The 114,031-nt window shown below is 66.1% G+C and carries 108 protein-coding genes and 2 pseudogenes (2 of these 110 cut by a window edge); 58 read left to right on the top strand and 52 right to left on the bottom strand.

Annotation, left to right across the window (positions count from 1 at the left end; translation table 11 throughout):
- Nucleotides 1-133 carry the 5' portion of a hypothetical protein gene (locus tag A7G45_RS19290; RefSeq protein WP_260939468.1) on the bottom strand. The gene continues 689 nt to the left of window position 1, outside the view, so 133 of the gene's 822 nt are visible here — the first part of the coding sequence; its start codon is at nt 131-133; its stop codon lies beyond the left edge, outside the window.
- Nucleotides 134-353: 220 nt separating this feature from the next.
- Here A7G45_RS19290 and A7G45_RS19285 point away from each other — a divergent pair, with 220 nt between their 5' ends.
- Entirely contained in the window at nt 354-833 is a 480-nt protein-coding gene (locus tag A7G45_RS19285) for a hypothetical protein (RefSeq protein WP_260939465.1), read from the top strand.
- Here A7G45_RS19285 and A7G45_RS19280 read toward each other — a convergent pair.
- Nucleotides 827-1,744 carry an HpcH/HpaI aldolase/citrate lyase family protein gene (locus A7G45_RS19280; RefSeq protein ID WP_260939463.1) on the bottom strand — a complete coding sequence of 306 codons (918 nt, stop codon included), beginning with the start codon at nt 1,742-1,744 and terminating at the stop codon, nt 827-829. The genes A7G45_RS19285 and A7G45_RS19280 overlap by 7 nt on opposite strands.
- A 44-nt stretch (nt 1,745-1,788) precedes the next feature.
- Nucleotides 1,789-2,529 (bottom strand): dienelactone hydrolase family protein, encoded by a 741-nt coding sequence (locus A7G45_RS19275; RefSeq protein WP_260939461.1) that lies wholly within the window; start codon nt 2,527-2,529, stop codon nt 1,789-1,791.
- Nucleotides 2,530-2,572: 43 nt separating this feature from the next.
- Between A7G45_RS19275 and A7G45_RS19270 the strand changes: the two genes are divergently transcribed.
- From A7G45_RS19270 to A7G45_RS19260, 3 genes are all read left to right on the top strand, one after another.
- Complete coding sequence (locus A7G45_RS19270) at nt 2,573-3,373, top strand: thymidylate synthase (RefSeq protein WP_071285237.1); 801 nt, start codon at nt 2,573-2,575, stop codon at nt 3,371-3,373.
- A 69-nt stretch (nt 3,374-3,442) separates the two neighbouring features.
- Complete coding sequence (locus A7G45_RS19265; RefSeq protein ID WP_260939459.1) at nt 3,443-3,907, top strand: dihydrofolate reductase; 465 nt, start codon at nt 3,443-3,445, stop codon at nt 3,905-3,907.
- 37 nt (nt 3,908-3,944) lie between these two features.
- The gene (locus A7G45_RS19260; RefSeq protein ID WP_071285241.1) at nt 3,945-4,748 is read left to right on the top strand and encodes a transglutaminase-like domain-containing protein; all 804 of its coding nucleotides are present in this window, start codon (nt 3,945-3,947) and stop codon (nt 4,746-4,748) included.
- Nucleotides 4,749-4,769: 21 nt separating this feature from the next.
- On the opposite strand, the gene A7G45_RS19255 is transcribed toward A7G45_RS19260, so the two are convergent.
- Both A7G45_RS19255 and A7G45_RS19250 read right to left on the bottom strand, forming a co-directional pair.
- Nucleotides 4,770-6,911, bottom strand: coding sequence for a DNA gyrase subunit A (locus A7G45_RS19255; RefSeq protein ID WP_260939454.1), 2,142 nt, complete (start codon nt 6,909-6,911; stop codon nt 4,770-4,772).
- Between the two features lie 12 nt (nt 6,912-6,923).
- Entirely contained in the window at nt 6,924-8,957 is a 2,034-nt protein-coding gene (locus A7G45_RS19250; RefSeq protein WP_260939451.1) for a toprim domain-containing protein, read from the bottom strand.
- Nucleotides 8,958-9,097: 140 nt separating this feature from the next.
- Between A7G45_RS19250 and A7G45_RS19245 the strand changes: the two genes are divergently transcribed.
- The gene (locus A7G45_RS19245) at nt 9,098-10,294 is read left to right on the top strand and encodes a winged helix-turn-helix domain-containing protein (RefSeq protein WP_260939440.1); all 1,197 of its coding nucleotides are present in this window, start codon (nt 9,098-9,100) and stop codon (nt 10,292-10,294) included.
- 6 nt (nt 10,295-10,300) lie between these two features.
- Here the strand turns inward: A7G45_RS19245 and A7G45_RS19240 are convergent, their stop codons facing one another.
- The 4 genes from A7G45_RS19240 to A7G45_RS19225 form a co-directional block, all read right to left on the bottom strand.
- On the bottom strand, nt 10,301-10,705 hold the full coding sequence (locus A7G45_RS19240; protein WP_260939438.1) for a histone-like nucleoid-structuring protein Lsr2: 405 nt from the start codon (nt 10,703-10,705) through the stop codon (nt 10,301-10,303).
- A gap of 153 nt (nt 10,706-10,858) precedes the next feature.
- Nucleotides 10,859-11,305 carry a VOC family protein gene (locus tag A7G45_RS19235; RefSeq protein ID WP_260939435.1) on the bottom strand — a complete coding sequence of 149 codons (447 nt, stop codon included), beginning with the start codon at nt 11,303-11,305 and terminating at the stop codon, nt 10,859-10,861.
- Between the two features lie 22 nt (nt 11,306-11,327).
- On the bottom strand, nt 11,328-12,737 hold the full coding sequence (locus A7G45_RS19230) for an APC family permease (RefSeq protein WP_260939434.1): 1,410 nt from the start codon (nt 12,735-12,737) through the stop codon (nt 11,328-11,330).
- A gap of 28 nt (nt 12,738-12,765) precedes the next feature.
- The gene (locus A7G45_RS19225) at nt 12,766-13,683 is read right to left on the bottom strand and encodes a proline iminopeptidase-family hydrolase (protein ID WP_260939432.1); all 918 of its coding nucleotides are present in this window, start codon (nt 13,681-13,683) and stop codon (nt 12,766-12,768) included.
- Between the two features lie 105 nt (nt 13,684-13,788).
- Here A7G45_RS19225 and A7G45_RS19220 point away from each other — a divergent pair, with 105 nt between their 5' ends.
- The 3 genes from A7G45_RS19220 to A7G45_RS19210 all read left to right on the top strand — a co-directional run bounded on the left by A7G45_RS19220 (nt 13,789) and on the right by A7G45_RS19210 (nt 17,207).
- Nucleotides 13,789-14,556 (top strand): FadR/GntR family transcriptional regulator, encoded by a 768-nt coding sequence (locus A7G45_RS19220; RefSeq protein ID WP_260939431.1) that lies wholly within the window; start codon nt 13,789-13,791, stop codon nt 14,554-14,556.
- Between the two features lie 126 nt (nt 14,557-14,682).
- Complete coding sequence (gene dapA / locus A7G45_RS19215; protein ID WP_260939805.1) at nt 14,683-15,531, top strand: 4-hydroxy-tetrahydrodipicolinate synthase; 849 nt, start codon at nt 14,683-14,685, stop codon at nt 15,529-15,531.
- Nucleotides 15,528-17,207: a ribonuclease J gene (locus A7G45_RS19210; protein WP_260939429.1), complete on the top strand. Its 1,680-nt coding sequence runs from the start codon at nt 15,528-15,530 to the stop codon at nt 17,205-17,207. The genes dapA and A7G45_RS19210 overlap by 4 nt, the downstream gene beginning before the upstream one ends.
- A 1-nt stretch (nt 17,208) precedes the next feature.
- Here the strand turns inward: A7G45_RS19210 and A7G45_RS19205 are convergent, their stop codons facing one another.
- Entirely contained in the window at nt 17,209-18,027 is an 819-nt protein-coding gene (locus A7G45_RS19205) for a mycofactocin-coupled SDR family oxidoreductase (protein WP_043394020.1), read from the bottom strand.
- Between the two features lie 2 nt (nt 18,028-18,029).
- Nucleotides 18,030-18,350 carry a putative quinol monooxygenase gene (locus A7G45_RS19200; protein ID WP_071285265.1) on the bottom strand — a complete coding sequence of 107 codons (321 nt, stop codon included), beginning with the start codon at nt 18,348-18,350 and terminating at the stop codon, nt 18,030-18,032.
- Nucleotides 18,351-18,531: 181 nt separating this feature from the next.
- On the opposite strand from A7G45_RS19200, the gene A7G45_RS19195 reads away from it, so the two are divergent.
- The gene (locus A7G45_RS19195; RefSeq protein ID WP_260939428.1) at nt 18,532-21,177 is read left to right on the top strand and encodes a DNA translocase FtsK; all 2,646 of its coding nucleotides are present in this window, start codon (nt 18,532-18,534) and stop codon (nt 21,175-21,177) included.
- Nucleotides 21,178-21,288: 111 nt separating this feature from the next.
- Nucleotides 21,289-21,777, top strand: coding sequence for a DUF4282 domain-containing protein (locus tag A7G45_RS19190; RefSeq protein WP_043393799.1), 489 nt, complete (start codon nt 21,289-21,291; stop codon nt 21,775-21,777).
- Nucleotides 21,778-21,780: 3 nt separating this feature from the next.
- On the opposite strand, the gene A7G45_RS19185 is transcribed toward A7G45_RS19190, so the two are convergent.
- The gene (locus tag A7G45_RS19185) at nt 21,781-22,302 is read right to left on the bottom strand and encodes an amino-acid N-acetyltransferase (RefSeq protein ID WP_043988194.1); all 522 of its coding nucleotides are present in this window, start codon (nt 22,300-22,302) and stop codon (nt 21,781-21,783) included.
- A 55-nt stretch (nt 22,303-22,357) separates the two neighbouring features.
- Between A7G45_RS19185 and pgsA the strand changes: the two genes are divergently transcribed.
- The 4 genes from pgsA (at nt 22,358) to pspM (ending at nt 25,208) form a co-directional block, all read left to right on the top strand.
- Nucleotides 22,358-22,942, top strand: coding sequence for a CDP-diacylglycerol--glycerol-3-phosphate 3-phosphatidyltransferase (pgsA, locus tag A7G45_RS19180; protein WP_043394027.1), 585 nt, complete (start codon nt 22,358-22,360; stop codon nt 22,940-22,942).
- A gap of 115 nt (nt 22,943-23,057) precedes the next feature.
- Nucleotides 23,058-23,381 (top strand): transcriptional regulator ClgR, encoded by a 324-nt coding sequence (clgR, locus tag A7G45_RS19175; protein WP_043393801.1) that lies wholly within the window; start codon nt 23,058-23,060, stop codon nt 23,379-23,381.
- 168 nt (nt 23,382-23,549) lie between these two features.
- Nucleotides 23,550-24,359, top strand: coding sequence for a phage shock protein PspA (pspA, locus tag A7G45_RS19170; RefSeq protein ID WP_020101883.1), 810 nt, complete (start codon nt 23,550-23,552; stop codon nt 24,357-24,359).
- Nucleotides 24,360-24,383: 24 nt separating this feature from the next.
- The gene (gene pspM, locus A7G45_RS19165) at nt 24,384-25,208 is read left to right on the top strand and encodes a phage shock envelope stress response protein PspM (RefSeq protein ID WP_071285269.1); all 825 of its coding nucleotides are present in this window, start codon (nt 24,384-24,386) and stop codon (nt 25,206-25,208) included.
- Between the two features lie 3 nt (nt 25,209-25,211).
- Here the strand turns inward: pspM and A7G45_RS19160 are convergent, their stop codons facing one another.
- The gene (locus A7G45_RS19160; RefSeq protein ID WP_260939424.1) at nt 25,212-25,655 is read right to left on the bottom strand and encodes a DUF5313 domain-containing protein; all 444 of its coding nucleotides are present in this window, start codon (nt 25,653-25,655) and stop codon (nt 25,212-25,214) included.
- A gap of 21 nt (nt 25,656-25,676) precedes the next feature.
- Complete coding sequence (locus tag A7G45_RS19155; RefSeq protein WP_260939423.1) at nt 25,677-26,114, bottom strand: limonene-1,2-epoxide hydrolase family protein; 438 nt, start codon at nt 26,112-26,114, stop codon at nt 25,677-25,679.
- Nucleotides 26,115-26,235: 121 nt separating this feature from the next.
- On the opposite strand from A7G45_RS19155, the gene A7G45_RS19150 reads away from it, so the two are divergent.
- The 5 genes from A7G45_RS19150 (at nt 26,236) to recX (ending at nt 30,296) form a co-directional block, all read left to right on the top strand.
- Nucleotides 26,236-27,411, top strand: a complete 1,176-nt coding sequence (locus A7G45_RS19150) for a glycosyltransferase (RefSeq protein ID WP_260939422.1) — start codon at nt 26,236-26,238, stop codon at nt 27,409-27,411.
- 9 nt (nt 27,412-27,420) lie between these two features.
- Complete coding sequence (locus A7G45_RS19145) at nt 27,421-27,615, top strand: DUF3046 domain-containing protein (RefSeq protein WP_043393813.1); 195 nt, start codon at nt 27,421-27,423, stop codon at nt 27,613-27,615.
- Between the two features lie 127 nt (nt 27,616-27,742).
- A complete protein-coding gene (locus A7G45_RS19140) occupies nt 27,743-28,537 on the top strand; it encodes an SDR family NAD(P)-dependent oxidoreductase (protein ID WP_260939421.1) in 795 nt (264 codons plus the stop codon).
- Between the two features lie 204 nt (nt 28,538-28,741).
- Nucleotides 28,742-29,794, top strand: a complete 1,053-nt coding sequence (recA, locus tag A7G45_RS19135; RefSeq protein ID WP_043393818.1) for a recombinase RecA — start codon at nt 28,742-28,744, stop codon at nt 29,792-29,794.
- Nucleotides 29,763-30,296 (top strand): recombination regulator RecX, encoded by a 534-nt coding sequence (recX, locus tag A7G45_RS19130; RefSeq protein WP_260939419.1) that lies wholly within the window; start codon nt 29,763-29,765, stop codon nt 30,294-30,296. Before recA ends, recX begins: the two co-directional genes overlap by 32 nt.
- Here recX and A7G45_RS19125 read toward each other — a convergent pair.
- Both A7G45_RS19125 and A7G45_RS19120 read right to left on the bottom strand, forming a co-directional pair.
- On the bottom strand, nt 30,293-31,153 hold the full coding sequence (locus A7G45_RS19125; protein ID WP_260939417.1) for a hypothetical protein: 861 nt from the start codon (nt 31,151-31,153) through the stop codon (nt 30,293-30,295). The two genes, recX and A7G45_RS19125, sit on opposite strands and share 4 nt — an antisense overlap.
- Nucleotides 31,154-31,339: 186 nt before the next feature.
- A complete protein-coding gene (locus tag A7G45_RS19120; protein ID WP_260939415.1) occupies nt 31,340-32,095 on the bottom strand; it encodes a 3-oxoacyl-ACP reductase family protein in 756 nt (251 codons plus the stop codon).
- 119 nt (nt 32,096-32,214) lie between these two features.
- On the opposite strand from A7G45_RS19120, the gene A7G45_RS19115 reads away from it, so the two are divergent.
- Complete coding sequence (locus A7G45_RS19115) at nt 32,215-32,835, top strand: TetR/AcrR family transcriptional regulator (RefSeq protein ID WP_260939414.1); 621 nt, start codon at nt 32,215-32,217, stop codon at nt 32,833-32,835.
- Here the strand turns inward: A7G45_RS19115 and A7G45_RS19110 are convergent.
- From A7G45_RS19110 to A7G45_RS19095, 4 genes and pseudogenes are all read right to left on the bottom strand, one after another.
- Nucleotides 32,802-33,683: an amino acid ABC transporter permease gene (locus tag A7G45_RS19110; RefSeq protein WP_260939412.1), complete on the bottom strand. Its 882-nt coding sequence runs from the start codon at nt 33,681-33,683 to the stop codon at nt 32,802-32,804. The two genes, A7G45_RS19115 and A7G45_RS19110, sit on opposite strands and share 34 nt — an antisense overlap.
- Nucleotides 33,683-34,357 carry an amino acid ABC transporter permease gene (locus tag A7G45_RS19105; RefSeq protein WP_260939803.1) on the bottom strand — a complete coding sequence of 225 codons (675 nt, stop codon included), beginning with the start codon at nt 34,355-34,357 and terminating at the stop codon, nt 33,683-33,685. Before A7G45_RS19105 ends, A7G45_RS19110 begins: the two co-directional genes overlap by 1 nt.
- A 39-nt stretch (nt 34,358-34,396) precedes the next feature.
- Nucleotides 34,397-35,191 (bottom strand): annotated as a pseudogene (locus A7G45_RS19100) (transporter substrate-binding domain-containing protein); the annotation flags it as partial.
- 29 nt (nt 35,192-35,220) lie between these two features.
- Nucleotides 35,221-35,949: an amino acid ABC transporter ATP-binding protein gene (locus tag A7G45_RS19095; protein ID WP_260939801.1), complete on the bottom strand. Its 729-nt coding sequence runs from the start codon at nt 35,947-35,949 to the stop codon at nt 35,221-35,223.
- Between the two features lie 162 nt (nt 35,950-36,111).
- On the opposite strand from A7G45_RS19095, the gene miaB reads away from it, so the two are divergent.
- Together miaB and A7G45_RS19085 are read left to right on the top strand one after the other, a co-directional pair.
- Nucleotides 36,112-37,662 carry a tRNA (N6-isopentenyl adenosine(37)-C2)-methylthiotransferase MiaB gene (gene miaB / locus A7G45_RS19090; RefSeq protein ID WP_071285281.1) on the top strand — a complete coding sequence of 517 codons (1,551 nt, stop codon included), beginning with the start codon at nt 36,112-36,114 and terminating at the stop codon, nt 37,660-37,662.
- Nucleotides 37,650-38,246 carry an Rv2732c family membrane protein gene (locus A7G45_RS19085; protein WP_083420208.1) on the top strand — a complete coding sequence of 199 codons (597 nt, stop codon included), beginning with the start codon at nt 37,650-37,652 and terminating at the stop codon, nt 38,244-38,246. Before miaB ends, A7G45_RS19085 begins: the two co-directional genes overlap by 13 nt.
- On the opposite strand, the gene A7G45_RS19080 is transcribed toward A7G45_RS19085, so the two are convergent.
- Nucleotides 38,236-39,564, bottom strand: a complete 1,329-nt coding sequence (locus tag A7G45_RS19080) for a DUF349 domain-containing protein (protein ID WP_043394036.1) — start codon at nt 39,562-39,564, stop codon at nt 38,236-38,238. The two genes, A7G45_RS19085 and A7G45_RS19080, sit on opposite strands and share 11 nt — an antisense overlap.
- Nucleotides 39,565-39,706: 142 nt before the next feature.
- On the opposite strand from A7G45_RS19080, the gene A7G45_RS19075 reads away from it, so the two are divergent.
- From A7G45_RS19075 to hflX, 4 genes are read left to right on the top strand one after another with little or no spacing between them, the layout of a single operon-like run.
- On the top strand, nt 39,707-40,402 hold the full coding sequence (locus A7G45_RS19075; protein WP_083420209.1) for a class III extradiol ring-cleavage dioxygenase family protein: 696 nt from the start codon (nt 39,707-39,709) through the stop codon (nt 40,400-40,402).
- Nucleotides 40,399-41,313: a tRNA (adenosine(37)-N6)-dimethylallyltransferase MiaA gene (gene miaA / locus A7G45_RS19070; RefSeq protein ID WP_043393826.1), complete on the top strand. Its 915-nt coding sequence runs from the start codon at nt 40,399-40,401 to the stop codon at nt 41,311-41,313. The genes A7G45_RS19075 and miaA overlap by 4 nt, the downstream gene beginning before the upstream one ends.
- Before the next feature lie 4 nt (nt 41,314-41,317).
- Nucleotides 41,318-42,208 carry a diaminopimelate epimerase gene (gene dapF, locus A7G45_RS19065; protein WP_071285283.1) on the top strand — a complete coding sequence of 297 codons (891 nt, stop codon included), beginning with the start codon at nt 41,318-41,320 and terminating at the stop codon, nt 42,206-42,208.
- Between the two features lie 27 nt (nt 42,209-42,235).
- Nucleotides 42,236-43,648, top strand: coding sequence for a GTPase HflX (gene hflX / locus A7G45_RS19060; RefSeq protein WP_043393829.1), 1,413 nt, complete (start codon nt 42,236-42,238; stop codon nt 43,646-43,648).
- Between the two features lies 1 nt (nt 43,649).
- Here hflX and A7G45_RS19055 read toward each other — a convergent pair whose 3' ends face one another.
- Nucleotides 43,650-45,269: a PE-PPE domain-containing protein gene (locus A7G45_RS19055; RefSeq protein ID WP_260939407.1), complete on the bottom strand. Its 1,620-nt coding sequence runs from the start codon at nt 45,267-45,269 to the stop codon at nt 43,650-43,652.
- Nucleotides 45,270-45,679: 410 nt separating this feature from the next.
- Here A7G45_RS19055 and A7G45_RS19050 point away from each other — a divergent pair, with 410 nt between their 5' ends.
- The 3 genes from A7G45_RS19050 to A7G45_RS19040 all read left to right on the top strand — a co-directional run bounded on the left by A7G45_RS19050 (nt 45,680) and on the right by A7G45_RS19040 (nt 50,818).
- On the top strand, nt 45,680-47,059 hold the full coding sequence (locus A7G45_RS19050) for a DEAD/DEAH box helicase (RefSeq protein ID WP_043393830.1): 1,380 nt from the start codon (nt 45,680-45,682) through the stop codon (nt 47,057-47,059).
- A gap of 171 nt (nt 47,060-47,230) precedes the next feature.
- Nucleotides 47,231-48,388, top strand: a complete 1,158-nt coding sequence (locus tag A7G45_RS19045; RefSeq protein ID WP_043393831.1) for an acyl-CoA dehydrogenase family protein — start codon at nt 47,231-47,233, stop codon at nt 48,386-48,388.
- A 174-nt stretch (nt 48,389-48,562) separates the two neighbouring features.
- Nucleotides 48,563-50,818 (top strand): LGFP repeat-containing protein, encoded by a 2,256-nt coding sequence (locus A7G45_RS19040; RefSeq protein ID WP_260939406.1) that lies wholly within the window; start codon nt 48,563-48,565, stop codon nt 50,816-50,818.
- A gap of 66 nt (nt 50,819-50,884) precedes the next feature.
- Here A7G45_RS19040 and lexA read toward each other — a convergent pair whose 3' ends face one another.
- Entirely contained in the window at nt 50,885-51,574 is a 690-nt protein-coding gene (gene lexA, locus A7G45_RS19035; RefSeq protein ID WP_260939405.1) for a transcriptional repressor LexA, read from the bottom strand.
- 251 nt (nt 51,575-51,825) lie between these two features.
- On the opposite strand from lexA, the gene A7G45_RS19030 reads away from it, so the two are divergent.
- Together A7G45_RS19030 and nrdR are read left to right on the top strand one after the other, a co-directional pair.
- Nucleotides 51,826-52,299: a LysM peptidoglycan-binding domain-containing protein gene (locus tag A7G45_RS19030; protein ID WP_260939404.1), complete on the top strand. Its 474-nt coding sequence runs from the start codon at nt 51,826-51,828 to the stop codon at nt 52,297-52,299.
- Between the two features lie 111 nt (nt 52,300-52,410).
- Nucleotides 52,411-52,875, top strand: coding sequence for a transcriptional regulator NrdR (gene nrdR, locus A7G45_RS19025; protein ID WP_043393836.1), 465 nt, complete (start codon nt 52,411-52,413; stop codon nt 52,873-52,875).
- Between the two features lie 6 nt (nt 52,876-52,881).
- On the opposite strand, the gene A7G45_RS19020 is transcribed toward nrdR, so the two are convergent.
- Both A7G45_RS19020 and A7G45_RS19015 read right to left on the bottom strand, forming a co-directional pair.
- Nucleotides 52,882-53,904 carry an alpha/beta fold hydrolase gene (locus tag A7G45_RS19020; protein ID WP_260939401.1) on the bottom strand — a complete coding sequence of 341 codons (1,023 nt, stop codon included), beginning with the start codon at nt 53,902-53,904 and terminating at the stop codon, nt 52,882-52,884.
- A 41-nt stretch (nt 53,905-53,945) separates the two neighbouring features.
- Nucleotides 53,946-54,887, bottom strand: coding sequence for a proteasome assembly chaperone family protein (locus tag A7G45_RS19015; protein WP_260939795.1), 942 nt, complete (start codon nt 54,885-54,887; stop codon nt 53,946-53,948).
- A 244-nt stretch (nt 54,888-55,131) separates the two neighbouring features.
- Here A7G45_RS19015 and A7G45_RS19010 point away from each other — a divergent pair, with 244 nt between their 5' ends.
- A complete protein-coding gene (locus A7G45_RS19010) occupies nt 55,132-55,932 on the top strand; it encodes a trypsin-like serine peptidase (protein ID WP_260939399.1) in 801 nt (266 codons plus the stop codon).
- Here the strand turns inward: A7G45_RS19010 and sthA are convergent.
- A complete protein-coding gene (gene sthA / locus A7G45_RS19005) occupies nt 55,929-57,344 on the bottom strand; it encodes a Si-specific NAD(P)(+) transhydrogenase (protein ID WP_260939398.1) in 1,416 nt (471 codons plus the stop codon). The genes A7G45_RS19010 and sthA overlap by 4 nt on opposite strands.
- A 171-nt stretch (nt 57,345-57,515) precedes the next feature.
- On the opposite strand from sthA, the gene A7G45_RS19000 reads away from it, so the two are divergent.
- A complete protein-coding gene (locus A7G45_RS19000) occupies nt 57,516-58,580 on the top strand; it encodes a DUF4192 domain-containing protein (RefSeq protein ID WP_260939395.1) in 1,065 nt (354 codons plus the stop codon).
- Between the two features lie 38 nt (nt 58,581-58,618).
- Here the strand turns inward: A7G45_RS19000 and A7G45_RS18995 are convergent, their stop codons facing one another.
- The 3 genes from A7G45_RS18995 to A7G45_RS18985 all read right to left on the bottom strand — a co-directional run bounded on the left by A7G45_RS18995 (nt 58,619) and on the right by A7G45_RS18985 (nt 61,002).
- Nucleotides 58,619-59,308 carry an iron-dependent transcriptional repressor DtxR gene (locus tag A7G45_RS18995; protein ID WP_260939393.1) on the bottom strand — a complete coding sequence of 230 codons (690 nt, stop codon included), beginning with the start codon at nt 59,306-59,308 and terminating at the stop codon, nt 58,619-58,621.
- Nucleotides 59,309-59,496: 188 nt separating this feature from the next.
- Nucleotides 59,497-60,456, bottom strand: a complete 960-nt coding sequence (locus tag A7G45_RS18990; protein WP_043393846.1) for a sigma-70 family RNA polymerase sigma factor — start codon at nt 60,454-60,456, stop codon at nt 59,497-59,499.
- Nucleotides 60,457-60,624: 168 nt separating this feature from the next.
- A complete protein-coding gene (locus A7G45_RS18985) occupies nt 60,625-61,002 on the bottom strand; it encodes a DUF3099 domain-containing protein (RefSeq protein WP_236737188.1) in 378 nt (125 codons plus the stop codon).
- A gap of 89 nt (nt 61,003-61,091) precedes the next feature.
- Here A7G45_RS18985 and A7G45_RS18980 point away from each other — a divergent pair, with 89 nt between their 5' ends.
- Nucleotides 61,092-61,328, top strand: coding sequence for a DUF3039 domain-containing protein (locus A7G45_RS18980; protein ID WP_029105322.1), 237 nt, complete (start codon nt 61,092-61,094; stop codon nt 61,326-61,328).
- Between the two features lie 10 nt (nt 61,329-61,338).
- Here the strand turns inward: A7G45_RS18980 and A7G45_RS18975 are convergent, their stop codons facing one another.
- Together A7G45_RS18975 and A7G45_RS18970 are read right to left on the bottom strand one after the other, a co-directional pair.
- Nucleotides 61,339-62,301 carry a YihY/virulence factor BrkB family protein gene (locus tag A7G45_RS18975; protein ID WP_071285293.1) on the bottom strand — a complete coding sequence of 321 codons (963 nt, stop codon included), beginning with the start codon at nt 62,299-62,301 and terminating at the stop codon, nt 61,339-61,341.
- A 65-nt stretch (nt 62,302-62,366) separates the two neighbouring features.
- Nucleotides 62,367-62,555: a DUF7455 domain-containing protein gene (locus A7G45_RS18970; RefSeq protein WP_043393852.1), complete on the bottom strand. Its 189-nt coding sequence runs from the start codon at nt 62,553-62,555 to the stop codon at nt 62,367-62,369.
- 154 nt (nt 62,556-62,709) lie between these two features.
- Here A7G45_RS18970 and A7G45_RS18965 point away from each other — a divergent pair, with 154 nt between their 5' ends.
- Together A7G45_RS18965 and A7G45_RS18960 are read left to right on the top strand one after the other, a co-directional pair.
- Nucleotides 62,710-63,093, top strand: a complete 384-nt coding sequence (locus A7G45_RS18965; RefSeq protein WP_260939388.1) for a DUF952 domain-containing protein — start codon at nt 62,710-62,712, stop codon at nt 63,091-63,093.
- A 113-nt stretch (nt 63,094-63,206) separates the two neighbouring features.
- Complete coding sequence (locus A7G45_RS18960) at nt 63,207-64,757, top strand: histidine phosphatase family protein (protein WP_260939387.1); 1,551 nt, start codon at nt 63,207-63,209, stop codon at nt 64,755-64,757.
- Nucleotides 64,758-64,813: 56 nt separating this feature from the next.
- On the opposite strand, the gene A7G45_RS18955 is transcribed toward A7G45_RS18960, so the two are convergent.
- The 3 genes from A7G45_RS18955 to ppgK form a co-directional block, all read right to left on the bottom strand.
- Nucleotides 64,814-65,317 carry a mycothiol transferase gene (locus tag A7G45_RS18955; protein ID WP_234711455.1) on the bottom strand — a complete coding sequence of 168 codons (504 nt, stop codon included), beginning with the start codon at nt 65,315-65,317 and terminating at the stop codon, nt 64,814-64,816.
- A gap of 431 nt (nt 65,318-65,748) precedes the next feature.
- Complete coding sequence (locus A7G45_RS18950) at nt 65,749-67,161, bottom strand: RNA polymerase sigma factor (RefSeq protein WP_260939794.1); 1,413 nt, start codon at nt 67,159-67,161, stop codon at nt 65,749-65,751.
- A gap of 191 nt (nt 67,162-67,352) precedes the next feature.
- Nucleotides 67,353-68,141 carry a polyphosphate--glucose phosphotransferase gene (gene ppgK, locus A7G45_RS18945; RefSeq protein ID WP_043394057.1) on the bottom strand — a complete coding sequence of 263 codons (789 nt, stop codon included), beginning with the start codon at nt 68,139-68,141 and terminating at the stop codon, nt 67,353-67,355.
- Between the two features lie 71 nt (nt 68,142-68,212).
- Here ppgK and A7G45_RS18940 point away from each other — a divergent pair, with 71 nt between their 5' ends.
- Entirely contained in the window at nt 68,213-69,064 is an 852-nt protein-coding gene (locus tag A7G45_RS18940) for an inositol monophosphatase family protein (protein WP_260939386.1), read from the top strand.
- Nucleotides 69,065-69,074: 10 nt separating this feature from the next.
- On the opposite strand, the gene cei is transcribed toward A7G45_RS18940, so the two are convergent.
- On the bottom strand, nt 69,075-69,725 hold the full coding sequence (gene cei, locus A7G45_RS18935) for an envelope integrity protein Cei (protein WP_260939385.1): 651 nt from the start codon (nt 69,723-69,725) through the stop codon (nt 69,075-69,077).
- Between the two features lie 162 nt (nt 69,726-69,887).
- Here cei and A7G45_RS18930 point away from each other — a divergent pair, with 162 nt between their 5' ends.
- Entirely contained in the window at nt 69,888-70,190 is a 303-nt protein-coding gene (locus tag A7G45_RS18930; protein ID WP_029105318.1) for a DUF4193 domain-containing protein, read from the top strand.
- 92 nt (nt 70,191-70,282) lie between these two features.
- Here the strand turns inward: A7G45_RS18930 and A7G45_RS18925 are convergent, their stop codons facing one another.
- Nucleotides 70,283-70,774: a DUF3093 domain-containing protein gene (locus tag A7G45_RS18925; RefSeq protein WP_043394059.1), complete on the bottom strand. Its 492-nt coding sequence runs from the start codon at nt 70,772-70,774 to the stop codon at nt 70,283-70,285.
- 25 nt (nt 70,775-70,799) lie between these two features.
- Between A7G45_RS18925 and dut the strand changes: the two genes are divergently transcribed.
- Complete coding sequence (gene dut, locus A7G45_RS18920; RefSeq protein ID WP_043393860.1) at nt 70,800-71,264, top strand: dUTP diphosphatase; 465 nt, start codon at nt 70,800-70,802, stop codon at nt 71,262-71,264.
- Nucleotides 71,264-72,007: a DUF3710 domain-containing protein gene (locus A7G45_RS18915; RefSeq protein ID WP_260939380.1), complete on the top strand. Its 744-nt coding sequence runs from the start codon at nt 71,264-71,266 to the stop codon at nt 72,005-72,007. Before dut ends, A7G45_RS18915 begins: the two co-directional genes overlap by 1 nt.
- On the opposite strand, the gene A7G45_RS18910 is transcribed toward A7G45_RS18915, so the two are convergent.
- A complete protein-coding gene (locus tag A7G45_RS18910; RefSeq protein WP_260939378.1) occupies nt 71,994-72,704 on the bottom strand; it encodes an alpha/beta fold hydrolase in 711 nt (236 codons plus the stop codon). The genes A7G45_RS18915 and A7G45_RS18910 overlap by 14 nt on opposite strands.
- A gap of 185 nt (nt 72,705-72,889) precedes the next feature.
- Between A7G45_RS18910 and A7G45_RS18905 the strand changes: the two genes are divergently transcribed.
- Both A7G45_RS18905 and A7G45_RS18900 read left to right on the top strand, forming a co-directional pair.
- Nucleotides 72,890-73,261 (top strand): OB-fold nucleic acid binding domain-containing protein, encoded by a 372-nt coding sequence (locus tag A7G45_RS18905; RefSeq protein WP_043393862.1) that lies wholly within the window; start codon nt 72,890-72,892, stop codon nt 73,259-73,261.
- A 53-nt stretch (nt 73,262-73,314) separates the two neighbouring features.
- Nucleotides 73,315-73,974: a DUF3159 domain-containing protein gene (locus A7G45_RS18900; protein ID WP_043986295.1), complete on the top strand. Its 660-nt coding sequence runs from the start codon at nt 73,315-73,317 to the stop codon at nt 73,972-73,974.
- Here A7G45_RS18900 and A7G45_RS18895 read toward each other — a convergent pair.
- Nucleotides 73,971-74,630, bottom strand: a complete 660-nt coding sequence (locus tag A7G45_RS18895; protein WP_043393866.1) for a potassium channel family protein — start codon at nt 74,628-74,630, stop codon at nt 73,971-73,973. The two genes, A7G45_RS18900 and A7G45_RS18895, sit on opposite strands and share 4 nt — an antisense overlap.
- A gap of 9 nt (nt 74,631-74,639) precedes the next feature.
- The gene (locus A7G45_RS18890; RefSeq protein WP_081936621.1) at nt 74,640-75,314 is read right to left on the bottom strand and encodes a potassium channel family protein; all 675 of its coding nucleotides are present in this window, start codon (nt 75,312-75,314) and stop codon (nt 74,640-74,642) included.
- A 105-nt stretch (nt 75,315-75,419) separates the two neighbouring features.
- Here A7G45_RS18890 and A7G45_RS18885 point away from each other — a divergent pair, with 105 nt between their 5' ends.
- The 4 genes from A7G45_RS18885 (at nt 75,420) to dxs (ending at nt 81,898) form a co-directional block, all read left to right on the top strand.
- Nucleotides 75,420-77,414: an APC family permease gene (locus A7G45_RS18885; protein WP_043393871.1), complete on the top strand. Its 1,995-nt coding sequence runs from the start codon at nt 75,420-75,422 to the stop codon at nt 77,412-77,414.
- Nucleotides 77,415-77,427: 13 nt separating this feature from the next.
- Nucleotides 77,428-78,615: a class I SAM-dependent RNA methyltransferase gene (locus A7G45_RS18880; protein WP_260939375.1), complete on the top strand. Its 1,188-nt coding sequence runs from the start codon at nt 77,428-77,430 to the stop codon at nt 78,613-78,615.
- Nucleotides 78,616-78,679: 64 nt separating this feature from the next.
- A complete protein-coding gene (gene nhaA / locus A7G45_RS18875) occupies nt 78,680-79,963 on the top strand; it encodes a Na+/H+ antiporter NhaA (RefSeq protein WP_260939373.1) in 1,284 nt (427 codons plus the stop codon).
- A 36-nt stretch (nt 79,964-79,999) separates the two neighbouring features.
- A complete protein-coding gene (gene dxs, locus A7G45_RS18870) occupies nt 80,000-81,898 on the top strand; it encodes a 1-deoxy-D-xylulose-5-phosphate synthase (RefSeq protein ID WP_260939372.1) in 1,899 nt (632 codons plus the stop codon).
- Nucleotides 81,899-82,066: 168 nt separating this feature from the next.
- Here the strand turns inward: dxs and A7G45_RS18865 are convergent, their stop codons facing one another.
- From A7G45_RS18865 to A7G45_RS18855, 3 genes are all read right to left on the bottom strand, one after another.
- On the bottom strand, nt 82,067-85,453 hold the full coding sequence (locus A7G45_RS18865) for a DEAD/DEAH box helicase family protein (RefSeq protein ID WP_260939370.1): 3,387 nt from the start codon (nt 85,451-85,453) through the stop codon (nt 82,067-82,069).
- Between the two features lie 811 nt (nt 85,454-86,264).
- Nucleotides 86,265-87,119 (bottom strand): hypothetical protein, encoded by an 855-nt coding sequence (locus tag A7G45_RS18860; protein ID WP_260939369.1) that lies wholly within the window; start codon nt 87,117-87,119, stop codon nt 86,265-86,267.
- Complete coding sequence (locus A7G45_RS18855) at nt 87,116-88,897, bottom strand: ATP-binding protein (RefSeq protein ID WP_260939366.1); 1,782 nt, start codon at nt 88,895-88,897, stop codon at nt 87,116-87,118. The genes A7G45_RS18860 and A7G45_RS18855 overlap by 4 nt, the downstream gene beginning before the upstream one ends.
- A 144-nt stretch (nt 88,898-89,041) precedes the next feature.
- On the opposite strand from A7G45_RS18855, the gene A7G45_RS18850 reads away from it, so the two are divergent.
- Complete coding sequence (locus A7G45_RS18850; protein WP_260939363.1) at nt 89,042-89,668, top strand: hypothetical protein; 627 nt, start codon at nt 89,042-89,044, stop codon at nt 89,666-89,668.
- A gap of 108 nt (nt 89,669-89,776) precedes the next feature.
- Here the strand turns inward: A7G45_RS18850 and A7G45_RS18845 are convergent.
- A protein-coding gene (locus A7G45_RS18845) for an IS3 family transposase (protein ID WP_407667536.1) occupies nt 89,777-90,921 on the bottom strand; the annotation gives its coding sequence in 2 pieces (ribosomal slippage) (nt 89,777-90,657 and nt 90,657-90,921; 1,146 coding nt in all).
- A gap of 108 nt (nt 90,922-91,029) precedes the next feature.
- Between A7G45_RS18845 and A7G45_RS18840 the strand changes: the two genes are divergently transcribed.
- Complete coding sequence (locus tag A7G45_RS18840; RefSeq protein ID WP_260939360.1) at nt 91,030-91,584, top strand: XRE family transcriptional regulator; 555 nt, start codon at nt 91,030-91,032, stop codon at nt 91,582-91,584.
- A 122-nt stretch (nt 91,585-91,706) separates the two neighbouring features.
- Here A7G45_RS18840 and A7G45_RS18835 read toward each other — a convergent pair whose 3' ends face one another.
- The 9 genes and pseudogenes from A7G45_RS18835 to A7G45_RS18795 form a co-directional block, all read right to left on the bottom strand.
- Nucleotides 91,707-92,636 (bottom strand): hypothetical protein, encoded by a 930-nt coding sequence (locus A7G45_RS18835; protein ID WP_260939357.1) that lies wholly within the window; start codon nt 92,634-92,636, stop codon nt 91,707-91,709.
- 10 nt (nt 92,637-92,646) lie between these two features.
- The gene (locus tag A7G45_RS18830) at nt 92,647-92,961 is read right to left on the bottom strand and encodes a hypothetical protein (RefSeq protein ID WP_260939355.1); all 315 of its coding nucleotides are present in this window, start codon (nt 92,959-92,961) and stop codon (nt 92,647-92,649) included.
- A 28-nt stretch (nt 92,962-92,989) separates the two neighbouring features.
- Nucleotides 92,990-93,883, bottom strand: a complete 894-nt coding sequence (locus A7G45_RS18825; protein WP_260932168.1) for an IS3 family transposase — start codon at nt 93,881-93,883, stop codon at nt 92,990-92,992.
- On the bottom strand, nt 93,880-94,197 hold the full coding sequence (locus A7G45_RS18820) for a transposase (RefSeq protein ID WP_260932170.1): 318 nt from the start codon (nt 94,195-94,197) through the stop codon (nt 93,880-93,882). Before A7G45_RS18820 ends, A7G45_RS18825 begins: the two co-directional genes overlap by 4 nt.
- A 36-nt stretch (nt 94,198-94,233) precedes the next feature.
- Nucleotides 94,234-94,641 (bottom strand): hypothetical protein, encoded by a 408-nt coding sequence (locus tag A7G45_RS18815; protein WP_260939352.1) that lies wholly within the window; start codon nt 94,639-94,641, stop codon nt 94,234-94,236.
- Nucleotides 94,642-94,801: 160 nt separating this feature from the next.
- Nucleotides 94,802-95,962 carry a 5-methylcytosine-specific restriction endonuclease system specificity protein McrC gene (mcrC, locus tag A7G45_RS18810; RefSeq protein WP_260939350.1) on the bottom strand — a complete coding sequence of 387 codons (1,161 nt, stop codon included), beginning with the start codon at nt 95,960-95,962 and terminating at the stop codon, nt 94,802-94,804.
- Between the two features lie 2 nt (nt 95,963-95,964).
- Entirely contained in the window at nt 95,965-97,776 is a 1,812-nt protein-coding gene (locus A7G45_RS18805) for an AAA family ATPase (protein ID WP_260939349.1), read from the bottom strand.
- Entirely contained in the window at nt 97,773-98,879 is a 1,107-nt protein-coding gene (locus A7G45_RS32550; protein WP_260939348.1) for a restriction endonuclease subunit S, read from the bottom strand. The genes A7G45_RS18805 and A7G45_RS32550 overlap by 4 nt, the downstream gene beginning before the upstream one ends.
- Nucleotides 98,876-99,778 (bottom strand): annotated as a pseudogene (locus A7G45_RS18795) (HsdM family class I SAM-dependent methyltransferase); the annotation flags it as partial. The pseudogene A7G45_RS18795 and the gene A7G45_RS32550, both read right to left, overlap by 4 nt.
- A 115-nt stretch (nt 99,779-99,893) precedes the next feature.
- On the opposite strand from A7G45_RS18795, the gene A7G45_RS18790 reads away from it, so the two are divergent.
- The 10 genes from A7G45_RS18790 to A7G45_RS18745 all read left to right on the top strand — a co-directional run.
- Nucleotides 99,894-100,649 carry an 8-oxoguanine DNA glycosylase OGG fold protein gene (locus A7G45_RS18790; RefSeq protein ID WP_260939347.1) on the top strand — a complete coding sequence of 252 codons (756 nt, stop codon included), beginning with the start codon at nt 99,894-99,896 and terminating at the stop codon, nt 100,647-100,649.
- A 7-nt stretch (nt 100,650-100,656) separates the two neighbouring features.
- On the top strand, nt 100,657-102,051 hold the full coding sequence (locus tag A7G45_RS18785; RefSeq protein WP_260939346.1) for a tyrosine-type recombinase/integrase: 1,395 nt from the start codon (nt 100,657-100,659) through the stop codon (nt 102,049-102,051).
- A complete protein-coding gene (locus tag A7G45_RS18780; RefSeq protein WP_260939344.1) occupies nt 102,048-103,859 on the top strand; it encodes a hypothetical protein in 1,812 nt (603 codons plus the stop codon). Before A7G45_RS18785 ends, A7G45_RS18780 begins: the two co-directional genes overlap by 4 nt.
- On the top strand, nt 103,856-105,922 hold the full coding sequence (locus A7G45_RS18775; protein WP_260939343.1) for a hypothetical protein: 2,067 nt from the start codon (nt 103,856-103,858) through the stop codon (nt 105,920-105,922). Before A7G45_RS18780 ends, A7G45_RS18775 begins: the two co-directional genes overlap by 4 nt.
- Nucleotides 105,919-106,335 (top strand): hypothetical protein, encoded by a 417-nt coding sequence (locus tag A7G45_RS18770; RefSeq protein ID WP_260939340.1) that lies wholly within the window; start codon nt 105,919-105,921, stop codon nt 106,333-106,335. Before A7G45_RS18775 ends, A7G45_RS18770 begins: the two co-directional genes overlap by 4 nt.
- A gap of 217 nt (nt 106,336-106,552) precedes the next feature.
- Nucleotides 106,553-106,747 (top strand): helix-turn-helix domain-containing protein, encoded by a 195-nt coding sequence (locus tag A7G45_RS18765; protein ID WP_260939338.1) that lies wholly within the window; start codon nt 106,553-106,555, stop codon nt 106,745-106,747.
- 208 nt (nt 106,748-106,955) lie between these two features.
- On the top strand, nt 106,956-109,940 hold the full coding sequence (locus tag A7G45_RS18760; RefSeq protein ID WP_260939335.1) for a DUF499 family protein: 2,985 nt from the start codon (nt 106,956-106,958) through the stop codon (nt 109,938-109,940).
- Complete coding sequence (locus A7G45_RS18755; protein WP_260939332.1) at nt 109,937-110,347, top strand: DUF7680 family protein; 411 nt, start codon at nt 109,937-109,939, stop codon at nt 110,345-110,347. Before A7G45_RS18760 ends, A7G45_RS18755 begins: the two co-directional genes overlap by 4 nt.
- On the top strand, nt 110,344-113,340 hold the full coding sequence (locus tag A7G45_RS18750; protein ID WP_260939329.1) for a DUF1156 domain-containing protein: 2,997 nt from the start codon (nt 110,344-110,346) through the stop codon (nt 113,338-113,340). Before A7G45_RS18755 ends, A7G45_RS18750 begins: the two co-directional genes overlap by 4 nt.
- Nucleotides 113,337-114,031 carry the 5' portion of a DEAD/DEAH box helicase gene (locus A7G45_RS18745; protein WP_260939327.1) on the top strand. 2,137 nt of this gene lie beyond the right edge of the window, so the window shows 695 of its 2,832 coding nt (coding positions 1-695); its start codon is at nt 113,337-113,339; its stop codon lies off the right edge, out of view. Before A7G45_RS18750 ends, A7G45_RS18745 begins: the two co-directional genes overlap by 4 nt.

The following is a 114,031-nucleotide window of genomic DNA, read 5'->3' as shown; positions in this document are numbered from 1 at the left end:
CCTGTTGGTAGAAATGGTAGAAGCACGTCACTTCTGCTTCGGTGGGCAATGCGCCCACAACGTACTTCTGGATAGACGGATAGCAGACGCCGGAACTTCTGGGTATGCCGAAGAAGCCAACGGCAATCCGCATTGATGTCCCCCTCGGTCACTGCGCAATATCGTCACCCTAGCGATCTTCATCACCGTCGGCACTGCTACAAACACATCGGCAGGATTCAGTTAGGTGTATGTCGTCAGTTCAGAAACTGACGGCTGCGAAGGTCATGGGCCGGACAACGGCGGTGCGGCTCACGGATTGAGCCTGTTGGTCCGTAGTGTTTCGGATTGAGTGGACAGATGAGGAGCCGACCATGGGAATCGCGGATCTGGCGTTGGGAGCCGCGCCGCTGGCCGGAGGCGCGCTGCTCGGAGCCGTCGCGGGCAACCTGAAGCCACCGGACGTGCGGGCCGCGATCAAGGCCGACATGGACCTGCTGGACCGCATCCCGGCCGAGCAGACCGAGCGCCGCGCCGAGTTGCAACGAACCATCGACATGCGGATCGACGAGCTGATCACCGCCGTCGACCGCAGCCGCCAGCTCAAGTCGACGGCGATCGGTTACGCGTTCAACCGCGAGGGCCGGCTGCGCGACATCCTGGTCTTCATCCTGGCGGTGCTGTTCACCATCATCTGGTGGAACCTCAAGCACTCCCGCACCGGTTGGCTGCCGATGTTCATCGCGCTGATCGTCTTCACCGCACTGGCCGGTTGGTACGCGCTGCGCGGCATCATCCGGGCGTTTTCGTCAGTGCTGCGCCGCAACAAGAACGCCGGGGACGCCGCTCAGTAGTGGTAGGTGTCCGACGGTGCCGACACGTGGTCGGGGTCGTCGCCGAACATCGACGGGTGAATGCCGTACGCCTTCGCCAGGTCGAGGATCTTGTTGGCGCGGGCGATACGCGGCAGGTCGGAGCCGTTGCGGATTTCGCCGCCGTCGCGCTCGAACTCGGCGAAAAACTCCTGCGCCCAAGCGATTTCATCCAGTGACGGGGACAGGCCCTCATTGACCGTTCCGCACTGCTCGGGGGTCAGACAGATCTTGCCGGTCATGCCGAACTCGATGGACACCGCGGTGGCCTCACTGAGCTTGCGGCTACTGGACCCGATGGTCGGGCCGTCGATGGCGCCGGGCAGATGTGCCGCCTTGGCCGCGATGGTGAACCGCGAGCGGGCGTAGGCCAGCGTCGCCGGGTTGTCGCCGAAGCCGGTGTCACGTCGGAAGTCACCGATACCGAACGCCAGCCGGAACGTGCCCTTGGCCGACGCGATCTCGGTGATGCGCTCGAGGCCGCGGGCGGTCTCGACGAGCGCGACGATCGGCACGTTGGGCAGCCGCTTGGCCGTCTCGGTGACGTGGTCGACGGACTCGACCATCGCCAGCATGATGCCGCCCACCGACGTCTTCGACAGCATCTCGAGGTCGTCGGCCCACCACGGGGTGCCGAACCCGTTGACGCGGACCCAGTCGGTGTTGCCCTCGCCGAGCCAGCGCGCCGCGTTGTCGCGCGCCGAGTCCTTGTCCTTGGGCGCTACCGCGTCCTCGATGTCGACGATGACGATGTCAGCGGGGGACCGGGTGGCCGGCGAGAAGCGGTCGAACTGCGCTCCGTTGACCAGCAGCCAGCTGCGCGCGAGTACGGCGTCCAGTCGGGATCCGTGCTCGTTGGCGTCGGGTTCGTAGGTGCTGGGCTGGTCATACACACGTCAATCGTCCCGCACGGCGGGAGCTGGGCCAGCTCCGGGGGTTACTTCAGCGCCGCACCGAACACCCGCTCCATGGCCTCCCAGTGCCGCTGCGCCGCGGCCTCGTCGTAGGCGCCGGCGTTGTCGGGCACCGCGAAACCGTGCGCGGCGGGGTAGAACTCGACGGTGTGCTCGACGCCGGCGTCGGTCAGCGCGCGGTCCAGAATCTCGCCCTGCTCGGCGGTGAAGGACCCGTCGTTCTCGGCGGCGCCCACATAGACCACCGCGCTGATCCGGCCGGCGTTCAGGTGCGGGCTGTCGTCGGTGTCGGTGACGAGTCCGCCGCCGTGGAACGACATCGCCGCGGCGACCCGGCTGGGCAGCTTGCCCGCGATGATCACCGAGGTGCGACCGCCCATGCAGTAGCCGGTGGTACCGAACTTGTCGCCGCTGACCTCGGGCCGGGCGGCCAGGTAGTCGAAGAATGCCGCCGCATCGGCGGCCATGATGTCCTGCGTGACCTTGCGCATCATCCCGAACAGCCGCGCCCGTTCGGTCTCGTCGGAGAACGCGGTGGCCATGTCGAACGGCGCCCATCCGGCGTCGCGGTAGTAGATGTCCGGTACCAGCACCACGTAGCCCAGTGCGGCCAGGCGCGCGGCCATGTCGTCGAAGGTCTGCCGCGGGCCGCCCGCGTCGGGGTACATGACCACCGCGGGCCACGGACCGGTGCCCTCGGGGGTTGCGACGGTGACGGCGCAGCTGCCGTCGGCGGTGGTGATGGAGTCCTTGGTGATCGGCATGGCATCCGTTCTACTCCGGGGGTGCCGCACGTAAGCTGGCAGCGTGGCTGTGCCGACTCCCTATGAAGACCTGCTGCGCCTGGTGCTCGAGCAGGGCACGCCGAAATCCGATCGCACCGGGACCGGCACCCGCAGCCTGTTCGGCCACCAGCTGCGCTACGACCTGGCGGCCGGCTTCCCGCTGCTGACCACCAAGAAGGTGCACACCAAATCGGTGATCTATGAGCTGCTGTGGTTCCTGCGCGGCGACTCGAACGTGCGGTGGCTGCAGGAGCGTGGCGTCACCATCTGGGACGAATGGGCTTCGGAGACAGGCGAACTCGGGCCGGTGTACGGCGTCCAGTGGCGGTCCTGGCCGACGCCGTCCGGCGAGCACGTCGACCAGATCAGCGCGGCGCTCGAGATGCTCAAGACCAACCCGGACAGCCGACGGAACATCGTCTCGGCCTGGAACGTCGGCGAGATCGCCCAGATGGCCCTGCCGCCGTGCCACGCGCTGTTCCAGTTCTACGTCGCCGACGGCAAGCTGAGCTGCCAGCTGTACCAGCGCAGCGCCGACCTGTTCCTCGGCGTGCCGTTCAACATCGCCTCCTACGCGCTGCTGACGCACATGATGGCCGCCCAGGCCGGCCTCGAGGTCGGCGAGTTCGTCTGGACCGGCGGCGACTGCCACATCTACGACAACCACGTCGAGCAGGTGCAGCTGCAGCTGTCCCGCGAGGCCCGGCCGTACCCGGAACTGGTTCTGGCGCCTCGGGATTCGATCTTCGACTACGAGTACGAGGACATCGCGATCGTCAACTACGACCCGCACCCGGCGATCAAGGCTCCCGTTGCGGTCTGACCTCGAACGTGAAGTAAATGGTGAGTTTTCGGCCGAATTTCGCGAACAACTTCACGTTCGGCCGATGCCATGAAGCTGATCTGGGCCCAGGGCAACGGCGGCGTCATCGGCCGCGGCAATGACATCCCCTGGCAGCTGCCCGAGGACATGGCCCGGTTCAAGGAGCTGACGCTCGGGCAGACGGTCGTGATGGGCCGGCTCACCTGGGAGTCGCTGCCGGCCAGGTTCCGGCCACTGCCCGGGCGCCGCAACGTCGTCGTCAGCCGGGACGGCGGATACGTCGCCGACGGCGCCGAGGTGGTCACGTCGTTGCCGGCCGAGGTCGACGGCTGGGTCATCGGTGGGGCGCAGCTGTACGCGCTGGCTCTCGAATCTGCGACGCTGTGCGAGGTCACCGAGATCGACGTCGACGTGCCCGACGGTGACGCGTTCGCGCCGACCCTGGACGACAGCTGGACCGTCACGCGCGGGGAGTGGCTGACCAGCAAGACCGGCTTGCGGTACCGGTTCTGCAGCTACCTGCGCCGGCCGTAGTCTGCCGGCCGTCGCGCGTACTGGCATCATCTGTGGCATGAAGCGACAGGTCAGTGCTGAGCTCGACGTCGAGGTGACCGAACCGACCACGCTGGAGTTTCAGATCGCGGTCGCTCCACACCCCGGCGCCACGGTCGCGGAGTCGATGTCATTTGTGTTGAACGGCAACGCAATACAGCCCCGCGAGATATGCGGGGCGCACGGAACCCGCATTCATACCTTCGATGCGGCCCCGGGCAACCTGAGCGTCCACTACTCGGCGACGATCGACGGGCACTGCGACCCGGCTCCGGTCTCCGACTACGACAGGACGATGTATCTGCGGCCCAGTCGGTACGCCGAAGCGGACAGGCTCTACGGCTTCGCCGCCGCAGAATTCGGCCAGTATTCGGACGCCGCAACCCTGTTGGAGAAAATCTGCTACTGGGTTGGGTACCGGCTGCAATACGTCCCCGGCTCCAGTGATCCCATCGACGGCGCCGTCGATACCCTGCTGGCCGGACGAGGAGTTTGTCGGGACTACGCCCATTTGGTCGTAGCGCTGCTGCGCGCCGCGAAAGTCCCGGCTCGCCTGGTGGCCGTGTATGCGCCCGGGTGCGTTCCCATGGACTTCCACTCCGTCGCCGAAGCGCTCGTCGACGGCCAGTGGCGTGTCGTCGATGCGACCGGACTGGCTCCACGGCAGTCCATGGTGCGCGTCGCGACCGGACGCGACGCCGCTGATATCGCCTTCTTGGATAACCACAACGGTGCCATCAACCTGAACCGGGTCGCGGTCACCGCCGTCACGGATACCGATCTGCCCATCGACTCGGTGCACGACCTGGTATCGATCACCTGACCTGTCGGCCAAGCCCGCGGGTTACTCTCCCGCGGGCGACACGTCCGAACCCGATCCCTTCACCGACGCCTTCGCGCGCTTCTCGGCGCGCACGGCTCTCCCGTTGCGCACAAACCCGGTGGGGGAGACCGCCGCCGTAACGAGAATGTGCTCGCCGGCGGTGAACGGGTGGAACCCGACGCCGGCGCCACCGCGGCCCTTGACCGGGATGTCGGCGACTTCGGTTACCTTCCAACCCTTTTCGGACGTCGACAGGATCGCCTCGCCGTTCCCGCAGGTGATCGGCAGCGCGGCGATGACCTCGTCGCCCTCGCCCGCCAGCTTCACGCCGGCGACGCCATTGCCTGCCGCGCCTTGCGGATTCACCGAGGCCGGATCGATACGCAGAACCTTGCCGCGGCGCGTCACCAGCGCCAGGTGGTAGCCGGGCGTCAGCACACCCGAGCGCAGCAGCCCGGTGATGTCCGGAGCCACCGGGATGTCGCGGGTCTTGAACGGCAGGCCGTTGCCGTTGGTGAACTTGACGCGCCCGTCGGTCCACACCGCCCAACCCAGGCCCGCGGTGAGCAGGTCGCCGTGGGTGTCGGAGAACACGCCACGATCGTCAAGACGCCAGTTGGCGTTGACCTTTCGTTCGCGGGAGCCGTCCTCGTCGGAGCCCGATGCCGTCGGGACGCCCTCGAGATCGAGGACGGTCCGACGGTCGAATTCGGGTCCGGCGAACAGCTTCGCCGTCTCCTTCAGTTCGTTGTCGATCACCACGCGCCGGGCGTCCGGGTTCGACACCAGCTCGGTCAGCTCGGCGAACTCGGCGTCGAGCTTGTCCGCCTCGGCCTGCAGCTCGATGACGTCGAGCTTCGTCAGCCGCCGAAGCTGCAGGGCCAGCACGTAATTGGCCTGCTCTTCATCGATGCTGAACCGTTCCTGCAGCCCCCGCCGGGCGTCGTCCACGGTGTCCGAGCCGCGGATGACCGCGACAGCGGCGTCGATGTCCAGATGGATCTTCATCAACCCGGACACCAGATGCCTACGGGCGGTGACCTTCTCCAGCCGATACTGGCTGCGGTGCAGCACCACGGAGTCGCGCAGGTGCAGGAATGCGCCGATCAGCTCGCGTACCGTCCACCAGCGCGGCACCCGATCCTCGTCCAGCGCGACCAGGCTGGCGGCGAACGTCGACTCCAGCGGAGTCAACGCGAGCAGCTGGTCGCGGATGGTTTCGGCGGCGTGGCCACGTTTGGCGGTGACGACGATGCGCAGCCCGTTGCGACGGTCGGTCAGGTCGGACATGTCGGCGACACCGGCCAGCTCGCCGGATTCGACCAGCGCCCGAATCCGGTCCTGCACAGTGTTACTCGCGACACCGGGCGGCAGCTCGGTGATGACGACGTTCTTGCCGTCGACCGACAGCGTGCCGCGCACCGTGAGCGCACCCCGGCCGGTGGTGAGGTACTCGCGCAGTCCGGCGCTGCCGACCACCGTCGACCCGCAGCCCCAGTCGGGGCCCGGGATCATCTTGGCGAGCCGGTCGTCGGTCATGTTCGGGGTCTTCAGCAGCGCCCGACAGGCCGCCATGATCTCGCGCGGATTGTGCGCCGGCACCTTGGTGGCCCAGCCTTCGGCGATGCCGACGGCGCCGTTGCAGAGCAGCACCGGCCACTGGGCCGGCAGCATCGTGGGCTCGATCCATTCCCCGTCGAAAGTGGGCACCATCGGGACCGCGTGGTCGTCGAGTTCGGCGGTCAGCGCCGCACCGGGCGCCGACAGCCGCATCTCGGTGTACCGGTCGGCGGCGGGGATGTCGCCCTGGATGCGAGGGAAAGCGCCTTGTCCGTCAATGACTTTCACGCGCTGGAACTCGGCGGCCAGCAGCGCCGCGGCGCCGTACATCGACGCGCCGCCGTGCGGGTGCAGGTTGCCGGTGACGGCCGAGCAGACCTTCGAGGACTTCTGCGGCTTGTTGCCGGGCAGCAGTTTCGAGTCGTGCATCTGGTACAGCAGTCGGCGCTGGCCGGGCTTGAGGCCGTCGAACGCCGACGGGATGGCGCGGTCGCTGACGCTGTAGAGCGCGAACGTCAGCTGATAGTGGTTCCAGTAATCGTCGGCGCTCTGGTCGAGGACCAGGTCCGGATTCTGCTCGGGAAGGTCGAGGGGGGAGGTCACGGTCGAGTCCTTCTAGTCCAGGTCCAGCGCAAGGGTGTCGACGACGGCGGCCACTTCGGCCATCCAGCTGCGCCGGCCCTCGGGCGGCCCGCCGAACAGGGTGTGGTGCAACTTCTTCTCGCCGTCGTCGAGGTGCACCCGAATCACGGTGCGCCGCTGCGGATCCAGCACGGTGTTCCAGAAGTCGTCGGCATCCATCTCGCCGAGACCCTTGTTGCGCTGCACTTCCACGCGGCGCTTGGACCGGGCCTTCAACTCGGCGACGGCGGTGTCGCGCTCGGATTCGTCCTGGCAGTAGATGCGTTCCTGACCGTCCTTGACGACGAACAGCGGCGGCAGCGTCACGTAGACCATGCCGGCCGCGACGAGCGGGCGGTAGAAGTCCAGGAACATCGAGATCAGGCTCGAGTTGATGTTGCCGCCGTCGGGGTCGGCGTCGGACGCGAACAGGATCCGGTCGTAGCGGCACTGCTCGGGGTCGCAGTTGTCGCGCACGCCGCAGCCCAGGATGCGCTCGATGGAATCGAACTCGTCCTTGACCCGGGCCTTGTTCACCGTGAACCCGTAGACGTTGGGCGGCTTGCCTTTCAGCGGGAAGGCCGCCTGGAAGGTGGCGTCGCGCGCCGCCTTGATGGTGCCAAGCGCGGAATCGCCCTCACACAGGAACAGTTCGGCACCCGACCCGCGGCCGGTCTCCCGGCTCGGCAGCAGCTTCGGCGGCAGCGACAGGTTCGTGCCCAATCCCTTGGCTTTCGACGCCGCGCGCGAGCGCGCCTTGGCGCCCTCGGCGCTGCGCCGCGCCCGGGCCGACTCCAGCGCGAGGCGGGTCCACAGCGACACCGTGTCGGCGTTGGCGGGGTTCGCGGCCCAGACGTTGACGCTGCGCGTCACATCCGGGGCCATCGCGACGTTCAGCGAGCGCGACGAGACCGCCGTCTTGGCCTGCGAGTCCCAGCCCACGTCCGGCGCGCGGGTGTCGACGGCCAGCGCGGTGACCGCGGCGAAGTCCTGAGGCTCTGGGCCGTCCTCACCCTTGGCCAGACCCAGGTCCCGGATCCGGGACGCGCGATCGGCCAGGGCTTCGGACAGGCCCTTGATCGCGGCGGTCAGGTGCGACCCGCCGCCGGGGGTGCGCACGGTGTTGCAGAACGCGGCCACGGTGGCCGGTTCGGCCGGTCCGGCGGTCAGCGACCAGCGGAACGGCGTGGGGCCGCGCCCGGTGGTGTACTCACCGCGGCCCTCCACGACGGCGCGGACCGCGGGCAGGGGAGTGCCCGCGGAGGTGCACATGAGGTCGAGCAGCGCCTCGGTGCCCCAGGGGCCGTCGAACGGCTGCAGCAGCGCGGGTGGGACTTCCTCGCCGGGCCAGCCCTCGTCGACGACCTTCAGGTGCACACCGGGGCACATCCGGGCCGCGGCGTGGGCGCGCAGCAGGACCTCGCCGATGTCCACGCCGGCGTCCGGTACGACGGCCGGGTCGAACAGGATGCGCACGGTGGTGCCGTGGGCGTCGGGTTTGCGGTTGCCCGCGCCACGCAGTTTCTGGTTGTCCGCACGGATGAACTCGGCGTTCGGGTCGAAATCCTTCCCCTCGAACGTGCCGGGGTAGCCGTGACCGAAGCTCTGCAGGTAGGTCTTGCCGGCGCGGCGCACCGTCACATCGGTGCGGGCGGAGATGAACACCGCGGCGGCGGCGCCGATGCCGTTGAGGCCGGCTCCGGTGCTGGTGGCGTCGGTGTGGGCGGAGAACTTGCCACCGGCCCGGGCCGTCCCGAGGGTCTTGACGATGCCGTTCTTGCCGGTCACCGGGTCGGAGTCGATGGGCAGGCCGCGGCCGTCGTCGGCGACGCTGACCGATCCGTCTGCGTGCAGGGTGATGGTGACGGTCGACCCGCCGTGGCTGGGGTCGGCGACCTCTTCGACCGCGTTGTCCACCAGCTCGCGCAGGGCGGTGTTGAGCACGTCCAGGCCCAGGTTGACCGCCGGTCGCAGGCGGGTGTGCTGAACATCGTCGAGTTCGGTGATGTCCGCAGCGTTGTAGCTCACTGCTGGTCCTTTCCGTCAGGGCCGGGCATGAAGCGCCCATGCCCCAATACAGGGTGTGCCGCAGGAATGGTAGGCGGTGGAGCCGACAACCTTGCAGATCCATGCGCGAATTTGTCGGTGGTCTGCGCCACGATGTGACAGTGGCAGAACTCACCACGGTCCAGGCCCGTCGCATCGCCGTCGCCGCCCAGGGCCTTTACGAGCCCAAGCCGTCCGGTCCGGTAACCCGTGCGCACCTGAAACGTTTGATGTCCAGAATACAAGTGCTGCAATTGGATTCGGTGTCGGTCTGCGTACGGGCGCACTATGCGCCGGTGTTCAGCAGGCTGGGGGCATACGACCGGGACGCGCTCGACGCGCTGGCCTGGAGCCACAATGCGCGGTCGCCGCGGCAGTTCATCGAATATTGGGCGCACGAGGCGGCGTTGCTGCCGGTCGACGACTGGCCGCTGCTGCGCTGGCGTATGCGCGAGTACACCCATGGTCGTTGGGGCACCGAAATCGTCAAGCGCAACGGCGACTTGGCCGAGAAGATCGTTGCCGCCATCGCCGAACTCGGGCCGTCGACCGCGGGCCAGATCGAGGCCCACCTCGAGGCCGAGCCGCGCGGTGCCAAAGGGCCGTGGTGGGGCCGCAGTGACACCAAGTGGGTGGCCGAGGCCCTGTGGTCGTCGGGTGTGCTCACCACCGCCACCCGGGTCGGCTTCGCCCGGCACTACGACCTGGTCGAGCGGGTGCTGCCGGCAGAGGTGCTGGCCCGCGAGGTCTCTGACGACGAGGCGGTCCGGCAGTTGGTGCTCAAGGCGGCCGGGGCGCTGGGCGTGGGCACCGAGGCCGACATCCGCGACTATTTCCGGCTGGGTGCGCGCCAGGTGAAACCGGCGCTGGCGGCGCTGGTCGCCGAAGGCGAGTTGGAGGCCGTGACAGTCGACGGCATCCCGGCGTACCTGCGCGCCGGGCAGACGGTGCCGCGGCGCGACCGGGGGACGGCGCTACTGTGCCCGTTCGATCCGCTGATCTTCTTCCGGCCCCGCGTCGAGCGGCTGTTCGGCTTCCATTACCGGATCGAGATCTACACCCCGGCAGCCAAACGCCAATTCGGTTACTACGTCTGGCCTTTCCTGCTCGACGGCCGGCTGGTGGGGCGGGTCGACCTCAAACGCACAGCCGACGCGTTGCACGTCGTCGGTGCGTTCGCCGAAGACGGCCAGGACCGCACCCGGGTGGCCGCGGCGCTGGTTCCGGAGCTCAGGTCGATGGCGACATGGCTCGGGGTCGACGACGTGACCGTCGGGGAGCGGGGCGACCTGGTGACCGAATTGGGCCGGAAGGTCTAGCTCGGCCTAGTTGGCCGCGTGGTACGCCTCGACGATGTCGGCCTTGATGCGGCCGCGGGACGCGACGTCGTAGCCGTTCTGCTGCGCCCACTCGCGGATGGCGGTCAGCTCGTCCTTCGAGGTCAGTCCCTTGCCGGCGGCCTTCTTGCCGCGGCCGCGGGACGCGCCGCCCTTGGCGGACCGGCTGCTCGGCTCTGCGACCTTCGGGGTCCGGGTGCGACGGCCACCGACCCGGGTGGCGGCGTCCAGATACGGTGCCAAAGCCTTTTCGAATTTCGCCACGTTCGCAGCGGAAAGATCGATCTGGTAATCAACCCCACGGACCGAAAAGTTAATCCGTTCACCGGTGTCGTCGGTGATCTCAGTGCCGTTAATATCGTCCACAAGCTGGACGACAATGCGCTCGGCCACGAATGTTCTCCTTTTATCGGGGGTCGGCCGGAAGTGTAACGACAAAAGTTCACGATGGCACCCCCGACGTCTCGACCCTGGAAATCTGCGGTCGACATGGATGTTTTTGAACGGCTATCCGGCTGTGCATCGAGAATTTTCAATATGCGGTAATTACCACGGCGCCAAGATGATTCGGCATCGACGGGATATCGGCACCCGTGAGTCCAGGTCGTGGTGACAGACCACTTCCAGCATCATGCCGAACGGATCCAGCCAGAACATCGCGAAGTAGGGCGGCGGATATTGCGGGAACGGTTGTGGCCTGTGCAACACCTCGCCGCCGGTCCGCTGTACGAACTGATGGACGCGCTCGACCGCGGACCGGGTCTTGACCATAAAGGCGAGGTGTTGCAGCCCGGTGCGGTGTCGCGAGTGGTCACCGGGTTCGGCCGACGGATAGAAAAACAGGAAGGTGCCATGTTTGCCGCCGGCCGGGCGAAAGGCGAACTGGTCGTCGGCGGCGATGAATGGCTCAAAACCTACCAATGGCATGAATTCGTCGTAGTAATTCTTCGCAGCCGCGAGATCGGGCACGTTGACGCCGACATGGCCGAGCACGATCCGACACTAACGCCGGCTGCTAACCGGCAGTGCCCTGTTGCAATTCTTCGCCGAGCACGGGCACGCCGCGGCCGCGCAACTTGTTGACCAAGAAGACCACCGTGCCGATGCCCAGCCACACGATGCCGCCGATCTTCGCCAGCGAATCCGCGTTGAACAGCACATAGCCGATGATCAAGAAGCCCAGCGTGGGCATGACGAGGTGCAGCAGATAGTTCTTCGACTTCTGGCGGCCGAGGTAATACCAGACGACGGATACATGCAGCAGGCAGAAGGCGAACAGCGCGCCAAAGTTCACCAGTGACGAGATCAGCGCTATCTGACCGACGAAGAACAGCACCAGCACCACGCTGATCGCGCTGACCACCAGGATCGCCGCGATCGGCACCTTGCGGGAACTGATGGTCGACAGGAAGGCGGGCAGCTGGCGGTCGCGGCTCATCGAGTACAGCAGCCGGCCGGTCGCCGCTTGCGCGGCCATCGCGTTGGCGAAGCCGACCGCCAGCACATTGACCACGAAGAACGCGTTCATCCATCCGGTGCTGGATGCCGCTTCGACCAGTTTGAAGAATGCGTTGCCCGCCTCGTCGTCGCTGAACGACGCACGACCACCTGCCAGCAGGCTGGCCAGCCAGGTCTGGCCGATGAACAGGAAGGCCACGAGGAACAGCGCACCGATCATCGCCTTTCCCGCAGGATTGCGCTTACCCGTAGATTCCTCGGCGAGCGTCGAAATACCGTCGAAGCCAAGGAAACTCAGCACAGCGATCGATAGTGCCGCGGCTATCAACGGTGCACTGACGGTGTCCGGGTTCCAGATCGGTGTGGTGCTCCAATGCACGTTGGGCAACGAATCTCCGTTGATGGCACGCACCGCGATCACGACGAAGATCACCACGAAGGCCAGTTCCAGTGCCAGGAACAACCGGTTCGCCATTTTCAGTGAGTTGATACCCAGCAGGTTGATCACGGTATTGACCAGCACGAACACGAGGGCCCACATCCATCGCTGCGTGCCCGGGAACAAGCCGATCATCGATTCGGCGGCCAGCACGTAGAGCAGCGTCGGTATCAGCAGGTAATCCAGCAGAATCGCCCAGCCGGCGAAAAAGCCTGCGCCAGGATGGATTCCGCGGCCAACGTATGAGAACACCGATCCCGCAAGGGGAAAGGACTTGGCCATCTGCGCGTACGCCGTCGCGGTGAACACCATGGCGATGAGGCCGATGAGATACACCAGGGGCACCATGCCGCCGGCGCTGTTGTATACGACGCCGAAGATCGTCCACGGCGCGATCGGCACCATGAACACCAACCCGTAGACGATGAGGTCGACGGTGGAGACGGACCGATTGAGTTCCTGTTTGTAGCCGAATGATTCGGGAGTGCGCTGAGCTTCGCCTGTGGCGATGCGGGCGGTGGTGGCCATGGAGATCCTGTCGGGTCGGGGGAAGGGGTCAGACCCGGGCGGCTGCGGCCAGATCGTGTTTGGCGAGGAAGGCGGCGACGACGGCGCGGAATTCCGTGGGTTGCTCGAGGTGCGAGCAGTGACTGGTGCCGGGGAATACGTGGCTTGTGGCGCCGTCGATGTGGTCGGCATACGGCTGCCACGCCGTGGGGGTGGCCTCGTCGAATTCGCCGGCGATCACCAGCGTCGGCGCGGTGACGGCAGGGAGCCGGTCGATGACGCTCCACCCGCTCAGCGTTCCGACGACATGAAACTCGTTGGGGCCGTTCATCGTGTGGTAGACCGTCGGCTCTGCCTCCATCTGGTCGATGGTGTCGATCAGGTCTTGCGGCATGGGTACCAGCCGGCACAGGTGGCGCAGGTAGAACTCGTTCGTGGCCTCGAGGTACTCCGGATCGGTGACGGTGCCCGCTTCTTCGTGGTGGGTCAGCGCGGCCTGGATTTCCGGTGGCAACTGCGCACGCAGTTCCGCGCAGCCGGCCATCCAGAGCTCCATCGATGCGGGGGAGTTGCAGATCGCCAGCGACGCGAGCCCGGACGGTTGTCGCACCGCGATCTCCGCGCCCAACATGCCGCCCCAGGACTGACCCAGCAGGTGGTATTCGTCGATGCCGAGGGCCTTGCGCACTGTGTGGAATTCCTCGACGAACAGATCGGGGGTCCAGAACGTGGCGGGCGCATCGGGCAGGTGCGTGCTGTTGCCGCAGCCGAGCTGGTCGTAGTGGATGACCGTGCGACCGGTTTCGTCGGCCAGTTCGGCGATGTTCCGCACGTAGTTGTGGGCCATGCCCGGCCCGCCGTGCAGAACGAACAGCGGAAGCAGCGCCGGATCTGGTGATTCGGGAGTGGTGATCTGGACCCAGGTCTCGTGTTCGCGGAAGGAAACCGTGCGGTGCGTGATTGGCATGACGGTCAGCATGCGACTTCAATGGTCTCGTCACAAGACCATTCATCGAAACTTAACAATCGGTGTCGATACTGTGTGAGACGAGGGAAGGGAGCCGATCCGGCGATGACACATGTCAACGGTGTGCCTGCTCCCGGCATACTCGATCGCGAGCTCGAGTCGTCTTCACGGGTCGACGAAATCACCGACCGACTGGTGACCGCCCTCGCCATCGGCGAATACCTGCCCGGCGCCCGGCTCCCCGCCGAACGCGAGCTCGCAGCCTCTTTACGCGTCGGCCGGATGACGGTGCGCGCGGCGCTGGCCCGGCTGGTCGAGCGTGGTCTGGTGGAAACGCGGCGGGGCCGCGGCGGCGGTTCGTATGTGTTGCAGCAGTGGCCGGACTCGTCCACGTCGGCCGTGGCACGCACGCTGCGAATGCGGGTCGACGAGCTCCGCGACCGGTGCGACGCGATCTGCCGGATGCACGGTGCGGTGTGCCGGGCTGCGGCCGAATCGCGGACCGACGCTGACATCGGCGTCCTGCGGCAGCGCCTCGAGGACTACCGCCGCGCCGACAGCGGCCTGGCCGCCCAGCAGGCGGACAGCGCGCTGCACCTGGCGATCATGGACGCGGCTCACAACATCGTCCTCAAACAGGTGCTGCTCGACCTGGAAGCGTCGATCAGTATCGGCGCCCCGGCTCACGTGTGGGGCGAGCCTGCCACCATGCGGCAAATGGAACAGCGGGCGCTCGGTGAGCACACGACGCTGGTCGACGCCATTGCCAACGGTCACGGAGATGACGCCGAGTCGCTGGCGCGAGCCCATGTGGCCATTGACTTCGAGAACATCTCGGCGGCGATGCGTCGTGCTGGAATGCTCGTCGACTGAGTTCACGGGCCGGCGCCGCCCACGGGGGAGCGGAGGGCGGCTGTCGGCTCGCGACCGGGTAATCTGACCCCCGTGACCACCACCGGAATCGACGTCAGCGCACGCTTGGGCACCGTGCTGACTGCCATGGTGACGCCGTTCGGCCCGGACGGCTCGCTTGATCTGACTGGCGCGAAGAAGGTGGCCAAGCATCTGGTCGATTCGGGTTGCGATGGTCTGGTCGTCTCCGGCACCACCGGGGAGTCGCCGACCACCACGGACGACGAGAAGGTCGCCCTGCTCGAGGCGGTTCTGGAAGAGGTCGGCGATCGCGCTCGCGTGATCGCGGGCGCCGGTAGCTACGACACCGCGCACAGCGTGCATCTGGCCAAGGCCTGTGCCGCGGCAGGCGCGCACGGCCTGCTGGTGGTGACTCCGTACTACTCGCGGCCGCCGCAGGCCGGTCTGTTCGCGCACTTCACTGCTGTCGCCGACGCCACCGAACTGCCGGTGATCCTCTATGACATCCCGCCGCGGTCGTCGATCCCGATCGAATGGGACACCATCCGCGCACTGGCGCCGCACCCGAACATCGTGGCCGTCAAGGACGCCAAGGGCGATCTCAACGGTGGCGCGGTGATCATGGCCGAGACCGGTCTGGCCTACTACTCCGGCGACGACGCACTGAACCTGCCGTGGCTGGCGATGGGCGCCACCGGGTTCATCAGCGTGTGGGGCCACGTCGCTGCCGCCGAGCTGCGCGCGCTGCTGTCGGCGTTCAACTCCGGCGACATCGCCACCGCCCGCAAGATCCAGGTGGGGCTCAGTCCGCTGAGCGATGCGCAGAACCGGCTCGGGGGCGTCACGATGAGCAAGGAAGCCTTGCGGTTGCAGGGCTTGGACGTCGGAAACCCGCGGTTGCCGCAGGTACCCGCCACGGCCGACCAGCTGACTGCGCTCGCCGCGGACCTGCGCGCAGCGTCGGTGCTTGCGTGACCACACCCGATTACGCGCCGCCCGGCCCCTTGGAGCCGGGCGGTCTGCGTGTGACAGCACTGGGCGGCATCGGCGAAATCGGCCGCAACATGACCGTTTTCGAGCACCTGGGCCGCCTGCTCGTCATCGACTGCGGCGTGCTGTTCCCGACGCACGACGAGCCCGCCGTCGACCTGATCCTGCCGGACATCCGGCATATCGAGGGCCGGCTGGCCGACATCGAAGCGCTGGTCCTCACCCACGCGCACGAGGACCACATCGGCGCCATTCCGTATCTGTTGAAGATGCGGCCCGACCTCCCGGTCGTGGGGTCGCGATTCACGCTGGCGCTGGTTGCAGCCAAGTGCCGTGAGCACCGGCTCAAGCCGAACATGCAGATCGTCGCCGAGGGGCAGCGCAGCACCCACGGGGTGTTCGAGTGCGAGTACTTCGCGGTCAACCACTCGATTCCCGATGCCCTGGCCATCGCGGTGCACACCGGTGCCGGCACGGTGCTGCACACCGGCGACATCAAGCTCGACCAGCTGCCGCCGGACGGCCGGCCCACGGACCTGCCCGGCATGTCCCGCCTCGGCGAGCAGGGCGTCGACCTGTTCCTGTGCGACTCGACCAACGCGGAGATTCCCGGGGTCAGTCCGTCGGAGAGCGAGGTCGGTCCCAACCTGCACCGGCTGATCCGCGGCGCGGACGGCCGCGTCATCGTGGCCTGCTTCGCCTCGAACGTCGACCGCGTGCAGCAGATCATCGACGCCGCGGTGGCCCTGGGCCGCAAGGTGTCGTTCGTCGGCCGCTCGATGGTCCGCAACATGGGCATCGCCAAGGAACTCGGCTTCCTCAACGTCGCCGACGACGACGTCATCGACATCGGTGCCGCCGAACTGCTGCCGGCCGACCGGGTGGTGCTGATCACCACCGGCACCCAGGGCGAGCCCATGGCGGCGCTGTCCCGGATGTCCCGTGGCGAGCACCGCAGCATCACTCTGACCGCCGGTGACCTGATCATCCTGTCCAGCTCGCTGATCCCCGGCAACGAGGAAGCCGTCTACGGCGTGATCGACTCGCTGGCCAAGATCGGTGCCCGCGTCGTGACCAATCAGCAAGTGCGCGTGCATGTTTCCGGACACGCCTTTGCCGGCGAGCTGCTGTTCCTGTACCGCGGCGTGCGGCCGCGCAACGTGATGCCGGTGCACGGCACCTGGCGCCATCTGCGGGCCAACGCCAAACTCGCGATCCGCACCGGTGTGCCGGAGGAGAACGTCGTGCTGGCCGAGAACGGCGTCAGCGTCGACCTGGTAGGGGGGCAGGCCCGGATCGCCGGCGCGGTGCCGGTCGGCAAGGTGTTCGTCGACGGTCTGGTGCTCGGCGACGTCGGTGATGCCACCTTGGGCGAAAGGCTCACGCTGACTTCGGGTTTCATCGCGGTCACGGTGGTGCTCAGCCGCGAGACCGGCAAGCCGGTGGCTCCGGTGCATCTGCACTCGCGCGGTTTCTCCGAGGATCCGAAGGCCCTCGAGCCGGCCACCGAGAAGGCACAGGCCGCGCTGGAAACCCTGGTCTCCGAACAGGTTGCAGACCCCGCACGCATCGCCCAGGCGGTGCGGCGGGCCGTCGGCAAGTGGGTCGGCGAGACCTACCGGCGCCAGCCGATGATCGTGCCGACCGTCCTCGAGGTCTAGCTCAGCGCTTGTTGACGAAGCCGGCGTCCACCGGCAGCGTCACGCCGGTGATGTAGCGTCCGGCGTCCGACACCAGCCAGGCCACCGTGTTGGCGATGTCCTCGGCGTCGAGGACCTGTACCGGCAACGCGTTGGTCATGTCCGGTCCGGCTTTGGTCTCTGCCGTCAACTGGCTCAACCATTTCCGGGTGAAGTCGTTGTCGATCATCGGGGTGTCCACCCCGGCCGGATGGATCGAGTTGACCCGGATGTTCTGCGAGGCGAGCAGATTCGCGTACACCCGCATCAGGCCGACCATGCCGTGCTTGGCAGCGGCGTAGCCCACCGACCCGGCCATCGGCGAGGCCAGCCCGACCAGACCCGCGACGGAACTGATCAGCACGATCGAGCCGCCGTTGCCGGCCTTGACCATGGGCCGCATGGCCACGTCCAGGGTGTGGAAGACGCCGGTCAGGTTGACGTCGATGACGTCCTGCCAGGCGTCTTCACCCGCCATGGGTGCGATGCCCGCATTGGCGATGACGATGTCCAGCCGGCCGCCGAGCTCTTCGACGCCGGCCTTGAGTGCGGACTTGAGGGCGTCGCGGTCGCGGACGTCGGCCTGGCCGGCGACGATCCGGGCCCCGTTCTCCTCGACCAGCTTGACCGTCGCGGCCAGATCGTCGGGAGTGGCCATGGGGTAGGGGACCGATGCGATCTGGTCGCACAGGTCGACGGCGATGATGTCGGCACCCATCGACGACAGTTTCACCGCATGCGCGCGGCCCTGGCCACGTGCCGCACCGGTGATGAAGGCAACCTTGCCGCTCAGCTCACCCACGGTCACTTACCCCGCAACTGGCCCTTGGCCGGATCGCCGGCGACGACGGGAGCGAGCATCTTGATGTCGGGTGCGCCGTCGAGGTGCTCGCCGATGGCGCCGAACAGTTTGCCGATCGCCGGGGCGGTGCTGTGGGTCTTGAGGGCGTCCGCGTCGGCCCACTGCTCGACGAAGACGAAGGTGCCGCCGTCGGCCTCGTGCAGCGAGTAGAGCTCACAGCCCGGTTCCGCGTGGACGGCGTCGACCGCCTCGACGCACGCGGCGCGGACCTGATCGACGGACTCGGGCTTGGCCTTCATGGTGGCGACGACAACGACCGGCATGGACGAACTCCTCGATAGATAGCTGAACTAGACAGGTGTCCACGTTAGCTCGGAGCTCTGGGCGGGTGTGACGTGGCTCCCACGGGTAGGTGACCAGCAGATATGCGGCCGAGGTCGTGACCTAAGCGTTACGTGTGTGGCAGATGGTGCAGATGGGGAGAATGCGACTAGGCTGGCAGCCATGGCGAGTAAGACCGCAACGAGCTCAGCTAACCGGGCCAAGGCCGGGTCGGCGAATCGTGGCGCAGCCGGCTCGGGGGCGCGTTCATCGAAGTCAGGCAGTGCAAAGTCGAGTCGGCCGGCACGTCCGCCGGCCCCGAAATCGCCCGCCCGTAAGCCGGCCCGCAAACCGGCACCCCATCCATCTCCGGTCGCTACCGCCGGTGCTGCAGTGGGTCGTGGCGCCCGCGCGGGCTGGTTGATGCTCGCGAAGGGCGCTGGAACGACCGCCCGCAGCGTCGGCCGCGCCCGGGAACTCGAGCCCGGACACCGCCGCGACGGCATCGCGCTGGCGCTGCTGGGCGTCGCGTTCCTGCTCGCGGCGAGCTCCTGGTTCGACGCGGCTCGGCCGGTCGGTGCGTGGATCGACTACGGCGTCCGAACGGTCATCGGATCCGCGGTCGTCGTGCTGCCGGTCCTGCTGCTGGCGCTGGCCGTCACGCTGATGCGGACCCATCCGAACCCCGACGCGCGCCCGCGGCTGATCCTGGGCGTCGCCATGATCGGGCTGCCGGTGCTGGGCCTGTGGCACGTCTGGGCCGGTGCGCCCACCGAGCCGGGGGAGCGCCGCGGCGCCGCCGGGTTCGTCGGCTTCGTCATCGGCGGGCCGCTGTCCGACGGGCTGACCGTCTGGATCGCCACTCCGTTGCTCATCATGGGCGTGCTGTTCGGCCTGCTGCTGGTCACCGGCACGACCATCCGGGAACTGCCGGACACGTTGCGCTACATGGTCTCCGGTCGCCTGCACAGCGACCATGACGACGAGTACGACGCTCCGGCCGGCTATGTCGACGATTTCGCCGATGATTTCTCCGACGGCTACTACGACGACCCGACCTATTCGCGGGACGAGCCTGAAGCCTGGCCTGGTTCGGAGCAGACCACCGCGGCCATGACGCGGCCACTGGGCCGCACGCCGATGGACAACTACCCGGTCGAGCCCGCAGCCGACGAAGCGCCGACCGCGCCCGAGCCGGCGGCCAAGCCGTCGCGCCGCCGCAAGGCCCAGAACGTCGCGGACCCGGTGCCCACCAAGGCCAAGGCCCTGGAACAGGCCGCCGACAAGAACAAGGACGACGGCCTGACGCTCGACCGCGTCATCGAGGGCGACTACACGCTGCCCCCGCTGGAGCTGCTGGCCGACGGCGACCCACCGAAGCGGGTCGGCCGCGACAACGATCGCATCATGAACGCGATCACCGAAGTGATGCAGCAGTTCAAGATCGACGCCACCGTCGTCGGTTTCCAGCGCGGCCCGACCGTCACCCGTTACGAGATCGAACTCGGGCCCGGTGTGCGCGTCGAGCGGTTCACCCAGCTGCAGCGCAACCTCGCCTACGCGGTGGCCAACGAGCACATCCGCCTGTTGGCGCCGATCCCCGGCAAGTCCGCGGTCGGCGTCGAGGTCCCCAACAGCGACCGGGAGATGGTGCGGCTCAAGGACGTGCTGAACGCACCGTCCACCCGCAAGGATCACCACCCGATGGTGTTCGGCATCGGCAAGGACGTCGAAGGCCACTTCATCAGCTACAACCTGGCCAAGATGCCGCACCTGCTGGTGGCCGGCTCCACAGGTTCGGGTAAGTCGAGCTTCATCAACTCCATGCTGGTGTCGCTGCTGCAGCGGGCCACGCCGGACGAGGTCCGGATGATCCTGGTCGACCCGAAGATGGTGGAATTCCCGCCGTACCAAGGCATTCCGCACCTCATCACGCCCGTGATCATCGACCCGAAGAAGGCCGCCGCCGCGCTGGCCTGGCTGGTCGAGGAGATGGAGCAGCGCTACCAGGACATGAGCGCCAGCGGTGTCCGGCACATCGACGACTTCAACAAGAAGGTGCGCTCGGGCGAGATCACCGCTCCGCTGGGCAGCGAGCGGGTCTACAAGACCTACCCGTACATCCTGTGCGTCGTCGACGAGCTGGCCGACCTGATGATGCAGGCGCCGCGCGACGTCGAGGACGCGATCGTCCGCATCACCCAGAAGGCCCGTGCCGCGGGCATCCACCTGGTGCTGGCGACCCAGCAGCCGGTGGTCTCGGTGGTCACCGGTCTCATCAAGGCAAATGTGCCGTCCCGCATGGCATTCGGCGTGACCAACGCGACCAACTCGCGCGTCATCCTCGATCAGATCGGCGCCGAGAAGCTCACCGGCAAGGGTGACGCACTGTTCCAGCCGTCCGAAGCGCCCAAGCCCATCCGGGTGCAGGGTGCCTACGTCAGCGACGACGAAATCCAGGCCGTCGTCGCCTTCACCAAACAGCAGGCCCAGCCCGAGTTCATCGACGGCGTCACGGTCAAGACCGTCGAGAAGCGCGATATAGACAGCGACATCGGCGACGACATGGACGTCTTCCTGCAGGCCGTGGAGCTGGTTGTGTCGAGCCAGTTCGGGTCGACCTCGATGCTGCAGCGCAAGCTGCGCGTCGGGTTCGCCAAGGCCGGCCGCCTCATGGACCTGATGGAGACGCGCGGCATCGTCGGACCGTCCGAGGGCTCCAAGGCCCGCGAGGTGCTGGTCAAGCCCGACGAACTGGCCGGCACCCTGATGCTGATCCAGGGTGGCTCCGATGCCAACGGATCGACGGGTGACGACCCCGGGTTCTGACCGGTGTTACCGGGATCACATCACTGTGGGCCGGCGGTGCGGATAACAACGACGATTGGTGGCAGGCGGCGCTGACTGTGGGAGGCTTAGGTCTCCTAAGGAGGCTTTGCCGTGGTTGACATTTCGCCCGCCGAAGAGCTCGATGCTGAGTTCGAGTCCGGCGGCCGCAGCTGGCCTGCGCTGACGGCGTTCACCGACGTCGGATTCCGCAAGACGACCGCTCACCAGCTGGTTCCGGTGCTGTACGTGCTGGCCATCGCAGGTGCGCTGGTGTCGTATCTGTTCGGCGCCGTGCTCGCGTTCGAGTCGTCGGCATTGCTCGGCCTGTTCTGGCTGGTGATTGCCGGACCCGTCGGGTGCGTCGCGATCGTGCTGGTGGCGCGGCTGATGCTCGAGTCGCTGCTGGCGGTCCTGGCGATGGGTCGGCAGGTCGATGAGGCCAACGAGCTGGTGCTCGAGATCGCAGAGCTGGTGATCGGGATCTCGGACAAGGTCGAGGTGATCCCGACGTTGCCGTTCGGCCGCGGTGGGCGCTCCCGTCGGCGGGCAGCGATCATGGACATCCGCGACCGCGTCGTCGCCCGGAAGTCTGCCGAGTAGGCGCTACAGCGTGACGAGCATCCGGGTGTTGCCCAGGGTGTTCGGCTTCACGTAGGACAGGTCCAGGAACTCCGCCACACCGGTGTCGTACGACCGGCACATCTCCTCGTACACCTCGGCGGTGACGGGCGTGCCCTCGATCTCGACGAAGCCGTGCTTGCTGAAGAAGTCGATCTCGAAGGTCAGCACGAAGACGCGCTGCAGCTCCAGCTCCCGGGCCACGTCGAGCAGCCGTGCCACCACCGCGTGCCCGACGCCCATGCCGCGCACCTTGGGATGGGCCGCGACGGTACGTACCTCGCCGAGGTCGGCCCACAGCACGTGCAACGCACCACAGCCGACGATCTCGCCATCGAGGTCGGCCACCCAGAATTCCTGGACCGCCTCGTAGAGGGTCACCAGGTTCTTCTCGAGCAGGATCTTTCCCGCGTAGATGTCGACGAGGGCCTTGATACCGGGGACGTCGGACGTCCGGGCGCGGCGAACCACCAGCCCTGTGGTGGTGGGTTTCGGTGCGTCGCTCACACGTGGAGGGTATCGGCTGCGTATCGCCCGGTAGGTGACCGGATATCCTGTGTCGGTGACAGGCCAGTCAGATACCGATCCGCGCGCCTCGCGTGCCGGCGTGGCGAACATCGCCAATCTGCTGACCGGCCTGCGCATCGTGCTGGTGCCGGTGTTCCTGGCGGCCCTGTTCGCCGGCGATGGGCACGAAACCCGTTGGCGGATTGCGGCTTTCGTCGTGTTCGCGGTTGCCGTCATCACCGATCGGTTCGACGGCGAGATCGCCCGCAGCTTCGACATGGTCACCGAGTTCGGCAAGCTGGCCGACCCCATTGCGGACAAGGCCCTGATCGGGGCCGCGCTGATCGGGCTGTCGATGCTCGGCGACCTGCCCTGGTGGATCACGGTTGTGATCCTGACCCGTGAGCTTGCGGTGACACTGTTGCGCTTCGCGGTGATCCGGCGCGGCGTCATCCCCGCCAGCCGTGGCGGCAAGCTCAAGACGCTGGTGCAGGCGGTGGCGATCGGTTTGTTCGTCCTGCCACTGCATGCCTGGCCCGCCCCGTGGCTGACCGCTGCCTGGGTCTTCATGTGGGCCGCGGTGGTGCTGACCGTGCTGACGGGCATCGACTACGTCGTCTCCGCGTTTCGTCGCCCCTGAATCGCCGCATCGGGAACCAAAGCGGTGCGTCGCCGCGTTGGTGCCTACAAGACCGTGTAGAACGGGTGGTCCGGCCGGGCTGCGCGGCTGTTACTCAGGCTGAAGGGGAAACGCGATGACGACATTGTTGCGTGAGGTGATCGGCGACGTGCTGCGCCAGGCCCGTACCGGTCAGGGACGCACACTGCGCGAGGTGTCCGACGGTGCACGGGTGAGCCTGGGCTACCTGTCCGAGGTGGAGCGGGGCCGCAAGGAACCGTCGAGCGAACTGCTCGGTGCCATCTGCGGTGCCCTGGAGGTGCCGCTGTCGCAGGTGCTGGCCGATGCCGCCGAGCAGATGCTGCACACCGAGCGCGCCGAGGCCGACCGCACGGTGGCCAACATCGACGTCGCGACCAAGGTCGTCATTCCTCAGCATCTCGCCATGGCAGTTGCTTGAATCGTCGCAGCCCGACCGACGGCTAACTCGCCGCACCGCAATAGTGCATGCGGGCTGCGTCTTGCTGTCCATACCTACTAGGTTGGCTGTAGACGCGCTGCCACCTACGCGGCCGGCAACCTGATAACCGATCCCGAATCACGAACGACACGAAGGCGGACCGATCTCATGGCCAATCCCTTTGTCAAGGCCTGGAAGTACCTCATGGCGCTGTTCAGCTCCAAGGTCGACGAGTACGCCGACCCGAAGGTGCAGATTCAGCAGGCGATCGAAGAGGCCCAGCGCCAGCACCAGGGCCTGACGCAGCAGGCGGCCTCGGTCATCGGCAACCAGCGTCAGCTCGAGATGCGCCTGAACCGGCAGCTCGCCGACATCGAGAAGCTGCAGGCCAACGTCCGCCAGGCCCTGACCCTGGCCGACCAGGCCACCGGCGCCGGTGACGTCGCCAAGGCCACCGAGTACAACAACGCCGCCGAGGCCTTCGCAGCCCAGCTGGTGACCGCCGAGCAGAGCGTCGAGGACCTCAAGGCGCTGCACGACCAGTCGCTGCAGGCCGCCACGCAGGCCAAGAAGGCCGTCGAGCAGAACGCCATGGTGCTGCAGCAGAAGATCGCCGAGCGCACCAAGCTGCTGTCGCAGCTCGAGCAGGCCAAGATGCAGGAGCAGGTCAGCGCCTCGCTGCGCTCCATGACCGAGATCGCCGCGCCGGGCAACACCCCGAGCCTCGACGAGGTGCGCGACAAGATCGAGCGTCGCTACGCCAACGCCATGGGTTCGGCCGAGCTGGCTCAGAACTCGGTGCAGGGCCGCATGATGGAGGTCCAGCAGGCCAGCGTGCAGATGGCCGGGCATTCGCGCCTGGAGCAGATCCGTGCCTCGATGCAGGGCAACTCCCTGCCGTCCGGCGGTGCCGCAGCGCCTGCCACTCCCGCAGCTCCGGCAGCCAACCCGGCGCCGGAGAACCCGCTGTCGCAGTAAATTTCGAGATGTGAGGGGGCAGCGGTGAACGCCCAGTCGTCCGGCCGCCCAGGGGAGACCCGGGGCTGGCAGGCGGTCCTGCAACGCAGCATCGACACCGCTGCCGAATTGTCCGACGTGGTGGCCCAGCGCCTCGGTGCGGCGGCCGATCCACGCGCCAGGCTGCTGCGCAAGCGGCGCTGGGCGGTGCGGCTGGGCTGGCTGTTCGCCGGCGCCAGCGCCTTCTGGATCGGGTTGACGGCGCTGCTGGCCGCGTGGAGCACCCCGTTCTGGGTGCTGATCATCACCGGCCCCATCGCCGGTGGTGCCGCGTTCCTGGCCACCCTGTGCTTCCTGCGTTACCGATGGCTGCGCCGCGAACCGTTGCCGCCGCCGCGGTCCTCGCGGCTGCTGCCGCCCAGGGGCTCGGCGGCGCGCCGTCCGATGGAGACGCTGGCGTCGGCCGAGCGCGGGTTGTACGCACTGCTGAGCGTCATCCAGCGGGGCCAGTTGCTGCCCGCCGCCGAGATCGCCGAAGTGACCGCCGCGGCCAACGTGTCGGCCGCGGCGCTGGCCGGTACGGCCGGGGAAGTGGTCGCGATGGAACGGGCGGCCGGTTCGGTGCCGCAGTCCCGCGGGCATCTGGCGCCGACCATCAAGTCCTACACGGCCCAGCTCGATGCGGGCGTGCGGCAGTACGCCGACATCGCCACCGCGGCAGCGCAATTGGTGTCAGCGGCGAACAGCGGGGCGGGGTCGGCGCGGTCGATGTCCGAGCAGCGTTACCGCAGTGAACTCGTCGCGGCGACCGACCGGCTCAGCGCCTGGGCGCAGGCATTCGATGAACTCGGACGCCTGCGTCACGCCTGACGGTCAGATCGTGGTGGAGCTGCCCGAGCCGTCATCGGACCGGCGGCCGTACCGCTCCTCGTAGGCCGCGTGAATGTGGGCGTTCTTCTGCCGCAGCGACTCTTCGAGCAGCTTCGGGTCGATGCCGTGCTTGACCAGCATGTGCCGGCGCCAGATTTTGTTCAGCGCGTGCGAGAAGTAGATCACCGGAATCAGGATGGGCACCGTCGCGCTGAGCCTGATGATCAGGTCCGAGCCGCCCGTGATGCCGAGCAGCTCGGGCAGGAACCAGATCGGGATCAGGATCAGGAACGCCGGCACGAACATGCGGATGACCACCCGCAGCGTCGCGCCCTGGCCGATGAGATCCTCGGTCACCCAGGCCCGCATCGAGTCGGGCAGCCGGCCGCCGTAGCTGTACTTGATGTACTGCCAGGCGCTGGGCTTCGGGCGATTCTCGTTGGCCATGGTGGCCAATTTTACCGGTGGCTACATAGTCGGCCGCAGGGCCGGGATCGCGGCGCCGAGCAGACCGCGCACCGTGGCCTTGACCATGTCGAACATGTCGAAGTAGTCACGCCACAGCGTGATCCGGCCGTCGTGCACCTCGAACACGCCGCACACCCAGAACTGCAGGCGCACGGGCCCGATGACCAGCGCATCGGTGCGCTCGTTGAGCACGGTGGAACCCTCTCCGACGAGGCGGTGGAACTTCACCTCGAAACTGACCGGGCCCTTCTTCATGGGGCGGAACAGCTTCATGGCGCGGGTGCGGCCGTGGATGGTCGGCAGCCCGACGTTCTCGTAGACGAGGTTGTCGTCGAGCAGGCTGTCCGCCGTCTCCATGTCCTCTGCCTGCAGGGCGTAGAGGAACGTTTCGACGATCTCGGCATTGGTCTGGGTCACTGCCGGTGTGGTCTGTGTCATAAGCCCACCGTAGCCGCGCGACGATCAAGCGGCGAGGGACGAGCCGCGTTGAGGAGTGCGGCCATCAGGCCCAGTGCGCCTGCCCGGCGGTGCCCAGGTGCTGGTGTGACAGGGTGACCCGATGCATGTCGCCGTGGTTGCCGGGCCTGATCCCGGCCATGCCTTTCCGGCGATCGCCCTGTGCCTTCGGTTTCAGGCGGCCGGCGACCACCCGGTGCTGCTGACCGGCCGGCACTGGCTCGACACCGCCCGGGCGGCCGGCGTCGACGCTCGGGAACTGCTCGGGCTCGACCCCGAGCACGGCGACGACGACCTCGACTCGGGCGCCAAGATCCATGAGCGTGCCGCGCGGATGGCGGTGCTCAATGTGCCCCTGCTGCGTGAGCTGGCGCCCGATCTGGTGGTGTCGGACGTCATCACGGTGTGCGGCGGCATGGCCGCTGAATTGCTGGGCCTGCCGTGGGTCGAGCTGACGCCGCACCCGCTGTACCTGCCGTCGAAGGGGTTGCCGCCGTTGGGCAGTGGCCTGGCGCCGGGTGTCGGCCTGCGCGGCCGGCTGCGGGACGCGACGCTACGGTTCTTCACGTCGCGCTCGATCCGCGAAGGGGACCGGCAGCGATCCACGGCGCGCGTCGGAATCGGCTTGCCCGCAACCGATCCCGGGCCGGCGCGGCGGTTGATCGCGACCCTGCCCGAGCTGGAAGTGTCGCGACCGGACTGGCCGGCCGAAGCCGTCGTCGTGGGGCCGCTGCATTTCGAGCCGACGACAGCGGTGCTGGACGTACCGCCGGGCGCGGGCCCGGTTGTCGTCGTGGCGCCGTCGACGGCCACCACCGGGATGCAGGGTCTCGATGAACTCGCACTGGCGGCGCTGATCCCCGGACAGACCCTGCCCGACGGTGCCCGCGTCGTCGTCTCGCGGCTGCGCGGCGCCGACGCGCCGGTGCCACCGTGGGCGGCGGTCGGGCTCGGTCGCCAGGACGAACTGCTGAAGCAGGCCGACGTGATGATCTGCGGCAGTGGCCACGGCATCGTGTCCAAGACGCTGCTGGCCGGGGTGCCGCTGGTGGTGGTGCCCGGAGGCGGAGACCAGTGGGAGATCGCCAATCGGATTGTGCGACAAGGCAGTGGCGAGCTGATTCGGCCGTTGACCGCGGAGTCGCTGGCGGCGACCGTCGGCCGGGTGCTGTCGACGCCGTCCTATCGGAAGGCGGCCGGGCGGGCTGGTGGCAGCGGAGCGGACGTCGCCGACCCGGTGGCTGTGTGCCGTGCGGCGCTGGGAGTCGGTGCTGAGTAGGTTGGTGCGGTGCGACTGACCGAATTCACCCTGCTGATCGAAGACCAGTTCGGTACGGCGCGCGGTGCGGCGTTGGTGAACGACCACGTGCTGGCGGTCCTCGGTGGCCGCACCCCGGCGCAGGCGATCGAAGCCGGCGTCGACCCCCGCGACGTCTGGCGGGCCCTGTGCGCGGACTTCGACGTGCCGCGCGATCAGTGGTGAGCGGCGCTTTTTAGTCCCGCGGCACTGCTCGCGCTTCGGTGTTTGTTGGCCGACGACATGGTGTTGGCCGGGCCTGCCCCGATAGCGTCGCTGGTGAACCCCACGATGGAAGGACGACTTCACGCCGATGAACGCGACCATTGCCGTAGTCACTGGAGCCGGTCGGGGGATCGGCCTGGCCATCGCGAAAGCCCTTGCCGCCCAAGGGCACCGCGTCTTGATCACCGACGTCGACGGGGATGCCGCGCAGCGCGCCGCCGAGACCGTCGGGCGCGGGGCGTGGGGCTTGGCCCAGGACGTGCGCGACGTCGCGGGTCACCAGGGGATCGCGGCGCTCGCCGCCGAACAGGGCCGGATCGCGGTGTGGGTCAACAACGCCGGAGTACTGCACGCGGGCAACAGCTGGGAACAGCCCGCCGAGCACGTCGTCCAGACCCTCGACGTCAACGTCCGCGGGATGATGGCCGGCTGCATGGCGGCGGTCAATGCCATGGGTGCGCGCGGCGGCGTCATCCTCAACATCGCCTCGATCTCGGCGCTGACGCCGGTGCCCGGACTGGCGGTCTATGCCGCGAGCAAGGCCGCCGTGCTGTCGTACACCACCTCGTTGCAGGGCGAACTGCAGACCGCCGGCCTGCCGATCCGGGCCCGCGCACTGTGTCCCGACGTGGTGAACACCGAGATGGTCACCGCCACGACCCACGATCCCGGAGCGGCCCTGCTGTTTTCGGGTCCCAAGCCGCTGGCCGCCGATGACGTGGCGGCCGCAGCCGTGGAGTTGATGGACTCCCACCAGATTTTCCGCGTGGTGCCGCGCTGGCGCGGCGTGATCGCGCGCAGTACCGACGTGGCGCCGGCCGCCGGCCTGCGCGCCCTGTCCCTGATGAGGACGTTGGGCCTGCGGCGCCAGCGTTCGCTGTGACTGCCGCCGACTGCGGGCCGTCCTGGGTGTTGCCGGAAATCACTCGCCGCGCCCTCGGTCATTGATCGGCGTGTCTGCTTGCAGTCGAACACCTGTTCGCTAGTCTGATCCCAGTTCGCGGAACTTGTCGGTGGCCTCATCTAGCGTCACGGCCAACCGATCGGAAACCCGATCAACGGACATCCACGAGGACGGAGATCACCCATGGCAGCACAGGCCCCAGATCGCGAGAAGGCACTCGAACTCGCGCTGGCACAGATCGACAAGAACTTCGGCAAGGGCTCGGTGATGCGGCTGGGAGACGAGACCCGCCAACCGATTTCGGTCATCCCGACCGGGTCCATCGCGCTGGATGTCGCCCTCGGCATCGGTGGTCTGCCGCGCGGCCGCGTCGTCGAAATCTACGGCCCGGAATCCTCGGGTAAGACCACGGTCGCCCTGCATGCGGTGGCCAACGCTCAGGCCGCCGGTGGCATCGCGGCGTTCATCGACGCCGAGCACGCGCTGGACCCCGACTACGCCCAGAAGCTCGGCGTCGACACCGACGCGCTGCTGGTCTCTCAGCCCGACACCGGTGAGCAGGCCCTGGAGATCGCCGACATGCTGGTGCGTTCCGGCGCCATCGACATCCTGGTCATCGACTCGGTCGCCGCACTGGTGCCGCGCGCCGAGATCGAGGGCGAGATGGGTGACAGCCACGTCGGTCTGCAGGCCCGCCTGATGAGCCAGGCGCTGCGCAAGATGACCGGCGCACTGAACAACTCCGGCACCACCGCCATCTTCATCAATCAGCTGCGCGAGAAGATCGGCGTGATGTTCGGTTCGCCCGAAACCACCACCGGTGGTAAGGCTTTGAAGTTCTACGCCTCGGTGCGTATCGATGTGCGCCGGATCGAGACGCTCAAGGACGGTACCGATGCGGTCGGTAACCGTACCCGGGCCAAGATCGTCAAGAACAAGGTCGCGCCGCCGTTCAAGCAGGCCGAATTCGACATCCTCTACGGCAAGGGCATCTCCAAGGAGGGCTCGCTCATCGACATGGGTGTCGAGCACGGCTTCATCCGTAAGTCCGGTTCGTGGTTCACCTACGACGGCGAACAGCTGGGGCAGGGCAAGGAGAACGCCCGCAACTACCTGCTGCAGAACCCGGATGCCGCCAACGAGATCGAGAAGAAGATCAAAGAGAAGCTCGGTATCGGTGCGGTGGTGACCGATGGTGCGGCCGATGACGTCCTTCCCGCCCCGGTCGACTTCTGAGGCGGAGCCGGCGCAGCCGCAGCGGCGTGAGGAGCAGGCGCGGGACGTGTGTCTGCGTCTGCTCACCACCCGGGCGCGCAGCCGGGCCGAACTCGAAACTCAGCTGACCAAACGCGGCTTCCCCGAGGACATCGGCGCCCGGGTGCTGGACCGGCTCACCGAGGTAGGTCTGGTAGACGACGCGGCATTCGCCGAGCAGTGGGTGCGCGAACGCCGCACCAACGCTGGAAAAGGCAAGCGCGCCTTGGCCTCTGAGTTGCGGACCAAGGGCATCGACGCCGAAGTGATCGCCGAGACGCTCGACAGCGTCGACGCGGGAGAGTGGCGGGTGCGCGCCGAGGAACTCGTCGCCACCAAGTTGCGACGGGAAAGCCTCGACGACGAGATGAAGGTGACTCGGCGGCTGGTCGCGATGCTGGCACGCCGCGGCTACAGCCAGGGCATGGCCTTCGATGTGGTCAACACCCAGCTCACGCAGGAGCGTCAGCGCCGCACGGTTTAGTCCTTGGACGAACCCTTGGGCTCAGGGTGCTTGACCTTGGGCGGCGACAGCTTCGGCACCGAGAACTTCGGGACGGAGAACTTCGGCACCGAGAACTTGGGTGCCAAGAATTTCGGCGGCGAGAACTGGCCGGCCGGCGGGTGGACGACGTTATCGGTCGTCGCGTCCGGAAGTTGCGTGGGCTGCTTGGGCGACTTCGGGGGCTTGGGCAGCTTCGGGATGAACGTCGAGACGATCGAATCCTGTTGCACTGTGGGCTTTTTCGGGGTCACTGGAGCCTTCGGGATGACCGGGGTGTCCGGGATGTCGACGGCGGCCGATGGCTTCGCGGCGATCATCATGACGGGCAGCGGGGTGTGCAGTGCGTTATGGGTGAACTGTTCGACCGACGTGATCACTGCCCGGGCGAAGTCCACCATCTGCTGCGTGACGTTGAGGCCGAATGCGGTGGTGTCGACCACGAATTGCTGACCAGGCCCCGTGTTGAACGGCGGGAACGCGGACAGTGTGGTCGCCCTGAACTGGAGCTGGAAGACCGCGATGTCCTGGGCGAACCCGATCAGATCGCGGCCGGCTTCGAACTCGATGTCGGCGACCGCGCTCAGCGCTTGTGCGGCGGCGGTCAATGGCGGCGTGCCACTACCGATGGCCGCCACGAAACTCCCCGGCACCTGCGTCTGGCGTTGGAACAGTGCGGCACCGGTGGTGATCCAATCGGCGAACAGCCCGACGTTGAACACCACCTGCTGATTGAGCAGATCGAGCGGTAGCGGCAGCTGCTGCGCTGTCAGCGAGATGCCCGGTTCGGTCAGAACGGGCACCGACGGGATGGTGGCGCGCCCGGGTGCCGGCGCCATCGTGAGTACCAAACACGCGGTGCACAGCGCCGCGACGGTTTGGGTTGGAGCTGGAACTGCCGCAAACGCACGAACCGCGACACTCATGACGCCTCCCGGGATCGAGTGAACCTCCAACTAGGGACACGACGTGCGTGCCCGCAGGGTTCACCGGGAGGCGAACCCTGCGGGCGGGTCGGTCCGGCGTCAGATCACGAAGCCGCCGTCGATGTTCCAGGTGACGCCCGTGACGAACCCCGACTCGGGATGGGCCAGGTAGGCCACGGCGCTCGCAATGTCGCGAGGCTGCCCGTACTGGCCGACCGCGATGAGCGGGCGCAGCTCGTCGGCGAAGTCGCCGGTGTCGGGGTTCATGTCGGTGGCGACCGGCCCCGGCTGGATGGTGTTGACGGTGATGCCGCGGGGGCCGAGCTCGCGCACCAGGCCTCGCGTCAGCCCGGCGACCGCGGCCTTGGTGAGGGCATACACCGAGAAGCCGGCAGTCGGCACCCGGTCGGCATTCACGGAGCCGATGGTGATGATCCGGCCCCCGGCGCCCAGGTGCGGCACGGCGCGCTGAATGGCGGCGAACACGGCCTTCACATTGATCGCCAGCATCCGGTCGAAGTCCTCCAGCGGGAACGACTCGATCGGTGCTCCCTGCGCGACGCCGGCGTTGTTGACCAGGATGTCCAGTCCGCCGAGTCGCTCGACGGCTTCGTCCACCGCGGCGGCTACGGCCAGCGCGTCGGCGCTGTCGGCTTTGATGGCGGCCACCTTGGCGCCGGCCGCCTCGAGTTCGTCGACCAGGTCCTGAGCGGCATCAGGCGAGGACTGGTAGGTGAACGCGACCGCCGCGCCGTCCGCCGCGAGCCTGCGCACGGTGGCGGCGCCGATGCCGCGGGAACCGCCGGTGACCAGTGCGCGTCGCCCGGCGAGTGGGGCTGCCGAAGTGGTGCTCATGAGTTCTCCCCGTCGTGGAATGATTCTTTCGAACCGATCGGTTACTAAGTACGTTCAGCACAAGCCGCTACGGCCGGGTGGCATTCCGGACTGTGGCCCGGATCACATCAGGAGGGTTGATGGCGATCGGCAGACCGCGCACGTTCGACCCGGAGCGTGTCCTGGACACCGCGATGCGGTTGTTCTGGGAGCACGGCTATGACGGGGTGTCCATCAGCGATCTCACGGCGGCGACCGGTGTCAACCGCCGCAGCCTCTATGACGAATACGGTTCCAAGGCCGAGCTCTTCCGCGCCGCGGTGCGGCGCTACCAGGCAGGTCCCGGCAGCTACGTTGAACGCGCGCTGGCCCTACCCACCGCGTGGGATACCGCGTATGCCATGGTGCACGGCGCTGTCGACGGGTCCTCCGGGGCGGCGGGTCCGCGCGGATGCCTGCTGGTGCAGAGCGCCCTGGCCGCAGGCGACGAGGCGGCCGAGTTGCATGCGGAGCTCGCCCAGCTGCGCGAAGACGGAATCGCTGAATTGGCCGAACGTTTCACGGCTGCCCAGCTGATGGGCGAACTGCCCGGGGCGGACGCGCAGCTGGTGGCGCGCTGGATCGTCGCCGTCAGTCAGGGCCTGGCGGTCCAGGCCAACGGCGGCGTCGAGCGCGACGAACTGCACGCGGTGGCCGATCAGGCGCTCCGCGCCTGGCCCGGAGCGCCTCACGCCGGCGGGGTACCCGGCGCATCCTCCTGAATGCCGGTGTTCACCGGGAGCGGATCCGGGGTACGCCGCGACTGCCGCAGCCGCGCTTCCAGGCGGGTCGCCAGCGCCGACAGCGCGAAGTTGAGGCTGATCATCAGCACCGCGATCACGATCAGCGCGGGGATGTAATTGCTGTACGCCGAACCGATGTTCGTACCCTGGCGGACCATCTCGACGAACGTGATCTGATAGCCGATCGCGGTGTCCTTGAGCACCACCACCATCTGCGACACCAGCACCGGCAGCATCGACGTCACGGCCTGGGGGAGCAGAATCAGCCGCAACGTCTGACTGGGCCGCAGCCCCAGCGCCACGGCGGCCTCACGCTGCCCGCGGGGCAGCGCGTACACGCCGGCCCGCACGATCTCCGCGATGACCGCGCCGTTGTACAGCGTCAGTCCCGTGATCACGCCGGCCAGCGCCAGCTGACGCGATGGGAAGACGTCGTACAGCGCGAACAGGAAATACGCGAACAACATCATGATCAGCACCGGGACGGCCCGGAAGAACTCGACGAAGACCGAGCACACCCACCGCACCGCGCGGGCCTCCGACAACCGCCCCATGCCCAGTGCCAGACCCAGCACGAGCGCCAGCACGATCGACACCACCGCCGCCGTCAACGTGCCGACGGCACCGGGCAGCACGTACGTCGTCCACAGGTTCGCGGTCAGGAACGGGTGCCACTTCGCTTCGGTCAGTTGGCCTTTGGACTCGAACTGCCACAGCACCCAGCCGGCCATCGCGATGATCACCGCGACGATGAGGGCGGCGAACAGCAGGTTTCGCCGCTGCGCCCGCGGCCCCGGGGCGTCGTAGAGAACGGACGATGTACTCATTACCGCACCACCGCGTATCGCTTACCCAACCAACCGAACAACAGTCCCAACGGCAACGTCAGGACCACGAAACCAGCGGCGAAGATCGAGCCGACCGCCAGCAGCGCCGCGGTGTTCTCGATCATCTCCTTCATCAGCAGCGCCGCCTCGGCCACGCCGATGGCCGACGCGATCGTGGTGTTCTTCACCAAGGCGATCAGCACTGAACCCAGCGGGTTGATCACCGCGCGAAAAGCCTGCGGCAGCAGGATCAACCGCAGGTTCTGCCCGAAGCTCAGGCCCAGCGAGCGGGCGGCCTCGGCCTGTCCCAGCGGCACGGTATTGATGCCCGAGCGCACTGTCTCGCACACGAATGACGCGGTGTAGACCGTCAATCCGAGGGCCGCGAGCCGAAAGTTGCTGTCCACCACGGCCGTCGGCGAATGCGAATCGACCAGCGTGACCCGCAGGGTGTTCCCGATACCGAACGAACAGAACAGGATGATCAGCGTCAGTGGGGTATTGCGGACCACGTTGACGTACGTCGTGCCCAGCCAGCGCAGCACCGGCACCGGTGACAGGCGCATCGCGGCCAGTACCGTGCCCAGGATCAGCGCGCCGGCCGCGGCGAGCAGCGTCAGCTGGATCGTGGTCCAGAACGCCTTCAGGATCTTGCCGCCGTAGGTGCCCCACAGATCGACGCGCTTGGCCCCGCCGGCGCCATAGATGTTGGTGTCCAACGGGGGCGGTGGCGGCGCGGACAGTCCGGCCGGGCCCAGATTGCGGTCGAACGCGGCCTGCCACTCACCGGACTTCTGCATCTTCTCGATGGCGTCGTTGATCTTCTGGCGTAATTCCTTGTCGCCCTTGAGCAATCCGATGCCGTACTTCTCGACAGAGAAGGGCTTGCCGATCAGCTTGAACGCACCCGGGGTCTGGGCGGCGTACCCGGCCAGGATCACCTCGTCGGTGCTGAGTGCGTCGATGGCCCCGGTCTTCACGGCCTCCAGGCAGGCCGAGTAGGTGTCGTACTGCTGCAGCTGCACGCCCGGGTACTTGTCCTTGATGCGTTGCGCCGGAGTCGAACCCGACACCGAGCAGAGCTTCTTGTGGTTCTGCAGTGATTCGACGCTGGTGATCTCGTTGTTGTCGGCGCGCACCAGCAGGCTCTGCCCGGTGACCAGGTACGGCCCGGCGAACGACACCTTCTGCTTGCGGGCGTCGGTGATGGAGTACGTCGCGGCGATGAAGTCGACCTGGTGGTTCTGGATCAGGTTCTCACGCTGACCCGATGGGGCTTCTTTCCACTCGATGTCGTCGGGCTTGTAGCCCAGCTGCCCGGCCACGTAGGTCGCGACGTCGATGTCGAAGCCGGCCAAGGTGCCGTCGGGCTTCTTCGCGGCCAGGCCGGGCTGGTCGAACTTGGTGCCGATGGTGATCTTCTTGCTGCTGGCGCCGCAGGCGCTCAGGGTCAGCAGCGCCAGGATCAGGACGGTGACGGCGGCGAGACGGCGGTATCCACGTGTCACCGAACTCTGCCGTATCGATCGTTCCACGATCAGTGGTCCAGGATCTTGCCCAGGAAGTCCCGGGCCCGGTTGGACTTTGGTGCGGTGAAGAACTCGTCGGGCTCGGCGTCCTCGACGATGGTGCCGTCGGCCATGAACACCACCCGGTTCGACGCCCGGCGGGCGAAGCCCATCTCGTGCGTGACCACGATCATGGTCATGCCCTCGGTCGCCAGGGACGTCATCACCGAGAGCACTTCGTTGACCATCTCGGGGTCCAGCGCGCTGGTGGGTTCGTCGAACAGCATGACCTTCGGGCCCATGGCCAGTGACCGGGCGATCGCGACGCGCTGCTGCTGCCCACCCGACAACTGCGCCGGGTACTTGTCGGCCTGGTTGGCCACCCCGACGCGCTCCAGCAGTTCCAGCCCCTTCGTCCGGGCCTCGTCCTTCGCCTTGCCGCGGACCTTCATCGGCGCGAGGGTGACGTTGTCGAGAATTGTCTTGTGCGCGAACAGGTTGAACGACTGGAACACCATGCCGACCTCGGACCGCAGCGTCGCGAGCTTGCGGCCCTCTTCGGGCAGTAGGTCTCCGTCGATGTGGATCGTGCCCGAGTCGATCGTCTCCAGCCGGTTGATGGTGCGGCACAAGGTCGACTTGCCCGAACCTGACGGTCCGAGCAGCACCACCACTTGGCCACGAGGGACTTCGAGATTGATGTCCTTCAGCACATGCAGTGCACCGAAGTGCTTGTTGACCCCCTTGACCGAGATCATCGGGGTGGCAGGTGTCGTCTCGCCGGTGACCATGCTCACAGACCCTACCCAGGTAAGCCACGGACCGTGGTCTGTCACAGAAACCGGGAAACCCCTCGGCAAATTTGGTATAAACCGCGCCGCCCGTACGATTGGCAGGTGATTTCGACAGCGACTCCGGACGTGGAAGCTGACGCCACGGAGTCCGCTACGGGTTCCGGCGCGGGGCGCACCTATCAGGTCCGCACCTACGGGTGCCAGATGAACGTCCACGACTCCGAACGGCTCGCCGGCCTGCTGGAAGACGCCGGCTACCGGCGCGCCGACGACGGCGACGACGCCGACGTCGTGGTCTTCAACACCTGCGCGGTCCGGGAGAACGCCGACAACAAGCTCTACGGCAACATCAGCCACCTGGCGCCCCGCAAGCAGACCGACCCGAACATGCAGATCGCGGTCGGTGGCTGTCTGGCGCAGAAGGACCGCGACACGGTGCTGAGCAAGGCGCCGTGGGTCGACGTGGTGTTCGGTACGCACAACATCGGCTCGCTGCCGGTGCTGCTGGAACGCGCCCGGCACAACCGCGAAGCTCAGGTCGAGATCGTCGAGGCGCTCCAGGAGTTTCCGTCGGCGCTGCCCGCGACACGCGAATCATCTTATGCGGCTTGGGTTTCCATCTCCGTGGGCTGCAACAACACCTGTACGTTCTGCATTGTGCCGTCGCTGCGCGGCAAGGAGGTCGACCGGCGTCCCGGCGACATCCTCGCCGAGGTGCAGTCCCTGGTGGACCAGGGTGTCCTGGAGATCACGCTGCTGGGCCAGAACGTCAACGCGTACGGCGTCTCGTTTGCTTCGGATGAGCGCTTGCGCGAAGACCCGGAGGCCTGGACCGACATCGAACGGGACCGCGGCGCGTTCGCCAAACTGCTGCGTGCCTGCGGCGACATCGAGGGCCTGGAGCGGGTCCGGTTCACCTCGCCGCACCCGGCCGAGTTCACCGACGACGTCATCGAGGCCATGGCGGCCACCCCGAACGTCTGCCCGACGCTGCACATGCCGCTGCAATCTGGCTCGGATCGCATCCTCAAGGCGATGCGCCGCTCCTACCGCGCCGAGAAGTACCTAGGCATCATCGAGCGCGTGCGCGCGGCGATCCCGTACGCGGCCATCACCACCGACATCATCGTCGGATTCCCGGGGGAGACCGAAGAAGACTTCCAGGCCACCCTCGACGTCGTCGAACGCGCCCGCTTCTCCAGCGCCTTCACGTTCCAGTACTCCAAGCGGCCCGGCACGCCGGCCGCCGAGCTGCCTGACCAACTGCCCAAAGAGGTTGTCTCCGAACGTTATATGCGGCTCATCGAGCTGCAGGAGCGCATCTCGTGGGAGGAGAACCTGGCGCAGGTCGGCCGGGAGGTCGAGCTGCTGGTGGCCACCGGCGAAGGCCGCAAAGATTCCGCCACCGAGAGAATGTCGGGCCGCGCCCGCGACGGCCGGCTGGTGCACTTCACCCCGGGCGACGCCGACATCCGGCCCGGCGACATCGTCACCACGACCGTCACCGGTGCCGCGCCGCACCACCTGATCGCCGATGCGCCGATCGCCGGCCACCGCCGCACCCGTGCGGGCGACGCGCACGCCGCGGGCCGCAAACCCACCACCGGCGTCGGGCTGGGCATGCCGCAGATCGGCGCGCCCCCCGTCACGCCCGTAGAGCAGGGATGTTCACGATGAACGACACCAAGCCCAACGGCACCAACGGCGAGTTCGAGGAGTTCAAAGACGACATCGACGCCGCCGAGCAGCGCATCGCCCGCGAGATCGATCCCGGCGGCCGCGCCATGGTCGTGGCGATCTGCGTCTTCGTGATCCTGCTGTCGTTCGTGCTGCCGCACACCGGCGGCGTCAGGGGATTCGACGTCTTGCTCGGCGATCAGGTCGCCCTCGACGCGAAGATTTTGCTGCCGTCGCGGGTGTTCGTCTGGCTGATCCTGGTGTTCAGCGTCGGTTTCTCGATGCTGGCGCTGCTGACCCGGCGCTGGGGCCTGGCCTGGATCGCGCTGGCCGGTTCCGCCGTGTCGTGTTTCCTCGGCATGCTCGCCATCTGGTCGCGCAACACCGTCGTGCACCCGTACCCGGGACCCGGCTTCGGGCTCTACCTCGCGTGGATCGCCGTCATCCTGCTGACGTTCCACTGGGCACGCGTGGTGTGGTCACGCACCGCGGTGCAGCTGGCAGCCGAGGCACAGCGCCGCGACGCGACCGTCGAGCAGCAGAAGCGCGGACTGCTCGACGGCCCGGACTCACCTACTTCTTGATCGCCGCTGAGGCGGCGTCGGCCCACTCACGCCACTGCGCCGCACTGGCGCGCGCCTTCTCGGCATCCTTGGCCTTGCCCGCGGCCTCGGCCTTCTCGGCCTGACGCTCGAACTGCTCGGCCCGCTCGCGGAACTGGTCGGCCCGGGCCTGCGCCTCGGGGTCGGTCCAGTTGCTCTCCGCGGCATCGCGGATCTTCTTCTCGACGACCCGCAACCGGCGCTCCAGCTCCGCGGTGCGATCGCGCGATGCCTTGCCGATGGCGTCCCACTTGTCGCCGATGGCCCGGAATGCCGCACGTGCCGCGTCGACATCGCTGATGTCGATCTTCTCGGCCTCGACCAGCAGCTCGGCCTTGGCATCGGCGTTGGCGTTGAACTCGGCGTCCTTCTCGGCGTTGATCGCGTTGCGGGCGCTGAAGAACGTGTCCTGCGCAGCCTTGAACCGCTTCCACAGCGCGTCGTCGACGTCCTTGGCGGCGCGGCCCGCGGCCTTCCACTCCGTCAGCAGATCGCGGAACGTCGAGGCGGTGGCACCCCAGTCCGTGGAGCCGGACAGTGCCTCGGCGCGCTCACACAGCGCCTCCTTGGCCTGCCGCACGCCGACCCGCTCCCGATCCAGCTCGGCGAAGTGCGAGCCCCGGCGGCGGTTGAACGCCTCGCGGGCCGCCGAGTAGCGCTTCCACAGCGCGTCGTCGACCTTGCGGTCCAGGCCGGTGATGGTGCGCCACTCGTCGAGGATCGCCCGCAGCCGATCACCGCTGGCCTTCCACTGAGTGGAGTTGGCGCCGATGTCCTCGGCCTCGGCGGCCAGGGTTTCCTTGCGGGCGGTCTGGGTGGCCCGGAGCTCGTCGCGCTTGGCTCGCTCCTCCTGCGCGCTGGCGCCGGCCTGCTCGACGACGGCGGTCAGCCGGGCGGTCAGGGCATCGACATCGCCCAGCACCGCGGCGGTCGGGACGGATTCGAGCAGCGTCGCGGCGGCGGCCTTGATCTTGCGGGCGTCGCCGCTACCGCTGCCGAGCCGGTGCTCCAGCAGCGCGACCTCGGTGCTCAGATCGTCGTACCGGCGGCCGAAGTGGACGTACGCGGCTTCGGCGTCGCCGGCCTGCCACGAGGCGATGTTGCGCTCGCCGGCGGCAGTGATCAGCCACACCGTGCCGTCGTCGTCGACGCGGCCGAACCGGTGCGGATCGCAGGTGGGCGGCGCGGCGGCGGCAGGCGCCGGGGGATGGTTGGGGCTCGGGCTGGGCCGGGGACCGGGGCGCGGCGGACCGGGCCGAGGAGTCGGTTTGGGGGTGTTGCCGGGTTCGGTGGTGGTCATATTCGTGCTCCTCATGCCCGCGCGCAGGGTGACCCACGCTTCTGCCGCGCGACGCGGCGCCGTCATCTGGTACTCGCACGCTATTCAAACAGGTCGACGCGCCGTCTGCGCAGGCGTTTGCCGGACTCGTTAGCGTGGACGCGTGCGTAGCGCCGGCCTGACACATATCGCGATCGTCCCGTCGGCTCCCGTTTTGGTGCCTGAGCTGGCCTCCGGCGCCGCCGTCGAACTGGCCGGCCTGACGGCCGCGGTGCGGTCTGCCGCGCAGATCCTGCCGTCACGTTGGGTGGCGGTCGGCGTCGGCCCGCAGGACGCTCACGTGCCCGCTGACGCGGTCGGCAGCTTCGCCGGATACGGCGCCGACGTCCGGGTGACGCTCGCACCCGACGCGACCGGCGAGCCGCGGCCACTGCCGTTGTGCGCGCTGATCGCCGGCTGGCTGCGGGGGAGCGTCAGCCCGGCAGCATCGGTCGACGTGCGGGTGCTCGCCGACGATCTGGCGCCGGAGGCAGCGCTGAAGCGCGGCCGTGCGCTGCGTGACGAGTTGGACGCCGCGACCGATCCGGTGGGGGTGCTGGTCGTCGCCGATGGCGCGAACACCCTGACCGCCGCGGCGCCGGGCGGCTTCGACTCCGATTCGGTTGCGCGCCAAGCGCACTGGGACGACGCACTGGCCACCGGCGATGTGGCCGCGATCGCCGGGCTGTCGGGCGTGCTGGGCCGGGTGGCCTATCAGGCGCTCGCCGGGCTGGCCGGAGCGGACCCGAAGGCGACCGAGCTGTACCGCGGCGCGCCCTACGGCGTCGGCTACTTCGTCGGCACCTGGGTGCCCGCGTGAGGCCCATCGCGGTCGTCGGGCCCACCGGCACCGGCAAGTCGGACCTGGCGCTGGATCTGGCCGAACAGTTGGGCGGCGAGATCGTGAACGCCGACGCCATGCAGCTCTACCGGGGCATGGACATCGGCACCGCCAAGCTGACGGTGCCCGAGCGGCGCGGCATCGTCCATCACCAGCTCGACGTGCTCGAGGTCACCGACATCGCGACCGTCGCGAACTACCAGGCGGCCGCGGCGGCCGACATCGAGGCCATCGCCGCGCGCGGCGCCGTGCCGGTGATCGTCGGCGGGTCGATGATGTACATCCAGTCGCTGCTCGACGAGTGGTCGTTCCCGGCGACCGACCCGACGGTGCGGGCCCGGTGGGAGGGCCGGCTGGCCGAGATCGGTGTCACGGCCCTGCACGGCGAGTTGGCGCGGGTCGATCCCGACGCCGCCGCGTCGATCCTGAACACCGACGGCCGGCGGATCGTGCGGGCATTGGAGGTCGTCGAGATCACCGGCCGGCCCTTCGCGGCGTCGGCGCCGCAGATCGGCGCCCCGCGCTGGGACACCCTCATCGTCGGATTGGATTGGGACACAGAGATTCTCGACGACCGGCTGCAGCGCCGCACCGACCTGATGTTCGCCTCGGGGCTGGTCGACGAGGTGGTGGCCCTGCAGGCCCGCGGCCTGCGCGACGGGGTGACGGCGGCCCGGGCCCTCGGCTACGCGCAGGTGCTCACCGCGCTGGACGCCGGCGGCGACGAGGCCGCGATGGCCGAGGCGCAGGAGCGGACGTTCATCGGCACGCGCCGCTATGTCCGCCGGCAGCGGTCCTGGTTCCGCCGCGATCACCGCATCACCTGGCTGGCGGGCGACGCCGACGGGAACGCGGCCGAAGTCGCGCGGATCTGGCGCCACGTACGCTGAGGGTGTGCGGTTTTCCAAAGGGCATGGCACCCAGAACGACTTCGTGGTGCTGCCCGACATAGAGGCACAGCTGCCGATCAGTTCCGCCATTGTCGCCGCGCTGTGTGACCGGCGCCGCGGACTGGGGGCCGACGGCCTGCTGCGCGTGACGAAGGCCGGGGCGGCGCAGAACGCCGGCGTGTTCGACCAGCTTCCCGACGGGGTCGCCGCCGACGACTGGTACATGGACTACCGCAACGCCGACGGCTCCATCGCGCAGATGTGCGGCAACGGCGTCCGCGTCTTCGCGCATTACCTGCGGGCGTCCGGGCTGGAGCATCGCAACGAATTCGTCGTCGGCTCGCTGGCCGGGCCGCGGCCGGTGGTGCTGCACGCCGCCGACGCGGTCAACGCCGAGGTCACTGTCGAGATGGGCAAGGCCCGTTCGTTCGGCCACGGCAAGGCGGTCGTCGCCGGACGCACCTTCGACGGCCTGGCCGTCGACGTCGGCAACCCGCACCTGGCCTGTGTCGACCCGTCGCTGAACGTGGCCGGCCTGAACGCGCTGGATGTCGCGGCCCCGGTGTCCTTCGACGCCGAGCAGTTCCCCGAGGGCGTCAACGTCGAGATCCTGACCGCGCCGGTCGAGGGCTTGGTGGCGATGCGGGTGCACGAGCGCGGGGTCGGCGAAACCCGTTCCTGTGGAACCGGAACGGTGGCCGCGACGCTCGCGGCGCTGAACCACACCGGCGCCGACACCGGAAGTCTGCGGGTGGTGATTCCCGGCGGCGAGGTCAGCGTGACCGTCACCGAGAGCACCAGTTTCCTGCGCGGGCCGTCGGTGTTGTTGGCGCACGGAGAACTGGCCGCCGAGTGGTGGCATGAGAATGAAGGAAATTCAGATGCGGGCCGCTGACTTTGCGGGCACCATCGATAACTACTTATGACTTATCCTTTTGATCCCGACAACACCCCTAGCGTCGGTGAACTGGCGCTCGAAGATCGTGCGGCACTGCGCCGCGTCGCCGGCCTGTCGACCGAACTGGCCGACATCTCCGAAGTCGAATACCGCCAGCTGCGCCTCGAACGCGTGGTGCTGGTCGGCGTGTGGACCGACGGGACGTCGGCCGACGCCGACAACAGCCTGGCCGAGCTGGCCGCCCTCGCCGAGACAGCGGGCTCCGAGGTGCTCGAAGGCCTGATCCAGCGCCGCGACAAACCGGACGCCTCGACCTACATCGGCTCCGGGAAGGCCTTGGAGCTGCGCGAGACCGTGCTCGCCACCGGCGCCGACACCGTCATCTGCGACGGTGAACTGAGCCCCGCCCAGCTGAACTCGCTGGAAAAAGTGGTGAAGGTCAAGGTCATCGACCGGACCGCGCTGATCCTCGACATCTTCGCCCAGCACGCCACCAGCCGTGAGGGCAAGGCTCAGGTGTCGCTGGCCCAGATGGAGTACATGCTGCCGCGGCTGCGTGGTTGGGGTGAGTCGATGTCCCGGCAGGCCGGTGGTCGCGCCGGTGGTGCCGGCGGCGGTGTGGGTACCCGTGGCCCGGGTGAAACCAAGATCGAGACCGACCGGCGACGGATCCGCGAGCGCATGTCGAAGCTGCGCCGCGAGATCAAGGACATGAAGAAGATTCGCGACACCCAGCGGCACAGTCGCCGGGCCAGCGACGCCCCGTCGGTCGCGATCGTCGGCTACACCAACGCCGGCAAATCCAGCCTGCTCAACGCGCTCACCGGCGCCGGGGTGCTGGTGCAGAACGCCCTGTTCGCCACCCTCGAACCCACCACGCGCCGTGGCCAGTTGGACGACGGCCGGCCCTTCACCCTGACCGACACCGTCGGGTTCGTGCGGCACCTGCCGACCCAGCTGGTCGAGGCGTTCCGCTCGACGCTGGAGGAGGTCGTCGACGCCGACCTGCTGGTGCACGTCGTCGACGGCGCCGACGCCGATCCGCTGGCGCAGATCAACGCGGTGCGCAAGGTCGTGGGCGAGGTGGTGGCCGAATATGACGTCGCGGCACCGCGAGAGTTGTTGGTGGTCAACAAGATCGACGCCGCCGGCGATCTTGCGCTGGCCCATCTTCGGCGGGCCCTGCCGGATGCGGTGTTCGTCTCGGCCCACACCGGTGAGGGTCTGGACCGGCTGCGGCTGCGCATGTGCGAACTGGTCGAGCCGACCGACGCCGCCGTCGACGTGACCATTCCCTACGACCGGGGCGACCTCGTCGCCCGCGTCCACGCGGAAGGCCGCGTCGAGGCCACCGAGCACACCGCCGACGGCACCCGGATCAAAGGCTGGGTACCGATGGCGCTGGCCGCCAGCCTCGGCGAGTTCGTCACCGCCTGAGTCAGGCGGCAGCCTTCGCCGGCCTCTCGGCCTTCTCGGCGGCGGCCTTCGCGGGCTTGGGCGCCTTGGGGGTCTGGGTCTTCTTGTCCTTCTTCGGCTTCTTGGCCTTGTCGGTCGCCGTGGTCTGACCGTCCTTGGCCGGGCCGCCCTTGGTGGTCGAATCGGTGCCGGGCTTCGGATCCTGCTTCGGGTCGGTGGTGTCGGTGGTCTTCGGGTCGGTGACCTTGGTGTCCGGGGTCTTGGTGTCGGGCGTCTTGGTGTCGGGCGTCTTGGTGTCGGGCGTCTTGACGTCCGGGGTCTTGGTGTCGGGGTCCTTGGCCTCGGCGCCCTTCGGATCCGTCGTGTCCGTGGTCGACAGCTTCGGGGTCGTCACGGGCGCGAGCTTGGTGTCACCGGTCGGGGTGGCGGACACCGCCTTGGGCGTGCTCGACACGTTCCGGGCCGCGACCGTCGTCGGGGCCGGCACGGGTGTCGCGGCGATCGGCAGCTGCACCTTGCCGCCGGTGATGTCGCTGACCGCGGCCTTGACGCCCTCACCCGCGGCGTTGATCAGGTCCACCGTCAGCGTGATCGGGTTGATCAGCGGGATCAACCGGAACGGCGCCGGGACGCCGGGGCTCAGGCTGCGGTCGTAGCCGGTGTCGATGAGTACCCGCAGCACCGGGGCGACCAGGTCGACGATCGGCTTGATGATGAAGCTGGTGTGGGTGAAGCCGCCGAATTCCAGGAACGGCCGGACGATCGGCAGGGTCTTGGTCGGGATGGTGATGTAGGTGGTGTCGCCGTACACGGTCTGGTTCTTCGGGTCGGTGAGGGCCGCGTTCAGCTCGGCGGGCGTGTATTCGAGGTCGGGAATCTCTCCGACGTCGCTGTTGGCGTTCGGCGCCAGGTAAGTGCCGTGGGTGTACCAGAATCCGGCGATGGCGTTGAGGTCGGCGAGCAGGTTGATCGGGTACAGCGGGAAGTCGGAGACGCCGTCGTACTCGAACGCGATGTCGGTGGTCTTGATGCCGGTGTTGGTGGGTGCGGGCAGGCCGAACGTCACGTCCAGGATCGGCACGGTGCCGAGGAAGGCCAGCCGTTCGAACAGTCCGCCGTTGGGCCGGTTGGTGTTGCCGATCATGACGAACGCCAGTGCGTCCTTCTGGGCCTGGGTCAGACCGCCCAGGGTGGCCTTCTCTCGGCTGACGATGTTGCCGCCCTGTGAGTAGCCGAAGATGATGACGGGGTTGGCCGGCGTCGCGGTGGGCAATGCGGCGGTCAGGGCGGTGTCCAGGTGGGCGATGCCCTCACCAGTCGAGACGTTCCACTTGGCGCCGGACAGGCCACCCCAGCCGGGGAGTGGGATCGGCCAGAACTGGGCGGGATAGTTGATGCCGGTCAGCGTGCAGCTCGGCTGTGTGCACAACGGGTTGAACGGCGCGATGTAGTAGTTGTCCGCGTTCTGCATGTAGCCCGCCACGATGTTGGCGTTGGGTGTGCCGGTGCCCGGGACGATCAGCGCGGTCGCGGCGAGCGTGAACGCGGCCGTCACCATCGACACCATGCCCAGCAGAACCGTGCTCAGCACCGTCAGCATCACGGCCACCGCTGCGGGGATGGTGCGTCCGAAAGTGCGCATCGTCGGCCCCCCTTTCGGACGTCGCCGACCCCGATAATCGGCTCCTGTTTCGCATCGTCGCACTGCGACCGGACCGGCACCCGGCGTTTGCGGAAATTTGTCGGGTGTGTCGATTTTTGCCTGCTCGGTGCTCCGGTGGTGGTGGGTGAAATCACACCATCGCGATACCTCTTGCGGGGCAAGGTCTTTCGATCCTGGGACGTCCGAATGGGGTGCGGTGGTCAGCGATACGCCCTGTTCGGCACTAAGCTTTGACCAACATCAGCTGCGCATCCATGCAGGACACGCCCGCTGATCACGTCGTGGAACGGCTGAGAGCCTTCAGTTCCCTCTGCACCAGCATTTCTCGCGGCGACCGATACTGCCGCCGGCATTGTCGACCTACCGTGCCGGAAAGGCTGTCTTTATCCATGTCTGAAGAACAATCGTCGTCGTTCGCTGAACTCGGCGTCCCCGAGGCGCTCGTCGCCTCCCTCGCCGGCCGCGGCATCGCCGCGCCGTTCCCGATCCAGGTCAGCACCCTGCCCGACACTTTGGCCGGCCGGGACGTCCTCGGCCGCGGCCGCACGGGCAGTGGCAAGACCCTGGCCTTCTCCATTCCGCTGGTATCGCGGCTGAGCGGCGTCTCGCGGCGTCCGTCGCGTCCCACCGGTCTGGTGCTGGCCCCGACCCGCGAGCTGGCCTCCCAGATCGCCGCGACCGTCGAGCCGCTGGCCAGCGCCTTCGGTCTGAAGGTGACCACCATCTTCGGTGGCGTCTCGCAGAACCGCCAGGTCGACGCGTTGCGCGGCGGCGTGGACATCGTCATCGCGTGCCCGGGCCGCCTCGAAGATCTCATGAAGCAGAAGCTGGTCACCTTGGACGCCGTCCAGGTCACCGTCCTGGACGAGGCCGACCACATGGCCGACCTGGGCTTCCTGCCCGGCGTCACCCGCATTCTGGCGGCGACCCCGTCCGGCGGGCAGCGCATGCTGTTCTCCGCGACCCTGGACAACGGCGTCGACAAGCTGGTCCGTCGCTTCCTGTCCAACCCGATCACCCACTCGGTCGACGAGATCGACGCGCCGCCGCCGGCCATGACCCACCACGTGTTCCACGTCTCGGGTGCCGCAGAGAAGAACGCTCTGGTGCAGCGGCTGGCGTCCGGCACCGGCCGGCGCATCCTGTTCATGCGCACCAAGCACCAGGCCCGCAAGCTGGCCCGGCAGCTCACCGAAGCCGGTGTGCCGTCGGTCGACCTGCACGGCAACCTGTCCCAGCCGGCGCGTGACCGCAACCTCGCAGCGTTCAGCGCTGGAGAGGCGCGGGTGCTCGTCGCCACCGACATCGCGGCCCGTGGCGTGCACGTCGACGAGGTCGAGCTCGTGGTCCACGTCGACCCGCCGGCCGAGCACAAGGCCTACCTGCACCGCTCGGGACGTACCGCCCGCGCCGGCAGCGCCGGTGACGTCGTCACCGTCGTGCTGCCGGAGCAGCGCAAGGACGCCCAGCAGCTGCTGCGCAAGGCCGGCATCACGGCCCGGCCGCAGGAAGTCGTCGCCGATTCGGCGCCGGTGCAGGCCCTGGTCGGCGAGATCGCGCCGTACCGCGCGCCGGCACCCAAGGAAGCTCCCGCACCCCGCGGCGGCAACCGGCCGGCCAAGACCGCGACCGCGGGTCAGGCGCAGCGTCGCCGCCGCAGTTCGGGCGGTCTGCAGGCCCCCGGGCGCGCCCAGTCGCAGTCGGGTCGTACCCAGTCGGGGCGGTCGCAGTCGGGTCGTTCGCAGTCGGGACGTTCGCAGTCCCGATAGCCGTACGACGATCAAGCGGCGAGGTACGAGCCGCGCTGAGGAGTGCGGCCATTCGGCCTAGCCGCACCTACCCAGCCACACCCGGCGGCGCGCCGGGCGTGGTCCCCCTCGCAACCAACCGCCCGGTTGGGATAAGTTGTTGCCAAACTTATCCAGTACCGGAGGTCTCGCATGGGTGTCATCAAGTACGACCGCACGTTGTTCGAACCCGAGCACGAACTGTTCCGGGAGTCGTACCGCGCGTTCCTGGACCGGCACGCCGAGCCCTACCGCGAGGAATGGGAGAAGGCCAAGATCGTCGACCGCGAGGTCTGGCGCGAGGCCGGTAAACAGGGCTTTCTGGGTATGGCAGTGCCGGAGGAATACGGCGGCGGTGGCAACCCGGACTTCCGCTACAACGTCATCGTCAGCGAGGAAACCGCGGCGGGACGGCACAGCGGTCTGGGTTTCACGTTGCAGAACGACGTCATCGCGCCGTACCTGCTGGAGTTGGCCAACGAGGAGCAGAAGCAGCGCTGGTTGCCCGGGTTCTGCACCGGCGAACTGATCTGTGCCATCGCCATGACCGAGCCGGGCACCGGCAGTGACCTGCAGGGCATCAAGACCCGCGCGGTCAAAGACGGCGATCACTACGTGCTCAACGGCTCGAAGACGTTCATCACCAACGGCATTCACGCCGACCTCGTGATCGTGGTGGCCTGCACCGACCCCGACAAGGGCGCGCAGGGCTTCAGCCTGCTGATGGTCGAGCGCGACATGGCGGGCTTCGAACGCGGCCGTCATCTCGACAAGATCGGCCTCGACGCGCAGGACACCGCGGAATTGTCGTTCACCGACGTCAGAGTTCCGGCCGAGAACTTGCTCGGGGTGGAGGGCATGGGATTCGTCTACCTGATGCAGAACCTGCCTCAGGAGCGCATTTCCATCGCGGTGATGGCGGCCGCCGCCATGGAGTCCGTGCTGGAATCGACATTGCAATACGCCAAGGAGCGTAAAGCGTTCGGCAAGCCGATCGGCAGCTTCCAGAACAGTCGATTCGTGTTGGCCGAACTGGCGACCGAGGCCACTGCGGTCCGAATCATGGTCGACGAGTTCATTCGCCTGCATCTCGATCGAAAGCTCACAATCGACCAGGCGGCGATGGCCAAATGGTATTCGACGGAGGCGCAGGTCCGCCTGGTCGATCGGTGTCTGCAGCTGCACGGCGGCTACGGCTATATGCGTGAATATCCCATTGCGCGGGCATTCCTGGACTCGCGGATCCAGACCATCTACGGCGGCACCACCGAGATCATGAAGGAGATCATCGGCCGCGGATTGGGCGTTTAACGAATTGCGGATGCGAATTTATTCGCATAACGAACCGCGACACACTAGGCAGATAACGCCGGATATCCCGCACGATGGGCATGAACTGAAGCAAAGTTGACAGAATCTCTCGATCACGAGAGTTTGTCTGACGGAATTTGTATCCGGAGTTTTGCCAACCGCGGGAGGAATTCGATGACCGGGCTGCGAACCCGTGGCGGATGGGCTGGTGTCGGTGCCCTTTCCGTCGCGGTGGCATTGCTCATGGCTCCGACGGCGCTCGCGACACCGGAAAGCGACGCCGCAGACACGGCGATATCCCACACGTGGGATGCCGCGGGCGGTGACACAGGCGAGCTGGGCGCCAAAGACGGTGACGTGTACCAGGTCGGCGCAGGCTATGCGCAGAACTTCGCGGGCGGAAAGATCTATTTCACCGAGGGCACCGGCGCCCATCTGATTTACGGCGCAATTCTCGACAAATATCAGGCGCTCGGCGGCGCCGCGGACAGCGATCTCGGCTTCCCGACCATCGACGAGGGCGCGGGGAGGGCCACCGGCAGCCGGAACAGCACGTTCAGCGCGGCCGACAAGCCGGTCATCTTCTGGACGCCCGACAACGGCGCCTGGGTGGTCCGCGGTGCGATCAACGTCGCCTGGGACAAGCTCGGCGGATCGGCGGGCACCCTCGGCGTGCCCACCGCCGACGAGTCCTGGAAGGGCGATGTCGTCTCGCAGCCCTTCACCGGCGGTGAGGTGAGCTGGAACGCCAAGACCAAGGCATTCACCACCACGCCCGCCGACCTGGCAGGCCAGCTGACCGGGGTGGACGTGCCGGGTGATGCGACGTCGGCCATCGCCGCGGCGCGCCGGGCGGCCGGCGGGCCGCAGGGTCCCCTCGGCGACGAGCAGGGTGCCCAGTACAAGGTCGGCGACGGGGTGGCGCAGAACTTCGCCGGCGGTACCATCTTCTATTCGCCGGCCACCGGTGCCCACGCGGTCACCGGCGACGTGCTGGCCAAGTACCGCGCGGCCGGTGGACCGCAGGGCGACCTCGGATTCCCGGCGAGCAACGAGACCGACGGCGGCGTGTCGCCGAAGAGCCGGATCGCGACGTTCGCCGCCGCGGACAACCCGACGATCTTCTGGACGCCCGACCACGGCGCGTTCGTCGTCCGCGGCGCAGTGAACGCTGCCTGGGACAAGCTGGGCGGTGCCACCGGCAAGCTCGGCGCGCCGACCGCCGACCAAACCGTCAGCGGCGACGTCGTCAGCCAGAAGTTCACGGGCGGCTCGATCTCGTGGAACAAGTCCAGCCGGTCGTTCAGCACCGAACCGGCGGAGCTGGCGTCGCAGTTGAGCGGTCTGCAGGTGCCCAGCGCCGACGTGCCGGGCGGCGTGAGCGCGCAGTCCGAACAGTCCGGCAAGTGGTACCAGTTCCACTGGTGGTGGCTGCTGGCGATCATCCCGCTGTTGCTGGTGGTGGTCGGCATCGTCATCGCGACGCTGCTGCGGCGTCGGCGTGGCGCCGGTCAGGAAGCCTTCGACGACCAGGACGCGTACGACTACGACGACCACGAGTTCGGCGACGGGGAGTACGGCGACCCGCAGTACGCGGACGGCGGCGTCGACAGCGAGTACGCCCCGGCCGATGAGGGGGAGTACGCCGACGAATTCGCCGCCGAGGACCAGCAGTTCGACAATCCGCACGGCGGCCCGGCCTTCCAGAGCAACCCGGATGTCATCGACACCGCGCCGACGGTGTACCCCGATTTCACGGCTGAGCAGCCCGCGGACCAGGTGTCCGAGGGCGAGGGCGAGACCGCTGCAGAGGCAGAGGTCGCCGAAGAGGTCGAGACCCCCGAAGACGTGCCGGCTGACGAGGTCCACGAGGTGGCGGAGCCTGAGGAGCACGGCGACGACGAGCCCGCCGACGAGCCGACGGTCTCGGTGCAGCTTCCGGACGCATTGCGTCGTGGTGGCGCGGCGGCGGGCCTGACGGCGGCCGGGCTGGCGGGCTTCGCGGGCCTTCGGCCCCGGAACCCCGGCGACCGCGTGTGGGCTGCGCCGGCTGCCGAAGAGCAAGCCGACGAGCCCGAGCCCGAGGAACAGGTCCTCGAACCTGAGCCGGCCGATATCCCGGCAGACGAACCGCCGGCCGAGCCGTCCGCAGACGACACGCTTACCGACGACACGGCTGCGGAGGACGCCGCGGCGGCCGGTCCGGCCAGTGGCCGGCACCATGCCCTGGGGGCGGAAGAGCCCGAGACGGCGCAGATGTCGTTCCGCGTCGCGACCGGTGCGGAACCGCCCGAAGGTTATGGCATCAAGGCCAACACCAAGTCAGGCCTGTACTGGGTGCCGGGCTCTCCCGGATACGACGAAGCCGACGTCGAAATCTGGTTCGCCAGTGAGGAATTCGCGGTCACCAATGGATTCGTCCGAGGCTGACGGCACCGACGGCTGAGCCCCGCTGCGAGCGACTGCAGCGGGGCTCACCTATAGGTCTGGCAGGCGTCAGATCTTGCGGATGACGGTCACGACCTTGCCGAGTACGACGGCGTCGTTGCCCGGGATCGGATCGAACGCCGGGTTGTGCGGCATCAGCCACACCTGGCCCTTGGTGCGCTTGAAGGTCTTCACGGTGGCTTCGCCGTCGATCATCGCCGCCACGATGTCGCCGTTGTCGGCCACGTTCTGCTGCCGCACGACGACCCAGTCGCCATCGCAGATCGCGGCATCGATCATGGACTCGCCGACCACCTTCAGCAGGAACAACGAGCCTTCGCCCACGAGTTCACGGGGCAGCGGGAAGACGTCTTCGACGGCCTCTTCGGCGAGGATCGGGCCGCCGGCCGCGATCCGGCCGAGCACCGGGACGAAGGTCGGTTCGGGCAGCGCGTCCGAACCGGCGACATCGGTGGTGACGGTGGCGCCGTTCGTCTCGTCGGTGCCCCGGACATCCACGGCGCGCGGGCGGTTCGGGTCGCGCCGGAGATAGCCCTTCTTCTCCAGCGTGCGCAGTTGGTGAGCCACCGAGGAAGTGGAGGTCAGGCCGACCGCGTCGCCGATCTCCCGGATGCTGGGCGGGTAGCCGCGCGTGGTCACCGACGTACGGATGACGTCGAGGATGGTCCGTTGACGTTCGGTGAGGCTGCTGGACCGTCCGCCTGGCTGGGCGTCCGGGGTTTCGGTGCTGTCGCTCATAGGGACGAATCTAGCCCAGTGCACACGATTCATCAAACATGTGTTCGAGATCGGGTCGGTCGGCGTGTCGCGCCCGAGATCTGGTCGTGACGTGGCGAAAGCGGGGCCGAAGTCGCGGAACGCAACTTGTCGGTGGGTCGTCGTATCGTTCGCAACAGTTCGATCACATGTTCTACCGTTCGAACGTTTGGGCGATATAGTCGAACATACGAGCTATCGAACCTATGTACGAACTCCCGAGAGGAACCGACATGACCACCATCACCCGCGAATACCCGACCGACGTCGTCGTCCGTGCCGTGCCTCGGCGCGCAGATGTGAATCGGCACCGCCAGGCCCGGCTGCGGCCGGCCGGTTCCCGTCCCTCGGGTGCGGCATTCCGGCACCGCGGTACCGGCGTGCTGACCTCCCGCGCCTCGCATCGGAGCAACCCGATCACCCCGCTGACCACGGTGATCCTGGCCCTCGTCGCGGCGGGGATCACGGTGTGGCTGGGCCTGGTGGCGCAGTTCGGAGAGGCCGTCCAGCCGACCGCATCGACGGCATCGGTGCCCGCGCAGCTCGCCGTGGTCCGGGTGCAGACCGGTGAGTCGATTCAGCAGGTCGCCCGGCGGGTGGCTCCCGACGCGCCCGTCAGTGCCGTCGTCGACCGCATCAAGGAACTGAACAAGCTGCCCTCGGTCGCCCTGGACGCCGGGCAGACGCTGATCGCCCCGGTCGGCTGAGGTCAGCCCGTGCGCACCCTGATCGGCACGGCGCCCGGCCGCGCCCGAGCGGCACGGGTAGGCTCGAGACCGTTCGAAACGGTCGATTGTCGGTGCGGCGAAGGAGCGGTGATGCACTGTCCGTTCTGCCGGCATCCGAACTCGCGTGTGGTCGATTCACGAGAAGCTGATGAAGGGCAGGCGATTCGGCGTCGCCGGTCATGCCCGGAATGCGGTCGCCGGTTCACCACGGTCGAGACAGCCGTGGTCGCGGTGGTCAAACGAAGCGGCGTCACCGAGCCGTTCAGCCGGGACAAGGTGATCAAGGGTGTGCGGCGCGCCTGCCAGGGTCGGCAGGTCGACGACGATGCCCTGAACCAACTGGCGCAGAAAGTCGAAGATGCGGTGCGGGCCACCGGATCCCCCGAAGTGCCGAGCCACGAGGTCGGATTGGCGATCCTCGGTCCTCTGCGTGACCTCGATGAGGTCGCCTATCTGCGGTTCGCGTCGGTGTACCGCTCGTTCTCGTCCGCCGAGGACTTCGAGCGCGAAATCGAGGCGCTGCGTGCACACCGCGGCGTGACGTCGCCGGGCTGACGGCAGCTAGGTCGCGCTGCGTTCGTCGGTCTCCAGCGCGTCGAACACCGCGGCTTTCATGTCGAACGAGGCATCCATCGTCTTTGTTGTGACGCCGGCCTGCAGCAGGCCGCGCAGGGCATCGCGGTCGTAAACCGACGGCGCGGTCGTGTCGATGAAATTCTCGACGAGCTCCACGAATCGATCGGGGTCGTCATGAAATGGGAAATGTCCCGAGTTGTCGAAGAACTCCAGCCGGGAACCCGGCATCGCGGCGTGCGCCAGTTCTCCGTGGGCGGCCGGGATGACAGCGTCGTGCGTGCCCCAAACCAATTGCACCGGAATGGCTTCGGTCAAATAACATCGGTCCAACATCGTGACCACCTGGCCGCGCCAGTCGACGACCGCGCGCAGGGTCCGGCCGAAGGCCGATGACGCCCGGGGTTCGGGCAGATCGTTGAGTATCCGCAGCATGTTCGGTAGATCGTGACCCAGTCCGGTCGACCCGAGTACGGCGCCGCCGAGACGCCCGGCGAGCTGAAGCGCGGGCAGTACCAACGGAATTCGCAACAACGCCAGGGCCTCGGTACCCAACGGCATCGACGCGACCCGCAGTGCGATGTTCACGTCGCGGGTGACACCGCCGGCACCCACCAGCACCAGACGATCGATCAGTTGCGGGAATTGGTAGGCGAATTGCATGGCCACGCCGCCGCCCAGCGAATGCCCGATGACCGTCACCCGTTCGATGTCCAGCACGCTGAGCAGGTCCCGCATGCCGTTGGCGTACGCCGCCACCGAGTAGTCGGCGCGCGGTTTGTCCGACTGGCCGTGTCCCAGCAGATCCGGGGCGATGACGGTGAACCGCTGGGCCAAGCGCTTCTGCACGGTTTCCCACGTGGTGGAGTTGTCGCCGATCCCGTGGATCAGCAGGATCGCCGGGCCGGAGCCTGCCACCCGAAATGCCCGTCGGTAGCCGTGGATGGTGCGGAATTCCAGGCGGGGTGTCACGTCACGCACAGAATGCAGGGTGGGCTTTCCGTCGGGCATCGTCGCTCCTTCCCATCGTGTCGGCGGGCCGACCGCGTGGGTCAGTCGCCGGCGGTGCCGTCGTCGCCGGGGCGGGGATCGGTGAAACCGTCACCCGACTGTTCGGCGAGGAACTGTTCGAACTGGGCGCCGAGCTCGTCGCCGCTGGGTAGTTCCTCGTCACGTGCCAGCAACGACCGATTCTCCTGAGCAGCGACGAACGAATCGTACTGTTGTTCCAGTGCACTGACCACTTGAGCGACTTCTGAGCTGGCCTCCACCTGCTCGCTGATCTTGGTGTACACCTCGGCGCCCGCCTCCGACAGCGCATGCAGCGGAATCTGCAGCGACGCGATCCGGGACACCTCACCCAGCAGAGCTTCGGCGGCCGGCGGATACGCGGTCTGCGCCAGGTAGTGCGGCACATGCACGGTGAAACCCAAAGCCTCATGGCCGTGCTGAATCATCCTGTACTCCAACAGGTTCGACACACTGGCCGGAACCTGCACCTCGCCCACCCACGGCGTGTGTTCGGCGATGAGCTCCTTGTTGCCGGCGTGAGCGGTCATGGTGACGGGCCGGGTGTGCGGGACCGCCATCGGGATGGCGCCCAGCCCGATGACCTGGCGAACACCGAGCCGTTCGGACAGCAGCCGCACCGCCGTGATGAAACGCTCCCAGCGCAGATCCGGCTCCATGCCGGCGAGCAGCAGGAACGGCGTCCCGGCGGTGTCGTGCAGCGCGTACAGGTTCAGCTCGGGGTCGTCGTACTTGGTGAAGTGGTCGGTGGTGAACGTCATGAGCGGGCGGCGCGAGCGGTAGTCCAGCAGTTCGTCGATGGCGAACGAGGCGACCAGCTCGGTGTCGAGCGTGTTCTTCAGGTGCTCGGCGGCCAGCCGGATGGCGTGGCCCGCGTCGGAGAAGCCTTCGAGGGCGTGCACCATCACCGGTCCGCGGCCGTCGGCGGCGGACAGTTGGGGTGCGGGAAACTCCAGCTCGTACATGCCGCTCTGCTCGGGCTGGTACTGCTGGCCCTGGCGGTCGTCGGGCCGCTGGCCGCCCGCGTCGGGCGCGTTCCCGTCGTGCTCGCTCACCTTCACACTCCTTGCCGTACTGCGTGCCACACCGCGCTGGATGTGTCTCCTTACAAGTGTCGCGCATTCTCGCGTTGTTCCCGGTGCCGCCCCGCAGTTCGCCATGGTGCACCAGGTGCTGCTCTGACAGTTGGTATCGGGCAAGATCGGTCAGATGTTGGGCACCCGGCTGGTCGTGAGCGCATTCGTCGCGCTGCTGGCCACTGCGTGCAGCCCACCCACGATCAAGGCCGACCCCCGTACCGGTGACGTCGGTGCGGTCACTGCGGGTTCGGCCGCTGTCCCAGGGCCCCGCCCGGACCCGCGCGTCGGTGCGGTGTTCCTGGGGAGCGATTCGGTGCACACCTGTAGCGGCGCGGTGCTCGATTCGCTGGCCGGGAATCTGATCATCACCGCAGCACACTGCCTGGATGCATCGTTCGACGCGACGTTCGCGCCCGGTTACCGCAGCGGCGTCCCCGGGGACTTCTGGCACATCGACGCGGTGTACCTCGACCCGCGATGGGTCCGACGCCAGGACCCGGCCGCGGACTTCGCGATCGCCCGGGTCAGCCACGGCGGCGCGGCCACGACCGACACGTTGGAACATGCCGCCGGGGGCGGCTTCGTGCTCGGTGCGGCACCAGGCCCGGACGTTCCGATCACGGTGACGGGATACCCGCTCGGTGACGGCGGCGCGCAGGTCAGTTGCAGTGGGCCGACGTCGCGTCCGGACCGCGGGTTCCCGGCGGTGCGCTGCCCCGGGTTGGTCGACGGCACGAGCGGCTCGCCGTGGGTGTCGGCGGCAGAGATCAGGGGAGTGGTCGGCGGCCTGCAGGGCGGTGGCTGCAGCGGCAACGAGCTGTCGTACTCGTCGCCGTTCGACGTGCAGATCCAGGTGCTGTATCAGCGCGCCCAGGAGGGTGGCCCCGCAGACCGGGCCACCGGTGCCCCCGACGACGGCTGCAGCACCTAAGTCTTGAACTGATTCAGTGCCCGCAGCTTGTTCATCACGTCGAGGGCGGCGACCTTGTAGGCCTCGGAGAAGGTCGGGTAGTTGAAGACGGCGTCGACCAGGTACTCCACGGTGCCGCCGCAGCCCATCACGGCCTGGCCGATGTGGACCAGTTCGGTGGCGTTGGAACCGAAGATGTGCACGCCGAGCAGGGTGAGGTCCTCGGTCGACACCAGCAGTTTGAGCATCCCGTACGAGTCGCCGGCGATCTGCCCGCGGGCCAGTTCCCGGTAGCGCGACACCCCGACCTCGTAGGGGACCGAGCCGTCGGTGAGATCGACCTCGGTGGCGCCGACGTATGACACCTCGGGAATGGAGTAGATGCCGATCGGCTGCAGCTCGGTCATGCCCTTACCCGGTTCACCGAAGGCGTGATAGGCCGCCAGTCGGCCCTGGTCCATCGAGGTTGCGGCCAGCGCGGGGAAGCCGATGACGTCACCGACGGCGTAGATGTGGTCGACCTTGGTCTGGTAGTTGTCGTCGACGAAAATCCTTCCGCGGCTGTCGATCTCGAGGCCGGCCTGTTCGACGTCGAGGTGCTCGGTCTGCCCCTGCCGGCCGGCTGAGTACATGACTGTCTCGGCGGGGATCTGCTTCCCGCTGGCGAGCGTGGTCAAGGTACCTGCGGGACCCACGTCCACTGCGGTCACCTCTTCGCCGAACCGGAACGTCACGGCAAGGTCGCGCAGGTGGAACTTGAGGGACTCGATGATCTCGGAATCGCAGAAGTCCAGCATCGTCGGACGCTTCTCGATCACGGTGACCTTGGTGCCGAGCGCGGCGAACATGGACGCGTACTCGATGCCGATGACTCCGGCGCCGACCACCACCATCGACTGCGGCAGGCTCTTGAGGTCCAGGATTCCGTCGGAGTCCAGGACACGCTCTTCGTCGAACTTCACCCCGGCCGGGCGTACGGGCTTGGTGCCGGTCGCGATGACGACGTATCGCGCGGTGATGGTGACGTTCTCGTCGCGGGTGGGGTCCTCGATGACCAGGGTGTGCGCATCGAGGAATCGCCCGTGCCCTTCGAACAGCTCGACCCCGTTGCGCAGCAGCTGGTTGCGGACCACGTCTTGTTCCCGGCCGATGACGTGGGTGGTCCGGCGCAGCAGATCGGCGGGGGTGATCCGCTCCTTCACGCGGTAGCTGGACCCGTACAGTTCGCGCTGGCTCATCCCGGTCAGATAGACGACTGCCTCGCGCAGCGTCTTGGACGGGATGGTCCCGGTATTCACGCAAACCCCGCCGAGCATGCGCCCGCGCTCGATCACTGCGACGGATTTTCCCAGCTTGGCGGCGGCGATGGCGGCCTTCTGCCCACCCGGGCCGGATCCGATGACGACGAGGTCGAACTCCTGCGTGGAACCCATGACAGCCAGGTTGGCACGGTGTGGGCGATCACGCAGCCCGATCGTCGGCGAACTTTGCGGAAACACCTCGGTCGGCGCCGGTTATCCACAGATCCGAGTTCATCCACAGACCCGTCCGCCCGGCCGCATCGACCGGCGATTCCTGACGGCCCGCCCTGCGACCTTCTGGGCATGACAACTTTCAGCTCATTCGATTTCCAACTGAACCGGCCCGGCGCCCTGATCGCGGCGGTGCCCGCCGTCCTGGGGTTTGCGCCGGAGAAGTCGCTGGTGCTCGTCACCATCATCGGTGGTGAGATGGGTGCGGTCCTGCGCGTGGACCTGTCCGAAGGATTCTTCAGTGCGCTGCCCGATGCCCTCGGACATCTGTCCGACATGGCCGCCGCGGCGGACGCCGACGCGGCCATCGCGGTGATCGTCGATGAACAGAGCGTCGACTGCCCGATGTGCGCGGACCTGTACCGCGAGGTGAGCCACGAACTCGGCGAAGCGTTGTCCGATCACGGCATCGAGCTGTTCGCCGTGCACGTGGTCGACCGCGTGGCGGCCGGCGGCCGCTGGCACTGCGCTGACGGTTGCGGGAACGCCGGCGTCGTCGAGGATCCCGAGTCGTCTCCGGTGACCATGGCCGCGGTGCTCGACGGCCGGCGCCTCTACGCCCGGCGCGCGGACCTCGTCGAGGTCGTCGCCGTCACCGATGCACGGCGTGCCGAGGTGCTGCGGCCGGTGATCGAAAAGCGGGCTGCCGCAGTCGATTACCGCGGCCGCCCCGATGCCGAGGTGCGCGCCGATGTCGAGCATGCGGTGGCCTGCGCCACCGGTTCGTCGGAGGGGGCGCCATTGCCCGACGACGACGCGGTGCGCCTGGCCTGTGCGGTGGCGGACTCGCGGGTGCGGGACACGCTGTACGCGTTGGCGGTCGGTGAGCACGCCGCCGCGGCCGAGTCGGTGTGGGCGTCGCTGACCCGCACCCTGCCCGCACCGTGGCGCGTGGAGGCGCTGGTACTGCTGGCGTTCAGTGCCTATGCCCGCGGTGACGGACCGCTTGCCGGGGTGGCACTGCAGGCGGCACTGGAGGTCGACAGCGCGCACCGGATGGCCGGCATGCTCGACTCGGCGCTACAGGCCGGCATGCGCCCGGACCGCATCCGTGAACTCGCGCTCACGGGGTACAAACTGGCGGAGCGCCTCGGCGTGCAGATGCCGCCGCGCAGCATCTTCGGCAGATCGGCGTGAGCGGTTCGCGGCGGGCGAAGCGACGGGGGAGTCTGTCCTCAGACCTTCTCGACCCGGACCGCGTGGGCCATGTGGTGCGGCAACTCGACCTGCTCGTGTCCGGGGATGACGATCATGACGCTGCCATGCTCGGTGGCCTGCACCGTGACACGCGCGTTCGGCACGACGCCGGCGTCTTTGAGCCGGGCGATCAGCTCGATGTCGCCCTGGACGTGTTCGGTCAGCTGGCGCACCCGCACCGCGACCGGGAATCCGGTGGGCAGTTCGGTGAGCCGGACCAGGCTGACGTCGGTGTCGCCGGACGGGATGACGCCGAGCTCGGCAAGACCCGGGATCGGGTTGCCGAACGGGGAGGTGGTCGGGTTGTCGAGCACCTGGACCAGCCGGCGTTCGACGTCCTCGCTCATGACGTGCTCCCAGCGGCATGCCTCGGCGTGGACTTCCTCCCACGGCAGGCCGATGACGTCGACCAGCAGCCGTTCGGCGAGCCGGTGCTTGCGCATCACCGACACCGCCAGCGAGCGGCCCTTGTCGGTAAGTTCCAGGTGGCGATCACCGGCGACGTGCAGCAGTCCGTCGCGCTCCATCCGCGACACCGTCTGGCTGACGGTGGGGCCGCTCTGCTCGAGTCGTTCGGCAATGCGCGCACGCAGCGGCACCACGCCCTCTTCTTCGAGGTCGTAGATCGTCCGCAGGTACATCTCGGTGGTATCGATCAGATCGTTCATGCCAAATCCTCCAGGGCCTCCGCCGGTGCTCAGCTTACCGGTTTGGCCGGGTCAACAGGCATCCACCACGGCCGACCGACCGTGTGATTCCTGCGGCGACCGCCAGCGGGCGGACCGGCCACCAAAAACGGTGCCCGCCGGGTTATCCGGCGGGCACCAGGGGGTGTGCAGTTGTGGGTGTGGTCCGATCAGCTGGCGTAGGCCCGCAGCCGCTCGGCGCGCTCACCGTTGCGGAGCTTCGACATGACTTCGCGCTCGATCTGCCGGACCCGCTCACGGGACAGGCCGAACAGCTTGCCGATCTGATCCAGGGTGCGGGGCTGGCCGTCGTCCAGGCCGAACCGCAGCCGGATCACCTGCTGCTCACGCTCGTCCAAGGTGGCGAGCACGTGCCGGATGTCGGTGTGCAGCAGCTCGGAGATGACGGCGTTCTCGGCCGACATCGCCTCCGAGTCCTCGATGAAGTCGCCGAGCGGCGCTTCCTCGTCGGTGCCGACCGGCATGTCCAGGCTCACCGGATCGCGGCTGTGCTCCAGCAGGTCGTTGATCTTCTCGACGGGGATACCGGACTCTTCGGCCAGTTCCTCGTCGGTGGCCTCACGACCCAGGTTCTGATGCATCTCACGCTTGATCCGTGCGAGCTTGTTGACCTGCTCGACCAGGTGGACGGGGAGCCGGATGGTCCGGCTCTGGTCGGCCATGCCGCGGGTGATCGCCTGGCGAATCCACCAGGTGGCGTACGTCGAGAACTTGAAGCCCTTGGCGTAGTCGAACTTCTCCATCGCCCGGATCAGGCCGAGGTTGCCTTCCTGGATCAGGTCCAGCAGCGGCATGCCGCGGCCGGTGTAGCGCTTGGCCAGCGAGACCACGAGGCGCAGGTTGGCTTCGAGCAGGTGCCGGCGCGCGGCCTCGCCGTCGCGGACGATGACCGCCAGGTCACGCTTGCGGTTGTCGCCGAGTCGCTTCTTGGTCTCGAGCAGGTGGGCTGCGTAGAGGCCTGCCTCGATGCGCTTGGCCAGTTCCACCTCGTCCTCGGCGTTGAGCAGAGCGGTCTTACCGATGCCGTTCAGGTACACGCGCACCAGGTCCGCGGCGGGACTCTGGGCGTCAAGGTCGGAATCGATACGGCGTGTGGTGGCTTTTGCCATTTGCGGCCTCCTGCTCGTGCTCAGCTCTCGAACTGTCACTTGCTTCAACGCCGAAGCGGTAGGAGAAGTTCCCGAGGCCGTCTCCGCTCATGGCCTCTGACCTGCGGTTTTTCCGCTTCGACCTGAGAATGTCCTTAGAAAGGAGAAAGAAGGAAACTCAGGTACGCGTCAGGGCTCGATATCGCCGTCGATGACCGGGTGCCGGTCCTCGATGGCGGGGCGCTCAGCGGTCGGGAACATGGGCGCCCGCCGGGCGGCGTCGTAGCGGCGCGGCTCCTGGGCACTGCGCGGCGGCCGGTCATTGGCGATGAGCACCGCGATCCAGGGCAGGGGGACGGACGCGATGAGGATGGCCAGCGAGATCAGGCCGTTGTGCCAGATGCTGTAGGCCCAGGCGGCCAGCAACAGCGCCGGCACGCGGAACGACATGATCGTGAGATAGCGGCGGACGCGTGCGCGGTGCTGCTCCTCGTAGGCGGGTGCTGCGCGAGTGATGAGGACCGGCCGACCGTCGTCGTCGAAACTCAGCTCAGGGCCGTGTTTCATCCTTCTACTGTCCCACATCTGGCTCAGTGCCGCCCCGGCCGGTAGGCCGCAATAACATCGGCCGGTTTCCGCAGGTGCACAATGAATCCATGCAGACCGACACCCTCGAACGTACCGATTCCGATGAACAGGTCGACGACGGTACGGACGACGACCGACCTAAGCACTTCCACTACGTCAAGAAGGACAAGATCGCCGAGAGCGCCGTCATGGGCACCCACGTCGTCGCGCTGTGCGGCGAGGTGTTCCCGGTGACCAAGTCACCCAAGCCGGGTTCGCCGGTGTGCCCGGATTGCAAGCGCATCTACGAACAGATGAAGAAATAGCCGCAGCCGGTCAGGCCGGCGGCTCGACCTGCTCTACGGGCTGATCGTTGGTGAGGGTCTCGGCCTTCTCCTCGAGCCATTCGCGCAGGCGCCGGGCATGGGTGTCCGGCGCCGGCCACTCTTCTTCGATCGCGGCGTTGAGTTCGGCGCCCAGCATGATCGCGAAGCCCAGCGCGAAGGCGAACAGCAGGAACGCGATGGGCGTCGCCAGCGCGCCGTAGGTGTAGCCGGTCTCGGTGATCCAGGTCAGATAGAACCGCAGTCCCACCGTCGCCACCACGAAGACCACGGTGGCCAGCACCGCGCCGAACAGCAGCCGATGGGTCGGCAGAGGTTTGGGCAGCGACACCCGGTAGAGCACCGTCACGGCCAGCACGATGCCAAGCAGCAGCACCGGCCAGTATCCGTACTTCATTGCGTTGGACCAGGTCTCGGGGATGTGCTGGGCAATTTTCATCGGTCCGATGGCGACCACCGGGGCGGTCGCGATGACGAACAGCAGCATCACGAGATACAGCCCGAGGGCGTAGAACCGCTGCCGCACCGGATGGCGCAGCGCCGTCTGGTCGTGGGCCTCGACGACCGCGTCGACGAACGCGGAGATCGCCGACGAGCCCGCCCACAGCGAGATGACGAACCCTAGGGACACCACCTCGCCGCGGGCACCGACCGCGATGTCGCGGACGGTGGGCTGGATGATCTCGTTGATCACGTTCGGCGAGAAGAAGTTCTTCGCCGTCCCGATCAGCTGTTCCTGGATCATCGGCAGCGTTTCGGGACCGAACAACGGGGCCACGTACGCCAAGCTGCCCAACATGCCCAACAGCAAGGGCGGTAGGGACAGCGCCGACCAGAACGCCGCCTGCGCCGACTCCGAGAAGATCGAGTCGTCCCAGCTTTTCGCCAGCGCACGTCGGATAACCCGTAACACGTGATGACGTGTCGGCTTGATCGGCGGCGTCTGGTCGTTCATGACCAGACCAGCATTACCGAAGAGACCCCATCAGGACCGTATTTGAGGTGACCGGCGGGTCACACTCAGTCCTCGCTGCTGATCTCCAGCACAGCGGCCAACTCGACCAGCTTGGATTCGTGCTCGTTCGCGTGGTGTTGGCAGAACAGAAGCTCCATGCCGGACGGCAGGGTAGCGCGAACGCGGGCGGCAGCGCCGCACCGGTCACAGCGGTCGGCCCGTGTCAGTGTCGGGCCGGTCAGAGTTGCGTTCATGGCTCCTCCTTCTGCTCGTCGCCGCCTGGGCGCTTTGCCGGTTACACATCTCTACTCTCTCAGACGATTTGGATTCCAGCGTTGTTCCCCGAGTGTTCACGGGTGTGTCGTGTCTCACCTATCGTCTGAGTTGCAGGCGCGGCAGGCTGGCCGGATGATCCCGTCGCCCACCGTCCTGGTCCATCTATGTAGTGAAACGGATTGGGCGGGTGCTCAGTTCGATGGCGAGCTGCGGCCGCCGTCGCTCGACCTGGTCGGGTTCGTCCATCTGTCGGCGCCCGAGCAGGTGCACCTGCCGGCCAACCGGCTCTACCGTGGCCAGTCCGACCTGATCCTGCTGGTGTGCGATCCCGGACTGCTGGGGTCGCCGGTTCGCTGGGAGCCCGGGGTGCCGACGGATCCGGAGTCGATGCTCTTCCCGCACCTGTACGGACCGCTCCCCGCTGCGGCGGTGACCCGCACTGTGCCCTACCGGCCCGCCGGCGACGGCGTCTTCGCAGCCCTGCCGGCCAATTTTCCAACCAATGGTTTTAGTTAACGGCAAATGAATGACAGTTTGAGAAATCTGTCCACTGATCGGGAATGTGGCCTGAATCACGGTCACGGGATTGGCACGATCTCGCGCGTAAATATCCCCGAGACGGTGAGGGCATGATCAACCACACAAATTCTGAAGTCGCGACCGGCAAGCGCCGTCGCGCACGGAGACTGAAGGGACTCGGCGTCGCTCTGACGGCCAGTGCCCTTCTGGTCATGTCGGCGCTGCCGGCATGGGCGGCCGAGAACATGACCATCACGTTCATTCGGCATGGTCAGTCGTTCGGCAACACGTCGGGCAACATCGACACCAAGACTCCGGGTCCGGTCCTGACCGATGCAGGGCAGCAGCAAGCCAAGGACATCGCGGCCAAGCTCGGCGACAACAACTACGACGGCATCTACGCGTCGCAGATGGTTCGGACGCAGCAGACCGCTACGCCGATGTCGCAGTACCTGGGTCTGCCGATCACGGTGCTGCCGGGCCTGCAGGAGATCGAAGCCGGGATGTACGAAGGCACCCCGGAGCGCGCGGGAATCTTCGGTTACCTGACGGCTCCGCTGGCGTGGGCGGGTCTGTCGGTGACGCCGCCGCCGAACGTCAGCTTCAACCCGATCACCCCGAACCTGGACGCGTTCATCCCGAGCGCACCCGGTAGTACCACCGGTCTCAATGGTCATCAGTTCGAGGACCGCGTCAACGGCGCGTTGCAGACGATCTATGACAACGGTGATCGCAACGCGGCGGTGTTCTCGCACGGCGGCACCATCATGGTCTGGACGATGATGAACGCCAAGAACCTCAGCCCTGAGCAGAAGATCATGCTCTTCACTCAGCATCCGTTGAGCAACACCAATTACGTCGTCGTCGAGGGCAACCCGACTGATGGCTGGAACTTGGTCGAGTGGAATGGCGTCAAGATTGCCGGGATGCAGAAGGGCCCGATCGAGAACGTGTTGACCCAGGTCCGCACGCTGTCTCGGCAGTTGGGTTCGGTGGTTCAGGACGTCGCTGCGGCGTTCCAGACCGGAAACGTGGGCAAGATCCTGACCGCCATCAACCATGGTGCAGCGGATGCGCTCTTCTCGACCGCCAAGTTTGTTCGGGCGATCAACTCGCAGGTCATCGGTGGCGTCACCACGGCGATCGACAACCTGCAGAAGAAGCTGACCCCGCCGGCTCCGGCCGCGGGCACGCAGACTGTCGCCCCGACTTCGGGTGCGGCGGTCTCGCCGGCCGCGTTCAAGGCTCCGGCTCCGGTTGCCGCCAAGACCGCGGCGGCCGCCGCGGCCGGGGACTCGCCGGCCAAGGTTGCCGACGTTCCGGCGTCGACCAACAAGGCCGACGAGCCCAAGGCTGACGCTGACGCCGCCAAGGCTGATGACGCCAAGGCCGACGCCGACGCCGCCAAGTCCGATGGTCAGGCCAAGGCTGACGCTGCCAAGGCCAAGGCTGACGCCAAGAAGGCTGCGGCTGACGAGAAGAAGTCCGCTGCCAAGGCCAAGGCCGACGCCAAGAAGGCTGCGGCTGAGGAGAAGAAAGCTGCCGCCAAGGCCAAGGCCGAGGAGAAGAAGGCTGCTGCTGAGGCCAAGAAGGCCGAAGCCAAGGCCAAGGCGGAATCTGCCAAGGCCGGCGCCGGCACTGGCGCCGGCAGCACCGACTGACGGTTCGCGGTCGCGCGATCGGCCCCCTGCTCCTCGGCGCAGGGGGCCGATTTGCGTCAGCTCTCGGTTCGTGTGGAGAGCAGCAGGTCTCGGGTGATCTCCAGGTGCCCGACGTGCTGCGCGATGTCGTGCAGGATGTGCAGCAGCGTCCACTCCGGGCTGGCCGTGGCCAGCACCGCGGCGCGCGTGGTGCCGCCGCGTATCCCGTCGGCCAGCGAGCGGTCCCGGATTCCTTCGGTGACCGCCACCTCGACCCAGCCGGGCAGGCGCTGCTGCAGCGCCGTCAGCCGTTCCAGCAGCTCGTCGACCCGTCCGGTGGCGGTGAACTCGCTGTCGCGGTCCCGCGGGATTCGTTGTCCGGCAATGAAAGAGCCCGCCCAGTAGTCGACCACCCCGATGCAGTGGTTGACGATGGCATAGCAGCTGTTCGCGCCGGGTAGGTCGGGCCGGCGGTTGGCGAGGTCGTCGCCGAGCACCGTGAGGATGTCAGCCATCGCTGCGAAGCACTCGGACGAGACGTCCAGCATCGCTTGGCCTAGTGGATGCTCCGAGGTTGGCATGCGCGAAAGCCTTTCACACGCAGCGCTTTCCCCGCCTCCGGTTTTTTGGGCAGTGGGGGAGTCTGGCCTCTGGCCAGCAATCTGACGCAAGCGTAAAATTTGACGGTTCGTATCCAATTCGACCCCGACGCCGGAGGCTTTCATGCACACCAAAACTGTCCTGGCTGTTGCCGCTGCGGCGCTGTTGGTCGCGCCCCTCGGTCCGGTACCCCTCGCGCAAGCGGCACAAAGCTCAACCGATACAACGACGTTCAGTCCACAGCCGACGGTCGTCGCGCAACCGATGAACTGTCGCGGTGAAACGGGCGACCACGGCTGCGGCGCAGGCTGGATCTGGAACGGGTACCGCTGCGTCCCCTGCTGACCTCCGCTCAACAAACGAAAACTGCCCCGAAACCAGAAGTTTCGGGGCAGCTGTTCGATCTGGGGGATTAGTCCAGGTAGTCGCGCAGGACCTGCGAGCGCGACGGGTGGCGCAGCTTGCTCATGGTCTTGGACTCGATCTGGCGGATGCGCTCGCGGGTCACGCCGTAGACCTGGCCGATCTCGTCCAGCGTGCGCGGCTGGCCATCGGTGAGGCCGAAGCGCAGCCGGACGACGCCGGCCTCGCGCTCGGACAGGGTCTCGAGCACCGACTGCAGCTGATCCTGCAGCAGCGTGAACGACACGGCGTCCACGGCCACCACGGCTTCGCTGTCTTCGATGAAGTCACCGAGCTGGCTGTCGCCCTCGTCGCCGATGGTCTGGTCCAGCGAGATGGGCTCACGCGCGTACTGCTGGATCTCCAGCACCTTCTCCGGCGTGATGTCCATTTCCTTGGCCAGCTCTTCGGGCGTGGGTTCGCGACCCAGGTCCTGCAGCAGCTCACGCTGGATGCGGCCGAGCTTGTTGATGACCTCGACCATGTGCACCGGGATACGGATGGTGCGGGCCTGGTCGGCCATGGCGCGGGTGATGGCCTGACGGATCCACCAGGTGGCGTACGTCGAGAACTTGTAGCCCTTGGTGTAGTCGAACTTCTCGACCGCGCGGATCAGGCCCAGGTTGCCTTCCTGGATCAGGTCCAGGAACGCCATGCCGCGGCCGGTGTAGCGCTTGGCCAGCGACACCACCAGACGCAGGTTGGCTTCCAGCAGGTGGTTCTTGGCGCGGTCGCCGTCGCGGCAGATCCACTGCATGTCGCGACGCTGCGCGGCGGGCAGCTTCTCGCCCTTCTCCAGCAGCTCGGACATCAGCTGGGTGGCGTACAGGCCGGCCTCGATGCGCTTGGCGAGCTCGACCTCCTCCTCGGCGTTGAGCAGCGCGACCTTGCCGATCTGCTTGAGGTACGCACGCACAGAGTCGGCGGAGGCGGTGAGCTCGGCGTCCTTGCGTGCCTGCCGCAGCGCCTCGGACTCTTCCTCGTCCCAGACGAAGTCGCCGGAAGCCTTGTCCTTCTCGGACGGCTCTGAGGTGTCGTCGGTCTCTTCGCCTTCGGCGGCCTTGGGAGCGGCCTTGGCGCCCTCCGCGGTGGCCTCACCCTCGGTGTCACCGTCTTCGGCTTCGTCCTCGTCGGCCTCGAGGTCTTCGTCGAGTTCCAGGTCGGCTTCGTCGACGTCGATCTCATCGGGTTCGACGGCGAGGTCGTCGACGTCGGTCACGTCGTCGGTGCCGCCGTCTTCGGCCTTGGAATCGGTGGCCTTGCGCGGGCCGCGCTTGGCGGGAGCCTTCGCAGCGGCCTTCTTCGCGGGAGCCTTCGCGGCACGCTTGGCCGGCGCAGCCTTGGCGGCGGCCTTCTTAGCGGGGGCTTTGGTGGTGCGCTTCACCGGCTCGTCGGTTGTCTCGCTGGCTTTGGTCGCTACCACGGCCACCCTTTCGGTCATACGTACATCGATGGCGTGGGCATGCGCCACCGAAAAGCGTCGGCTGTCGAATATTGGCGTCGATCTTCGATCGGATGTTCGCCGCTATCCGTTCAGGCGGCCGCCGTTGACCATTGTAACGACATAGTGCCCATAAGCCGTATCAGCGGCAGGCTCGGAGCGTTGGCGGGCGGCTAATGGTGATGCAGGGCGCCGTCGGCGGCCATCGCGGCACCGACGATGCCGGCCGAATTCTGCAGCGTCGCGGCGACCACGGGTGTGCGGTTCTTCAGCAGCGGCACCCACTTGTCGGCCTTCTTGCTGATCCCGCCGCCGACGATGAACAGGTCCGGCCAGATCGCGTTCTCGACCGCTACCAGCACCTTCGTGACCTCTTCGGTCCAGCGCTCGTACGACCAGTCCTTGCGTTCCTTGACCGACGACGCGGCCCGGTGCTCGGCTTCCTTGCCGCCGACCTCGATGTGCCCGAACTCGGTGTTGGGCAACAGCACACCGTCGTAGATCACTGCCGAGCCGATGCCGGTGCCGAATGTCAGCAACACGACCAGCCCGCTCACCTCGCGTCCCGCGCCGAACTTCTCCTCGGCCAGCCCGGCGGCGTCCGCGTCGTTGAGCACGGTCACGTCCTGGCCGTTCAACCGCGAGGCGAACATGTCCCGCACGTTGGTGCCGATCCAGCTGCTGTCGACGTTGGCCGCGGTGCGCACGATGCCCTCGGTCACCACGCCGGGGTAGGTCACGCCCAGCGGTCCGGTCCAGCCGAACTCGGCCACGACCGCGGCGACAGTTTCGGAGACGGCTTCGGGAGTGGCCGGCTGCGGGGTGGGGAGCCGGAAGCGCTCGCCGATCAGCTGCCCGGTGTCGAGGTCGACGATGCCGCCCTTGACGCCGCTGCCGCCGACGTCGATCCCGAGCGCTCGATGCTGCGAGCCGTCAGTCGGTCCGGTGGGCGTCTCGGTCATCTGCACTCCTTGGAGGGGGTGGGCAAGAGGGCGCGACCCACACCCTAACCGCGTGTGCTGCGATAGGTGTCATGACCGCACGCGAACCCGAAAGTGGCACCGCGCCTGCTGCGCTGCGAGCGCTCGCCGAGCAGTTGGCGACCGAGGCCGCCGGCTTCGTCCGCAGGCGGCGCACCGAGGTTTTCGCCGGTGCCCCGCAGGGCGACGGCGCGGTGCGCACCAAGAGCAGTCCGACCGATCCGGTGACCGTGGTGGACACCGAGACCGAGCGGCTGCTGCGGGAGCGCCTGGCGGCGTTGCGGCCGGACGACGCGATCCTGGGCGAGGAGGAAGGCGGTGCGGCGCGGGCTCCTGCGGGCGTGCCGGTGTGGGTGCTCGATCCCATCGACGGCACCGTGAACTTCATGTACGGGCTGGGCGCCTACGCGGTGTCCGTCGGCGTGCAGATCGACGGGGTGTCGGTGGCCGGTGCGGTGGCCAACGCGGCCACCGGCGAGGTGTTCTCCGCCGCGCGCGGTCACGGGGCCGTGGTGATCCGGGACGGCGTGTCAACCGCTCTGCGCTGCAACGTCATCGACGAACTGCCCATGGCGCTGGTGGCGACCGGGTTCGCCTACGAGCGCGAGCGTCGGCGCCGTCAGGCCGGTGCGGTGGCCGAGCTCCTGGCCGAGGTGCGGGACATCCGCCGCGTCGGGTCGTGCGCCCTGGATCTGTGCATGGTCGCCGCCGGACAGCTCGACGCGTACTTCGAATCCGGTGTGCACGTGTGGGATTGGGCTGCCGCCGCCCTGATCGCCGAGGAGGCGGGCGCGGTGGTGCGGCTGCCCGCGCCCGGTGCGGAAGACGACGACCTCGTCGTCGCCGCGGCGCCCGGGGTGTCCGCGGCGCTGGCCGGTCAGCTGGCGCGCGTCGGCTACTGCTAGCTGGTCGCGGCTAGCAGGTCCCGCTGTGGATCTTCGGCAGCAGCGAGGTGTCGGCGGGCTGGGTCGCGTCCGGTTTCAGGCTGGCCAGCATGGCTTCGATGTCGTCGCTGTGGGCGAGCTCGTTGAACTCGGTGCCGATCGCCAGGTCGACGGAGTCGTCGGGTCGCTGGTCCTGGAACAGCTGGGTGCAGGGCGCGACCAGCCACAGCGCGGCGGCGGCGGACTTGCCGGCCGGGCCGAACCGGATCTGGCCCTGGCATTCCATGCGGGTGGTGGCGTAGACGGGGTCGTTGCTCGCCGCCGGCTGAGCGAACCCGAGGTCGCGAAGCTCGCCGGCGACCTCGCTGGCCTGGCCGCCCTGGCCGCTGGCGTTGAGCACCTTGATCTTGGTGTCGGCGAGCTTGGCCGGCACCACGTTGACCATCGAGGACTGCGAGACCTCGTCGCCGAGCTTCGGCTGGTTCGGCTCGCTCGGGGCCGGTGGGGGATTGCAGGTGATCGCCTGGTGGATTTCGGCGGGCTGGTTGGCGACCACGAGCCAGGCGATCAGCGTCGCGACGGCCAGCACTGCGAACAGCACCGCGCCGGGCACGTAGTTGCGGCGGCGGAACGGCCGACCGTGCTTGTCGAAGGCTGTGCCCTCGGTGATTTGAGCGACCACATGTGCACTGTAGATGCCCCGCAGCCAGCGTGATTACGAACCATCCCTGGCGCATGTGATGCAAATCACATATAATCGGCGCGCTTTCTGGGCACGAATCATTTGGTAGAAGCGTTCGACGCTGGTACAAAGCTCTGCTGCAAGGTAACGGAGGGGATGACCATGGCTACCGATTACGACGCCCCGCGGCGTTCAGAGACTGATGAGGTTTCCGAGGACTCTCTGGAGGAGCTCAAAGCACGACGCAATGAGGCACAGTCCGCCGTCGTTGACGTCGACGAAACCGACTCGGCCGAGAACTTCGAGTTGCCCGGCGCTGACCTGTCGGGCGAGGAACTCTCGGTCCGAGTGGTGCCCAAGCAGGCCGATGAGTTCACCTGCTCGAGCTGCTTCCTGGTGCAACACCGCAGCCGTCTCGCCAGCGAGAAGAACGGCGTGATGATCTGCACTGACTGCGCCGCCTAGGGATTCACACTCAGGACGGCGAATGGCCGGTCCACACCCGCAGCTGAATCAGTTGCGAGCGTGGACCGGCCATTCGCCGTCTTGCGGGCCGGTCAGCGGCCCTGCAGTGCCGCCAGCACCCGATCCGGATGCCGCGTGCTCACCAGCCAGTACGGCGTGGGGTCATCCGGATCGTCGAGGACGACGAGGATCAGCGGCCCGACCCAGGCGCGGTGTACGACGTACGCGGCGGGGTCCAGCTGCCGGCCCAGGGCCGCCGACTTCGCCGAACGCGGCACCTCGGCCGACCGGGAGATGACGTTCGTGGGGATATGCGCCGGCCCAACCCACAGCTCGGTCTCGGCGTCCGGTCCGGTTCCGGTGCCCACCACGCGCAGCTCGATGCGCCCCATCCACACCAGCGTCGCCGCGGCGACCGGGAGCAGCACGGCGAAGGGCGCCCACGTCGGTACCCCCGACACGCCTTGCACCACTTCCAGCGCGATCAGGGCCGCCAGCCCGAAACCCGGTAACCACCACCACAAAGGCACCGTCAACCGCTCTCGGTAGCGGACCGTTTGGGTGGCTGCTCGCGTGTCTGACACGCGGCCAAGGGTAGTCTGTGGCACCGTGCCCACCTCTCTGGCGGTAGTTCGTCTGGACCGGGATCTGCCGATGCCGGCCCGGGCTCACGACGGCGATGCCGGCGTCGATCTGTTCAGCGCAATCGACCTCGAACTGGCCCCCGGCCAGCGCGAGTTGGTGCCGACGGGGATCGCCGTCGCCATTCCGCACGGCATGGTCGGCCTGGTCCACCCGCGCTCGGGATTGGCTATCCGCGTTGGGCTTTCGATCGTCAACGCGCCTGGCACCGTCGATGCCGGGTATCGCGGCGAGATCAAGGTGGCGCTGATCAACCTCGACCCCAGTGAGCCCATCACCGTCCAGCGCGGCGACCGGATCGCTCAGCTGCTGGTGCAGCGGGTCGAGCTGCCCGAGCTGGTCGAGGTCACGTCGTTCGACGAGGCCGGACTGGCTGACACCTCACGTGGCGCGGGCGGCCACGGTTCCTCCGGCGGACATGCGAGTTTGTGATGGCATTCGAATTCAACTCCGAAGAAGACGGCCCCTTCGACATCGAGGACTTCGACGACCCGGCCGACGCCGAGGCGGCCCGCCTGGATTTGGGTGGCGTGCTGGTCCCGGTGCCCGACGGTTCGCAGCTCAACGTCGAGGTCAATGAGCAGGGCGTGCCGAATGCCGTCTGGATCATGACGCCCAACGGCCGGTTCTCCGTCGCGGCGTACGCGGCGCCGAAGACCGGTGGCCTGTGGCGCGAGATCGCCGCCGAGCTGGCGGAGTCGCTCCGGGGCGACAATGCGCAGGCGCGGATCGAAGACGGACCCTGGGGCCGCGAGGTCGTGGGCCTGCCGGTGCCGCAGCCCGGCCAGGGGCAGGTCGTGATGCGCTTCATCGGGGCCGACGGCTACCGGTGGATGGTGCGGTGCGTCGTCGTCGGCACCGAGGAGACCATCGACGCCATCGCCGACGAGGCCCGAACCTCGTTGGCGGACACCGTAGTTCGCCGCGGTGACACCCCGCTGGCAGTCCGCAGCCCGCTGCCGGTGCAGCTGTCCGAGCCGCTGCTGGAGCAGCTGCGCGCGGCGGCCGCTCAGATGGCACAGCAGCAGATGGAGCAGGCTCAGCAGGCGCTCGAGCAACTGCAGCAGCACATGCAGCAGCAGCCCGAAGGTGAGCCCGACGCCCGCCGCAGCGAGCAGGGCTCGGCCATGCAGCAGCTGCGCACCCAGCAGATGGGCACCATCACAGGAGGCTGACGGCCTCCCGCAGCGCGGCCACGCAGGCGTCGCCCAACACCGTCGGCTCTACACCCATCGCTTCGAGGGTGACGGTCCGCAGCGCGGCCCTGGGGGCGGCCACGGCCCATTCCGCGGCGACCGCAACGGGGTGGACGGCGTCGTCCACGGCCCCGGCCACGCCCATCGGCACCTGTAGCTCGGCGAGTTGTGCACGCGTGGGCCCGCCGTAACCCGCCGCCTCTTCCATCGCGTCCGGCAGCCCCGGCCACTGCGCCGTCCATGACCGTGTCAGTTCGTCCGCGAGCCAGGCCGGGCTGCCCGCGCGCATGCCGGCGACGGCCGCATCCAGCCCGATCTCGCGCAGCTGCTGCGCGGAGTAGCGGGCGGCTTGTGCGGCGGGCGCGCCGTCGGACTCGCCGGTCCAGGCGGGCAGTGCGGCCAGGACGGCAGTGCACTGATCCGGGTGGTTCAGCGCCCAGTTCGTCGCCACCGCAGCGCCCAGCGACACCCCGCCGACCATGATCGGGCCCTGCTGCGCCGCGGCGTCGAGCGCTTCGAGATAGCCGGCGATCAGGCCGCCCGGCATCGGTCGTGGCGCGACCACCACAGCACCCGCTTCGAGCAGGGCGCCACCGAAGGCCCTGCGGATGTAGTCGTCGTCAGATCCCGTGCCGGGCAGGAGTACCGCGGTCATCCCTTGCAAGTTGGCCGTCATCCCTCGATGGTGCCCGGCGGTGGAAATGGCGCTCGCAAGGGGGTCGCGCCGGAAGTGCGGTCCAGTGAGCGGGATAACGAAGATATATCCCGCGCCGAAATGGCGAATCGGAACCAAGAGGTCTAGCGTGACGTTGGTTAGATAGCGGGTCCACGGTGGATTCGCAGCAAGTCTCAGGAGAGACCATGGCTACGGCGGAAGGCTATTTGCGCCGGCTCACCCGGCGGCTTACCGAGGACCTCGAACAGAGTGATGTCCAGGAGCTGAACGACGAGGCCCTCAATACCGGCGCCATGCGGGCGGTGGACTGTACGCGCGGACAAGAAGTGACGATGGTCGGCACGCTGCGGTGTGTCGAGACCAACGGCAAGGGCTGTTCTGGTGGCGTACGGGCCGAGCTGTTCGATGGCACCGACACGGTCACGCTGGTCTGGTTGGGGCAGCGGCGCATCCCTGGCATCGAGTCCGGGCGGACCCTGCGGGTGCACGGACGGTTGGGCAAATTGGACAGCGGGGCCAAGGCGATCTACAACCCGCATTACGAGATTCAGAAGTGACTTTCCCCGACAAGGGGACCGCGGACAGCGAGCAGGCCGAAGCCGACGTCGAAATCATCGCTGAGGCCCAGGAGGACGACCGCGACGCGAAGCTGACGGCGCACGTCCTGCTGGAGCAGATGGGCGGCGTCAGCGGCCTGATCTATTCGTCCCTGCCGGTCCTCGTCTTCGTCCCGATCTCCAGCTTCTTCGGGCTGACTGCCGCGATCTATTCAGCACTCGGTGTCGCCGGCCTGGTCCTGGTGTGGCGGCTGGCGCGCCGCGAATCGGTGCAGCCCGCGGTGTCGGGCTTCATCGGCGTGGGGATCAGCGCGCTGATCGCCTACCTGATCGGCGCCTCGAAAGGCTATTTCCTACTTGGCATCTGGTCGTCGCTGATCTACGCCGGGGTGTTCACCATCTCGATCGTGATCCGCCGCCCACTGGTCGGGTACGGCTGGAGCTGGGTCACCGGGCACGACCGCAGCTGGCGTGACATCCGGCGTGCGGTGCTCGCGTTCGACATCGCGACCGCGGTGTGGGTGCTGGTGTTCGCGGCGCGGTTCCTGGTCCAGAATCACCTGTACGGGCAGGACCAGACCGGCCTGCTCGGCGTGGCGCGGATCGCCATGGGCTGGCCGCTCACCGCGGTCGCCGCGCTGGCGTCCTACCTGGCCATCCGGACGGCGCAGAAGGCCCTCCGGGACGCCGAACATCACGTCACCGAGGACTAGCTCGGATTCAGCACCTGGTTGCGCAGCTCCTGCTCGACCTCGGCGACCGCGACGAACAGCAGTTCGTCGCCGCCCTCGAGCGGCTCGTCGGATTCGGGCACGATGACGCGCGGGCCGCGCAGGATGGTCACCAGCGTCGCGTCGCGCGGCAGCTGCAGCCGCTTGACCGCCTTGCCGCCCCACGGTGTGTCGTCGGGCAGCGTGATCTCGACCAGGTTGGCCTGGCCCTTGCGGAAACTCATCAGGCGGACCAGGTCGCCCACCGACACGGCTTCTTCGACCAGTGACGCCAGCATGCGCGGCGTGGACACCGCGACGTCGACGCCCCAGCTGTCGTCGAACAGCCACTCGTTGCGCGGGTCGTTGACCCGGGCCACGACGCGGGGGACCGCGAACTCGGTCTTGGCGAGCAGACTGACCACGACGTTGGCCTTGTCGTCGCCGGTGGCGGCGATGACGACGTCGAACTCGTGCAGTTTGACGGACTCGAGCAGCGACAGCTCGCACGCGTCACCCAGACGCCACTGCGCGGCGGGGACGGCGTCGACGTCGATGTGATCCGGATTGCGCTCCAGCAGCGTCACCTCGTGGTGATCGACCAGTTCCCGCGCGATGGAGCGGCCGACGGCGCCGGCGCCCGCGATTGCGACCTTCATGTGCGCTCCCTAGTGGCTTTCGACGTCGTCGCCGGGCGGCAGTGAGGCGATCGCGATGGCTTCGGCGACGCGGCCGGACACCGCGGCCATGTACACCTGATCGCCGGCCTGGATGACTGTCTTGGCGTCCGGCAGCACGCCGCTGCCGAACCGGATGAGGAAGGCGACACGGCCGCCGGTCGCGGCCTCCAGTGCGGTGACGCGGAAGCCGACCCACTCCTCGTGCAGGGACAGTTCGGTGACGCCGACGTTGCCCGACGGATCGCGCCACTTGGTGGTCTCGGTCTCGCGGGTGAGCAGATTCAGCAACCGGTCGGTGGTCCACGGCACCGTCGCGATGGTCGGGATGCCGAGCCGCTCGTACACCGCCGCGCGCTTGGCGTCGTAGATGCGCGCGACGACGCGCTGCACGCCGAAGGTCTCGCGCGCGACCCGCGCAGAGATGATGTTCGAGTTGTCGCCGGACGACACGGCGGCGAACGCGCCGGCCTCTTCGATACCGGCCCGCTCCAGCACGTCGCGGTCAAAACCCATGCCCAGCACGCGTTCTCCCGGAAATTCCGGGGACAGCCGGTGGAAGGCCGTCTTATCTCGGTCGATCACGGCGACCTCGTGGCCGATGCGGGCCAACCCGTCTGCCAGCGATGCGCCAACCCGGCCGCAGCCCATCACGACTACTCGCACCAGCCGATCCTTTCTGGGCCAGGAACCGGCCCCGAAGCGAATTTCATGCCTCAGCTCGCCTCCGAACGCTACAACCCGAGCCCCGGGGGCTTACCCTTGGCTCTCGTGTCCAAGCTTTCGACCGCTACGCGACGGTTGGTGATCGGCCGACCCTTCCGAAGCGACAAGCTCGCCCACACGTTGCTGCCCAAACGTATCGCTCTTCCGGTGTTCGCGTCGGATGCGTTGTCGTCCGTCGCCTACGCGCCGGAGGAAATCTTCCTGGTGCTGTCGGTTGCCGGTCTGTCGGCCTATTCGATGGCGCCGTGGATCGGTCTCGCGGTCGCCGCGGTCATGCTCATCGTGATCGCCAGTTATCGGCAGAACGTGCACGCGTATCCATCCGGTGGCGGCGACTACGAGGTGGTGACGACCAACCTCGGGCATACCGCCGGACTGACGGTGGCCAGCGCGCTATTGGTCGACTACGTACTGACGGTCGCGGTGTCGACGGCGTCGGCGATGTCCAATATCGGGTCGGCCGTGCCGTTCATCGCCCAGAACAAGGTGCTGTTCTCGGTACTGGCGATCCTGATCCTGGCGTCGCTGAACCTGCGCGGCATCCGGGAGTCCGGTACCGCGTTCGCGATTCCGACCTACGCCTTCATGATCGGCATGTACCTCATGCTGGCGTGGGGCTTCGTCCAGATCTTCGTGCTGGGCCATCCGCTGCGGGCCGAGTCGGCCGGTTTCAGCATCAAGTCCGAGCACGGCGACGTGCTGGGCTTCGCCATGGTGTTCCTGGTGGCCCGCGCGTTCTCGTCGGGCTGTGCCGCCCTGACGGGTGTGGAAGCGATCAGCAATGGCGTCCCCGCCTTCCAGAAGCCCAAGTCGCGCAACGCCGCAACCACACTGTTGCTGCTCGGGGCCATCGCGGTGTCGTTGTTCATGGGCATCATCGTGCTGGCGAAGCAGATCGGCCTGAAGATGGCCGACAGCGTCGACCAGTTGGTGGGCGCGCCCGAGGGCTATCACCAGAAGACCGTGATCACCCAGCTGGCCGAGGCGGTGTTCCAGGGCTTCCCGGTGGGCCTCTACCTGATCGCGGGCGTGACGGGTCTGATCCTGGTCCTGGCCGCCAACACCGCCTTTAACGGTTTCCCGGTGCTGGGTTCGATCCTGGCCCAGGACCGCTACCTGCCGCGGCAGCTGCACACCCGCGGTGACCGGCTGGCGTTCTCCAACGGCATCCTGTTCCTCGCGTTCGCCGCCATCGCGTTCGTGGTGGCGTTCAACGCCGAGGTCACCGCACTGATCCAGCTGTACATCGTCGGCGTGTTCGTGTCGTTCACCCTCAGCCAGATCGGCATGGTGCGGCACTGGAACCGGCTGCTGAGCACAGAGACCGACGGCTCCGAGCGGCGCCGCATGCAGCGCGCGCGGATCGTCAACACCATCGGCTTCCTCTGCACGGGCGCGGTGCTGCTGGTGGTCATCGTGACGAAGTTCATGGCCGGCGCCTGGATCGCGATCCTGGCCATGAGTCTGCTGTTCGTCTTGATGAAGGCGATCCACAAGCACTACGACACCGTCGCCAAGGAACTGCGTGCCCAATCGGGGCCGGACGAGGACGTGGTGCTGCCCAGCCGCAACCACGCCGTGGTGCTGGTGTCCAATCTGCACCTGCCGACGCTGCGGGCCCTGGCCTACGCCAGGGCGACCCGCCCGGACGTGCTGGAGGCCATCACCGTCAGCGTCGACGACGCCGAGACGCGCGAGCTGGTGCACAAATGGGAGGACAGCGACGTGTCCGTCCCGCTGAAGGTCATCGCCTCGCCGTACCGCGAAATCACCAGGCCCATCCTCGATTACGTCAAGCGCATCACGGCCGAGTCGAAGCGCACCGTCGTGACGGTGTTCATCCCGGAGTACGTGGTGGGCCACTGGTGGGAGCACATCCTGCACAATCAGAGCGCGCTGCGGCTCAAGGGCCGGCTGCTGTTCATTCCCAACGTGATGGTGACTTCCGTTCCGTGGCAGCTGACTTCGTCGGAGCGCGTGAAGGTGACCATGACTCCGGGTTCGGCGCCGGGCGACACGAGACGGGGCATCATCGAATGACCGGCATCATTGAATGACTGAGGTAACAGTGACCGTTGGCCCGCCGGCCAACGGTGGCAGCTGCGTGGCGCGGCACGACGGCCGCGTGATCTTCGTCCGGCACGCGCTGCCGGGTGAGGTGGTGCGCGCCGAGGTGACCTCCGAACGCGGCTCGTACTGGCACGCCGATGTTCTCGAGGTACTCGAGGCGTCTCCCGACCGGGTGGATTCGTTGTGCGCGATCGCCGGGGCGCAGGGATCCGGTTGCTGCGACCTGGCTTTCGTCGATCCGGCCGCGGCGCGGCGGCTCAAGGGCGAGGTCGTGGCCAATCAGCTGGCCCGGCTCGGCGGCCACGAGGCCGGTGACCTCGTCGCAGCGGAAGTCGGCACGGTCGGCGCGACCGGGTGGCGCACCCGGGTGCGGCTGGAGGTCGGCGCGGACGGCCGGGCCGGATTCCACCGGTACCACAGCGACGAGCTGGTGACCGACCTGTCGTGCGCTCAGGTGCCGGCCGGGATGCTGGACGAGCTGCCGCTGCAACCGCCCGGTGCGCACCTGCACGTGGTGCTCGACGACGCCGGGCAGCGGCACGTCGTGCGGTCCGGTCCGCGCGGTAGCAAGAAGAGCAAGGCCGGCATGACCGAAGTGGTCTCGGGCGAGTACGAAGCAGTGCAGCGCGTCGGGGATCAGGAATGGCTCGTTCCGGTGACAGCGTTCTGGCAGTCCCATCGCGACGCCGCCACCACCTACAGCGCGCTGGTCGCCGACTGGGCCGAGCTGTCCGAAGGGCAGACCGCGTGGGATTTGTACGGCGGCGCAGGCGTTTTCGCCGCGGCGCTGGCCGGGTCGGTGGGGGAGTCGGGCCGGGTGCTGACGGTGGACACTTCACGCGGATCGGCGCGCGCAGCCCGGGCCGCGCTGGGGGATCTGGGTTGCGTCGAGGTGGTGACCGATTCGGTGCGCCGCGCGCTCGGCACCCAGCGGGTCGCGGCCGACGTCGCGGTGCTGGACCCGCCGCGCACCGGCGCCGGGCACGAGGTGATCGATCAGCTGGCCGCGGCCGGGGTGCCGCGGGTGATCCACATCGGTTGCGAGGCAGCTTCTTTCGCGCGCGATATCGGCCTGTACCGCGGACACGGCTACCAGGTGACGAACCTGCGCGTCTTCGACTCGTTCCCGTTGACGCACCATGTCGAGTGTGTGGCACTCCTGACCCGGTAAGTTTGCGGTCAGGTGTGCCGGGAAGCCTGGTCGGCGCCGCCCGACGCTGCCCAGGAGACTCGTGATGATCAACCGCAATGAGGGGCCGCGCCGGCGGCTGCTGACCCGCGCCACTTGGCCCGAGACGCAGCGGTTTGCGGAGATTCTGCGCAAGGAGACCGTCGGCGGCATCTTGCTGCTGCTGGCCGCAGGCGTCGCGCTGGTGTGGGCGAATTCGCCTGCCGCGCAGAGCTATCACGCACTGTCCGAGTTCGCCGTCGGCCCGCAGTCCTGGCATCTGCGGCTCAGCCTGTCGGCCTGGGCGGCCGACGGGCTCCTGGCGATCTTCTTCTTCGTGGTCGGCGTCGAACTCAAGCGGGAGTTCGTCGCGGGCGATCTGTGTGACCCGGCGCGGGCCGCGCTGCCCATCGCGGCGGCCGTCGGCGGCATGCTGGCGCCCGCCGGCATCTTCGTAGGCCTGAACCTGTGGCTGGGGCACCCGGAGAATCTGGGCGGCTGGGCGGTGCCGATTGCGACGGACATCGCTTTCGCATTGGCAGTGCTTGCGGTCATATCAACGCACCTGCCCACCGCGCTGCGCACCTTCCTGCTGACGCTCGCAGTGGTCGACGACCTGCTGGCCATCATCGTCATCGCCTGCTTCTACACCGACCACCTCAACCCGGCGGCGTTGGCGCTGGCCGTCATTCCCGGTGGGCTGTTCGTGGCGGCCGTACAGCGCGGCATCAGGCACTGGTGGCTGCTGCTGCCGCTGGCCGCAGCGACCTGGGCGCTGGTGCACGCGAGCGGTATCCACGCCACGGTGGCCGGGGTGCTGCTCGGTTTCGGGGTGCCGGTCCTGGGCAAGCATGCGTCGGCCGAGACGTTCGAGCACGCGCTGCGGCCGTTGTCCGCCGGGGTGGCGGTGCCGGTGTTCGCGTTCTTCGCCGCGGGCGTGAGCGTCGGCGGCTGGCCCGGTCTGGTGGACGCGATCACCCATCCGGTGACCGCCGGCGTTCTCTTTGGACTGGTGTTCGGCAAAGCCATCGGTGTGTTCAGCACCACATTCCTGCTGGCGCGATTCACCGGTGCCGAGCTCGACGAGGGACTCGGCTGGCTCGACGTCGCCGGGGTGGCGCTGCTGGCCGGGATCGGGTTCACGGTCTCGCTGCTGATCGGCGAGCTGGCGTTCGGCGCCGGTACCGCCGCCGGCGCCGACGCCAAGATCGGCGTGCTCGCGGGTTCGGTGATTGCCGGGATGCTGGCGGCGGTGGTGCTGATGTCCCGCAACGCCGCCTATCGCCGCATTCACGAACGTGAGACCGCCGACGACGACGGCGACGGTGTGCCGGACATCTATCAGCCTTGACCGGCTCTACCCGTGGTGCGTGCGTAGACTGTCGGAATGCTTGAACAGGTCCGCGGCCCCGCTGATCTGGCGCACCTATCGCAGCCACAGTTGACCGAACTCGCCGCCGAAATCCGGGAGTTCCTGGTCCACAAGGTTGCCGCCACCGGCGGGCATCTCGGCCCCAACTTGGGTGTCGTGGAGCTGACGCTTGCGCTGCACCGGGTCTTCGACTCGCCGCACGATCCGATCATCTTCGACACCGGCCACCAGGCCTACGTGCACAAGATGCTGACCGGCCGGTGCCCCGACTTCGAGACGCTGCGCATGAAGGGCGGCCTGTCCGGCTATCCGTCGCGCGCCGAGAGCGAACACGACTGGGTCGAGTCCAGCCACGCCAGCACCGCGCTGTCCTACGCCGACGGGCTGGCCAAGGCCTTCGAGCTCTCCGGCTACCGCAACCGGCACGTCGTCGCAGTCGTCGGTGACGGTGCGCTCACCGGCGGCATGTGCTGGGAGGCGCTGAACAACATCGCCGCCGCGAACCGGCCCATCGTCATCGTCGTCAACGACAACGGCCGCAGCTACGCGCCGACCATCGGCGGCCTGGCCGACCACTTCGCGGCGCTGCGCCTGCAGCCCGCCTACGAGAAGGCGCTGGAGCGGGGCAAGAACGCGCTGCGCGGCATGCCCGTCCTCGGCGAGTTCTGTTACCAGTGCGTGCACAGCATCAAGGCCGGCATCAAGGACGCGCTGGCACCGCAGGCGCTGTTCACCGATCTGGGGCTCAAGTACGTCGGGCCCATCGACGGTCATGACGAGCACGCCGTAGAGGCGGCGTTGCGGCACGCCCGCGGGTTCAACGCGCCGGTGATCGTGCACGTCGTCACCCGCAAGGGTATGGGTTACGCGCATGCGGAGAACGACGAAGCCGAGCAGATGCACTCGACCGGCATCATCGACCCGCACACCGGGCGGTCCACCGCTGAGTCGGTGCTCGGCTGGACGTCGGTGTTCTCCGAGGAGCTGATCAAGCAGGCCACCAAGCGGCGCGACATCGTCGCGATCACCGCGGCCATGCCGGGCCCGACGGGCCTGGCAGCGTTCCGGCAGCGTTTCCCGGACCGGTTCTTCGACGTCGGGATCGCCGAGCAGCATGCGATGACGTCGGCCGCGGGTCTGGCGATGGGCGGTATGCACCCGGTCGTCGCCATCTACTCGACGTTCCTGAACCGGGCGTTCGACCAGATCATGATGGACGTGGCGCTGCACAAGCTGCCCGTCACCATGGTGCTCGACCGTGCGGGCGTCACCGGCAACGACGGCGCCAGCCACAACGGCGTGTGGGACATGTCGATGCTCGGCATCGTGCCCGGCATGCAGGTCGCGGCACCGCGCGACGCCGCCCGGTTGCGTGAGGAACTCGGCGAGGCCCTGGCTGTCAACGATGGCCCGACCGCGGTTCGGTTCCCGAAAGGCGCTGTCGGTGACGACATTCCGGCGGTCCGCCGCCAGCATGGCGTCGACATCCTGACCGAGCCCGCGGACGGACTGTCCGACGACGTGCTGCTGGTCGCGGTCGGCGCGTTCGCGCGCATGGCGCTGGTGGTGGCCGACCGGCTGCGCAAGCAGGGCATCGGTGTGACGGTCGTCGACCCCCGCTGGGTGCTGCCGGTCCCGGCGGCCATCGCCGATCTGGCCAAGGCCCACAAACTCGTCGTCACCCTCGAGGACAACGGCGTCGCCGGCGGCATCGGTTCCGCGGTGTCGGCATCGTTGCGCCGCGCCGAGATCGACGTGCCGTGCCGCGACGTCGGTGTGCCCCAGGAATTCCAGGAGCACGCGTCCCGCAACGAGATACTGGCGTCCATCGGTCTGACCGATCAGGACGTGGCCCGCCAGGTCACCGGCTGGGTCGCCGCCCTCGGCAGCTCCGTCGACATCTCGTCGCAGTAAAACCCCCCCACTCGCGAGCGTGCGTGTCTGCACACGCAATTGCGGTGTGTCGCGGGCATTTTGGGGCCGCTCGCGGGCGGCGACGGGACGTGGTTCACCGATCCTGACTGCTTGGCGATCTGACGCTCGATTTTCCGCCGCCAAGTCAGGCTCGGGGTGTGCGCTTCGCTACGCGGCGCCGCCCTCGGGCGCTGCGTTGGCCCGGACTGTGTTGAGGATTGACACGATATTGTCGACGTCGGCCTCGGGGAAGACTTCTTCCGGACCCGTTGGTGCCTTGTCGGTGTATGGGGAGTCGTAGAGTCGCGCGACGGCGACGACGCCCGTGGCCGTCAGTTCGGTGACGATCAGGTTGACGAACCGAATTTGGTCAGCGCTGAAACGAGATCCGTCCAGGTAGGCGCCGAACGCCTCGGTCGCCGCAGCCCGATCTAGGCCAACAAGTGACCGGACGAACAACCCGAGCCCATCCGCCTTGGCCAAGTCGATGTCACCCGGTTCACCAACGCCGCTGTCAATCAGCATGCGCTCCAAAGCGATCAGATCGTCAGGCGTCAGCGGCTTGTTGCGGTGCAGGCGTTGCAGCGTGATGTGGTCGAGGTGGGACCTGAGGTACGCCTTCGCTTTTGCCTTGAACCGGTCCCAGTTGGTGCCTGGTGTGATGTTCGGAAGGTCGACCAGAGTCGTCTCGCCCAGCTCGTCCTGAAAGTCGGTGTACACGACATTCTTCTGGGTGGGGTCGAGGAATCGAATCAGAGCGCGCACTCGCAGTCGGACGAGCTCGAGCATGGGCAGGGTGACATCGACCCACCACTCGTCCGCGCAGATCTCATCCAGGAGTACCTGTTGCGCGGCCACCGACGGGATCGAGGTCTTGGTCAGCAGTTCCTCGGCGATATCCTGAACTTTCGTCCGGATCCGTTCAGCGGCAACAGCATCGCCGTCGAGCTGCGCTAGTTGGCGGCGCAGGATCAGCAGGTCGAACCGCTTGGCCTGCTCATCGTTGTCCAGCTCCGAGGAAGGCAGGCCGGCGAGTTGTGTGGCGACGTCGCCCGCAGCCTCGTGCGTCAACGACGACCATGCCGGCCATTGCGCGTACTGCTCGACGAGTCGACGGTGGGGACGGACCAGCACGTTGTCGAGGTTCATGCCGACGACGATCTTGTGCAGGCTCCATGCTGTGTCGACGCGGAGCCCACGTTCGGATTCGGTGCCATGGCCCTCGGGCGGATTGGCCCCTGGTACAGCGGAATCCAAAGCGGTGACCAGCCCGAGCCGCGTTTCGAACAGGCGCTGATTCAAGGACTTCTGCAGTGAGCCCTGCGTACCTGGCAGATCCTGGCTGAAGAATTCCAGGTTTCCGCAGCAGTCGAAGACGTAGAAGTTTTCCTTGTCCTGTCCAGGACCGAAGAGGTTGGGGCGCAACCGGGTACCTCGGCCGATCATCTGCCAGAACTTGCTCTTGGACCGAACTTCTTTGAAGAACACCAGATTCACCACATCCGGAACATCGATGCCGGTGTCCAGCATGTCGACGGAGATCGCGATGTGGGGTCCCTTGTCGGTGACGGAGAAGTTGTCGATGAGGGTCTGCGCACGTTCGGTGCTGTGAGTGATGACGCGCGCGAACGTACCGGCGTACTCGGGATATTGGATGTTGAAGCGTTCCGCGATGAACTGCGCGTGGGCCTGGTTCTTGGCGAAGATGATCGTCTTGCCGAGTCGGTCGCCGGCAGAGACCTTATGTCCCTGCGACATCAACTGAGCCAGGATCTTGTCGACGGTGTCGGCGTTGAACCAGAAGCGTCCCAGCTCTTCTGCCGACATCGCGTCGGGGGTGTCCTCGTCACCCCAGTCCAGCGAGTCCCATTCGTCCTTCTGCGCCTCGGTCAGTTCGTCGTAGCGAATGCCTTGGCGAAGGAACTTGGTGCCCACTGAAATCCCCACGGCGGGAACAAGAAAGCCTTCCTTGACGGCGTCATCCAGGCCGTAGGCGTCGGTCGGCATGCCGTCTTCGAGGTTGAACAGTCGGTAGGTGTTGTGGTCCACCTCGTCTTTGGGCGTCGCGGTGAGGCCGACGAGCAGCGAGTCGAACCAGTCGAAGATGGTGCGGTACTTCTGGTACACGGACCGGTGGGCTTCATCGATGACCAGGAGGTCGAAATAGCCTGGGCCGAAAGGCCGTAGCCCGTCGTCAACCGAGTTGATGAGATTCATCATGGTGGGGTAGGTGCTGACATAGACCCGGCCGTCGGTGATCTTCTCGGTCACCAGGTTCACCGTGGTGGCGTTGGGCAGGTGCGCCTTGAAGGCGCCGACGGCCTGATTTACCAAAGCGGTGCGGTCGGCGAGGAACAGCACCCGCTTGGCCCAGCCCGCCTCCATGAGCTGTTTGACCAGAGCGATGACGGTGCGGGTCTTGCCCGATCCAGTCGCCATCACCAGCAGCGCCTCACGCTTGTGAGCGGTGAATTCCTCACCGACCCGGCGGATTGCGTGAATCTGGTAGTGCCGCTCGACGATCGCGGGGTCGATCTCCGCGCCCACCAACGGCTTGCGGGACGTACGGCGCGAAATCATCAGGGCCAGTTCGTCGGCGGTGAAGAAGCCTTGAACCTGACGGGGCGGGTAGCCTGCGGCGTCGTCCCACATCCAGTGTTCATAGCCGTTGGTGTAGAAGATGATCGGGCGTCGACCGGTCATCTGCTCCAGGCAATCGGCGTACTGCTTGGCTTGCTCCTGGCCGACGTGCGGGCTCTTTCTGGTCCGCTTGGCTTCGACGACAGCAAGTGGCAGACCGTCGGCGCCCCACAGCACGTAGTCGACGTAACCCAAACCGCCGCCGGGCATTCCGGTGACCTCGAACTCGCGGTCTCTCGGTTGATCCAGGGCCCAGCCTGCCTCGGCGAGGTCCAGGTCGATGTACTCGGAGCGGGTCTGGGCTTCGTTGTAGTCGCGGTCGTCGGGCTGCTGTTTCGCGGCCTGGGCGGCTTTGACCTGTTCGCGCAACGCCGCGAGTTCGGCGTCTTTTGCCGCGTTTTCCGCCACGACCTTCGCATAGGCCTCGTCCTGTGCCTTGAACTTCGCGGCCAGCTGGGTGACTTCATCACGGCTCAGGGGCGCGGCCTTGGCCGCCAGCTTGGGATCGAACGGCAGCTTGAGTGGCGCGGCCTTGGGGTAGGCCGAGTGGTTGTAGACCGCCCACACCGTGACGTGGTGCAGTTCCCGCAAGACGGCGAGTGCGATGTTCGGCGCTATGGCGCGCCGTTCGTGCACTGCGGCGTTGCCGGCCTTACGAATCAGGTTGAGCTTGTGAATGATTGCCGGCGGCACCTGGGTGCTGAACGGACGTTCGTTTATCCGCGCGGCCAGGTCGTCCTTGTACGGGAGCGGTAGGTCCATCACGTCGTAGAGCAGGCCGACGAGTTGCTCGATGGCACGGCGGCCATAGATGCAGGCCGAGCGGGGGTCGGAGCCCAGATAGCTCTCGGCGCGAGCGCAGTCGGATTGGATGTCGGGCCATTCAGCGGCGCCGATGAATGCGAAATTGCTCATGAAGCGGCTCTTCCGCGCTGTCGGTTGGTGTGCTGCATGAGCGCCCGTGCGTGCGCGCTGATGCACGGCGGACATCCGCGTGACATGCCACCCCCTGGTCGCCAAATCAGAAACTCAAACGAACTTATCAACTTCGCTACTACCACAGGCGTGATGACCCCGATTCGAGATCGATCATCTTCCGATTGTCGGTTGCTTCATCACAAGCGGATTCCGAGCGAGTCGAGATTCGTGGTCTCAGCCGTGCTGTTGCGCGAGTGCGTCAATCACCTGCACCGTTCTGATCGCGGTCTCTTCAGCGTCGAAAAGGCCGAGTTCAGGATCGACGGCACCCGGTGCGAGGAGTCCGAACGTTGCACCGTCGGTGCTGGGAACAATCCAGAGGCGAGCCATTCCTAGCGCGAGTCGGTCTGGGAATGCCAGTGATCGGTCGTCGCCGATGGCTGTAGCCCATTCGACGCCAGGGTGCGAAGTACCTTGCCCCAACTGCTTTCGACGCCGCCTATGCGTGCGTGGTCGGGTTGTGTGGCCAGTCGGTCGATTCGTTCCCTGGCTACCTCGGCGGCTTCCTGAGTGTGGAGCTGAGCAGCGGTTGTCCAGCCATTTCCGGCGTCGACCACAAGAGCAAACTGTCTCCCATCAGGTGACCCGATGATCGCAGCGCCGACCGGGATGTCCGCATCGTTGTTCGGTCTAGATTGCCAGCTTCCGAGCATTCTGGTCTCACCAGTCATTTCCCTAGCGGTTCCCTTCTTGATTCGAGTCGACCTGCAACAGGACGACTGCGTGAGCGTGCTTCGCCCTGTTGTCGTCAATGCCGGATGTCCCACAGGTGTACGTGCCCGGGGATCGGTTGGTCCGTGAACCATTCCCAGTCTTCGTATCGGTCGGCCGCAGCCCGCCAACTGTCGGCGTCGGTGTCGCGGCCGACGGCCCGCAGCACCGCGGCGGCCCATCGCTGGAGCTCCTGGCTCTTGCCGTGGAAGCAGACGCCGTCGAGCATCTCGATTGCCTGACGCGTGCTGCCGTCGATCGCGGAATCCAAATGCTGCGGCGCGATTTCGGCGAAGTCCAGCTCTGCCAGTGCGAGCCGGTACGCCGCATCAGCTGCCCGCATCGGGTGGTACATCTCGCGACGTTCGATCAGATTGGACGCCATTTCCTTGGCCAGCGACACCGATTCCTCCGACGGCGGCAGAAAGTCGATCAACGACCAGAAGGTGTGCAGCAACAACTCGGGATCACGGTCGTACTGGCGGGCGAGCACTACGGCCTGTCGATAAGCCGACTCGGCCTCGTCCTGGTCGCCCAATTCCTCAAAGGCAGAACCCAGTTGGGTGCTGAGGTGGGACGCCAGATCGAGCCGACCCGTAGATAGCTGCTCATCTAACTCGACCCGCAGGTCCGCGATCCGCTCGCTCTGCGTCTTTGGTGGATTCAACTCGTCCACGATCGTGCGGATCTTCTGATTCAACCGGGCACTATCGGTGCCGTAAGCGGACATCGACTGCGAGTCGAGATCGTCGCCAACCAACGCCATCGTCAGTGCATCGCAACGCAATCGCCGCGCCTGACTGTAGTGATCCAGAGCCTCCTCCAACTGTCCTGCCCCGGCAGCCTCATCGCCGAGGAATTCGCATTCCTCAGCGGTCGGTTGCTCGTTCATCGACCAACCTCCGTTCCGTCCACGCCCGCGGCGAGCAGAATGACGTCGTCGAGCGCCTCCGAAAGCAGCGCTCGGTCCTCGGCGCCGTCGCATTGGGCGGCCATCCGCGCCTGCACGTAGAGCAATTGGATAAGCCGGTCGAACACCAGGTCATCATTCGTCCGGGTCAGGGCACGGATCACTCGGTTGTTCCAGTTCGCCACCAGATGTACGAGGTTGCCGTACCCGGGCGATGCCACATCGATCTGCCCGTGCCCGATGAAGACCGCAGGCAGGTCGGTGGTGGGAAACTGGCGCACCACAACGCGAGCACCAGATGTTTTGAGCGCCTGGGTCGCTCGCTGTTCGAAAGTAAGAATGTCGCCGACCGCGTCCGTGGGCGGTACGGCTAGTGCGGCGACTTCGGAAGCGGGGTAGGCGCGGGTGACCGTCACTCCGGAAAGGACTTGCGGCAGCATCAGCAGAACTTCCTGGTCCAGTGTGTGGCCGGCGTTGACGACGAGTCGTCCGTCGGGGTTGAAGCTGGCGATGGTGTGAAACTCCTTGACGGACACGGCATAGAGAATGTTCGGATTGTGGGCGACCACGTCGATCAGGCGCATCTGCCCTGCTGTCGTTTGGACAGTCAGCATCGGTAGGACGACTTCGGCGAGCTCCAGATTCTCGCCGTCAGCGTTACGTGTGGCCGCCGAGCGCAGCTCCAGTTCGTTGTCGGCGACGAACTCGGCGAACCGCTGCGGGTCGGTATCTGCCGAGGCGCGCAACCACTTCAGCGCTGCCTGCCCGAGCTTGCGTCGGGTCGCGGCCAGCGCCGCGTTGTTGACGATGGTCTCACGGCTGGCTGTCGGCTCCAGTGTGGTCGAGTTGGCTACCGCCCAGGCGAAGAACGCCCATGAAGGAAGCAGCGTCGCATCCGTGTCGTCGATCAGCATGTCGTTGACGTACACCCGGTTTCGGGCGCCGGACTTCGATTTGCCTACCCCCGTGCCGATGTAGACGACGGCATCCAAGCCGAGGCCGGCGTCGTTCACCGCGACGGCGTCGAGCTGGCGTCCCACACCGACACCGCCGTATACGGGCGGCACACCCTGCTGCACGCTGGAGCGGTGGGACCCGAAGTCGTCAGCCCAGGGGTACCGGCGTGAAACCTCCTTGTTGCCTTGACTTCTCGGCACAGAGATGTCGATCGGCAGAAACTCGGCGTAGCGCTGGACCAGGGGAGTCACCTGCTCCGCACGGGTCCACCCGATCATGTCTGGACGGGGCCGAAGCCGGACTGTGGTGCCGACGGCGACGTCGTCGGCGATGGGTCGGACGGTGTAGGTCCCGTCGCTCTTGCCGATCCACTCAATCGGAGGGGAGCCGTCGGCGTTGCGCGAGATCACGGTGATCTCGTCGGCAACCAGAAAACAGCTCAGCAGGCCGATGCCGAACTGCCCGATGTAGGTTCGCCTGCTGCGGGCCAACTCGTCACGCTTGGAACTCGCGCCGACGGTGGCCAGGAACTGCTCGACTTGATCGGCGGTGACGCCGATGCCGGCGTCTGTGATCGCGAATTCGCTGGCCGTGGAATTCGGAGACGTGACGCCGAACGGCGAGATGGTGATGGTCCTCGGGGTCGGCGTCTCGCCGAGTGCGTCACGGGCGAGGGTGGCGTCGAAGGCGTTCTGAATCAATTCGCGGACGTACACGCCCGGGCTGGAATAGAGGTTCTTGCTGAGCAGCGAGATGACGCCGCCGAGATCCACTCGGAAGTTCTGCTGCTGAGGTGCGGACATGTGCGGTAGCTCCTGCGTCGGTTCGGTCGAAAGCCGCATAGCGTCGCACGGGCCACCGACAAGTTGAGCTCGATGACACGTCGCCTGTCTGAATGTCGGAGTTTGCGTGTATGACTTGAGCGACGAATTCAGAGGGAGTTGATGATGCGCGTCAACCTGTGGGGTGGCGGGCCGACGCTCGCGCTTGCTGATTACTGGCAACAGAGCAGGCTGCTGCCCGACGATCCGCCCGGAACTCAGGCGTTCGGCTACCTCTTCAGTGACGACGCGACGGGAACTGTGACGACGCGGCCCTACCCGGCCGAGTACGCGATGCCGCTGGACAAGGACCAGATGATCGACGGTCTTCTCGAAGCTGACGCCGTCGTTGCCGGACAGGCCGGGCTGGTCGAGGTCGACGTCGAGCGGACGGCAACCGGGGTGCCGTTCGTGTACAGCCTCATGAAGATCAAGCAGGAGCCCAGCGGTGTCCAGTACAACCTGACGCTGCACCTGCACGCCGAGCATGTGCAGCAGGTGCAAGGGTTCTTCATCGAAGGTCACAGGACCGGCATGCGCGACGCGGCAGTGTATGAGATTGCGCGGCAAAATGATTGGCTTCATGAGCCCACTGCGGATGACCCGATGGGCGGCTGGGCTCGTGATCCTTACTCGGGTTTGAGTACCGGCTTCGTGATGAACATGAGCGAGCTGCCCGATTTCGATGGTGATTTTCCGGCCCACCCGCTGTCGATGGCAAGGGAGATCATCGCCGCTGTTCGGGCGAGTTGAATGTCGATCGTGACAGCAGTCGATGTCTACGACGATTGGCCCGTGCAGGTGGCGAGTCCCCGTTACTGAGTCCACCCGGTCATAGAGTCGGGTTGGTTTTATCCGTTCTCAGGTGATGCTGCAGGCCACCGGGGTGTGGGTGCACCGGCAGGCAGCAGCGTACTCGGCTGGCGTGCGGTAGCCCAGTGCCGAGTGGCGGTGTCGGTGATTGTGCTCGTGCTTGAAGTCGCCGATGACCACGCGGGCCTCGAACAGGGTGTTCCAGTAATTACGGTTGAGGCACTCCTTGCGTAGCCGGTTGTTGAACGATTCGATGTAGCCGTTGTCCCACGGGCAGCCCGGCGGTATGTACACCATTCCGGTCCTGTTCTCGCAGAACCGTTGCAGCGCTTGAGAAACCATCTCCGGTCCGTTATCCAGGCGCAGCACCTTCGGCGGGCCACCATTAGCGGCAAACACCTTCTTCAATTCCTCGACCAGGCGCTCGCCGGTGATCGAACGCTCCACCAGGTTCAGCAGCGACTCGCGGGTGTGCTCGTCGATCATCGAGGCGATCTTGATGGCCTTACCGTCGATGGTGGAGTCGAACTGGAAGTCGATCGCCCACACCACCTTCGGCGCATCGGCGATGATCGGCGGCACCGAGGAGATGCCCGCCCGCTTCCGCGGACTGTGCACACGGACCTGCAGGCCTTCTTCGCGCCACAGCCGGTGGATCTTCTTCTTGTTGACCTCACGGCGCTCGTCGTAGCGCAGTGTCGCCCAGGCGCGCCGGAACCCGTGGCAGGGATGTTTGGTGGCGTAGGCGCGCAGCCAGGCCCTCATCTCGGCGTCCGGATCGGTCGGGGTCTGCGCCAACGGCAGGCGGCGGTAGGTGGAGCGGGCCAGCCCAACGGCCTTGCACGCCAGCCGCTCCGACATACTCAACGTCTCCTTGAGCATGTCCACGGCGCGGCGCTTGGCAGCTGGGCTCAGAATTTTCCCTTCGCGACCTCCCGCAACGCGTCCTTCTCCAATTCGGCTTCGGCCAGCAGCCGCTTGAGGCGCCCGTTCTGCTCGCGCAGCTCTTTGAGCTCTTTGGCGGCATCGGTGTCCATGCCGCCGTAGGTGCGCCGCCAGTTGTACAGCGTGGCCGGCGAGACCTGCAGCTCGGCGGCGATCTCCTCGCCAGTCTTGCCCTCGGCAGCCAGCTCATCTGCCCGGCGCAGTTTGCGCACGATGTCCTCCGCGGAATTCCGCTTCCGACCAGCCATGTGTTCATCGTCCCTTCTGGCCCGACATCGGGCCACAGGACTCTAAAACGGGTTGGACTCATTCAGCGGGAACACGCCACAGGAACCGAACCATGTAGTGGAGTACATATGAGCGGCGAGAAATACAAGACGGCAACCAACCGTCAACCGTTGGTCTTCGGGGAAATCGAAGAGCTGCGACGAAAGGGTTTCAACCAGACCGAAATTGCGGACATGCACGGTGTGTCACGGCAGGCTGTTTCGTGGCATAAAACTACCTACGGCGGAGCGAAGTCGACGCGCCAGATCGTCAACAAGGCGTGGCCTTGGGAGACAACGGCACAACACGGGAAGGCATCACCGTTCCAGCGCCTACGTGACCACGGCGAGTTCATTGCCTCGGGTGGGCAAGAGATGTCCGACTTCAAGCGTGGTCGGCACGCGGCTTGGTTGAAGATGATGCGCCGGAACGACTATGTACTCGAGTTCGATCCGAACATCCCGCCTACACCTGGCGTGGCACCAACAGGAGGATTCGCCTACCGCAAGCGCGATCCGCAAACCGATGGGTTCGACCTGCTGATCCGCGTGAACGAGTTCACCACTCTGACGCCTGAGGGGCGCCGCATCTGGAGCTACGCGCCGGGTACGTCTCCACACGCAACCAGGTCCGACGCGGGGTGAGTAGTGGTCCCCGTCCAAGATGGATAGCAATCGGTCTCGTATCGCCATCGCCGGCCCTGCCAGATCGACGGTGACGAAACGGTACCGGTGCCCACTGATCCCACGAACTTGTCGAGCAGTTCTCAATGCCATACGACGGGATTGCCTGTGGCTGCCGATGCTTCGAAGATGCGATGGAGGCGCTTGAGCGTCCACCATGCTTCCGTGAGCATGACCTTGCGCTCACCGACGATCAGCGTCTCGGGATACACCAGTGCAGGTTCAGGCTCATCCCCATCGGCGTTCGCCAGTACTCTGCCGAGTCGAGGTAGCCGCGTCGATACGCCGAACGACCGCGCCGTCACCGATTCCATGGTTTGCAGGTTTGTGAATGTCATGCGCGACGTCGGGCGGCCGTCCAGCGCCGGCGCAAGCTCAATAGATTCTGGGTCCCACTTCTGTTCCAAGATTCGGGTGCGCAGCAGTTCATTGGCGGGCTCTTCGCGGCTGCGTACAACGAATTCGTAACCGATAACCCCTAACTCGACAAGGTCGGGCCACGGTGACTCGTAGTATGGCGACGGACCGAGCGAGTGAAATTTGTCCAACACGATTGGTCCCCAGTCCAATTCGTCCTCAATAACGAACCCGCCCAGGGTGCTGATTGTGCGGGTTGACCCCAGATGATCTTCCCGCAGAAGCAATTCCAGTTCGGGGAGGGCTCGACGTATCTCGCTGGCCGGTGTGTAACTATCCATCAAGCCGCTGAGTCCGGCCAAGATAATCGTCAGATCGCCGAACCGATCGACCGGCAGGCCGACGGCCACACTACGCAGCCACGCCACACCAGAAATATTTCCAATCCACTCGCTGGCGAACGCCATGTCCTCGTGCGTGCACGCGTGCATCGTCCAGTCGTAGATGGTATTTGCCATATCGAAGTCGCAGTTCTGTTCGTCGATCAGTTCCACATCGCCGCATTCGTTGACCGTGAGCATGCTTCGGGGAACTGGCGGTTCGGTGCACAGTCCGTCGCGAAAACAGTTGCACGTCACGTGCGCATCGAGTCCCATGTGGGTGACGCTAGACGGCGGGTGATTGCCGGGTGCCGAAAGTCAACGCCAGGTCCCACGGCGCGAGGCCCCACGTGGCGATGGCATCCAGCATGATCAGGGGAGCGACTTCGATGGTGTCCGCATTGGCTGGTGCGGACAACGTGGTGCTCTCATGTCCGGCCACAATGTGCGGTGCCCAAATTTCTGAACCCGATGGCGCAGGGGCGGTTTCGATGATGCTGACAAGGGCATCGCCGTCGGGAATGACGATAAAAAGGCAAAATGGCTCCGGCCGCGCATCCCATCCGCCCCGCTCGACCAGCAGATATTCGTTGTTGTTCACTGGGGTTCCCCTGAAAAAGTGGACACGGTTAGCTTGATTGCTGATTGATCCGTGCGGTGATCTCGAAGTCGATAGGTGAGATCATTCCCAGTGAACTATGCCGCCTGTCATGGTTGTAGTAGCGAAGGTAATTGTCAAGTCCCGCAGCAAGATTCGCATACGTTGTGAAGGCATGCCGCTTGTAGTACTCGTGCTTGACCGTCGACCACAGTGATTCGGACCCGGCGTTGTCCCAACATATGCCGGTGGCCCCCATAGAGCGGCGCAGGCCGTGATCGGAGCAGACTGTGGCCAAGTCGTGACTGGTGTATTGACTGCCCCGGTCCGAGTGCAAGATGGTGCCGGCCACCGACCCGCCGCGGGTGAACACCGCCGCGTCCACCGCCTGCTCGACGAGCTCAGTGCGCATGTGGTCAGCCACCGACCAGCCCAGCACCCGTCGCGAGTGCTCGTCGCGGATCGCGCACAGGTAGGCATCGCCTTCACCGCAGGTCAGATAGGTGATGTCGGAGGTCCATACCGCATCGAGGCGGCCTTGATCGAAGACCCGGCCCACCCGGTCGGGTGGGAAAGACGCCGCCGGGTCGACGACTGTGGTTTTGACCTTGAAGGTGCGCGGGCTGATGCCTTCGATGCCCATCTCGGCCATGATCGCCGCGACGGTGTTGACCGACACCGAGACCCCAGCGGCGTGCAGGTCGGCGGTGATCCGTGGTGAACCGTAAGTGCGTCGGGATTCTTGCCAGTGGGCCAGGATCTTGACCTCGAGATCGCGGCGCCACTGCTGCCGCGGCGTGGGTTCGGTGCGTCGCTGCCGTGCTTCCCAGGCGTAATAGCCCGAGCGTGAGACGTCGAGGAGCTCGGTCAGTGTGGCGATGTCGTGGTCGGCGCACTCCGCGGCGATGAGCTCAAACCGACTCACCGATGTTGCTGTGCCGCAAAGTACGCCGATACTTTTTTCAAGAAGGCGATATCTCGGTCCTTCTCGGCCAGTTCCGCACGCAGCCGCACCAATTCGGCGCGTTCACGGGCCGTCAGATCGCCTTCTGGCGGCCCATGGCGGGCATCGCTGGCCACCCCGTCGCGGACCCTCTCCTGACGCACCCACTTGCCCAGCAGACTCTCGTGCAGGTTCAGTTCGCGGGCCACCTCCGAGACCGGCCGGCCCCTGTCAATCACCCGACGAGCAGCCTCCACCTTGAACTCCGGTGTGAACGACCGACGCGTCCGCGACATATCGACATCCTTCCAGCAGGACACCGTCCCGCTATCTCAGGTGTCCACTGAAACTGGGGAACCTCCCACCGCGTGGCCGATCGCTTGGGTGAGAAGTTTGCGTACATCGTCGTAGGTGGATTCCGACGGTTCTTGGGCGGGCTGAAGTTCGATGATGCTGCCCTGGACTTGCAACGTGCCATCGTCGGTTGGTGACGGGAATCGGGATTGGAGCCACAGGGTGCCGGTGTCCTCGGAGAGGATCGCCACTTCTCGGAAGCGGTGCTCTTCACGCACCGTGCGCGCGATGGTTCCGGATCCCATGACGGAACGCAGGTACTCGTCGTCGGGCACCGACCACAACCGGGACGAATCGGTCCAGGTGCGCACCAGCCCACCGGCGCACAGGCTCAACTGGGCGACAGTTCCGGTGTCACCGGGATTCAGGGGGAAGTCATCCGACATGCTGGCTCCTTCGATGTGGTTAACCGGCATGTATATCGGATAGGACCGACAGTTTGTACACCAAGCTCCCCAGCCCACTTGCGCCTGACTGAATGCCGGAGTCGACCCGCCAGATTGCCAACCACGCGTGGCCTGGCAGGCGACTAAGCCCGATAGCCAGTCAGTCGCCTACCCGCGCTTGCGTGACCACGGTCAGTTCATCGTCTCCACACGCAATCAGGCCCGACGCTGGGTGAGTAGTGGTTCCCGCCACGATGGATAGCAATCGGTCCCGGATCGCCGTCGCCGGCCCAGCCAGGTCGACGGTGACGAAACGGTAGCGGTGCCCACTGATCACCACGAACTCATCGAGTTCTCCGTTGACGACGGGATACAGCAGCACGCCCTCGGTCGTCGCGCTCAAGTCGTCCCGATCATGCTGGGACTGCACGTACGCATAGAGCTGGAACAGGTGATTACGTGAAAGTTTAGGTTTTCCATACTGATTCGGCTTGAGCGCATCGGCGAACTTCGTTTCGACGATGACACGCCTGTCCGGCAGTTCCAGGATGGTGTCGGTGCGCATCACGGGCAGGATCGCCATTGCGCCGGGGGAGCGCTCCTCTAGCGGCCAGCTGTGCTTGGTTTCGCCAGCATGAACCCGCCAGGGCGGTCGCAGCGTCGCCCGATAGAATCCGCGCACGGCGGCCTCGTACAGGCGGCGGATGTCCGCAACGTCCCGTCGGGGCGACATCCGGTGCGCGGCACCGGCTTCCTCGTTCGGGATGTTCATCCGCAGCAGAAGTCGGGCCGCGTTCACGGCATCGAGGTCGGCTATCTGATTGCGGCCCAAAGTGATTGCATCGGCATTCGTTTGGCTTACCCGCGTTGGAGTGACTCCTTGTAGCCTCAGCATGCCGGCCAACTGACGGCAACGATGAGCGCGATCGCCGTCCTGCGCGATGGTTCCGGCGGTGATCAGGCCGGCGCAGATCAGCCGGTTGGTGGGGTTGTCGACGACAAGTTCGTCATAGCGGCACGCCACCTGGCCCCGCGAAAGCAGCTGCGCCGATTCGGTTTTGATGACGTCGATCCTGCCGCGTACCCGAGTGAGCGGCTGGCTGCGTGTCACGTACGCCCGGCTGAGGCTGCGCTGCAGGCGACGTTCGACGGCACGAGCGAGGACCTCGGCAACCAGGTCGGGGAGTTCGTCTGGTCGGTCCTCGGCGCCGGCGCCGCGAATATCGGGGTTGTCGGCGTACAGTTCGGACGCGTACAGCATCAGCAGCCACAGGTTGCGGACCGGTATCTCGGTCTTGCCGCTGATGATGACGCCAGTCATGGTCAATTACCAAGCAGGCGGTCGGTCTCCCGATCGACTCGGTCAGGCTCATCGAACCAGTATTCGGCCAGCAACGGCCGGATCTCGCGTCGTACTACCTGACGCAGCCAGTCCTGCGAATTGGTGATCTTGCGCGACGTTGGCGGCGTGAAGAAGCTATGGCCGATTTGATACTGGTCGCCCAGGGACCGGTCGGCGGCGATAGCTTGGTTCACCTCGCCGATGCGGAGGGCGACGGTATCAAGCTCAGCCTCGGGTATTCCGCTATGGGTGGAAACCCATTGTCGCCATGCAGTATTGAACATCGGCTGCAGGTTGGCGAACGCGAATCGGCGGCGCAGGGCGAAGTCGACGATTGCGAGCGACCGGTCGGCTAGGTTCATGGTGCCGATGATGAACAGGTTCGGCGGCAGGTAGAGCGGTTCCTCGCCGTCCTTCCGATAGGTCAGGTTGATGGCTTCGGACGGCACCCGCTTTTCGCCCTCTAGCAGCGTGAGCAGTTCGCCGAAAATTTGAGCGAGGTTGCCGCGGTTGATCTCCTCGATGACCACAACGTAGTTGTGTCCGGGGTCGGCGAGGGCCTGCTCGACAATCTGCAGGAAGACCCCGTCGGCCAGTACCAGCTTGCCGTCGGCGCTGGGCCGCCAGCCGCGCACGAAATCCTCGTACGATGTCGACGGGTGAAATTGGATGGCGTGCAGGTATTCTCGGCTCTTCTCACCGATGAGCGCGTAGCCGAGGCGTTTTGCTAGCCAGGTCTTGCCGGTTCCGGGTGGGCCTTGCAAGATCAGATTCTTCTTGGACTTCAGCGCTGCCAAGTACCCGGTCAAGGTATCGGCTGAGATGAAGCAGCCATCGGCGATGATGTCGTTGACGGTGTACGTCTCCACATCGGACGTGAGGTCCTCGTCGTCCGATTCATCGTCAAACGGTAGTGGGGTCCCAGCGATCTCATCGCCGAATCGTTCACGCCAGAATGGTGCGTTGCGGAATTGATCAATGTCCTGATCTGTTCCTTTGAAGGCGAACTCGATCAAGGCGTCGGTGCGCCAATCGCCGCCAATGACCTTCCAGACGGTCGCGCGACTCGTGTAGAAGTACCACTCGCGGATTGCCTGCAGCGGATCCCAATTGACGTCGACTGTCTGCCCGTCGCCGTGATTGCGGGCGATCGTGCCGGTGGCCTTGATGCCGAGTACCGAGACGGGATTGCCGTGGTTGTCGAACGGGAGGTCGTCCGCGCGACTGCGGACGTAGGCAGCTTTGATCGCGATGCGCTCGCCAGGCTGCATCGCGTTGACCTCATCGATATATTTGTTCGCGTAGCCGTTGCGCCAAATGCCCTGTGCAATGAAGGACTCTGACTGATCGCCGGCGTCATCGCCGTCGGTGTAGAAGGCACCGACGAACCAATGTGGCGGGACTTCGTCCACGACCTCAGTAGTGGCTGTGCTGCGGCGTGGCTTCGGTTGGTAGTCCCGGTAGGCGGGGATGCCCTCCAACGTTTCCTCGGTGATGTTGACGGGGTGATCTGTGAGCAATTGTTGGCCTGTTTCAGTGATCGTCGAATAACCGCTTCGGGCCTTGGTGATGGCTTGCGCCCGAGTGAGTGCCGACAGTGCCCAGCCCATTCGGTTTCGAGCACGTAGCTGTCCCGAGCTGAGCGTCTCAGCGCGCTGGTCGGCTGTGAGCTGCATCCGGTCGGCGACGGCATCGAAAAGGTCGGCTGTGCGCCAGGTTTTGCCGTCGGCGAGGACTGCAAGAGTTGGCCGGACAAATGCCGGCCAGCGGCCGATTGGGGATGGCTCCGTCATAGCTCACCTCGGAAGATGCGGGATTGGAGCGAAGCGAATGCGCTATCGGCAAGCTGTAATTGCCTCTCTGACAGGCTCATGCTCGTCCGAACCGCCTGCAACTTCGCGGCGAACTGTTGCTGTTGTGCGAGTGACGGCAACGGAATCGGGGCTTCCTTTAGGTCGCCGAGGTTGATGCCTTGTACGGCTGCACCCTTAGTGCGGCGTGCCATCCAATGCTGAAGGCTGGGCATTTCCATCGCCGCGCGGACGTATGTCGCAGATGCGGGTTCAGTAATCGCGAGCCGCGCCGAATCCTGCGTGATGTTCGCGCCGGCCAGGGACTCGGGAATGAAAGCAAACCGGCCGACGTGGCCTCGGATGGACATCAACAAATCTCCGGTTTGCAGACGTGATCGCTTGTACTGATTACTGATCTCATGCGAGGTCCTGCGTACGGATTCCTCCTCTATGCCACCGTTTTTCATGTCTGCGACGCGGATGTAAGGGACCCCGCCATCGACTTCAGGTCCCGGCTTAAGAATGCCATAGGTGATTGGTCGGGCCGGGTCTATCCACTCTTGAAGAAGCCTGACGGGGAGACCGGGTTGGTTGGCGACAGGGTCGCCAAATGCGTCATTGAAAAGCGATTTCGCCAGTTTGTCGAACTTAGCCAGGCAATTCCGGCGGGTCGACCGCAATCGGTCGGCATGATCGAGTATTGCGGCGACGCGGTGTTGTTCCGCGAACGGCGGCAACGGGACGTGTAGTTCGTGAATCACGTTGCGATTCAGAGTTGGAACACCGGTGCCGGTGCTGAATCGTTCGAGCCTCAGTTCGCGAAGTAGCCAATATACGTACTTTGGATGGTTGCCGTGAAAGTCACGGACGTAGAGTGACGTGTTGAGCGGCCAGAAGTCGCCTTCTACATAATGAACCTTGCCGATACTTCCACTGCGCCCCGTTACGACGCCCGGTCCGCCAACTTGCGCGGTTTCGTGAAAGCCGACCGGTCCGTTCGCAGCGAAGATTGGGATGTTGCCCGGCAGACGGTCTTGGACCGGAAGGTCGAAACCTCTTTGCAGCGTTGCGACATCGCCGAGCGCCGCTGTTGGCCACGTCACGACAGCATCGCCTTCAACTCCGCCAGCCCTGAGGCAATTTCGCCTTCCATCTTCTCGATCTCCGCGATGATCTCCAGCGGCGGTCGGTGCTCGACCTCGTCGTGCACGATCTCCTTGTATCGGTTCAGTGACAGGTCATAACCTTGCGCCACGATATCGGCGACCGGCACGCAGAACGACTGCTCGGCCCGCGCTCGCTCCAACTCAGACGTCGACCGTAAACCCCACCGTGACAGCGCGTCCGGAAGGTCATTGGCTTCAATCGGAGTCCGCTTGTCATCCAGCGAGAACCCGTCGGCGCCAACGTCGTAGAACCACACATGATCAGTACCACCGGAGTTGGTCTTGGTGAACAGCAGAATTGCCGTCGACACCCCGGCGTACGGCTTGAACACACCGGACGGCAGTTTCACGATGCCGTCGAGCTTCTGGTCCTCGACCAACGTCCGCCGAAGTTCCTTGTGCGCCTTCGACGAACCGAAGAGAACACCGTCGGGCACGATCACCGCCGCACGGCCGCCGGGCTTCAGCAGCTTCAAAAACAGTGCCACAAACAGCAACTCGGTCTTCTTGGTCTTGACCACCCGCTGCAGGTCCTTGGACGTGGCCTCGTAGTCCAGCGAGCCGGCGAACGGGGGATTTGCCAGGATCAGGGTGTACTTCTCGGCGTCCTCTGACGCCCCCTCGGACAGCGAGTCTCGGTAGCGGATGTCAGGAGCCTCGATGCCGTGCATCAGCATGTTCATCGAACCGATGCGCAGCATGGTCGAGTCAAAGTCGTAACCGTGAAACATGCTGTTGTGAAAGTGCTTCCGCTGCGCTGCATCGGTCAGTACTGATTCGTGCGTGTCGCGCACATACTCTGATGCGGACACCAGGAAGCCGGCGGTACCGCACGCCGTTATGCGCTCTCTCCGGGCGTGTCTCACTTTCCTTCGTTCCTGGCACGGTTACGGTGGGCCACCGGCTCGGCCGATCAGCTCGGACAGCCGGCGGGAAGGGCGGTTCTGCTGGATGTGGCAGGAGTCCGAGGACGCCATCGGCGACCTACTGGCGTCAGTGGTACTCGGCCGCGCGGATCAGATCGATGATCCCGTGAAAGTGAGCAGCTGGTGGGCCAACCGCGGGGTCACCATCGCATCGGCTGAGCTCAACCGCGACGGGCTGTTCAGACTTGCAGATGAATGCAGGCAGTCATCCGATCGGGATTGGGTGTCATTCCTGTGGCATGTTCTGGCGTGGGGTGTGATGGGTGACTATCGCAACGCGCCGACGATCGTGAACAGCGCGATGGGGGACGCCAAGCATGCCGAGCTCAACAACGCCCTCGCTGCTGCCGCCGACGCCAGCTACCGCGGCGACATCCGTTCGGCCTATTCCTTACTCCGCGGGAAGGTTCCGCGTCTCGGGCCAGCGTTCTTCTCGAAGTTCCTGTACTTCGTCGCCGACCGCGACTCTGCGCAGGCGCGCTGCCTGATCCTGGACTCACGGGTGAGTGCAGCTGCCTTTACCCTGGCCGGCCTGGAGTATTTCGAGGAGAGAGCTTCGACGTACGACCGGTTCTGCCGCGACGTGCACCGATGGTCGGAACGATTCGAGGTCTCCGCCGACGTCATCGAGTTCCGTCTGTACCAGTTCGGACGACTCATCGATTCGCGGCGCTGGAAGTGGCTGCATGCCGAAGTGAGCCTGTATCGAGAGGGTTACAAGGCCGTCGACTTTGAGACGATCGCGGAGCGCCGCGCCCAGCTCGCCGGATGGAAGGAGTGACGGCGCCGTGCACGTTTACTTCGCGAACTGGGTTCTCGCACATGACATCGACAGCGATCTTCTTCCCAGCGACTCTCCTCGGCTGATCCAGGACGGCACTCCGATCATTTTGGATGACTTCATGCGTCCGATGGAGCCGTGGTGCACGTTTCTGCGGCTCTACTGCGCCAACTTGAGCGCAAACAGTGTCAAGGCTTACGCCCGCGACACGCTGGCCTTCGCGCGGTTCCTCGACGCTAGGCAGACCGGCGTGACGGAAGTCGCTGAGTCAGACCTGGTGGCCTACCGCGCACAACAACTTGCAGCGGGACTGTCATGGCGCTCGTGGGCACGCCATCTCGTCGTTATCCGTGCGCTGTTCACTTATCTCTATGAGACCGGCCAACGTGACACGGTGCCATGGATCCAGGTGGGCAGCCGTTCGGTGGTCTCACCACGGATCCCAAAGACCGAACTGGACGTCCGAGCACTATCGCACGCGCAATGGATCACTGTGCGAGACATCGGATTCGGGGGCCAGCTGCCAAACGGCGAGATGGATTGTTCCTACCGGGGCCGTTCGACGGTCCGAAACGTGTGCGCGGTCGAGCTGGCCTTGACGACCGGAATGCGTCTCAGCGAGTGGTCTACCCTGCTGGACTGCGAAATCGCGCACGACCTTCATGGCGTCTCGATTGCGCTGCAGGCGTGTGCGAAGAACGAGCGGTCACGTCGCGTGTACATTCCGGCATCTACGATCGCATCGATCAACCTCTACCGGAACACCGAACGCGTGGCGCTCGTTCGGAAGTCTCAGGCATCACTGCGGAGCAAACTCGCATCGTTGGCGGTGGTAACCGAGATCGATCATTCAGCAGGAAAACTGCTGTATCGGATGGGAAGTGAAAACAAGCGCACTCCAATCGCAGCAATTCCGATCGAGCTACGTCGTCGACTTGTCCGGATCGATGACTCCGGCCTCATCGAACCGCTCTCCCTCTTCGTCGGCAAGGGCGGCAAACCACCGACACAGCGACGATGGCACCAATACTTCACCGAGGCGAACGAACGACTCGCAAGGCTTGGAGAATTAGCACCCGTCATGGGGCGGGCCGTCACACCTCACGATCTGCGACACACCTTTGCGATCGTCATGCTGCGCAGCCTGCAGCAGCGGGCCGCGAATCTGGAGCGATCATGTCCCACCAATGGGTTCGGCACCATCAGCGAGCACATCATTCACAACCCGCTGCTGACCCTGCAACGCCTCCTTGGCCACGCCAGTCCATCGACGACGATGGTGTACCTCCGATACGTCGATGAATCGGATGATCTGATACAGCGCGCATTTGAGTCCTGGGGCGATGAAACGAAGACCTACGCCGACTATGCCCTCGAAGCGTTGGAGACACGAACGCCATGACGATCGATCCTCTCCACCCTCGCATCTTGCAATTTGCCCCCGGCGCTGCCCTCAAAGCCTCCTACATCGACCCAGGAAAGTACGTCGCATCGCGACTGGTAGCCGATCTGGCCGACTCCTGGATGGCGGGCGCCGAGGCTAACGCCCTCACGCCAGCGACCGCGGCACGCCAATCCGTCGTCATTCGACGACTGGGTGAGTTTCTCACCGAAGATGCAGACCGGTTCCTGACCTTGAATGGCGACGGTACGGAAGTCGCTCGCCGCCTTCATGACTGGGAGTCAGCAGCAGTCAACCAGTTCCCACCGCCCAGTGTTCATGCCAAAAAGCTAGGAACCGCATTGCGCCTCCACGTCGCCCGACACCTCCGCATGCACGATCGCGAGGGCGGGGTGCTCGACGACTGGGCGAAAAGCAGCGTGCTCGACGGCAGACCGTATGAATGCCTTCCCCTCGATGAGTTCAACAACAGTGAGCGACTCGAACTCGAGCGGACCTGCCGAGATCTCGTTCGCGCCACAGAGGACAGACTTCGGCGTGGCGCCGAGCTGCTGGAGGTGGGACGCGACCCGCGCAGCGGGGGTTGGGACCAGGTCGAGAATGTCCTGTGGGCGCTTCGCTACTTGGCGTATGACCCTTCATTTCGGCAGCACCTTGCCGGCGATCAGCGGCAGCTAGATTCCCGCGCAGTCGACCTCATGTCCGGTGTCATCCGCCGGCGTGTCAATGCTCCGCCGATCCCTGCGGCGGTGGGAGCCTTCTTGGTTCCGTCCGACGAGTACTTACTCGCGATCCGGATACTGCTGCACCTTCAAACAGGATGGGCGCCGGAAGAAAGCGCCCAGCTAAGACGCGACGACATCGAGTTTTCGGGAGACGCGGTCCGGGTGCGCGCCCGCAAGCTACGTGCTCAGCGAGTGCGCTGGCACACCCTCGATTCACCGCACCAGCCACCCTGGGGATGGAAGGCCGGCGACCTGCTGCGGCGCGCATCCTTCGCCATGAAGCACGCACACGCGCTGACTCCCGCCGAGGCGACCTTCTGGGTGGTACCTGTTCAGAATTCACGGAACCGCCAGCCGAATGAGTACCCCTCGTTCCAATTGCGTCCCGAATACTTCATGCAGGACTGTTCATTGCGCACACTCGTAGAGAAGTACGCCCTGTCGATCAGCAAGCCCTATGACATGCGCCGTCTCCGCAAGACGGTCAAGAGTGCTCGGGCAGTTCTGATCGGCACCCTCAACGGCGCCGCAGGCGACGACCACTCCATCGAAGTTTTCCGCAACCACTACGCCCAAACCACAACAGTCCATACGATCGCTGCACAAACCGTGCTTCGAGCACAGCAGAAGGTGCTGGACCGCGCCCGCAAGGGCCCGACGTTCGTCGACGTGGCTGCAAAAGCGCTAGTGGTGAACGGCGCCGATCCGGAGCTCGCCGTCATCGCGAACACTGTTGCCGCGGAATCACCCTTGGACCAACAGCTATCCATCACCGGCTGTCGCGACCCCTACCACGGGCCCGCCGACCTACCGGGAACTCTTTGCCACGCATCACCCTCAATGTGCCTTCAATGCCGCAACGCCGTGATCTTCCGCGACCACCTACCAAGGTTGGTGGCATACCGAACCACTCTGACGGAGATCGAAAAGACGATGGCGCCAATTTCTTTCGCCGAGACGTATGGCGAGCAGATGGTGAATGTCGACGCGGTTCTCGCACGGTTCTCGGACGACGAGATAGAGCGTGCACGAGCGCTGCAACTCCACGTGCACAGGCCGTTTGGCCAACGGGCTGAACAATGACCAGCCAAGTCAATCCGACGACGCGGCCATGGATGCCCCCGTTCGACCTATCCGAGTACGTGCTCCCGGAGGAGCGGCGCATCGCGGCGGGTCCCCGTGCGCGGTTCGGCGACATGCCTCGATGGGACCTGAGCGCGGGCGGTCTTGCGCCCAACCTCAATGCCGCACAAGCACATCTGCGGTTTGATGACCTGCCGGCCAGTTGGGTTTCGATGGCGAAAACCCTGGCGATGGCCATGCTCAACCCCACGCATCCGATCGTGAGAAGCGCGGGAGTCTTCCGTTCGAACCAACCGTACAAGATGAAGTCGATCAATCACGCCCTATCAGAGCTTCGCTACCTCGCCCGTTGGGCAACAGAAGCTGATCACGCGACGGACCTGTCGCAATGGAGCGACGAGGTCCTGAACAACTACCTGGAGAACGTCCAAGCGACTCGCGCCGTCTCCGCGAGCCGTTCAGCCACGGATCTTCTGCGGCATCTGGTCGGGTTCGGTGCGCTCATGGAGGGCGGCGGCCTGCGCCTACAGATCGGCTCATCGGAAGGCACCGGCACTGCCGGGGCCATCAAGACTCCCGTAATCCCCCCGGACACTTTCTGGCCACTGGTTCGCGCATGCTGGGCCTACGTCGACGTCTTCGCGCCAGACATCATCGCTGCCCGCGACGAACTCGAATCACTCGACAGTGCACCGATCGCGGCAACACGGCCGAGCACCGCGTCAGTAAACGCGGCGATCGATTCGTGGCTGTCCTCTCCCGACGCGTTCATTCCAGTGCATCCGTATTCCGCCGGTCGCGGCCGCGCCGGCGAGATCAATCTGGATGGCCTGGCGTTCGTCACGTCGCCGCGGATCCGTGAAGCGAACTTCTACGGCCCCCACGGCGCGATGAGGAGACAGAAGCTTCGTGACGCGGTCGACCGGGGCGTGCCGACCCGGTTCGGGTTCACGATGACGACGCCGTCCCTGGTGGAACGGTTGGACGGGACACGCGGCCCTTGGCAGCTCGGCTTCGACCGCTTCGTCGTCAGGAAGGAACTCACGCAACTCCGCAACGCGGCCTACATTTTCGTCACCATCATGACCATGATGCGTGACAGCGAGGTCCAGGGAATCGCGGCAGGTTCAATCCGCCATAGCTATGGGGCACCCGCGGTTGAGAGCACGCTTCACAAAGGGCAGTCCGCACGCGGAAGCCGTCAACGTTGGTGGATCAGCCCGCCAGTCGTTCGGGCTCTCGAAATGGCCGAACAGATCACCCGCCATCCCGGCAGGCTCTTCGGAAGCATGTACGGAGGAACCCAACGAAACCTCACTGGTTTCGACCAGTACGAACAGATCAGATCGTTCGTCGCGTGGGTCAACGCAACGTCCGCACAGACGGGCCTCGCGCCGATACCCGAAACGCCGCTGGCGCCGCACATGTTTCGCCGCACAATGGCGGTTATCACGGCGAACGAACCCGATGGCGAAATCGCTCTCGGAATTACACTCAAGCACAACGCCACTCGCGCGCTTGCGAACGCCACCACCTCCGGATACGGAGCGCCCACCCCGGAATGGGCCCAGGAATTCGAGCATCACGTACAAGACGCCACCGCTGGCCAACTCGTTGCGGAATGGGCCAGCCACTCGCAAGGCGTGCGGACCGCGCGGGGACCCGGAGCGGCCGTTTTCACCCACGGCCTCGACCACGTCACCAACCAGGCAGGCACCAGCGTCGCCATCGGAAACGAACGCATGCTCCGCGACCTTTTGCGAGACGAATTCGCCACGATCCGGCTGGGCACCCTCAATCATTGCCTCGGCGACCCCGCGAAGGCGCTCTGCCTCGAAAGCGCCTCGGCAGCAGTCAAAGCCGGTGGCCCGATCCCCAGCATGTGCCAACCCTCGACCTGCCGAAATTCCGTGATCACGGACAAACACCTGCCGCTATGGCAACACGAGGAAACCGACCTCCGAGCCAAACTCAAAGATAAGTCCATGGCCGAAATCCATAGGCAGCGGCTCCAATCCCAACTCGACGATATCCGCCGCATCACCACGCAGGAGCCCAAGTGACAGCCCCGATCACCCCAGCAACAGAGTTGAATCTTCGCAACGCGATGGAGCGGCTGCTCTCAGGACAGCCAACCCGGACCGACGGGCGGCTCACGAAGGCCAACCTCCACATTGAGGCCGGCGTCAGTCGCGCAACGATGAACCGCGCCGCTGCGGTGATGAAGGACTGGGATGCTGCAGTCAAAACGGACGCCACACCACGGTCGCGGCGGGTGGCAGAGCTAGAGGCGACGGTGACCCAACTGAAGACGACCATCGCGAGACTCCGGCAATCGAATACCGAACTCGAACGCAACAATCAGGCCGCGGCAACGGTCATCGCAGAGCTGTCTACCCAGTTGACTGCATGCCGCCGCGACGAACAAGGGACGCTGGTCCTGCTACCTCGGCGCAAGGGCCACATTCCTAGATGACGAGCACGATGCCACACCTGTCGCCTGAAGTCCTCGCTTGCTGCGCGTTTGACGTACGTGGCACAGGGCCCCCTCCGCCGGTGGCTGGCCGCCGGCACTGTGAAACCAGACAAGAACGGGCCTTACCCCCGTTGAGCGGTCTAAAGTCGGTCTAAAGCGGTCTCCTTGCCGGTAGGCTCAGCTCGTCGGCCAACCGCGTCGACGGTTGGAGGTCGCCATGCCTGATCCATGGCTGTCCGCAGACGGCATCGCTACCCACCTTGGCGTCACCAAAGACACCGTGTATGCGTGGATCGCTGAGAAGGGGATGCCTGCGCACAAAGTAGGGCGCTTGTGGAAGTTCCAATCCGCAGAAGTGGACGATTGGGTACGTCGCGAAGGCCATCGGGCCGACGACACGGCCAGGGACTGAACGTGCAAATCATCGACAACCTCAAAAACCTCAACAACCTCCTGGGCGTCGATCCGAAGGCCGAGTACGCCCAGGGGCGAGGCTGCGAATGGCGGCGTCGACACTCTCAATCTTCGAGTTCGAGGCATTACGCAGGGAGTTGGAACGGCCGAGGAACTGTCGGATCGAATGACTACGGTTACATAGGGCAGATGGGGGCAGCGCAATCGTGAGCTTGTTTGACGACGTCAAACCTCGGCGTGATGTTTTGGATGGTGAACTGACCGAGGCAAGGTTCGCAGCCAGCCTAGAAGAGGTGATTTCGGGAAGCGCGCCCGACGCCTACGGGGATCCGAGCGCGTTCTTCGCCTCCACCTACCCATCCGGCGGGCTGAAGTCGTTGCTAAACGAGGCCATCGGGCGGGTGACCGGCGGGCGTCCCGACGCCGCCAGCGTGATCCGGCTAGAAACCAACCTTGGCGGCGGCAAGACACACAACCTCATCGCCCTTTATCACGCCGTCCGCGGTGGCCTGCGACCCGACCAGGCCGCGGAGTTGATGGATCCCAAACTGCTCCCAAAGACCCCGATCAAACAAGTTGGCGTCTTCGTTGGCACCAGCGCGGGGGCATCGAGCTTCCCGGCGATCGACGGCGTCGCGGCCAAGACGATCTGGGGCTACCTGGCACTGCAGCTGGGTGGAAAAGCCGGATACCAAATCGTGCGCGCCGACGACGAGGCTTTGACCGCGCCAGGTTCGGACGCGATTAAGCGCCTACTCGGCGACGAGCCATCCCTAATCCTCATCGACGAGATCGCCCGCTACTACGCCGTCGCGAAGGGTGTGGAAGTCGGTCAGACGACCCTGGCAGGGCAGACGACCGCGTTCCTAATGGCGTTGATGGAAGCTGTCGACGCCCTCCCGCACGCAGCACTGGTTATCACGACGACCGGGCTGACCGATGCATTCGGAGATAACACCGCCGACGTTCTCACGGCGATCGACGAAGCCCGCGAACTCATGGCGCGCAAGGAGCTCGTGCTGCGCCCGAGCGGGGAGGCGGACCTTCCGAAAATCCTCGCGCGGCGGCTTTTCGAGCCCATCCCGGCCGGGGTGGCCACTCGCGTCGCCAAGAACTACGCCGACGCCGCCGAAGCGGCCTTCAATAGCGGTCTGGACCTGCCAGAAGGGATGACCACAGCGGGGTGGGCCTCGGAGGTAACGAACACCTATCCGTTCCACCCAGCGTTCATCCGGGTCCTCGACAAGCGGTTGTCGACCATCCCCAATTTTCAGCGCACCCGTGGTGCGCTGCGGTTGCTCGCCCGGGTCGTGCGTGAGCTGTGGCATGAAAAGCCCGAAGGCGCCCAGCTGATCCATCTGCACCATGTCAACCTTGCTGACAAGGTGATCGCCGAGGAACTTTCCAGCCGGCTCGAACGCGCGGCCTACGAGCCCGTGATTCGCGCTGACATCGCCACTCAGGGCGGAGAACGGTCACACGCCGATGCGATCGACCAACACATGGGGAACCACTACGCCCGCCGCCTGGCAACCGGCATCTACCTCTACTCCCTGACCCGTGATGTCCCGGGCGTTCCCGCCTCTGAGCTCTACGGTGCGACGCTTTCACCTGGAGACGACCCGAACCTCATCCAGCGCTCGTTGGACGCCCTGGAGAGTGCGTGCTGGTACTTGCACGCCGACATCCGCGGGTTCCGATTCTCCACGGAAGCATCGCTGGTCAAACTGATCCAAGAGGCCGAGACCGAGATCAGCATCACCAAGGCGCGTACCGAAGCGACCAGCATCTTGGCTCAACGCTTCAAGGACGCCGCTCTGAAGGTCAAAAGAGCTTGGGAAGACGCCAAGGTCCCCGACAGCGACGAGGACGCCTGGCTGGTCATCGTGCATTGGGACGAATTCGGCGATCATCGTGGTGTCGACCCCCACACTGCCATTCCCGCCAAAGTCAAAGAACTGTGGGACCGCACCCCGTCGGGTGGTATCCGCGAGTACCGCAATCGGCTGGTCATTCTCGCCCCTTCGCTGGCTACCCACGAAGCTATGGTGCGCTCGGTGCGTACCCGGCTCGCCCTGGCCGCTCTGGAGGGCAATCCAGACGTGCTCGCGGCACTGACCCCCGACAAGCGGGAAGAACTCAAGAACAGGCGGAAGGAATCTGACCTGCTCGCACAAATCGCCGTCTGCAACCACATGAACGTTCTGTACGTGCCAACCGCCGGCGGTCTGGAGTCCATCGAACTTGACATTGTCACCCAGGCGTCCGCGCGACCCAACCAGACTGATGCCATCCTCGACCGTTTGGCCAGCATGGATAAAACCCTCACCGCCGGCTCCAAACCACTCGACCCTGGCTACGTGAAGACCAAACTTGGGGAACTGCTCCAAAAGCCCCAGCCGACAAAAGAACTGATCCGCGCTTTCGCTCGCCGCACCGACCTGAAAATGGTGCTCGACCGAGCACAGCTGGTCGCACTCGTCGGTGCTGGCGTCCGCAACGGTGTGTGGGAGTACCACGATCCTGAACGCGGAGACGAGGGATGGGCCACGAAAGACCACCCCAATACCGCTGTCCGCTTGGCCGAAGACACGTTCATCTACCCGCCGGGTTCGGCGCCACCCCCGAAGCAATTGGCGTGCCCGTTCTGCGGGGCCAGCCACCCAGGCACCACATGCGCGGGGGGCGGTGGTGGCGGTGGAACTACTCCACCGCCTCCGCCAGCGCCAGGCACGCTATTCACTGGGGCGGGATCGGCCGGCAAGGCATTCGCAGATGCCCGCGCCAGCGCCGCTGAGGCTAGCCGCCATGATTTGAACGAAATCAGCGTGACCATCGACCACGTCGGCCCAGGCGCAGGAACGGAGTTGACGAGACTGCACACCGTGGTGAATCCCGGCACACTCGGGGCAACACTTCACTACGACGTTGACGCCACCATCGCACTCAGTGATCCCAACGACTCCATCCAGATCCGGTTTCACGGTTCACCAACGGAGTACGCCCCCCTTCGCGAAGCTCTCAAGCAGCTCCTCGGGCCGCGGCAAGCAACCCTCAAAGCGTCGGTAACCGCACACTGGGAGGGCTCGATCCCGTTATCCGGGGAAGCTGTCAACGGCATCGCCCAGGCAGCGACTGACACTGGGCCGACGAAGTGCGCGATTGCTATAACCACAGAGGCGACGGCATGAGTCGTGCGGAGCACTACACATGTCTGGTAAGCCGTGACGAGGATGGCCGCATCCTCGCTGTTGAGATCGACGTCACCGACCTCGAAGGCGCCCAACGAGTGATCCGGGTCAACGGCTACCAGGCCGCTCACGTCGCAGCGCCACTGCAAGAGATATTCCGAGCGGCAGCACTGCGCGGCAGACAGTGGACTACGCCACGAGCATTCGAACTCTCCCCAACCCTGGGGGCCCATGCCGAACTGCTCCTACGCGCCGTCAAGCCCCTGCGTCGAGTCGACCGAGTCACAAGTATCGCAGGAGGAATCGCTGACATGAGCCGCGAAGAAGCCAATTACTGGCATGCCCAAAGCCAACGTCGACACGGCCTGAAGGCACTCCGCGTCTTGCTGGACGGAGCCAGCAAGTGACGCGCCCGCTCATCGAGCAGTGGCTTCCTGCTGCCGCTATTGGCGCTGAAAGTATGCGTGAGCGTGGCGCATCCAGCGCGCTACCGCCCATTAACTATCTCCACGTCTGGTGGGCCCGAAGGCCCCTTACCGCCAGCCGCGCGGCCGTACTCGCTTCGCTGCTGCCGGCATGGCCGAGCACACCAGAAGCGGAACAGGACGCCCAGGCCGCCAGACTTCTTACTGAACTCAAGAGCCGATTTCCCGGTGGCGAGAACGCATACCGCGCTTGGTACCTCAGAACCCTTGGCATTCTCGGTGACCCTGTAGCTGGCAGGGCAGCAATTAAGGCCGCGAACCTCGCCGGTATCAAACTTGAAGGAAACGGCTACGGCTATCCTCGCGCATTTACCGTTAACCCCAGCGAAGAAGACTCGAAGCTTGTTCACCAACTTGCATCGTTGCGGACCGGTGGAGCCGGAACTCCTGTCGTTCTCGACCCATTCAGTGGCGGGGGCTCAATCCCTTTCGAGGCCGCGCGCTACGGCTTTGAGACAATTTCGAACGAGCTGAATCCAGTTGCAACCGCTATTTTGAAGGGAACGGTCTCCCTTCCTGCGCAGCTCGGTCCGTCCTTTGCGAAAGTAATCGCGGACTGGGGCACGAAATGGGCCAGCAACGTCGAACAGCGACTCGATCGGTTTTTCCCACGTAATCCAACTGAGTCGATCATCGCTTACGTTTGGGCCCACACGGTTCCATGCCCAACCACTGGGCGCCCGACACCGCTGTCGCCAGATTTCTGGCTTGCCCACGGAAAAGCCGGACGTGAAGTGGCGGTCGCCCTTGAGGTTGACAGAGCCGCCGGGACTTACGAATTGCGAATCGTTGAGGGACGTGAAGCTGCCGAGTGGGGTGGTCGGTCAACCTATAAACGGGGTGGTGCCGAAAGTATCTGGACCGGTGAGACATTTTCCGGTGATTACATCCGGCAGAAGGGCGTGGAGCACCGGATCGGGCAGATGCTCTTGGCGGTCGTGATAAACCGGCGTGGAGTGTCTGGTCGTCAGTTCAGGGTCCCGTCAGACGACGATGTTGAGGCGGCCACTGCAGCTGAACGCGAGCTAGCGAAGCTTCGTCCAAATTGGGAGATTCAGGATCTGGTTCCCAACGAGCCGATCTTTGAGGGTAAAGAGACGAAACGTAGCGTCGACATGGGTCTGACCAGATGGTCCGACATGTTCGCACCTCGACAGTTACTTTCCAATGTCACCGCCCTCGATGAATTGCGGAAGATAGTCGGCGAAGCGCGTGCGGCACTCGGGGATGAACCTGCACGGTCGCTCGGCCTGTATCTTGCTCTCGGACTTGACAAGGCTTGCGACTACAATGGGATGCTCAGCAGCTGGCATTCATCGCGAACCACTGTTCGCAACACCTTTGATCGCCACGACTTCGCTTACAAGTGGTCGTTCGCGGAGTTTGATGCGGCCCATTCGCTGTTCCCTTGGGCAGTCTCGCAGGTCGTCGACGCGTATGAAGGCATCGCGAAACTTGCTTACCAGCCTGAGTTGCTTGGTACGGCGGAGCGCCGCGCAGAGGCACTCGTCCTCAGAGGTTCAGCTGCCCAACTGCCGCTCCCTGATGCATCGGTCGACGCTGTCGTCACTGATCCCCCTTACTACGACAATGTCATGTACGCCGAGTGTTCCGATTACTTCTATGTATGGCTGAAGCGTTCCCTCGGAGACACCTGGCCCGAGTTCACCGATCTGGTCATCACTGACAAGCAGGATGAAGCTGTCGCAAATCCAGCGTTGTTCAAAGACGTTGCTGCACCGGCCAAGCGAGGAAAGCGGAACGCAGCTGACGGAAAGACCGCAGCCGAACTCGCCGATGAACGCTATGAGCAGCTGCTGACGGCCTCCTTCCGGGAGGCACATCGGGTTCTTAAGCCAGCCGGTGTCCTGACAGTGATGTTCACGCACAAAAGGGTTGATGCGTGGGACACATTGGGTGCCGCACTGCTCGACGCCGGGTTTTCTATAGATGCGTCATGGCCTGTCCATACCGAAAGCGAGCACTCGCTGCATCAAGCCAAGAAGAATGCCGCGGCGTCGACAATATTTCTTGCTTGCCGTAAGCGGCTGCCTAGTGCGCCCGCTTATTGGGCTGACATCCGTTCCGCGGTGGAACGTGCAGCCGAGGAGGCAGCCGCCCGGTTCGCAACCGAAGGTATGACCGGTGTCGACTTGACGATCGCGACCTACGGGCCGGTGTTGTCGGTTCTCTCTGACAGTTGGCCGGTCTATACCGGAGAGTTGAGCGCTGAAGGACATCCTGAGGTCTTGCGTCCCGATGCGGCCCTTGACTTGGCGCGGGAACGGGTGGCAACTCTAAAGAAGCGTGGTCTACTCGGTGGCCGCGATGTCGAGTTCGATCGAGTGACAGACTGGTATCTGCTGGCGTGGAATGACTTTCGGGCTGCTGAGTTTCCCTTTGATGAGGCCCGGAAGCTCTGTATTGCTACCCATCTCGAGTTCGACGATCTCTCGCGTCGCGACAAGATCGTCAAAGCTACGAGCGGTTCGGTCACATTGCTGACGCCGGCCCAGCGTCGCACCGCTGGCGGGCTGGATCCCGATGCGTCGTCGTTCACCAATTGGATCGACCGGCTTCACGTTCTCATGCTGATCTATGACGAGGACGGCCTGCCCGCGGCACGGGCTTGGCTGGCTCGGACAGGGATGGGTGATGACTCTCGCTTCGCCGATCTCCTGCAAGCTGCACTGACCGCGATTCCTCGCGTGAAGGATAAGGGGCAGTTTGTGCGCCCCGAGGCCCGAATTCTAGACAGCCTTCGCACCGCCTTGTTCGACCAGATTCCGGTGCCTGCCGATGCGGCCGTCCCGCAAGCTCCGAAAGGCTTGTTCGAGATCGATGGCGAGCTCGGGTTCAGCCTTCCTGGTCAACTCGGCTACGAGGAAGAAGAGGCCGCAGAGGGCGCAGAGTGACCATCGAGCGTCGGGATGAGGCGACGACGGCTCCTCCGGGTTTGCGTGGAATCGACCTTCAACCGGGTTACGACTCCAGCGACAGAGTTCTGGAAATCTTTTACGTTCCAGCTCTCTCACGGGCGGTCTCCTATGACCGCTCGGTCGGGTACTTTCGGTCCTCCGCTCTGAGTGTGGCCGCCAGGGGACTCTCTCGTTTCATCAACGGCGGCGGCCAGTTGCGGCTTTTGTGCGGAGCGGAGATCACAGAGTCCGACCGTGATGCACTGCTCGGGCATAGTTCCCTCGAAGGCCCTTTTGCGCAGCGACTGGCCGAGCGCCTGCTCACTGACAACGAGGTTGAACAAAACCGTCTGCAAGTGCTCGCATGGCTCGCACAGCAGGGCCGCCTGGAGGTGCGCATAGCGATCGCTGTGGATGACAACGGCGATCCGATCACCGGCGGTATTCAAGACCCTTACTTCCACGAGAAGATCGGCATCCTGCGAGACAGCCAAGGTGACGGGGTTGCGTTCCAAGGCTCGATCAACGAGTCAGCTACAGCGTGGACGAAGAACTTCGAATCGTTCTCGGTATACAGCTCCTGGGGAGCAAGTTCGGGCTACTTCAGCTTCTGGGCCAATAAGTTCGATGAACACTGGGCTGGTCGGATATCCGGTTTCAGGGTGTATCCGCTACCGAAAGCGGCGCG

This window comes from Mycolicibacterium llatzerense, from assembly GCF_025331195.1.
Lineage (GTDB): Bacteria > Actinomycetota > Actinomycetes > Mycobacteriales > Mycobacteriaceae > Mycobacterium > Mycobacterium llatzerense.
Note: the sequence above shows the minus strand (reverse complement) of the source record. Positions and strands in the feature narration are given on the sequence as shown.

Coding starts and splice junctions, on each gene's coding strand:
- A7G45_RS19285 (WP_260939465.1), top strand. CDS start 354: ATGGGAATCGCGGATCTGGCGTTGGGAGCCGCGCCGCTGGCCGGAGGC.
- A7G45_RS19275 (WP_260939461.1), bottom strand. CDS start 2,529: ATGCCGATCACCAAGGACTCCATCACCACCGCCGACGGCAGCTGCGCC.
- A7G45_RS19265 (WP_260939459.1), top strand. CDS start 3,443: ATGAAGCTGATCTGGGCCCAGGGCAACGGCGGCGTCATCGGCCGCGGC.
- A7G45_RS19260 (WP_071285241.1), top strand. CDS start 3,945: ATGAAGCGACAGGTCAGTGCTGAGCTCGACGTCGAGGTGACCGAACCG.
- A7G45_RS19230 (WP_260939434.1), bottom strand. CDS start 12,737: ATGGCCACCACCGCCCGCATCGCCACAGGCGAAGCTCAGCGCACTCCC.
- A7G45_RS19225 (WP_260939432.1), bottom strand. CDS start 13,683: ATGCCAATCACGCACCGCACGGTTTCCTTCCGCGAACACGAGACCTGG.
- A7G45_RS19220 (WP_260939431.1), top strand. CDS start 13,789: ATGACACATGTCAACGGTGTGCCTGCTCCCGGCATACTCGATCGCGAG.
- dapA (WP_260939805.1), top strand. CDS start 14,683: ATGGTGACGCCGTTCGGCCCGGACGGCTCGCTTGATCTGACTGGCGCG.
- A7G45_RS19200 (WP_071285265.1), bottom strand. CDS start 18,350: ATGCCGGTCGTTGTCGTCGCCACCATGAAGGCCAAGCCCGAGTCCGTC.
- A7G45_RS19195 (WP_260939428.1), top strand. CDS start 18,532: ATGGCGAGTAAGACCGCAACGAGCTCAGCTAACCGGGCCAAGGCCGGG.
- clgR (WP_043393801.1), top strand. CDS start 23,058: ATGACGACATTGTTGCGTGAGGTGATCGGCGACGTGCTGCGCCAGGCC.
- pspA (WP_020101883.1), top strand. CDS start 23,550: ATGGCCAATCCCTTTGTCAAGGCCTGGAAGTACCTCATGGCGCTGTTC.
- A7G45_RS19160 (WP_260939424.1), bottom strand. CDS start 25,655: ATGGCCAACGAGAATCGCCCGAAGCCCAGCGCCTGGCAGTACATCAAG.
- A7G45_RS19155 (WP_260939423.1), bottom strand. CDS start 26,114: ATGACACAGACCACACCGGCAGTGACCCAGACCAATGCCGAGATCGTC.
- A7G45_RS19150 (WP_260939422.1), top strand. CDS start 26,236: ATGCATGTCGCCGTGGTTGCCGGGCCTGATCCCGGCCATGCCTTTCCG.
- A7G45_RS19140 (WP_260939421.1), top strand. CDS start 27,743: ATGAACGCGACCATTGCCGTAGTCACTGGAGCCGGTCGGGGGATCGGC.
- recA (WP_043393818.1), top strand. CDS start 28,742: ATGGCAGCACAGGCCCCAGATCGCGAGAAGGCACTCGAACTCGCGCTG.
- recX (WP_260939419.1), top strand. CDS start 29,763: ATGACGTCCTTCCCGCCCCGGTCGACTTCTGAGGCGGAGCCGGCGCAG.
- A7G45_RS19125 (WP_260939417.1), bottom strand. CDS start 31,153: ATGGCGCCGGCACCCGGGCGCGCCACCATCCCGTCGGTGCCCGTTCTG.
- A7G45_RS19120 (WP_260939415.1), bottom strand. CDS start 32,095: ATGAGCACCACTTCGGCAGCCCCACTCGCCGGGCGACGCGCACTGGTC.
- A7G45_RS19115 (WP_260939414.1), top strand. CDS start 32,215: ATGGCGATCGGCAGACCGCGCACGTTCGACCCGGAGCGTGTCCTGGAC.
- A7G45_RS19110 (WP_260939412.1), bottom strand. CDS start 33,683: ATGAGTACATCGTCCGTTCTCTACGACGCCCCGGGGCCGCGGGCGCAG.
- A7G45_RS19095 (WP_260939801.1), bottom strand. CDS start 35,949: ATGATCTCGGTCAAGGGGGTCAACAAGCACTTCGGTGCACTGCATGTG.
- A7G45_RS19085 (WP_083420208.1), top strand. CDS start 37,650: ATGTTCACGATGAACGACACCAAGCCCAACGGCACCAACGGCGAGTTC.
- A7G45_RS19080 (WP_043394036.1), bottom strand. CDS start 39,564: ATGACCACCACCGAACCCGGCAACACCCCCAAACCGACTCCTCGGCCC.
- hflX (WP_043393829.1), top strand. CDS start 42,236: ATGACTTATCCTTTTGATCCCGACAACACCCCTAGCGTCGGTGAACTG.
- A7G45_RS19055 (WP_260939407.1), bottom strand. CDS start 45,269: ATGCGCACTTTCGGACGCACCATCCCCGCAGCGGTGGCCGTGATGCTG.
- A7G45_RS19050 (WP_043393830.1), top strand. CDS start 45,680: ATGTCTGAAGAACAATCGTCGTCGTTCGCTGAACTCGGCGTCCCCGAG.
- A7G45_RS19045 (WP_043393831.1), top strand. CDS start 47,231: ATGGGTGTCATCAAGTACGACCGCACGTTGTTCGAACCCGAGCACGAA.
- A7G45_RS19040 (WP_260939406.1), top strand. CDS start 48,563: ATGACCGGGCTGCGAACCCGTGGCGGATGGGCTGGTGTCGGTGCCCTT.
- lexA (WP_260939405.1), bottom strand. CDS start 51,574: ATGAGCGACAGCACCGAAACCCCGGACGCCCAGCCAGGCGGACGGTCC.
- A7G45_RS19030 (WP_260939404.1), top strand. CDS start 51,826: ATGACCACCATCACCCGCGAATACCCGACCGACGTCGTCGTCCGTGCC.
- nrdR (WP_043393836.1), top strand. CDS start 52,411: ATGCACTGTCCGTTCTGCCGGCATCCGAACTCGCGTGTGGTCGATTCA.
- A7G45_RS19020 (WP_260939401.1), bottom strand. CDS start 53,904: ATGCCCGACGGAAAGCCCACCCTGCATTCTGTGCGTGACGTGACACCC.
- A7G45_RS19015 (WP_260939795.1), bottom strand. CDS start 54,887: ATGTACGAGCTGGAGTTTCCCGCACCCCAACTGTCCGCCGCCGACGGC.
- A7G45_RS19010 (WP_260939399.1), top strand. CDS start 55,132: ATGTTGGGCACCCGGCTGGTCGTGAGCGCATTCGTCGCGCTGCTGGCC.
- sthA (WP_260939398.1), bottom strand. CDS start 57,344: ATGGGTTCCACGCAGGAGTTCGACCTCGTCGTCATCGGATCCGGCCCG.
- A7G45_RS19000 (WP_260939395.1), top strand. CDS start 57,516: ATGACAACTTTCAGCTCATTCGATTTCCAACTGAACCGGCCCGGCGCC.
- A7G45_RS18995 (WP_260939393.1), bottom strand. CDS start 59,308: ATGAACGATCTGATCGATACCACCGAGATGTACCTGCGGACGATCTAC.
- A7G45_RS18990 (WP_043393846.1), bottom strand. CDS start 60,456: ATGGCAAAAGCCACCACACGCCGTATCGATTCCGACCTTGACGCCCAG.
- A7G45_RS18985 (WP_236737188.1), bottom strand. CDS start 61,002: ATGAAACACGGCCCTGAGCTGAGTTTCGACGACGACGGTCGGCCGGTC.
- A7G45_RS18980 (WP_029105322.1), top strand. CDS start 61,092: ATGCAGACCGACACCCTCGAACGTACCGATTCCGATGAACAGGTCGAC.
- A7G45_RS18975 (WP_071285293.1), bottom strand. CDS start 62,301: ATGAACGACCAGACGCCGCCGATCAAGCCGACACGTCATCACGTGTTA.
- A7G45_RS18970 (WP_043393852.1), bottom strand. CDS start 62,555: ATGAACGCAACTCTGACCGGCCCGACACTGACACGGGCCGACCGCTGT.
- A7G45_RS18965 (WP_260939388.1), top strand. CDS start 62,710: ATGATCCCGTCGCCCACCGTCCTGGTCCATCTATGTAGTGAAACGGAT.
- A7G45_RS18960 (WP_260939387.1), top strand. CDS start 63,207: ATGATCAACCACACAAATTCTGAAGTCGCGACCGGCAAGCGCCGTCGC.
- A7G45_RS18955 (WP_234711455.1), bottom strand. CDS start 65,317: ATGCCAACCTCGGAGCATCCACTAGGCCAAGCGATGCTGGACGTCTCG.
- ppgK (WP_043394057.1), bottom strand. CDS start 68,141: ATGACCGAGACGCCCACCGGACCGACTGACGGCTCGCAGCATCGAGCG.
- A7G45_RS18940 (WP_260939386.1), top strand. CDS start 68,213: ATGACCGCACGCGAACCCGAAAGTGGCACCGCGCCTGCTGCGCTGCGA.
- A7G45_RS18930 (WP_029105318.1), top strand. CDS start 69,888: ATGGCTACCGATTACGACGCCCCGCGGCGTTCAGAGACTGATGAGGTT.
- A7G45_RS18915 (WP_260939380.1), top strand. CDS start 71,264: ATGGCATTCGAATTCAACTCCGAAGAAGACGGCCCCTTCGACATCGAG.
- A7G45_RS18910 (WP_260939378.1), bottom strand. CDS start 72,704: ATGACGGCCAACTTGCAAGGGATGACCGCGGTACTCCTGCCCGGCACG.
- A7G45_RS18905 (WP_043393862.1), top strand. CDS start 72,890: ATGGCTACGGCGGAAGGCTATTTGCGCCGGCTCACCCGGCGGCTTACC.
- A7G45_RS18895 (WP_043393866.1), bottom strand. CDS start 74,630: ATGAAGGTCGCAATCGCGGGCGCCGGCGCCGTCGGCCGCTCCATCGCG.
- A7G45_RS18880 (WP_260939375.1), top strand. CDS start 77,428: ATGACTGAGGTAACAGTGACCGTTGGCCCGCCGGCCAACGGTGGCAGC.
- nhaA (WP_260939373.1), top strand. CDS start 78,680: ATGATCAACCGCAATGAGGGGCCGCGCCGGCGGCTGCTGACCCGCGCC.
- dxs (WP_260939372.1), top strand. CDS start 80,000: ATGCTTGAACAGGTCCGCGGCCCCGCTGATCTGGCGCACCTATCGCAG.
- A7G45_RS18865 (WP_260939370.1), bottom strand. CDS start 85,453: ATGAGCAATTTCGCATTCATCGGCGCCGCTGAATGGCCCGACATCCAA.
- A7G45_RS18860 (WP_260939369.1), bottom strand. CDS start 87,119: ATGAACGAGCAACCGACCGCTGAGGAATGCGAATTCCTCGGCGATGAG.
- A7G45_RS18855 (WP_260939366.1), bottom strand. CDS start 88,897: ATGTCCGCACCTCAGCAGCAGAACTTCCGAGTGGATCTCGGCGGCGTC.
- A7G45_RS18850 (WP_260939363.1), top strand. CDS start 89,042: ATGCGCGTCAACCTGTGGGGTGGCGGGCCGACGCTCGCGCTTGCTGAT.
- A7G45_RS18840 (WP_260939360.1), top strand. CDS start 91,030: ATGAGCGGCGAGAAATACAAGACGGCAACCAACCGTCAACCGTTGGTC.
- A7G45_RS18835 (WP_260939357.1), bottom strand. CDS start 92,636: ATGGGACTCGATGCGCACGTGACGTGCAACTGTTTTCGCGACGGACTG.
- A7G45_RS18820 (WP_260932170.1), bottom strand. CDS start 94,197: ATGTCGCGGACGCGTCGGTCGTTCACACCGGAGTTCAAGGTGGAGGCT.
- A7G45_RS18815 (WP_260939352.1), bottom strand. CDS start 94,641: ATGTCGGATGACTTCCCCCTGAATCCCGGTGACACCGGAACTGTCGCC.
- mcrC (WP_260939350.1), bottom strand. CDS start 95,962: ATGACTGGCGTCATCATCAGCGGCAAGACCGAGATACCGGTCCGCAAC.
- A7G45_RS18805 (WP_260939349.1), bottom strand. CDS start 97,776: ATGACGGAGCCATCCCCAATCGGCCGCTGGCCGGCATTTGTCCGGCCA.
- A7G45_RS18790 (WP_260939347.1), top strand. CDS start 99,894: ATGTGGCAGGAGTCCGAGGACGCCATCGGCGACCTACTGGCGTCAGTG.
- A7G45_RS18780 (WP_260939344.1), top strand. CDS start 102,048: ATGACGATCGATCCTCTCCACCCTCGCATCTTGCAATTTGCCCCCGGC.
- A7G45_RS18775 (WP_260939343.1), top strand. CDS start 103,856: ATGACCAGCCAAGTCAATCCGACGACGCGGCCATGGATGCCCCCGTTC.
- A7G45_RS18765 (WP_260939338.1), top strand. CDS start 106,553: ATGCCTGATCCATGGCTGTCCGCAGACGGCATCGCTACCCACCTTGGC.
- A7G45_RS18755 (WP_260939332.1), top strand. CDS start 109,937: ATGAGTCGTGCGGAGCACTACACATGTCTGGTAAGCCGTGACGAGGAT.